Genomic DNA, 82,542 nt, shown 5'->3' with positions numbered 1-82,542 from the left:
TGATCCGGATCGAACCGCCGAAACGTCTTCGCACTACCCACGACTGGTCAACGACCGACCACCCCGAACGAAGCGTTACTGACCCACGCTCCTAGGGTCTACGGGTGACCACGGATCCGCTGCTGCTGATGGGTGAGGTGGACGCCGCCACCGACCGGTTGCTGCGGACCGCGGCCGCCTTCGACGCCGCGGACCTGGCGGGCCCCTCGCTGCTGCCGGGCTGGACGCGCGGGCACGTGCTGGCCCACCTGGCGCGCAACGCCGACGGCTTCGTCAACCTGCTCACCTCGGCCCGCACCGGGCAGCCGGTGCCGATGTACGCCTCACTCGCGGCCCGGACGGCCGACATCGAGTCCGGCGCCGGCCGGCCACCCGCCGAGCACCTGGACGACCTGCGGCGTACCGCGGACCTGTTCGCCGAGGCGGTCGCCGCCATGCCGGCCGAGGCGTGGGCGGCGACGGTGCAGGCTCGCCGGGGCCCGTGGCCCGCCGCGCTGCTCGTCTGGGGTCGGCTGCGCGAGATCGAGGTGCACCATCTCGATCTGGCCGCCGGCTACCGCGCCTCGGCATGGTCGGAGACGTTCACCCTCCGGCTGCTGCGCGAGGCGGCCACCCACCACGGCAACCGGCCGGCGCCGCCGTCGATGGTGCTGCGTGTCGACGGCGGCCCGCACGAGTTGGTGATCGGGGACCGGGTCGGCGCCCCGGTCGTCTCCGGTCCCGCACCGGACCTCGCCGCCTGGCTGATCGGCCGTGGCGGCGGCGACACACTCGCCGTCACACCCGACGGCCCCCTGCCTACTCCACCGGAATGGATATAGAAACGTCATGACCTACAGCGGAGATGTCACCCACGGCGGCCCGCCGGCGGTACGGGAGTTGGACGGGCTCACCATCAGCAAGCTGTCGGTGGGTCCGATGGACAACAACGCCTACCTGCTGCGCTGCACGGGCACCGGTGAGCAGGTGCTCATCGACGCCGCCAACGAGGCGCCCCGGCTGCTGGAGCTGGTCGGCGACGGTGGGCTGACGGCCGTGGTGACCACCCACCAGCACATGGACCACTGGGTGGCGCTGGAGGAGGTGGTGGCCAAGACCGGCGCCCGGGTGCTGGTGCACGCCGACGACGCGGCGGGGCTGCCGATCGAGGCGGAGCGGCTCGCCGACGGTGACACCGTGCCGGTCGGCGACTGCGCGCTGGAGGTCATCCACCTCAAGGGGCACACCCCGGGTTCGATCGCGCTGCTCTACCGTGACCCGGCCGGCACCGGCCACCTCTTCACCGGTGACAGCCTCTTTCCCGGTGGGGTCGGCAACACCGACAAGGACCCGGAGCGGTTCGCCGCGCTGATCGACGACGTCGAGCACAAGCTGTTCGACCAGCTTGCGGACGACACCTGGTTCTACCCCGGCCACGGCAAGGACAGCACCCTGGGAGCCGAACGCCCAGCCCTCCCCCAGTGGAAAACCCGAGGCTGGTAGCAACCAACGGGGGAAACCCGACGCTGACCGAAAACCACCAAGCCCGACAAACCACCGGTGGGCGGCGACCCCCCGGACGAGCCGCCACCACGACGGGGGCGGGGGTCTGCCGTGCCCGGCGCAGGGATCAAGCCTGACCGCCCGGAGCCGGGCACGGCAGGCCCCCGCCCCCCCAACCGCAACCGGGCCCGGAACCGCAGCAGCTCAGGAAGCGACAGCGAACAACCGACGCCGAGCACCCAGCAACACGACGGAAGCCAGCACCAGCCCAACGCCCATCGTGACCAGCAGAGGGCTCGGCGTGCCGGGCAGCAGTCCGGCCAGGGACCGCGACGCGGTGCCCAGCGCGAGGTAGAGGCCGGCCCAGGCGGCGGCCCCGAGTGTCGCGCAGCCGAGGAACCGGCGGTACGACATCCGCAGCCCGCCGGCGGCGAGCGGCAGCAGCGCGTTGAACACCGGCAGGAACGGCGCGACCACCATCATCCGGCCGCCGCCGCGGCGCAGGATCCCTTCCGCCGCGCTCCAGCGGGCCTCGCCGATCCAGTCACCGACCCGGCTGCTGCGGAGGCGTTCGGCGTACCGGCGGCCGACGAGGAAACTCAGCGACCAGCCGGCGAGGCAGCCGGCGAGCACCGCGGTGAAGGTGGCGAGCCCGGTGGCCGGTCGGCCCACCCCGACCGCGGCGAGGATCGCCACGTCGCCGGGGATGAGGACGCCGAGCAGGGGTACGGCGTCGAAGAGCATGACGATCCCGAGCGCGCCCATCAGCAGCAGGATGGGCAACTCTCCGACCTGGGCCAGCCATTGCGTCATGCTGCGTACGCTATGGCCGACCTGCCACCGTGGACATCCGGTCGCGTCCCCCAGCGTCCCCTGGTATCGGCCTCGGGGTCACCCCTGAGTGGTCTCGGCGTCACGCGGGTCGCAGCACCCGGACCCGGCGCAGCGACGAGTCGACGGATGGTTCGGTGGTGGGCACCGGGTAGTCGGCCAGCACGGTCAACCGGTCCTCGGGCAGGTGCCCCCGGTCGGGGTCGCCGACCAGGACGTCGGCACCGCCGGCGGCGGCCCGTTGCAGGAACGGCAGCACCCGGTCGGCCAGCGCGCGGCTGTAGAAGACGTCGCCGGCGACCACCAGGTCCGCCTCCGCGTCGACGCGGTCGAGCAGGTCGTCTCCGGTCGTGTCGACGTCGACCTGGTTGGCGCGTGCGTTGACGGTGACGGCGGCCACGGCGTACGGGTCGATGTCGTTGGCGACGACCCGGGTCGCGCCGCACAGCGCGGCGGCGATGGCCACCAGCCCCGATCCGGCGGCGAGGTCGAGCACCCGCCGGCCGACGACGAGTTCCGGGTGGTCCAGCAGGTGCCGGGCCAGGGCCTGGCCGCCGGCCCAGACGGAGGCCCAGTAGGGCGGTGGCAAAGTGTGCCCGGCGGCCGCCTCCATGCGGGCCCACCAGACGATGGCATCCTCGGCGAGGTGCAGTCGTACCTCCGGGACGAACGGGATGGGCACCAACTGGAGCCGGTCCAGGCCGCTGCCGGGCGCGTCGATCTCGCGCTCCAGCACGGTCAGCGCGGTGGCTGTGGCACCCCTCATCGGCGCAAGCATGCCCCAGCGGAGAGTCACCTGGGTCGTTTTCAGCCGCCGGCGCGCAGAGTTCACTCGACTTCGCACGAAGACCTACGGCACTTCGGCCGGCAGATCGCGGGTTTGCCCGTTACTGTCGAACAGGTACGGGCGATCATCGGCCACAGGTCGAGGGTCAGCCGCTTTGAACAGGGAGAGATGCATGGCAACCGGCACGGTTAAGTGGTTCAACTCGGAAAAGGGCTTCGGCTTCATCGAGCAGGACGGTGGAGGGCCGGACGTGTTCGTCCACTACTCCGCCATCGCGACGAGCGGCTACCGGGAGCTCAACGAGGGCCAGAAGGTCGAGTTCGAGGTGACCCAGGGGCAGAAGGGTCCGCAGGCGGACAACGTCCGCCCGATGTAGCTCCGTGCCGGTGACGGCGGCCGGTTCGCCGGTCGCCGTCGCAGCGCACTCAAGACGCCGCCGGGGCGGCGGGCAGGTCCCGCCGCCGCCGGAGCGGTCCCATCACCAGAATCATCGGCGTGAGGGCGAGCCAGGTGGTCATCACCGTGATCGCTGTCGCGACGCCGTAGCGTGCGCCGAGCGCACCGGCCAGCACGGCCGCGAGCGGGATGGCGCCGAAGTTGAGCAGATGCATGCTCACGGTCACGCGGCCGAGCAGGTGGTGCGGGGTGTACGTCTGCCGGAAGGCGCCCTTCACCACGTTGCCGACGGCGACGCCGAGGCCGATCAGCACCCCGCCGAGCGCCGGCCAGACGAGGCCGGCGCCGGGTGCGGCCAGGGGGATGAGCAGCGCGGGCGGTCCGGTCAGGGCCGCCCCGATCAGCATGGCCCGCGCGGTGCCGCAGCGCCGCGCCAGCGTGGTGGCCAGCAGCGCGCCGACGATCCCCCCGACGCTCATCACCGCGACCACGGCGCCCACCATGCCGGGCGCGAGTCGCAGCTCGCGGACCAGGAAGACCACCAGGACGGCCTGGTAGCCGGTGAGCCCGATGTTGCTGGCCGCGCCGAAGACCGTGAGCACCCGCAGGTACGGGTCGCGGATGACGAAGCGCAGTCCTTCGGCGATGTCGCGGCGCAGTGACCGGGAGTGGGCGGCCCGTGCGGCGGGTGGCTCGACGGTGCGGATGCGCAGCAGGAAGGCCGCGGAGAGCAGGAACGTGAGGGCGTCCAGCAGCAGCGCGGCGACGGCGCCGGTGAGTTGGGCGATCAGGCCGGCGATGCCCGGCCCGACGACATAGCTGACGGTCTGGGTGGCCTGGAGTTTCGCGTTGCCCTCGGGCAGCTGGTCGGGTCGCAGCACGACGGGGAGGTAGACCTGGTCGGCGGTCTCGAAGAAGACCCGCGCGGTGCCGGCGCCGAGCGCGACGAGCAGCAGGTGCCCGACGGTGAGCCGGTCCAGTGCGGCGGCCAGTGGCACGCTGAGGAAGGCCAGCGCGCAGAGCAGGTCGCAGATCACCATCACCGGCCGGCGTGGCAGCCGGTCCACCCACGCGCCGGCCGGTAGGCCGATCAGCAGCCAGGGCAGCCAGGCCGCGGCGGTGAGCACCGCCACCTGGAAGGTGCCGGCGTCGAGGACGGCCACGGCGACCAGCGGCAGCGCGACCGTGGTGACGTTGCTGCCGACGCTGCTGACGGTCTGGCCGGCCCAGAGCAGCCGGAAGTCCCGATGCCGCAGCAGTCCGCCGGCCGGCCGGGCCGGGCTCGGATCGGTGCGGGTGGCCGCGGTCACGGCCGGGCCGGAACGCCGTGGGCGAACACGAAGACCGGCTGGCGGTCCCGCCCGTCGTCGGGCAGCGGCCGGTCGGCCCAGCGGGCCAGCAGGTCGATCATTTCGCGGCTCAGCTCGGCCAGTTCGTCCGGGGTGAGGTGCAGCCACTTGTCGGTGGAGAAGGGGCCGTCGTGCCAGGTGGCCTGCGTCGAGTCGTCTGCGGCGTGCCAGGCTCGGGCCAGGGCGACGTGCCGGTCCAGGTTGAGCGACGTGGCGGCGTCGGCGACGGCTCGGGCGGCCGGGTCGGCGTCGAAGTCGCTGTTGGACCAGCGCACCCCCCGGGTGACCAGCCGCCACCACCGCTCGCGCCGGTCCCGGGCCAGTTCGGGGGCCTCGGTGACCAGCTCGCCGGCGGCGAGGACCTTGAGGTGGTGGCTGACGTTGGCGGGCGCCTGGTCGGTGCGGTCGGCGAGCATGCCGACGGTGGACGGCCCGTGGACCTTGAGGACGTCCATCAGGCGGCGGCGCAGCGGGTGGGCCATGGCCGCGAGGACCCGGGAGTCGGTGACCTGGCGTAGGTCGGGGCTTTCCATACGGCCCAACCTGCCATCCGCAACCACTCTTGCGCAATATACGTTGCCCAATGATTGTTGCGGAGTGGCGGGCGGAGCCGCCGACGATCAGGCGACCAGCCGGCGCGCCAGTTCGTCGGCGACCTGCTTGGCCATGGTCGGCGGGATGGCCGCGGCGATCCGCTCGGGGGTCAACCCGGCGAGCACACCCTGGACGATGGCGGGCTCGTCGGTGAAGTCCCGGCCGGACAGCGCGGTCAACGCGGCCTGCAGCGCGCTCACCTGCGCGGCGATGGACGTCAGCGTCGGGCTCTCCGGCTTGTAGTTGCTGACGGTGGCGTCCTGCCCCAGCGCCATACGGGTGTAGATCTGACCGATCGGGTTGCGACCGTCCAACAGGGTCAGGTTCTGGTGGACGGTGGCCAGCCAGGCGTGCTCTTCGGGGGTCATGTCGTTGTCCTCCAGGAGTCCGATGGAGCTGAGGTAGCGGCGGAACAGCGGCCGCTGGTCACGGCCCGCCTTGATCGCGTCGCGGAAGAAACTGAAGTGGGTGTGCCAGCGGTGTGTGGTGTCGCCACTGGTGCGCTTGCCGAGCCGGTCCCACCGCTTCACGGTCGTACCGTCGGGGCTGTAGATGATCTCGCGGATGTCGCGGGTGTCCGCCGCGTTCGCGACGCACTGCCCCACACACCAGACCGAGAAGCTGGCCAGGGTGTGGGTACGACCGGCGGAGCGGACATCGAAGCCGCCGACGTCGAGCGCCGCGGCGTCGAGGGTCAGGCCGGCACGGTCCCGGGGTGACTCCACCACGGAGTAGTCGTTGGTGACGACCCGGTCCGATCCGCAGTGGTACCCGCCCCGGTGGTCGGCGTCGCCGACGATGCCGACCTCCGCCGGCTCCAGATCGTCCGGTCCGGGAGCGTTGTCGAGATGGGTGAGAAGCAGACTTCGGAGGGCCAACAGATTCGCCGGGGCCCGGGTCATGGGGTCCCCCTTTCCAATGGATGGGGGCCGGGCGTGCGACATCACACCGCGTACGCGGTCAGGAAACTTCGGGCGAGCCCGGCCTACTGGTGCACGGCGCCGGGCGTTAGCACAACCATAGCCCGCAATTTCGATGAATGCCCAGCTCAGCGGCTTGTAGATTGTGCGGAACCACTGTGGATGATCGGCAGCATCAGCGCGGAGGGGTGCTCCGGGTCGTGCAGAACCTCTCGCCATCCGGCACACAGCGTCACTGCCGTACCAAGGGATTCGCCGCTGCCCGGGTTGCGCGCCCAGCGCGGATGGGCGCCTCCGGAGACCTGCAACCGCAACCGGTGCCCGGCGGCGAACCGGTACGCGGTCGGCCAGAGCGGCACCGGAACCCGCAGCGCGCCGGACGCGTCGCCCGGGAACCGGTCGGGGGTGACCCGGACCAGCCCGTCGCACACGTTCCAGGACCGGCTCCGACGGTCCACGTCGCACAGTCGCACGAAGACATCGAGGTACGGCAGCTCACCGCGGACGTGGATCTCGGCGCGCACCGGGCCGATCACTTCCAGCGGCCGGGCCAGCGGGGCGCTGGTGTAGGTCAGCACGTCGGGGCGGGCCTCGACAGTTCCGTTGTCCACCGTGCCGGCCCGCTGCGCGACGAGCAGCGGCCCACCCACCGACGGGGTCGGATCGGCCGGGTCGTAGCGGAACCCGTCCGGCGTCGACCCGACCGGCGGACGCGCCGCCAGCTCGCCGCCCGGGTGCAGGTGCCACGCGGTGTCGACCGCGGGCGGCGGCCAGTCCGGCAGGTCGCGCCAGCCGCCGCCCCGGCCTCCCACGTGCAGCCGGACCGGCGCCGACCCGCCCGGAGCCCGGCCCGCCGGGGTCAGGTGCGCGTCGAGCCAGGCCAGCCCCTCGCGCAGGGAGGCGGCGAACAGGCCGGGGCTGCCGTGCGTCCACGGACCGATCACGAGACGCCCTCGGGCGCCGGCGGCGCGCAGCGTGGCGTGGTCGTCGAGCTGGGCGGGCAGGAAGATGTCGTGCCAGCCGGTGACCATGAGCACCGGCGCCCGTACCCGGGCGACGCGGTCGGCGAAGACCCGTGTCCGCCAGTACGGGGCGTCCGGGGTGTGGTGGCGCAGCCACTCCTGGAAGAAGGGGATCCGCACGCCGGTGGCCACCCGGTCGGCGTCGGCCAGCGGCAGGTGTTCCAGCGCGGCGGCCAGCCGGGGCTGCCCACGCTTGAGTTCCCACTGCCGGGCCAGCCACGGCACCGTCTGCGCGTGCAGCAGCTCCGCCCAGGTCAGCACCGTGTCCAGGGCGAACGACTCCCCCGCGTACGTCGAGTCCCGGGTGGCCGAGGCGGTCACCACCGCGACCATCGCGCGCAGGTCGTCGCCGGCGTCGGCGGCCAGCGCCCACTGCGCGAAGCCCTGGTAGCTGACGCCGAACATGCCGAGCGCGCCGGCCCACCAGGGTTGGCGGCGCAGCCAGTCGAGGGTGTCCAACCCGTCGTCGCGCTCGTGCACCAGCGGGGCGAAGGTCCCACCGGATCCGCCGGTGCCCCGGCAGGACTGGATCACCGCGTGCTTGCCGCGTACGGCGAGCAGCCGCCCGAGCAGCCGCAACGGCCCACCCCGTCCGTACGGGGTGCGGATCAGCACGGTGGGCGCGTCGGGGGCGGCCGGGGCGTAGTGGTCGGTGCGCAGCACCACGCCGTCGCGGGCGCGTACCGGAATGTCCCGGGTGACCCGCACCGGTCCGGTGCGGGTCGGCGGCAGCCGCAGCGCGGCACCGGCCAGGCGGGCGACGAGACGACGCGACACGGTCAGCCCGTCGGGCGGCGGGGCGGCTCGGGTCGGGCGGCGCGCACCGAGTCGCGGTGCGCGCGGATCGACTCGCTCATCGCCGCCATGAACCGGTGCACCACCTCCAGCTCGTCCTCGTCGAACCGGTCCATCACCGTGTCGGTACGGGCGCCCAGCGGCTGGAAGAACTCCATGGCGAGCGTGGCGCCCTGGTCGGCGTAGTGCAGCAGCACCTTGCGCCGGTCGACGGTGTCCCGGTCCCGGCGGATGTGCCCGGCCCGCTCCAGCCGGTCGATCAGGGCGGTGACCGAGCCGGAGGAGAGGTTGAGCTGCTCACCGAGGCGGCCGGGGGTGATCGGGTCGCCGAGCAGTTCGGCGTCCATCACGGCGATCAGGGCCCGCAGGTCGGTCGGGTTGAGGCCGTGCAGGTTGGCGAAGGCGTGGCCGACCTGCTGGGCGTCCACCGCGTACCGCCGGAGGTTGTTGGTGATCTCGGCGACCAGCTGCTCGCGGCGCGTGTCGCGCCGCCGGTACATGCCGTGAGTCGCCACCTCGCGCCGCTTCCCGTCGTCGGTTTCCCGGGTTGCAGCATAGAACAGCCGTCGATAATCTCGCCTATCAAGATACTCGACTCTCGAAGGACTTTGAGGTCAACCCGATGTCTGTCTTCACCAGAGTCGCTCGCGGCCGGTTCGCCGCCTGGCTCACCGTGGCCGCCGCGGTCGTCGTCAGCGCGGCCGTTCTCGGCCTGCCCCGGCCGGACAACCCGGCACCGGTCTCCGCCACCGGCCTGTCGGTGAGCTGGGAGTCGACCCAGGTGCAGCGGCTGCAGGACCAGCTCCCCTCCAGCGAGGTACAGCCGGCCATCGTGGTGGTCAGCCGCGACGACGGGGGTGCGCTCAGCGAGGCCGACCGGTCCGCCGTCGGCGACCGCGCCGGCGACCTCGCCCGCTTCGCGGCGGGCGGGCAGGTCAGCCCCGCCCAACTCTCCCCGGACGGCACGGTGGCGCTCGTCGCCGTGCCGCTGAGCACCGCCGGGGGCCAGGCCGAGGTCACCGCCACCGTCACCGAGCTGCGGGACGCGCTGACGGAGCTGCCCGACGGTCTCACCGTCGAGGTGACCGGCGCCCCCGCCTTCACCGCCGATCTCTCCTCGGTCTTCGAGGGCGCCGACGTCACCCTGCTCATGGTGACCGCCGCCGTGGTCGCCCTGCTGCTGCTGATCACCTACCGCAGCCCGTTCCTGTGGATCGTGCCGCTGGTCGTCGTCGCGGCGACCGAGCAGCTCACCCTGCGCGCGGTGGACACGATCGTGCCGGCCGTCGGGATCAACCTCCAGCAGGGTCAGGTCACCGGCATCGCCAGCGTGCTGGTCTTCGGCGCCGCCACCGACTACGCCCTGCTGCTCATCGCCCGCTACCGGGAGGAGTTGCGCCGCGCCGAGGACCGGTTCGCGGCGATGCGCGCCGCGCTGCGCCGTACCGCCGAGCCCATCCTCGCCAGCGGCGGCACCGTGGTGCTCGGCGTGCTCACCCTGCTGCTCAGTGAGCAGGAGACGAACCGGGCACTGGCCGTGGCCTGCGCCACCGGGGTCGTCTTCGCGATGGCGTCGGCGCTGTTCGTGCTCCCGGCCGTGCTGGTGCTCTTCGGTCGCGGCCTGTTCTGGCCGTTCGTCCCCCGGGTCGGTGGCGCGGCGCGCGAGGGTCGGCTCTGGGGCCGGCTCGGCGCCGCCGTGGAACGCCGTCCGGTACCGGTCGCGCTGCTGGCGACGCTGCTGCTCGCCGGCCTGGCGCTGGGGGGCCTCGGCATCCGCACCGGCCTGTCCGAGACCGAGCAGTTCCGGGCCCAGCCCGAGGCGGTCACCGGCGCGCAGACCCTGGCCCGCGCGTTCCCCGCCGGCACCACCCAACCGGTCGCCGTGCTCACCACCCCGGCGGCGGTCCGCGCGGTCACCGACGTCGCCGCGGGCGTACCCGGGGTCGCCTCGGCCCGCCCCGGTGACGCCGGGCAGGGCGTCGCCCAGGTCGATGTGGTGCTCGCCGCCGAGCCCGGCACCACCGCGTCCGACCGCACCATCGAGGCGTTGCGCGACGCGGTCGCCGCCGTGCCCGGCTCCGCACCCCCCGCTGTCGACGGCGCCGCCGCGCCAACCGGGGCGATCGTCGGCGGCACGGTCGCCGCCACCTACGACTCGGAGAAGGCCAACGACTCCGACCTGCGGCTGATCCTTCCGATCATCCTGCTGCTGGTCGGCGCCGTGCTCGTCCTGCTGCTGCGCGGCCTGGTCGCGCCGGTGCTGCTGGTGCTCACCGTGATCGCGTCGTTCTTCGCGAGCCTCGGCGCGGCGTGGCTGCTCTTCGACCACGTGCTGGGCTTCCCGGCCCTGGACAGCGGCGTCCTGCTGCTCGCCTTCGTGTTCCTGGTGGCGCTCGGGGTGGACTACAACATCTTCCTGGTCACCCGCGCCCGGGAGGACGCCCGCGTGGCCGGCACCCGCGGCGGGATGCTCTCCGCGCTGCGGGTCACCGGCGGCGTGATCACCAGCGCCGGCGTGCTGCTCGCCGCGGTCTTCGCCGTGCTCGGCGTCCTACCGCTGATCACGCTGACCCAGATCGGCGTCATCGTCTGCATCGGCGTCCTGCTCGACACGCTGCTGGTACGCACCGTCCTGGTGCCGGCGCTGGCGTTCGTGCTGGGCGAGCGCTTCTGGTGGCCCGGCCGGGTCAGCAGGGACGCCGTCCCGGCCGACCCGGAGCCGGTCGCCGCTCGAGACTGACCGACCCACCAACCACGCGGCGGGGCCGGGGCACCGCAGCCACGGCCCCGCCGACGTCGGTGTGACCGTCGCCGCACCCTAACAAGGCTCGACCGGTCGGCGAGGCCCCTGCGGCGGCGACCGGACCGGCTCCACGAGCTGGTCCCGATCCCCCACCGCCCGGTCCCGGGTGGCCCACGCGACGATGAACACCACCGTCCACAGCACCCCGAGCAGTACCGCCGCCGCGGTCCCGCTCGCCGTGTCCAGGCCGAGGTAGAGCCGCGCGCCGCCGATGCCCACCACCGCCGCGGCGGCGGTCGTCCAGGCGGCCACCGCCACCGGCCAGCGGGCGCTGCGCGACACCAGCCAGGCCAGAGTGCAGAAGCTCGCCGCGACCACCGCGTTCTGGGTCGGGAAGGGGACCGACTCACCGCCGTCTGGGCCGGCCGCCGGCGACCCGGTCCACTCCGCCACCACGGCCAGCACCAGCAGCGGCACGAACGCGCCGACGGTGCCGACCACGCTGAGCAGGTCCGCCCGCCACGGCCGTTTCCGCCACGCCAGCACCGCCGCCACCAGGGCCACCAGCACGATCAACACCCACCCGCGCACCAGGGACACCACGATCATGGTGGCGTCGGCGGCGCCCGGGGTCCGCCGGGCCGCGAACCAGCCCTCGACCGCCCCGTCCAACGCCGCCAGCCCGCTGTTGCGCACCGACACGGCGAGCAGGCCGGCGATGGCGAACCCGGCGGCGAACAGCAGCACCAGCCCCGCGGCCAGGTTGAGCAGCAACGTCCAGGCCGGCCCGACCCGCATGGCCACCAGGAAGAACAGCAGCCCGTAGCGGGCGCTGAGCCAGCGGATCGGCGGCAGCGCGCCGGCGCGGGAGAGCAGCGCGCGTGCCGGATCGGGGTTGCGGCCCAGCCACCGGCCGGCGAGCACCACCCCGAGCAGGCCGGCCAGCAGCACCAGCGCCGCACCGGTGGCGCGACCGAGGTACGCGGAGACCGTGTCGTACGACTCACCGGCGAGGTGACCGAGCAGCACCGAGCCGCCCACCCAGGTGACGACGCCGGCGAGGTTCCACGGCGCGAACCGCCGGTACGGCATGCCGGCCGCCCCGGCCAGTCGGGGCACCAGGGTGCGGGCGAAGGCCACCCAGCGGGCGGCGAACACACCCCGTCCGCCCAGGCGGGCGAGCAGGGCGTCGGCCCGGCCCCACCGCTCGGGCCCGACCCGGTGACCCAGCCCGGCGCGCAGCTTCGGGCCGTACCGTCGGCCGGCGCGGAACGCCAGCCCGTCACCGAGGACGGCCGCGACGATCATCGCGAACAACGCCGGGCCCAAGCGCAAGGTACCGTTGTAGGTGAGGAAGCCGACGAGCAGCAGGGTAGCCTCACCCGGCACCAGCAGGCCGAAGATCACCGCGGTCTCGCCCGCCACGATCAGCGCGGCGACCAGGTAAATCCACAGAGTGGGCAGACCCTGCACCGTGGTCAGCAGGTCGTGCACTCAGGCCCCCGGGACACGGGAGCCAGCATGCCAGCCGGGGGAACGACCGGCACAGCGGTTTCACCATAGATCAGGGGCACCTGGGGGTGACCCCGACGCAGCCTGCGCGAGCGCAGGCGGAAGGATAGAGGGTATGCAGCTTCGCACCGACCTCCGCAACGTCGCCATCATCGCTCACGTCGACCACGGCAAGACCACCTTGGTCGACGCCATGTTGCGGCAGGCCGGCGCGTACGGCGCGCGAGGTGAGAACACCGAGCGGGTGATGGACTCCGGCGACCTGGAGCGGGAGAAGGGCATCACCATCCTCGCCAAGAACACCGGCGTGCACTACCTGCCGGCGGACGGCTCCGACCCGGTCACCATCAACATCATCGACACCCCCGGCCACGCCGACTTCGGTGGCGAGGTGGAGCGCGGCCTGACCATGGTCGACGGCGTGGTGCTGCTGGTCGACGCGAGCGAGGGCCCCCTGCCGCAGACCCGCTTCGTGCTGCGCAAGGCGCTGCGGGCCCGGATGCCGATCATCCTGGTGATCAACAAGGTGGACCGCCCGGACGCCCGGATCAAGGAGGTCGTGGACGACACCTACGAGCTCTTCCTCGACCTGGACGCCGACGAGGAGCAGATCGACTTCCCGATCGTCTACGCGTGCGCCCGCGACGGCATCGCCTCGCTGACCCAGCCCGCCGACGGCTCGGTTCCCGACGACAGCACCTCGCTGGAGCCGCTGTTCCGCACCCTGCTGGACACCATCCCGGCGCCCGCGTACGAGGACGGGGCGCCGCTGCAGGCCCACGTCACCAACCTCGACGCCTCGCCGTTCCTCGGCCGGCTGGCGCTGTGCCGGGTCCGTCAGGGCACCATCAGCAAGGGCCAGACGGTGGCCTGGTGCCGCACCGACGGCAGCACCCAGCGGGTCCGCATCTCCGAGATGCTGATGACCGAGGGCCTGGAGCGCAAGCCGGCCGAGTCGGCCGGGCCGGGCGACATCATCGCCGTCGCCGGCATCCCCGAGATCATGATCGGCGAGACCCTGGCCGACGTGGAGAACCCGGTGGCGCTGCCGCTGATCACCGTCGACGAGCCGGCCATCTCGATGACCATCGGCACCAACACCTCGCCGCTGGTCGGCCGGGTCAAGGGTTCCAAGGTCACCGCGCGGATGGTCAAGGACCGGCTCGACAAGGAGCTGATCGGCAACGTGTCGCTGCGGGTGCTGCCCACCGAGCGGCCGGACGCCTGGGAGGTGCAGGGCCGCGGCGAGCTGGCGCTGGCCATCCTGGTCGAGCAGATGCGCCGGGAGAGCTACGAGCTGACCGTCGGCAAGCCGCAGGTGGTCACCAAGGAGATCGACGGCAAGACCTGCGAGCCGGTCGAGCGCCTGACCATCGACGCCCCGGAGGAATACCTGGGCGCGATCACCCAGCTCCTGGCGACCCGCAAGGGCCGCATGGAGCAGCTGGTCAACCACGGCACCGGCTGGATCCGGATGGAGTGGCTGGTCCCGGCTCGTGGCCTGATCGGTTTCCGCACCGAGTTCCTCACCGACACCCGCGGCACCGGCATCCTGCACCACGTCTTCGAGTCCTACGAGCCGTGGTTCGGCGAGCTGCGGACCCGTAACAACGGCTCGCTGGTGGCCGACCGCTCCGGCGCGGTCACCGCCTTCGCGATGATCAACCTGCAGGAGCGTGGTCAGCTCTTCGTCGACCCGACCACCGAGGTGTACGAGGGCATGATCGTCGGGGAGAACTCCCGCTCCGACGACATGGACGTCAACATCACCAAGGAGAAGAAGCTCACCAACATGCGGGCGTCGACCTCCGACGAGACCGAGAAGCTGATCCCGCCGCGCAAGCTCTCGCTGGAGCAGGCTCTGGAGTTCTGCCGCGAGGACGAGTGCGTCGAGGTCACCCCGACCGCGGTGCGCATCCGCAAGGTGGTGCTCGACCAGCAGCAGCGGGGCCGGGCCGCCGCCCGCCGCAAGCACGCCGGCTGAGCCCACCAGCTCCCGACGACCGGGCGCGTCGGCCGCTTGCGGCCGGCGCGCCCGTCCGCTTCCGGGCAGAGGGGTACGCCGGGGACAACCCATCGGTGATCGGCTACGGTCACCGGCATGACCTGGGATGATCTCGACGCCCACCTGGACCGGGTGCCCGGCACCGTCTCGGCGTACGTGGGCCGGCTCGACGCCCCGCCGACATGGACCCGGCACGCCGACGCCACCCACTACGCCGCCAGCACCATGAAGGTGGCGGTGCTCGCCGCCCTGCACCGCGCCGCCGAGTCCGCGGCGCTGGAGCTGGACGCGCACGTCCCCGTGGTCAACGAGTTCGACTCGGCCCAGCCCGGCGCGCCCCGCTTCTCCTGCGCCCGCGACTACGACAACGACGACGCGGTCTGGGACCGGGTCGGTGGGACGGCGCCGCTGCGCTGGCTCGCCGACCGGATGATCGTCCGGTCCAGCAACCTGGCCACCAACCTGCTCATCGGGCACGTCGGGCTGCCGGCGCTGGCCGAGGTGTGGGCGGTGGCCGGTGCCCGCAACAGCGTCACCGGTCGGGGCATCGAGGACTTCGCCGCCCGCGAGGCCGGCATCACCAACACGGTGACCGCGGCCGACCTGGCCGCCCTGCTCGGCGCGCTGGCCACCGGGGCCGCCACCCCCGGCCGGCTCGCGTCGCCGGCCGCCTGCGCGGCCATGCTGGACGTGCTGCTCGCTCAGGAGCACCGCGAGGACCTGGCCGCCGGCCTGCCCGACGGCACCCGCATCGCCCACAAGAACGGGTGGGTGCGGGGAGTCCGGCACGGCGCCGGCGTGGTGCTGCCCGACGACGCCCCGCCGTACCTGATCGCCGTCTGCACCACCACCGACCTGGCCGGCGGCGACGACGAGGTCGAGGACGACGCCTGCCGGCTGCTCGCGCACATCTCGGCGCAGGTCTGGGCCGCCCGGCACCGGCTCTGACCCGACACCCGTCGATCCGGCTAGGCTGCCCGCACCCCACCCCCGGAGCCGTCGATGCCGCGCAGCCGCACCATCCTGCTCGCCTTCCTCGCCGTGACCGCGGCGAACCTGCTCGCCAACGCCACCGACAGCGACCTGACCTTCGCGCTCACCAAGCCGCTGCTGATGCCGCTGCTCGCCGCGTACCTCTGGAGGGCCACCGCCGAACGCGACGCCCGGCCGGACCGGCTGGTGCTCGCCGGGCTGGCCTTCGCCACCGGCGGCGACGTGGCGCTGCTGGTCGACGGCACCGGCTGGTTCCTCGCCGGCATGGCCTGCTTCCTCGGCACCCACCTCTGCTACCTCACGGCCTTCACCCGGCGCGGCGCCGCGACGGCGCTGCGCCGCGCGCCGCTGGTCGCGGTCCCCATCGGGTACGCGGCGCTGACCGTCATCGCGCTGGCCTGGATGTGGGCGGGGCTGGCCGCCGCCGGGCTGGCCGTGCCGGTGGCCGGCTACGCGCTCGCGTTGGTCGCGATGGCCACCACCGCCGCCACCCAGGGCTGGCGCGTCGGTCTCGGCGCGGCGCTCTTCCTCGGCTCGGACCTGCTGATCGCCGCCGGGGTAGCCGGCGTGGCACAGCCGCCCGGCGCGCCGGTGCTGGTCATGGCGACGTACGCGGCCGGCCAGGCGCTCATCGTTACCGGTCGGGCCGCCTGCGCCGGCGCGCCGGTCACTCCAGCAGCTGCGCCCGCAACGCCGTGAGGTCGTCGTCGGTCAGCCCGAGCCCGTCGCGCAGGTAGCCGTCGAACGAGCCGTGCACCCGGCGTACCTCGTCGTAGCCGGCGTCGAGGTACCCGGCGCGGACCTCCAGCACCGGCAGCACGGCCTCGACGTCCAGCTCCGGCTGCCGCCGCATCGCCTCGACGATCACCGCGCGCAGGCTGGCGGTCAGCGCGTTGTTGCGCAGGTACTCCGTGCGGATCGTGGCTTCGTCGACGCCGAGGGCGGTCAGCAGGATGACGGTGAGCCAGCCGGTGCGGTCCTTGCCGGCGGAGCAGTGGTAGACCAGCGGAAGGTTCTCCGGTCGGGAGGCCAGCCGCACCGCCTCGGCGAAGCCGACCCGCGCCGACTCGCCGGTGACGAACCACCGGTAGATCTCCGCCATCGCCCCGGCGGTGCCCTCCCGGGCCAGCTCCGCGTACGCGTCCAGGTCATGGCCGAGCAGCACCGCCGAGACGTACGTGAAGACGGGGTGCTCCGGGTCGTGCACCGGCAGGTGCACCACCCGTGGCTCGCCCACCAGCCGGTCGCTCGGCGCGACCGCGATCTCCGAGCCGTCGCGCAGGTCGACCACGCAGACCGGCCCCAGCTTCGCGAGCACCGGCAGGTCCTCGTCGGTGAGCCGGCCCAGTGCCGGGGTACGGATCAGCCGCCCGGCGCGTACCCGCCGACCGTCGGCGCCGGGGAGCCCACCCAGGTCACGTGCGTTCGGCGCGCCCACCATCTCCCAGTCCCGCCCAGCCATCCGGTGTCCCCTCCCGCCGCGTGCCTGCGTATAGGGTGCCCGACATGACGATCTCGGCGGTACGCACCCACCGGGTTTCTGCCCCCTTACACACTCCGTTCGTCACCGCCCTGCGCCGCACCACCACGGTCGAAACCCTGGTCGTCGAGCTGGTCGACACCGACGGCCGGTCCGGCTTCGGCGAGGCCCCGCAGGTCTGGCAGGTCACCGGCGCGTCGGTCGGCGGCGCCCAGGCGTGCGTACGGGAGCTGCTCGGGCCGCTGTTGATCGGCCGTGACCCGGACGATCTGGTGGCCCGCTGCGCGGAGGTGCGGCGGGCGGTGGCCGGTAACGAGGCCGCGAAGGCGGCGCTGGACGTCGCTCTGCACGACCTGGCGGCCCGACGCCTGGGCGTACCCCTGGTGCGTCTGCTGGGTGGCACGACGCTGCGGGTGCCGACGGACGTGACCCTCGCGGCGGGCGACGCGGTCGACCTGGCGGCGGCCGCGCGGCAGCGGCAGGCCGACGGCTTCGCCGTGCTCAAGCTCAAGGTCGGCACCGACGCGGCCGGTGACCTGGACCGGGTGCGGGCCGTGCGCGCGGCGGTCGGCGCCGGGGTCCGGATCCGGCTGGACGCCAACCAGGGGTGGACGCCCCGGGAGGCGGTCCGGGTGATCCGCGGCATCGAGGACGCCGGGCTCGACGTGGAGCTGGTCGAGCAGCCGGTGGCACGCTGGGACCTGGACGGGTTGGCCTGGGTCAGCGACCGGGTCTCCGTGCCGATCCTGGCCGACGAGGCGGTCTTCGGGGTGCGCGACCTGGTGGAGGTGATCCGTCGCCGGGCGGCCGACATGGTGAACGTCAAGCTGGCCAAGTGTGGCGGGCTGCAGCCGGCGCGCACCCTGCTGGAGCTGGCCGCCGCGCACGGCCTCGGCACGGTGGTCGGGTCGATGATGGAGAGTCAGGTCGGCATCGGCGCGGCGGCGAGTCTGGTCGCCGCGTACGGCACCACGGCCGTCGCCGACCTGGACGCCGCCTGGTGGCTGGCCTGGTCACCGGTGCAGGGTGGGATTCGCTACGAGGGGGCGACCGTGGTGTTGCCGGACGCGCCTGGCCTGGGCATTTCCGGCCTGACTGAAGCTAAGGTTCAGAGCCGCAGTTGATGATCGTTGGTTTCTTTCATAGGGTTTCCCGGAACAGCCGATCGAGCTGGGGGTTGACGTGCAGCTGCAACCGGGCCGCGAGGCCCTCGTCCGGGTCGCGGTGGCCACCCTGTGGACCTCTCCCGAGGCGGTCCGCCCGATCGACGGCCCGGCGCTCAGCGCCGGCGCCGACATCCCGGCCTGGATCTCCGGCATGGACACCGACCAGCAGGTCGGCGACTGCGTCCTGAGCCAACTCCTACTCGGTGAACGGGTCCTCGTCACCGAACTACGCCCGGACGGCTGGGCCCGGGTGGTCGCCGTCGAGCAGCCCGCCGCCAAACTGGACCCACGGGGCTACCCGGGCTGGCTCCCCGCCGACCAGGTGACCCCCGTCGACCCGACCGTCGCCGGCGACCCGCTGGTGGTGGACGCCACGGTCACCGAGCTGCGCGCCGCACCGCACGGTCCGGTCGTGGTGCCCGGCGTGGTCGTCGGGACGCGTCTCGTCCCGGCCGGCCCGGCCCGCGACGGCTGGCAGCCGGTGCACGTTCCCGGCCAGGCCGCCCCACTCTGGCTGCCCGACAGCCAGCTCGCCCCACCGTCGAGCGAGCCGCCGAGCGCCGAGCAGGCGCTCGCCGTGGCCCAGCGACTGCTAAACGTGGCGTACGTCTGGGGTGGGCTCTCCGCGTACGGCATCGACTGTTCGGGGCTGGTGCACCTGGCGTGGCGGCGCTTCGGGGTCCTGCTGCCCCGCGACGCCGACGACCAGGCGGTCGCCACCTCTCCGCTGCCACTCGGCGCGGAACGGCCCGGCGACCTCTACTTCTTCGCCCGCCCCGGCCGAAAGATCCACCACATCGGGATCGTCACCGCGACCCCGGGCGGCGAGCAACGGCGGATGCTGCACGCCTGCTACCGGCGACGGCGGGTCATCGAGGAGGCCCTGCCGGCAGATCGCACCGCCACCCTGGTGGGCGCGCACCGGGTCTGACCGGCCGGGCACCTTCGGGCACCCGGCCGGCGCCGGGATCAGCGTCGGGCGTCGGCCAACTCGCGGCGGCGGTCCCGGGAGGACTTGATCAGGCTGGCGGCGGTGGCGACGCCCAACGTGCCGAGGATGACCAGCAGCGAGAGCCAGATCGGGATGTGCGGCGCCCAGCCGACGTGCTCCCCACCGTTGATGAACGGCAGGTTGTTGTCGGCGAGGGCCTCCAGCACCAGCTTGACCCCGATGAAGCCGAGCACGACGGCCAGGCCGTAGCTCAGGTAGATCAGCCGGTCGAGCAGGCCGCCGAGCAGGAAGTAGAGCTGCCGCAGGCCCATCAGCGCGAACACGTTCGCGGTGAAGACCAGGTACGGCTCCTGGGTGATGCCGAAGATCGCCGGGATCGAGTCCAGTGCGAAGATCACGTCGGTGGTGCCGATGGCGATCATCACGATGAGCATCGGGGTGAACAGCCGCCGGCCGTTCTCGTGGGTCATCAGCTTCGCGCTGTCGTAGCCCTTGGAGATCGGCAGCGCCCGGCGACTCCACCGGATCAGCAGGTTCTCGGAGAACTCGTCCTCGTCCGGCTCACCCTGGCGGGCCAGGTTGACGGCCGTGTAGATCAGGAACGCGCCGAAGATGTAGAAGACCCAGGAGAACTGGGAGATCAACGCGGCGCCGGCGGCGATGAACCCGCCGCGCATCACCAGGGCCAGCACGATGCCGACGAGCAGCACCTTCTGCTGGTACTGCCGGGGCACCCCGAAGCGGGCCATGATGATCACGAAGACGAAGAGGTTGTCCACCGAGAGGCTGTACTCGGTGAGCCAGCCGGTGTAGAACTGCCCCGCCGAACTGGCCCCGGAGGTCAACCAGACGCCAGCGCCGAAGAGCAGGGCCAGGCCGACGTAGAACGCGACCCAGAGGCTCGACTCCCGCACACTCGGCTCATGCGGACGCCGACCGATGATCAACAGGTCGACGAGCAGAACCGCAGTCAGTGCGACGAGAGTCCCCGCCCACACCAATCCGGACACGTCCAACGTTCATTCCTCCGGCAGACACGCGGCGTCGGGCACACCGTACGCCTCCGCGAAGGCCGGTGTGCCGTTGACGCCAACTCTGGTGACTGTCGGAGGTCTCTTCCGCCGCCACCCGCGAACGGGTGACGACCGACGGCGCCGGGTCGGGACGCCGGGATTCCGGCGATCGACCGTGCTGACGACTCCGTCGCGAGGGAATACTCCCCTCCTCGGGGACCATTCTTCCCCACCACGCGCCGTGATCACACCCCGGGCAGCCGGTGGCACCGCACACCCTCCCCGGCGGGAACAGCGCAGCGCGACACACCCGCCAGCGCGTCCTAGGAGGCTAGTGTGTCGGGGTCCGCGAGTGGACCCCGCGCCACCACGGCGTCCCCGTGCCGTGGGAGGCTGCGGGCATGGTGCTTGAGGTCGCGTTGATCGACGTACTGCCCGGACACGAGGACGCGTTCGCCGCCGCGTACGCCCAGGGCCACCCGGTCCTCGCCGGGGCGACCGGCTGCCGGTCAGTGCGGATGACCCGGGGCATCGAGTCCCCGACCCGGTTCGTGCTGCTGGTCGAATGGGACTCGGTCGAGGCGCACGAGGAGAACTTCCGGGCCACCGAGCGGTTCGCGCAGTGGCGCGCCCTGATCGGCCCGCACTTCGCGGGGCCGCCCGTGGTCGAGCATTTCGTCGACGTACCGGCCTGAGTGGAGCTGTCGTACCCCCCGGTTAGCGTGCCTGCGCACGCGCCGGCCGCCGGTCCCGACGGGCTCGGGGGCGCCGGGCCCGGTGGCCGCGCGACGCGCCGTCGTGCCCACGCCGGGTCACTCGCCGACGCGGCGGGCCAGCGCGGTGATCGTCTCCTCCGGTGACAGCGCCGCCGCCAGCAGCGCCTCGGTCATCCGCTCGTACCGGTCGACGTCCAGCACCGTCGCCAACCGGACGTCGGTGGTCAGCGCCTCCAGCATCACCGTCCGCGGGTCCGCCGGGTCGGGAAAGGCATACCAGGAGTACGGCGTGAGCGGGTGCAGGCCGCTGCTGGCCGCCCCGCGCGGCAGCAGCCGCACCGTCACGTGGGCCAGCCCGGTCACGGTGACCAGGTGCCGCAGCTGTTCACGCCACACCGCGACCGGCAGGTCACCCGGGTCGCAGGCCGCCTCGGCGAGCACCGCCGTGTAGCGCGGCGGGTCGGTCCGACGCAGCACCTCCTGCCGCAGCGCCCGGGCGCGCACGTCCGCCTCGATGTCGACCTCGGGCGTGAGCAGGGCGCCCGCGGCGACCCGCAACCGGGCGTACGCCGGCGTCTGCAGCAGCCCCGGCACGACCGCGGGCTGGTACTCGACGATGTGGGCGGCACCGGCCTCCAGCTCGGCGTACGTCCGCTGCCGCTCGCTCATCTCGCCGAGCGTCTTCCACCAGCCACGGCTGGTGGCCGCGTCCCGGGCGATCACGATCAGCGCGTCGCGGGCCGGCGACGGCACCTGGTAGACGTCCAGCAGGTCCAGCACGTCGGCGAGGTCCGGTCGGCTCTGACCCAGCTCGATGCGGGACAGCTTCGACGTCGAGGCCCAGCCCAGCCGGTCGCAGACCTGTTCCAGGGTCAGTGCCTCACGTCGGCGCAACTGGCGCAGTTCAGCACCCAGGCGGACTCGTCGAATGACAGGACTTGTTGGCAGCGGCATCCCGGCCTCCCCACCGAGGGAGAGTACGCAGGACGATCACCCAGTGCAATACCTTGCTCGCGCACCGCAACCGAACGGTTCCGCACCGCCACGCGTCCGGACCCGCCCCGGCTGCGGCGGACCCCGGTCTGCCGGTACGGCTGACGGTCGCCGGGCCGGGCGCGCCCCGTGCCGCTCCGGCCGGCGTCCGCGCCGGTCAGGGCCGGTACGTGCCGAACGCCCACAGGGTGCCGGCGAGATCGCGGGCGGTGTAGTCGCGGGAGCCGTAGTCGGTGTCGTACGGCTCCTGCGTGATCTGCGCGCCGGCGGCGCGGGCCCGGGCGCAGTGGGCGTCGACGTCGGGCACCGCCACGTAGACCGACCAGTCGTCGTCGGCCGGTCGAGGCGCGGCGTCAGCCCGCGGGCCCAGCATGACCATGCCGGTCTCGAGGACGAGTTCGGCGTGCGCGACCGTGCCGTCGGGCGCCTCGTGCACGGCGTGCACCTGGAAGCCGAAGGCGGAGCAGAGCCAGTCGATCGCGGATCGGGGATCGGGATAACGGAGGATCGGATAGACGGTTCGCATGCGACCAGTCTCCAGCCCGCGGCCCACTCCCGATTGGACGAATGTGACCTCGGCCCGGCGTCCCGGCGGGACCGGCCCGCCGGCGGGCGCGTCAGCCCGCGGAGCGTGCGGCGAGCAGTGCCGCCGGAGTGGCACCGGCGAACTGGTGGAAGTCCCGGATGAGGTGCGACTGGTCGTAGTAGCCGCAGCGGGCCGCCACCTCCGCCCAGTCGACGGCCCGCCCCGCACCGGCCGTGACGTCGACGCCGGTGAGCGCCGCGCGTGCCTGCTGGAAGCGCAGCAGGCGGGCCGCCGTCTTGGGCGGCAGGCCGACGTCCTGCCGGAACCGGGCCGCCAGGTGCCGTCGGCTCCAGCCCAACTCGGAGGCGAGCGCCCCGACACCGCCCCGCCCGCCGCTGGCCACGAGCCACCGCCAGGCCCAGTCGAGCCGGGCGTCGACCGGTGGGGACGCCGCCAGCCGGTCGGCGAGCGCCGCGTCGAGGAGCGCGAAACGGTGCGGCCAGCCGTTGGCGTCGGCCAGCCGGCCCCGCAGCCGGTCGAGCCAGCCGCCCGGGAGGTGCCCGACGCCCACCGCCCGGTTGGTCAACTCACCCAGCGGCAGACCGAGGAGTCGACGGGCGGTCAGCGGCGACAGCAGCAGCTCGACCCCCTCCCCCACACCCACCGTGCGGGTGGTGCACCAGCCGTCGAACGTGCCGGCCACGAACGAGTCCGTCCGCTGGACGCCCCGCTCCGCGCTGCGCGGGTCGGTCACGTCCAGGGGGGCGCCCCAACCCAGGATCAGCACCACGAAGACGCCGGCCGTCTCCCGACGGACCAGCGGCACGTCCGCGCGTTCCCGGTAGCCGATGTACCGGTCCACGAACGGGCGCAACCGGACCTCGGGCAGCCCGAGGACCAGCTCGTCGTCGACCGGCGCCCCCGCTGTCAACCTCGGACCACCCTTCCCGCGCCCCGACCGGCCACGCCCACGCGGGGCGTCGCCGCCGGGTTGGTCGTCACTTCACGCCGGCGGCGTCCATGCCGCGCAGCTCCTTCTTCAGGTCGGCCACCTCGTCGCGGATCCGGGCCGCCAGCTCGAACTGCAGCTCGCGGGCGGCGGCCAGCATCTGATCGTTGAGCTCCTGGATGAGCTGGGCGAGATCCGCACGGGCCATCCCCTCCCGTGAGGGGGTGGCGGCACCGGCACGGCTGCGACTGCGCGTCTCCTTCACCGGCGCCTTGCCGCGGGACAGCTGGCGGACCGCGCCGCCGACCCGCGAGTTCTCGGTGTCCTCCGCCTCGCGGTAGATGTCGTCCAGGATGTCGTGGATCTTCTTGCGCAGAGGCTCCGGGCTGATGCCGTTGGCCTCGTTGTGCGCGATCTGCTTGGCCCGACGCCGATCGGTCTCGTCGATCGCCGCCGCCATCGACGGGGTGATCTTGTCGGCGTACATGTGCACCTGCCCGGAGACGTTACGGGCGGCCCGGCCGATGGTCTGGATCAGCGAGCGGCCGCTGCGCAGGAAGCCTTCCTTGTCGGCGTCGAGGATCGCCACCAGCGACACCTCGGGCAGATCCAGACCCTCGCGGAGCAGGTTGATGCCGACCAGCACGTCGTAGTCGCCCTTGCGCAGCTCGCGCAACAACTCCACCCGACGCAGCGTGTCCACCTCCGAGTGCAGGTAGCGCACCCGGATGCCGTTCTCGAGCAGATAGTCCGACAGATCCTCGGCCATCTTCTTGGTCAGCGTGGTGACCAGCACCCGCTCGTCCTTCTCGGTGCGCAGCTTGATCTCGTGCATGAGGTCGTCGATCTGGCCCTTGGTCGGCTTGATCACGACCTCCGGGTCGATCAACCCGGTGGGGCGGATGACCTGCTCGACGAACTCGCCCTGGGCCTGTTCCAGCTCCCACGGGCCGGGCGTCGCGGAGAGGTAGACCATCTGGCCGACCCGCTCCAGGAACTCGTCGAAGCGCAGCGGCCGGTTGTCGGCCGCGCTGGGCAGCCGGAAACCGTGGTCGATCAGCATCCGCTTGCGCGACGCGTCACCCTCGTACATGCCGCCGATCTGCGGGATGGTCACGTGCGACTCGTCGACCACGGTGAGGAAGTCGTCCGGGAAGTAGTCGAGCAGGCAGTGCGGCGGGCTGCCGGGCAGCCGCCCGTCCATGTGCATCGAGTAGTTCTCGATGCCGGAGCAGAAGCCGACCTGGCGCATCATCTCGATGTCGTAGGTGGTGCGCATGCGCAGCCGCTGCGCCTCCAGCAGCTTGCCCTGACGCTCCAGCTCGGCCAGCCGCTCGGCGAGCTCCGCCTCGATGTCGCGGATGGCCCGCTCCATCCGCTCCGGGCCGGCCGCGTAGTGCGTCGCCGGGAAGATCACCAGCTGGTCGACCTCGCGTACGACGTCGCCCGTCAACGGGTTGAGGTAGTAGAGCTTCTCCACCTCGTCACCGAACAGCTCGATGCGGACCGCCAGCTCCTCGTACGCCGGAATGATCTCCAGGGTGTCGCCCCGGACCCGGAACGTGCCCCGCTGGAAGGCCATGTCGTTGCGGGTGTACTGGATGTCGACCAGCCGGCGCAGCAACTGGTCACGGTCCAGCTCCTGGCCGATCTTGACCTTGACCGCCCGGTCCAGGTACTCCTCCGGGGTGCCCAGACCGTAGATCGCCGAGACGGTCGCCACCACGATCACGTCGCGGCGGGTGAGCAGCGACATCGTCGCCGAGTGCCGCAGCCGCTCGACCTCCTCGTTGATCGAGGAGTCCTTCTCGATGTAGGTGTCGGTCTGCGGAATGTACGCCTCGGGCTGGTAGTAGTCGTAGTACGAGACGAAGTATTCGACCGCGTTGTGCGGCAGCAGCTCGCTGAACTCCTTGGCCAGCTGCGCGCAGAGCGTCTTGTTGGGTGCGAGCACCAGGGTCGGACGCTGCAACCGCTCGATCAACCACGCCGTCGTGGCGCTCTTGCCGGTGCCGGTCGCGCCGAGCAGCACCGTGTTACGGTCACCGCGCCGAACCCTGCGCTCAAGGTCGTCGATGGCGGCCGGTTGGTCACCGGCCGGTTGGAACTCACTGACGACCTGGAAGCGGCTGTCGAGCCGGGGAATGTCGAGCGCCATACCCTCAACGGTACGCCCGAGGTCCGACAGGATCGGCCGTCACGGCGGGTACGTGATCAGCTTCAATATTCCCATTGTGTGGCACATGTCACCGGCGTTAGGCTCTCGACGTAGGCCGCTCGCGGCGGCCGACCGGGCCGGTGGCCAGGCCGTCATCACGGCCGGCCGCCCCCGGCACCGCGGGTCGCAGCACCCGGCATGTCCGGCGTGCGCACCCGTGTGGTCGCGCTCGAGGCGCAGACCGGCCGCCGCGAGCGCCCCTGCTCGTCACCCCCTCGCGCGCCACCCGTTTCACATCCGTGGACACCTCTGCGCACCCGGCACCCGGCACCGACTCCGGGGACGCGTCCCGGCCCGACGGCACCGCCGGCCCGACCCCGCCCGCCCGTCGACGGCGCACGGTGCTGCTGCTGCTCGGCCTGACCGCGGTGACGTCCGCGACGGCGCTGGTCATCGGATTGTTGAGCTGGGCTCCCGACCCGCCCGAGCCGGCCCGACCGCTCACCGTCGGCGAGGGCGAGCGGCTGGCCGCGATGCGGGTCACCAACCTCCGGGACCTGCGCGCCGGGATCCGCGTCACCGCCGGCACCGGCGCCGCGCGCACCGAACTGGTGGGCTGGGTGGACTGGTCACGGCCGCTGCTCTACCTGGACGTGGGCGGGCCGGGCGCGGGCGCCGGACGGGGCCTGCTGCAGAGCGTCGGCCCGGCGCTGGTGATCCGGCCGGACCCGGCGGCGGTACCCACCCCCGCCGCGCCTCCCCTGGTGCCGCCGGTCGACCGCTGGCGGCTGCACCACCTGACACCCGGCACCGGCCTGGCACCGGTGCTCGACCTGCTCCTCGGCCTCGCCGCGGACCGCCCCGACCCGGCCCCGGCGGTGGGCCGCTGGATCGCCCGGGAGACCATCGCGGCCGGCCCGGTGGACGTCCTCGCGGCACCGCTGCCCGCCGCGACCCCCTCCCCCGCCGCGACACCGACCGGCACGGCGGCACCGGGCGACGGGCAACCCCGCTACTGGCTCGACCAGGACGCCCGGCTGCACAAGCTGGTCACCCGGCTGCCCGGCGTCGGCCCGGTCACGGTGACCCTCAACCGGGCTGACCGGCCGACACTGCGCCCGGTGGACGCGCTCGGCGGCCGGCCCGGGCTCCCCCGTGCCCTCACCGACGCCGAACGACACCGACTGGACCGGTTACCCGCCCGACTGCGGGCCCAGGGCGGCGGCGCCACGCTGACCCTGACCGCACCGGTGGGCACCGACACCAACCTGCGGGGCACCGGCTGGTTGAGCTGGACCACCCGCACCGCGTACCTGGCGGTCGCCGACCTCGGCGTACCCGATCGCCGGACCCTGCTCTGGCGCGACGCGACGGGCCTGGCCCGCACCGACGTGCCGGCCGCGGCCGGCGGCGGCGGGACGGCCGAGACGCCGGGGCGGCCACCCATGCCACCGCCCGCCGGGGCCTGGCGGTTCGCCCGCTCCGGCACGGACGAGCTGGCGGTGCTGGCCGGCGCGGTGATCTCGGCCGGAACGGCCGCGCAGCGCGGCGCGGCCCTGCGGGTACGCGAGGACGTCACCGACAGGCGGACCGTGGACGTCATCGAGCTGCGCGCCACCGACGGGCAGGTGCGCTACTGGATCGACCGGGACGGGTCACTGCGTCGGCTGGAGCTGCACACCGGCGCCGGCACGTGGGCCCAGGTGGACCTCAGCCCCGGCGTCATGCCCCGGCTGGGCCCGGCGCCCCACCCCCCGGCCACCGCCCGCTGACCCCTCAGGGCCTCCAGCCGGTCTGCGCGGCCCACTGCTCGGCGCGCAGGTACTCCTCGTCGAACCACGGGTCGCGCGCCGTCCCCGAACCGCCGGCGTTCGGCGCCGCGTCGACCAGCTCCCGCTTGAGCAGCAGGTACGCGGACCGCTGATCCGGGTCGGCCCGCAGGTGGTCGCGCATCAGCAGCGCGTACCGCCACCCCGGCGAGTCGGCCGCCCGCACGTGCAGGCGTACCGGACGGCCCGGGTCGGCGCTGCCGTGCAGCCGCTTCTCCCAGCGGCCACTGCCGGCCGGGCGCGGATCGTCCCACCACTGCCCCGGCACCCGGGGAAAACCGGCGGCCGCCAGCCGGTCGGTGAGCGGCCCGTCGGCGTCGGCGAGGTGCGGGAGGGCCACCTGCACGTCGATGACGTCATCCGCGGCGAGACCGGGCACCGCGGTCGGGCCGATGTGGTCGATCCGGTATTCGGCCGGGGCGAGCGCGTGCCGGATCCGGGCGGCCAACCGGTCGTACTGCGCGGGCCAGCTCGGGTCCGCCTCGGCCACGTCGGCCCGGGTCGCCGGCACCACCCGCCGCGCCCGCAGGTTGCGCTCGTAGGGCAGCAGCCGCTGCTCCCAGAGCCCGTCGACGGCGGCGTGCAGCGCCGCCAGGGTCGCGTCGTTGGTCAGCACCACGTCCGCCGCCGCCCGGCGGCGGGTGTCATCGGCCTGCGCGGCGATCCGCCGCTCGGCGTCCGCGCGGTCCATCCCCCGGGCCCGCACCAACCGTTCCAGTCGGGTCGGCACGGCCGCCTGCACGACGACCACCAGGTGGTACGTGGGCGCGAGCCCGACCTCGACCAGCAGCGGCACATCGTTGACGACGATCGCGTCGGGTGCCGCCGCGGCCGTCAGCTCGGCGGTACGGGCCCGGACCCGAGGATGGGTGATCGCCTCCAGCCGGCGGCGGGCCGCCTCATCGGCGAACACCACCGCGCCCAGCGCGGCCCGGTCCAACGCGCCGTCGGCGTCCAGCACCCGCTCGGAGAAGGTGGCGACGATCTCGGCCAGGCCGTCACTGCCCGGTGCGACGACCTCCCGGGCGATCTGGTCGGCGTCGATGAGCACCGCTCCCCGTTCGACGAGCCGTGCGGCCACCGCGCTCTTGCCCGACCCGATCCCACCGGTCAATCCCACCCTCAGCACCGGACCAGTCAACCGGATCACCAGCCCCGCCGCCAAACCCACCCACCCCGGGCGAGTTGGGGCAGCAGGCACGGCGAAGGCCCCGCCCCCGGGCGATCCGAAGATCGCGGGGGACGGGGCCTGTCGTCGTTCAGCGGGTCACTTACCGCCGGCGAGCTTCTCCCGCAGTGCGGCGAGCGCCTCGTCGGTGGCCAGCGTGCCGGCCGGCTCCTCGGCCTGCCGGCTCGGGGCCGGGCTGGACGAGGAGGAGGTGGTGCCACCGGCGGCCGGGACGGCCGGAGCCGGGTTGGCAGCGGCCTCGGCGTCGGCGGCACGAGAGGTCTGCACCTGCTTGGTGTGGGCCTCCCAACGCTGACGGGCCTCGGCGTACTGGTTCTCCCAGGTCTCGCGCTGCTTGTCGTACCCCTCGAGCCACTCGCCCGTCTCCGGGTCGAAGCCCTCCGGGTAGATGTAGTTGCCCTCGGCGTCGTACGTCGCGGCCATGCCGTAGAGGGTCGGGTCGAAGTGCTCCTCGCCCTCGACGAAGCCCTCGTTGGCCTGCTTGAGCGACAGCGAGATCCGGCGGCGCTCCAGGTCGATGTCGATGACCTTGACCATGACCTCGGAGCCGACCTGCACGACCTGCTCCGGGATCTCCACGTGGCGCTCGGCCAGCTCGGAGATGTGGACCAGGCCCTCGATGCCGTCGTCCACCCGGACGAACGCACCGAACGGAACCAGCTTGGTGACCTTACCCGGCACGATCTGCTGGATCGCGTGGGTGCGGGCGAACTGCCGCCACGGGTCCTCCTGCGTCGCCTTCAGCGACAGGGAGACGCGCTCGCGGTCCAGGTCGACGTCCAGGACCTCGACCTCGACCTCCTGGCCCACCTCGACGACCTCGGACGGGTGGTCGATGTGCTTCCAGGACAGCTCGGAGACGTGCACCAGACCGTCGACGCCGCCGAGGTCCACGAAGGCGCCGAAGTTGACGATCGAGGACACGACGCCCTTGCGGACCTGGCCCTTCTGCAGCTTGTTGAGGAACTCGGTGCGCACCTCGGACTGCGTCTGCTCCAGCCAGGCCCGGCGGGACAGGACCACGTTGTTGCGGTTCTTGTCCAGCTCGATGATCTTGGCCTCGAGCTCCCGCCCGACGTACGGCTGCAGGTCGCGCACACGACGCATCTCGACCAGGGAGGCGGGCAGGAAGCCGCGCAGCCCGATGTCGAGGATGAGGCCGCCCTTGACCACCTCGATGACCGAACCGCGGACGACGCCGTCCTCGTCCTTGATCTTCTCGATCGTGCCCCAGGCCCGCTCGTACTGTGCCCGCTTCTTGGAGAGGATCAGACGACCCTCCTTGTCCTCCTTCTGGAGGACCAGGGCCTCGATGTGGTCACCAACCGTCACAACCTCGGCGGGGTCCACGTCGTGCTTGATCGACAACTCCCGAGAGGGGATGACACCCTCGGTCTTGTAGCCGATGTCGAGCAGGACCTCGTCCCGATCGACCTTGACGACGGTGCCTTCGACAATGTCGCCGTCGTTGAAGTACTTGATGGTCTCGTCGATCGCGGCGAGGAAAGCCTCCTCGGAACCGAGATCGTCGTGGGTGACCCGGGTGGCGCTCGAGGGGGCCTCGATGCTGCTCGTCATGTGGGCGGTTGCTCCGGTCGGTGGGTTGTCACAGCAGGCTGGTGTGTCGCGGTGACCTGTTCGCGCCAGCGGATCCGTCGCCGGGCACACCGAACGATCGCCTAGTGAGATCATGATGTGGTTCCGTCGACCGCGCACCTGCTCCCTGCCGAGGCAACGCGATCCGCGAGCGCATCGTCTAGCCTACCGTGCGCATTACCACAGCGTGCAAGCCCTCCCGGCTTCTCTGGATGCGATGACCTGCGAAAGCCGAACAATCGCCCGGAATCCGTCCCTGCTGTCTCGTGCGTCACACCGGCCCCAGAGGCACTGTTGGCCGCCCCCTCGCGAAGGGCGTCGCGCAGATCGTGGACGCGCCGCCGCCCCACACCGGGTGGGTGGGGCCTAGCGTGGGCGCGTGGATGACGACAGCCGGGTGACCCGGCGCCGGGTGGGTGACGCCGAGGTTCGGCGCGCCAACCGCGGCTGGTGGGACACCGACGCCGACGACTACCAGGCCGAGCACGGCGCGTTCCTCGGCGACGTGGACTTCGTCTGGTGCCCCGAGGGCCTGCGCGAGGCCGACGCCCGGCTGCTCGGCGACCTGTCGGGGCGGCGGGTGCTGGAGGTGGGCGCCGGCGCCGCGGCCGCCGCCCGCTGGCTCGCCACCCAGGGCGCCCGACCGGTCGCCGTCGACCTGTCCGCCGGCATGTTGCGGCACGCCGCCGAGGCCGCCGACCGCACCGGGGTACGCGTACCGCTGGTGCAGGCCGACGCCCTCGCCCTGCCGTTCGCCGACCGGTCGTTCGACCTGGCCTGCACCGCGTTCGGCGCGATCCCGTTCGTGGACGACTCGGCGGCGCTGCTCGCCGAGGTGCACCGGGTGCTGCGCCCGGGTGGCCGGTGGGTGTTCTCGGTGACCCACCCGATGCGGTGGATCTTCCTCGACGACCCCGGCGAGGGCGGCCTGACGGCCGTGCACTCGTACTTCGACCGCTCCCCGTACGTGGAGCAGGACGAATCCGGCGTGGCCACCTACGTCGAGCAGCACCGCACCCTCGGCGACCGGATCCGCGAGCTGGTCGGCGCCGGGTTCCGGCTGCTGGACCTGGTGGAGCCGGAGTGGCCGCAGGGGCACGAGGGGATCTGGGGGCAGTGGAGCCCGCTGCGCGGACGACTCTTCCCAGGCACCGCCATCTTCGTCACCGAGAAGCCCCAAGCGTGAGCGCGTCGCACCCGCGGTCCGCCCTGCGTCACATCGACCGCCGGTAGGCTCGCCCCATGAGCGCCGAGCCCATCCCGACATCACCTGGCCCCTGGTGTCCGGACCCGATGCGGCAGCAGCGTGCCGACTACACGCTGGAGGACCTGCTCACCCTGCCGGACGACGCCCCCCGCGTCGAACTCGTCGACGGAGTTATCCAGGTGACACCCTCCCCCACCCTGGGCCATCAGAACATCTCCAGCCTGCTGTGGCTCTGGCTGCACAACCATGCGCCGCAGCACCTCGGTGTCGCCCAGGCCATCGGCGTGCGGCTCAGCCACAACACGAGCCGACAACCCGACGTGCTGTTGCATCGTGCCGGCGTGGCGTCCGCCCGCTCCATCCTGCGGTCCGAGGATGTCGTGCTCGCTGTGGAGATCGTCTCGCCCGGCACGCGACGGATCGACCGATTCGCGAAACCCGGGGAGTACGCCGCCGCCGGCATTCCGTTCTTCTGGCGGATCGAGCAGGATCCGATGCACGTCTACGCGTACCGGATCGGCGATCGGGTCGGGCCCGGCGGTGAGCGACAGTACGAGTTGGTCGCCGACGGCGCCGACGTGGTCGAGATGACCGAGCCGTTCGACATCAAACTGCCGATCGCCGAGATAACCCCGTAGTCGTTTCGCCGCAACGGGGTCGGGTAGCCGAGGGCATGGCCGAACAGAGGTTCCACAAGGGCGACCACGTCTCCTGGTCGGCCCACCGCCCCGGGGTGCCGCGTCATGAGCAGAGGTGACGACGGCCGGGACACCTACCGGGAGTTCACCGAGGCGGTGAACATGAAGCCCGGTGAGTTGTCCACCTGGCTGGAGACGGACGAGTCGAAACAGGTCGGCTGGCACAAGGGCGGCCGATCCGGCGGTGGTGAGTCGGTCGGGCACGAATCCGGCCGGAAGATCATCAACCTGTTGCGCCGGAAACGTACCGACCTGTCCGACGGCGACTACAAGCACATGCGCAAGGTGGTCGGCTACGTGCGCCGGCACATGGCCCAGCGCCCGTCCGACAACGTCCGCGACACGAAGTGGCGCTGGTCCCTCATGAACTGGGGCCACGACCCCATGAAGTAAACCGCAGGCCAGCGTCCCACGAGCACACCGAGGCGCCGGCCGGCAGCAACGGGCCCGGAGTGCCTCCGGGGCAGCCCGACCCACGCAGGGATCACGCCTGACCGCACGGAGTGGGTCGGGCTGCCCCGGAACCCCCGCACCGACCAGAGGATCAGTGATCCGCGCTGTTCCAGTCCCGGCCCTCGCCCACCGACACCTCCAGCGGCACCGACAGCGGGTACGCCCCACCCATCTCGCGCCGGACCAGCGCCTCCAGCGCCTCGCGCTCACCGGGGGCGACCTCGAAGACCAGCTCGTCGTGCACCTGCAGCAGCATCCGCGAGCGCAGCCCGGCGTCGCCCAGCGCGGTGTCGACGTGCAGCATCGCCACCTTGATGATGTCGGCCGCCGAGCCCTGGATCGGAGCGTTGAGGGCCATCCGCTCGGCGATGTCGCGGCGCTGGCGGTTGTCGCTGACCAGGTCCGGTAGGTAGCGGCGGCGACCGAGGATGGTCGAGGTGTAGCCGTCCTGGCGGGCCCGGGCGACCACCTGGTGCAGGTAGTCGCGCACCCCGCCGAAACCGGCGAAGTAGTTCTCCATCAGCCCGCGCGCCTCTTCGGCGTTGATGCCGAGCTGCTGGGACAGACCGAACGCGCTCAACCCGTACGCCAGGCCGTAGTTCATCGCTTTGATCTTGCGACGTTGGTCGGGGGTGACCTCGTCGACCGGCACCCCGAACACCGACGACGCGGTGGCGGCGTGGAAGTCGGCGCCGGAGTTGAGCGCGTCGATCAGCGCGTCGTCGGAGGAGAGGTGCGCCATGATGCGCATCTCGATCTGGCTGTAGTCGGCGGTGAGCAGGCACTCGTACCCCTCGCCGACCACGAACGCCCGGCGGATCCGCCGGCCCTCCTCGGTGCGGATCGGGATGTTCTGCAGGTTGGGCTCGGTGGAGGAGAGCCGCCCGGTGGCCGCCACCGTCTGGTTGAACGTGGTGTGGATGCGGCCGTCGTCGGAGACCGACTTGAGCAGACCGTCCACGGTCGACTTGAGCTTGGCGACGTCGCGGTGGCGCAGCAGGTGGGCCAGCACCGGGTGCGGCTGCTGGGCGTAGAGCCACTGCAGGGCGTCGGCGTCGGTGGTGTACCCCGTCTTGATCTTCTTGGTCTTGGGGAGGCCCAGCTCGGTGAAGAGGATCTCCTGCAGCTGCTTGGGCGAGCCCAGGTTGAACTCCCGACCCACCGCCTCGTACGCGCCCTGCGCGGCGGCCTTCACCTCGGCGGCGAAGTGCGCCTCCAACTCGGAGAGGTAGTGCGTGTCGGCGGCGATGCCGGTGCGCTCCATGCCGGCGAGGACCCGCATCAGCGGCAGCTCCACCCCCGCCATCAGCCGGGCGGACTGCTCACCGTCGCGGGACAGCTCGGCGTCGATCGCGTCGGCCAGGTCGAGGGTGGCGCGGGCCTGGAGCATCAGGTTCTGCTCGACCACGCCCTCGTCACCCAGCCCGTCGAGGGTCAGCTGGCCGGACTCCGGGACGTCGACGCGCAGCTCCCGGTGCAGGTAGCGCAGTGCCAGGTCGGTCAGGTCGTAGGAGCGCTGGTCGGGACGGGCCAGGTACGCGGCGATCTGGGTGTCGCGCTGGATGCCGGCCAACTCCCAGCCGTGCGCGGCGCAGGCCAGCACGGCGGGCTTGCTGTCGTGCAGCACCTTGGGCCGCTGCGCGTCGGCCAGCCAGCCGGCCAGGGCGCCCTCGTCGGTCGCGTCGAGCCCGGCCGGGTCGACCCAGGCCGCCGCGCCACCGGCGGTGGCCAGGGCCAGACCGGTGATCGACGCGGTGTGCCGACGGTTGGGGCCGGTGTCGAGCGTGACCGCCAAGCCGACCGGTGTGCCGGCGTGCGCGTGGGTGGCCAGCCAACCGGCCAGTGCGCCGGGCTCGGTGAGCACCGCCCCGGTGAGGTCGAACCCGGACTCGGCCTCCGGCTCGACGGCCTCCAGATATTGGTAGAGGCGGTCGCGCAGGATGCGGAACTCCAGGGTGTCGAAGACCTGGTGCACCGCCTCCCGGTCCCAACCGGTCCACCGGGTGTCCTCCGGGCGCAGCGGCAGCTCCAGGTCGGACACGAGGCGGTTGATCTCGTAGTTGCGGATCACGTCGGCGAGCCGCTCGCGCAGGCTGTCGCCGGCCTTGCCCTTGATCTCGTCGGCGCGGGCGATCACACCCTCCACGCCGCCGTAGGTGGTGATCCACTTGGCGGCGGTCTTCGGGCCGACGCCCGGGATGCCGGGCAGGTTGTCGCTGGTCTCGCCGACCAGCGCGGCCAGGTCGCGGTACTGCTGCGGCCCGACGCCGTACTTCGCCTCGATCGCCGCCGGGTCCATCCGCGCCAGGTCGGAGACACCCTTGCGCGGGTAGAGCACGGTGACCTGGTCGCCGACCAGCTGGAACGCGTCCCGGTCACCACTGCTGATCAGCACCGTCATGCCCTGGTCGCGGGCCTGGCAGGCGAGCGTGGCGATGATGTCGTCGGCCTCGTAGCCCTCCATCTCGACCACCGGGATCTGCAGCGCGGCCAGGACCTCCTTGACGAGGCTGACCTGACCCTTGAAGTCGGTCGGGGTCTCGCTGCGGCCGGCCTTGTACTCCGCGTACTTCTCGGTGCGGAACGAGCGGCGGGAGACGTCGAAGGCCACGACGATGTGGGTGGGCTGCTCGTCGCGCAGCACGTTGATCAGCATCGAGGTGAAGCCGTAGACCGCGTTGGTCGGCTGACCCGTCGTGGTGGAGAAGTTTTCCACCGGCAGGGCGAAGAAAGCCCGGTATGCCAGGGAATGTCCGTCGACGAGAAGCAGGCGCGGCGTCGTAGCTGTCACGGCAGCGACTCTAGTCCGTCGCACCGACATCCCCGGCCTGCGGCACCGGGCGACCCGAGGCGAAAACGGACGCCCGGCCCGAACGGCGACGGCCGGTCATCCCCCGCGGGGGATGACCGGCCGTCGCACGGGTAACTCAGGCCACGCCGAGGTACGCCTCCTTGACCGCCGGGTCGTGCAGGAGCTCCTGGCCGGTGCCCTCCTTGACGATCCGGCCGGTCTCCAGCACGTACCCCCGGTGCGCCCGGGACAGCGCCTGCTGGGCGTTCTGCTCGACCAGCAGGATCGTGGTGCCCTGCTCGTTGATCCGGGTGATGATCTCGAAGATCTGCTGGATCAACTTGGGCGCCAACCCCATCGACGGCTCGTCCAGCAGCAGCAGCTTCGGACGGGTCATCAACGCGCGACCCACCGCGAGCATCTGCTGCTCACCGCCGGAGAGCGTGCCACCGGCCTGCTTGCGACGCTCGTGCAGCCGCGGGAACAGGTCGAACACCATTGCCAGATCCTTGGCGATGTCCGCCTTGTCCCTGCGGGTGTAGGCCCCCATCTCCAGGTTCTCCAGGACGGTCATACCCGGAAAGACGCCACGGCCCTCCGGCGACTGCCCGATCCCTCGGATCACCCGCAGGTCGGCGCGCAGCCGGCTGACGTCGGTGCCGTCGAACCGGATGCTGCCGCCGGAGATGGCGTGCAGCCCGGAGATCGCCTTCATGGTCGTGGTCTTGCCGGCGCCGTTCGCGCCGATCAGGGCCACGATCTCGCCCTGCTCCACGTGCAGGCTGATGCCGTGCAACGCCTCGATGCGGCCGTAGAGCAGCTTCAGGTTGTCGATCTCAAGCAGCATCCTCGACACCTCCCAGGTAGGCCGCGATCACCTTCGGGTCGTCGCGCACGTCGGCCGGCGACCCCTCGGCGATCTTCTGCCCGAACTCCAGCACCACGAGCCGGTCCACCACACCCATGACCAGTCGCATGTCGTGCTCGATCAGCAGGACGGTGACCCCCGAGTCGCGGATCTTGCGGATCAGCTGCAGCAGGGCCACCTTCTCGGCCGGGTTGAAGCCGGCGGCCGGCTCATCGAGGCAGAGCAGCGTGGGATCGGTCGCCAGGGCTCGCGCGATCTCCAGACGGCGCTGGTCACCGTACGACAGGTTGCGGGCCAGGTCGCCGGCGCGACCCTCGATGCCCACGAAGTCCAGCAGCTCGCGGGCCTTCTCCTTGCCCTGCCGCTCCTCCCGCCAGTGCCGCGGCAGCCGCAGCAGGGCGCTCGGGACGCTGGTCTTGTGGTTGGCGTCCGCGCCGACCTGCACGTTCTCCAGTGCCGTCATCTCCGGGAAGAGCCGGATGTTCTGGAAGGTACGCGCGATGCCCAGCTTGGTGATCTGGAACCGCTTGCGGCCGCTGACCTTCTCGCCCCGGAACCGGATCTGCCCGGTCGTCGGGGTGTAGACGCCCGTCATCGCGTTGAAGCAGGTCGTCTTGCCCGCGCCGTTCGGACCGATCAGCCCGAGGATCTCCCCCTCGTAGAGGGTGAAGTTGACGTCGTTGAGGGCCACCACGCCGCCGAACCGCAGCGTGACGTGGTCGACCTCCAACAGCGGCTTACGACCGTCGACCGCCGGGGCCGGCTCGCCGGCACTCTCGTCCGGCGTCGACGAGGTCTCCGGCGGGCTACCCACCGTCGTCCGCGCGTCGATCGCCATGTCGCGCTCGCTGGTGGCGTCGCGCTCGCTGCCCATCCGTGGCTCACTCAACGACAGCCACCTCCTTCTGCCGGTCCTTGAGCTCGGCGGCCCGCCGCCGGTTCGGCCAGAGACCCTGCGGTCGGAAGATCATCACGATGATCAGCAGAATCCCGAAGATGAAGTAGCGCAACGACGTCGGGCTCACGTCGAAGTCGTTACCGAAGACGGTGGCCGTCTCCGGCAGGCCGAACACGTCACCCACCGACCGCAGCCACTCCGGAATGTAGATGACCAGGAAGCCACCGAGGATCGCACCGCCGATGCTGCCCGCACCACCGAGCAGAACCGCCGCCAACACCAGAATCGAATTCTCCAACGAGAACGTCGACGAGTTGACGAAGTTCGCCTGACCGGCCCACAACGTGCCGGACAGACCACCGACCGCCGCGCCGATCGCGAACGCCCACAGCTTGAAGCGGAACGTCGGCACGCCCATCAGCTCCGCCGCGTCCTCGTCCTCACGGATCGCGACCCACGCCCGACCCACCCGGCTGTTCGCCAGGTTCCGGATCAGGAAGACGGCAGCGATGATCACGGTGAGCAGCAGCCAGTAGTACGGCTTGAACTCGAACTGGAAGATGGCCGACCCGTCCGGGTACTTGCCCGGCGGGTGCGCCACCTGCGGGATGCCCCGGTCACCGTTGAGGATCCAGTCCTGGTTCTTCGCGATGATCCGGATCATCTCCGCGAAACCGAGGGTCACGATCGCCAGGTAGTCACCGCGCAGCCGCAGGGTCGGCGCGCCGAGCAGCACACCGGACAGCAGTGCCAGCGCGACCGCGATCGGCACCGTGACCAACCAGGGCCACGGGCTCTCCAGCCAGTTGTACTCGGTGATGAGCTTGCTCTCCGGCGACGTCAACAACGCCACGGTGTACGCGCCGACCGCGAAGAAGCCGAAGAACCCCAGGTCCAACAGACCCGCGTACCCCACCACCACGTTCAGACCGAGCGACAGCAGCACGATCCACGCGCAGTAGAACAGCACCGCCGCCATGTCGTTGCGCGTGGTGTAGAGCGGAATCCACACACCCGGAATGTTCAGGTACTCGTAGAACCACTTGTTCGGCAGGACGTAGAGGAAGGCGACGAAGGCCAGCAACCCGGTGATCCGGGCGGACTTCGGCAGCCCGTCGACCCGCCGACCGAAGGCACTCGAAGCGGAGTGCCAACGCTCTCGCAGAGCGGTCATGCCCGCGCCCTCCCCAACGACTCGCCCAGCAGACCGGTCGGCCGGAACATCAGCAGGACGATCAGCACGACGAAGGCGATGAGGTCCCGCCACTGCGAGCCGAACAGCGCCGAACCGTAATTCTCGACCAGACCGAGCATGATGCCGCCGATCGCCGCACCGCGCAGATTGCCGATACCGCCCAGCACCGCGGCGGAGAACGCCTTGAGGCCGAGCAGGAAGCCGATGTTGTAGCGGGTGTTCCCACTCTTCATGTCACTGAAGACAGCGGCCACACCGGCCATCAGACCGCCCAGCACGAAGACCAGCGCGATCACGCGGCTCTTGTTGACGCCCATCAGGGCAGCGGTGTTGGCGTCCTGCGCGACCGCGCGGATGCCCTTGCCGAAGCGGGTGCGGTTAACGAACCAGTCCAGCCCGACCATCATGATGATGGCCACGCTCAACGTCAGCATCTGCACGGGCGTGACGCTCCAGCCGCCGATGCTGAACAACGTGTCGGCGGGCAGCAGGGCCGGCGAGCCGATCTGACGCCGCTGGGTCAACGTCCCCATCAGCTCCATCAGGGCGTACGACGCGCCGATGGCCGTGATCAGGAAGGCCAGCGGCGGCGCGTTGCGCCGGCGCAGCGGCCGATAGGCGGTGACCTCGATGAGCAGGGCGACGCTGCCGGACAGCAGCGCCGCTGCCACGATCGCCAAAGCGATCAGCAGCAGCGAGCGGCCCACCGACGGAGCGCCGCTGTTGCTGTCGAGCCCGAAGGCCGCCCAGGTCCAGATGGCACCGAACGTGCCGATCATGAAGACCTCGGAGTGCGCAAAGTTGATCAGGCGAAGTACGCCGTAGACGAGGGTGTAGCCGAGGGCGATGAGTGCGTAGATCGCACCCTGCACCAACCCGGTTGTGGTCAGTTCCGGGAAGCCCCGGACGAGTTCTGCAAAGTCCACCGATGCTCCGAAGGGTGTTGCGTTTAGCCGATGCGGCCGGAGTTGCACACCCCGGCCGCATCGAAACAACTCTGTTCGTCACGCCCTCAAACCTGTGACCCAGAAAGGGATCAGGCCTTCGGGATCTCCACATCAGGAGCCCACGCACCGGCGGTCGCCTTGAAGGCCCACACCTTGACCTGAGCCGGGTCCAGCTCGCCGTTCGGCTCCCACTTGTAGGTCACGCCCGAAGCGGAACCGGCCTTGTTGTAGGTGGAGAGGAAGGCCTGGATGTCGGCGCGGGTGGTCTTGCCAGCCTTGATCGCCTCAAGGTAGATGTTGGCCAGGTCGAACGACACGTCGGCGTACACGCCCGGGTCGACGCTGTACTTGGCCTTGAAGTCGGTCACGAAGGTGCCCTTGGCCGCGGTCGCCGGGCCACACGGGCAGGTGGCGATGGTGCCCTCGACGTCCTTCTGACCGGCCACCGACAGCATGTTGGCGTCGTTGATGCCGTCGCCACCGATGAACGTGCCGGTCCAGCCCGCAGCCCGCAGCTGCTTCAGGAACGGCGCCGCCTCCTCGGTGTAACCCGCGTAGAACAGCACCGTCGCGCCGCTGGTCTTCACCTTGGAGATCTGCGCACCGAACTCCTGCGCGTTGTCGACGACCTTGTCGGTGCCGATGACCGCCGTGCCGAGGACCTTCTTGGCCTCGTCGGCCAGACCCGCGCCGTACGCCGACTGGTCGTCGATGACGAACGCCTTGTCCGACTTCAGCACGTTCTTGATGTAGCTGGCGATCGCCGGGCCCTGGGAGAAGTCGTTACCCACACCCCGGTGGAAGACCTTCCAACCCTTCGTCGAGAGGCTCGGCCGCGTGGCCGACGGGCTGATGCTCGACAGACCCGCGGTGTCGAAGATCGGCAGCGCGACCTCGCTCTCACCGGAGAACGCCGGGCCGACAATGCCGACGATCTTCGTGTCGGCCACCGCGCTGGTCGCCAGACCACCGGCCAGGTCGGCCTTGCCCTGCGAGTCGAACGCCTGAACGGTGACCTTGCAGTCCGCGTTCTCCGCGTTGTACTTCTCCACGGCCAGGTCGGCACCCTGCTTCATCGGGGTGACCAGGCCGGCGTCGGCGCCGGAGAGCGCACCGAAGAAACCGATCTTGAGGTCGCACGCCTTGCTGGCGGAACCGTCCGACGTGCCCTCGTCCTTTTTACATGCGCTGGCGCCGCCGGCAATGAGCGCCGCGATGGCGACGCTGCCGAGGACGCGCACGAAGTTTTGCCTCAAGGCTGGAACCCTCCTCCGTCCAGAAGCCCGATGTCGCCTGGCGGAACGCCGAAGCGACAACGGACCGGACCGTTCACCCGGTCTGGGGCGGGACGTTATCCCAGAAGCACTACTGACCGTAAGGTGTCGTAGGCGGCATTGACTCAACCGTTACCAGACGCGGGGAATCTCGCGTTTAGATGTCACATCGGCACCTGTCGACAACCCGTCAGACGGCCCCCAAGGGCGCGAACCACACCCTCGCCGCCACTCCGTCGTCGAGTGTGATTACCAACCGGCCGTCCCAGATAGTGGTTGCCGCGGACGTGTCCCCAGCTGCGGCAACGTCCGCCGGCAGCGGCACCGACACCCACGACGAGCCACCCGCGGTGGACCGCCACAGCCGATGCCCGCCGGCCGCCACCGTCATCGCCAGCAGCCCGCCACCAGCGCCGGCGCCGGCGCCGGCCACCGACTCGACGGCGGCCACCGAGCCCGTGCCCGTCGCCCCGAAACGCCCCACGGCGCGCCACGTACCGGCACTCGACGCCGCGCCCGCCGGCTCCCGCACCCACGCCTGGAACCCGCTCCCCCGCACCCCCACGGCGTACACCGCCGACCCGACCCGGACGAGACGCTGCACGATCTCGTCGTCCCCGGTGGCCGGCAGCGCCAACCGGGTCCACGTCACGCCGGACCCGGAGAACCAGACGAACGGATCACGATCGGCCCGACCCGCCGGCCGCCCCCCACCACCGACCAACCAACCGCCCGGCACCGCCAGCGCGTCCGTGGCGAGCGTCGTCAGAGCCGCATCGCTGGCCAACTCCGCGGCACGATCAACCAGCTGGAAGTCGGTCGCATCCGGGGAACGCCACACCGCCGCACCACCCGTGCGGGCGCCCGCGATCAACCACCCGCCGGCGCCACCGGCGATGCGGCTGGCGCTCACCGCCTCCGGCCCGCCGTACAGCTCGAACTCCGCCGGCACCTCGGTCAGACCGCCGTCCGCGTCCTGCCGCCACGTCCGGACCCGCGGATTGCCGTGCGCGCCGCCCGCCCGCGCCCCGATGACCGCGACCCGGCCCTGGTGACAGCCGACGGCGTAGAGGATGGCCCGCTCACCGTAGTAACTGATCGGACGCAGCGGCAGCGACGCCCAGGCGCGGCCGTCCCCGCTGGCCCAGGCGGCCGGGCGGGTCGCGCCATCGGGTGCGGCCACCGCACCGACCACGTACCACCGACCCGCGCAGGCCGTCGCGTCACGCGCGACGAGCCGACCCGCGGACCCCGGCGGCACCGGCAGAACCGACGCCTCCCACCGCGGCCGGACCGGCTCCGGAGGACCCTCGTCCCGAGCGGCCCGACAGCCGCCGAGCAGCGTGGTCACCGCCCCCAACACCGCGATCACACGCCGGACCGACACGCATGTGATGCTATCGATCCGGACAACCCGACGCGGCCCCCGACGCGACGGTCAGACCGTCGGCTGCGACGTCACCTCACCGCCGGCGGTCTCCGCGAGGATCCGCTCGGCGACCTCCTTCATGGTCATCCGGTGGTCCATGGCCGTGCGCTGGATCCACTTGAACGCCTGCGGCTCGGTCATCCCGTACGTCGTCATCAGCGCGCCCTTGGCGCGCTCCACCGTCTTGCGGATCTCCAGGCGGTCGGTCAGGCTCGCGACCTCCGCCTCCAGGGCCGCGACCTCCGAGTAGCGCGACAGCGCGATCTCCACCGCCGGGACCAGGTCGCTCTTCTGGAAAGGCTTCACGAGGTACGCCATCGCGCCCGCGGCCCGCGCCCGCTCCACCAGGTCACGCTGGCTGAACGCGGTCAGGATGATCACCGGGGCGATCCGCGCGCCGGCGATCCGCTCGGCGGCGGCCAGCCCATCCATGATCGGCATCTTGATGTCGAGGATGACCAGATCCGGCTTCAGCTCCTCGGCGAGCCGGACGGCGGTCTCGCCGTCACCGGCCTCCCCCACGACCTCGTAGCCCTCCTCGACCAGCATCTCGGCGAGGTCCAGCCGGATCAGCGCCTCGTCCTCGGCGATCAGTACGCGCCTGCGCTCGGCATCCGTCGGCATCTCGGCCACCAGTCCTACCCCCACCAGTTCGAACCCGACACCCGCCCAGCCGGGTGTCGACGCCCTCAGCGTAGTAGGTAACCTATGGGAGGCCACCAGAGCATTCGGCCAAGCGTCCCCGTATTCCAACCGGCAGAGAAGCGGAGCTCAAACCTCCGACAGTGTGGGTTCGACTCCCACCGGGGGCACCAAAGGTGTCGTACGGCTGTTCCAAAATCATCATGTGCATCCACCTGAACTACGCATTCGTGCGCGGCAGCAGCACCTCGCCGGCAGTGCGGTCGCTGAGGTTGCGGGGCGTCTGAGACTTCCGTATCCGACGGTCAGGGCCTGGTGCAAGCACCAGGTCGAGCCGAGAAGGTCCGGCAGCGAACTCCGTTGCTGTCGCTGCCGGCCCGAGGTCAAGAATCAGACAGATCCGTCTGCATACCTCTACCTGCTCGGTCGCTACCTGGGCGACGGGCATCTCGTCACCTCCGCTCGGGTACCAGTGCTGCGCATCGCTTGCAGCGGTAGTTGGCCGGGCTTGATCGAGGCGTGCGACGCCAGCATGCGGCAGGTGCTCGCGGCGAAGGTCCAGCGCGTTCGTCTACGTTTCGGGGCAGGGGACCGATTCGTCGGGTCAGGGGCGGGTGATGTGGGCGCGGGTGAAGGGTCGGGCCGAGAACGCGATCATCGACCTGCTGCCCAACGGGTACGCGGCGCGGCCCGGGTTCATCCAGCCGACGTACGGGGCGGTGTCGAAAACCCGGTGGTACCGGCTCGGGTACGACCTCACGCGTCCGCTGTTCCCGGTGTTGCGGCGGCTGCTGCCGAACCAGGTCACCACGACCGACGGGATCGGTCGGGCGATGCTGCGGGTGGCCCGGGAGGGTTCGCCGACCCGGGTGCTGGGCAACCGCGAACTGCGCTGATCAGGCGATCGTGTCGAGGGCGCGGGCGAGGTCGGCGCGCAGGTCCTCGGGATCTTCGAGGCCGATCGAGAGGCGCAGCAGCGCGGCGGCGGGCTTCGCGTCGCCGTCGACCGGCCGGTGGGTGAGTGACGCGGGGTGCTGGATGAGGGTGTCCACGCCGCCGAGGGACACCGCGTGGGTGATCAGTTGACAGGCGCCGGCGACGGCGGCCGCGGCGCAGGCGCCGCCGCGTACCTCGAAGGCGAGCAGGCTGCCGGGTCCGGCCATCTGACGACCGACCAGCGCCGCCGGGTCGTGCACGGAGGGGTGGTGCACCCGGTGTACGGCGGGGTGGTCGGCGAGCCAGCCGGCGATCTTCTCGGCGGTGGCCTGCTGGGCGCGGACCCGTAGCGGCAGGGTCTGCAGGCCACGGTGCAGGAGGTAGCCGCCGAGTGGGTGCAGGATCGCGCCGGTGACGGCGCGGACCTGGCGCAGTTTCGTGGCCCAGTGGCTGTCGCAGGCGACGGCGCCGGCGAGGACGTCGCCGTGTCCGCCGATGCTCTTGGTGGCGCTGTGCAGGACGAGGGCGGCGCCGTGGCGGGCGGGTTGCTGGAGCACGGGCGTGGCGACGGTGTTGTCGACGAGCAGGGGGACGTCGCCGGCGGCGGTGGCGAGGGCGGCGATGTCGACGAGGTCGAGGGTGGGGTTGGCGGGCGTCTCGACGATGACCAGCGCGGTGTCGGGTCGCAGGGCGGCGGTGACCTGGTCGGGGTGTGCCCAGGTGACGGTGGTGCCGAGCAGCCCGGTGGCGAGGACGTGGTCGGTGCCGCCGTACAGGGGTCGGACGGCGACGACGTGTCGACGGCCGTCGCGGGTGGCGGCGAGCAGGGTGGCGGTGAGGGCGGCCATGCCGCTGGCGAAGGCGACGGCCTGGTCGGTGCCTTCGAGGTCGGCGAGGGCGGTTTCGAAGCGGGCGACGGTCGGGTTCCAGAGCCGCTGGTAGACGGCGCTGCCGTCGGCGGGGAGGGGGCCGCCGGTGGCGAGCAGCTCGTAGGAGGCGCCGCCGTCGTCGACCGAGGGCAGCGGGTTGGTGGTGGAGAAATCGATCGGTGGTACGTGTACGCCGAGGGCGCGCAGGTCGTCGCGGCCGGCGTGTACGGCTCGGGTGTCTACCGTCGTCATGCCGGTAGCGTCGAACATCCACCTGCCTGGAAGCAATGGATCGGTAGATGATTCTGCCAAGGACCCTGGCTTAGGCGTTTGATTCGGGCAAGGATGGCGGGATGCCCCCTGAGCCGAACGAAGTGCGACCGTATCCGCCCCTGGACGAGGTGGACCGCGCGATCCTGTCCGAGTTGGCCGCGGATGGCCGGCTGCCGAACAACGCCCTCGCCGAGCGGGTGGGGGTGGCGCCGTCGACGTGCCTGACCCGTACGCGGGCGCTACGCGAGCGGGGCGCGATCCGCGGTTTCCACGCCGAGGTGGATCCGGCCGCGCTGGGTCTGCCGTTGCAGGCGTTGGTGTCGGTGCGGTTGACCGCGCACGAGCGGGCGGCGGTGGACGCGTTCCGGGCCCGGTCGGTGCGGCTGCCGGGTGTGGTGTCGGTGTTCCACGTGGCCGGCGCGGAGGACTACGTGCTGCACGTGCGAGCGGCGTCCGGTGACGCGTTGCGCGACTTCGTGCTGGATCATCTCGCGGTGGATCCGGTGGTGCAGCACACCCAGACCAGCCTGATCTTCGAGCAGGCCCGCGGGATGGGCTGAGCGGAAAGAGGAATGAACTCCCAGGCCGGGGAGTTGGCACCACGTGTGATCACCGTACCGTTGTCTGTTCTTGATCTTGCTCCGGTCGCGAAGGGCGCCACCGCCGGCGCCGCGTTGCAGGCCACCACCGAGCTGGCCCGGCGTGCCGAGGAGTTGGGCTACCACCGGTTCTGGGTGGCCGAGCACCACAACATGCCGGCGATCGCCAGTTCCGCACCCGCCGTGCTGCTGGCGCACCTGGCCGCGAACACCTCGACGATCCGCCTCGGGTCGGGTGGGGTGATGCTGCCCAACCACGCGCCGCTGGTGGTGGCCGAGCAGTTCGGCACCCTGGAGGCGCTGCACCCGGGTCGGATCGACCTGGGCATCGGTCGGGCGCCGGGCACCGACCAGGTGACGGCACTGGCGTTGCGGCGGACGATGGAGGGCCTGTCGGCGGAGGGTTTCCCGCGCGAGCTGGCCGACCTGATGAACTACTTCAGCGGGGAGAAGCCGGGGCAGATCATCGCCACCCCGGGTCGCGGCGAGCAGCCGGCCGTGTGGCTGCTCGGGTCCAGCGGTTTCAGCGCGCAGCTCGCTGGCCTGCTCGGTCTGCCGTTCTCCTTCGCGCACCACTTCAGCTCGGCGAACACGTTGCCGGCGCTGGCGCTGTACCGGCAGAACTTCCGGCCCTCGCAGTGGCTGGACGAGCCGTACGCGATGGTGGCGGTCAACGCCGTCTGCGCGGACACCGACGAACGCGCCGAGTGGCTTGCCGGCCCTGCCGCCCTGTCGTTTTTGAAGCTGCGCTCCGGCCGGCCGGAGCCGCTGTCGACGCCCGACGAGGCGGCGGCGTACCCGTACACCGAGATCGAGCGGGAGTTCGTCGTGGCGCGCCGCGACGGTCAGGCGATGGGCTCGCCGGAGACGGTGCGCCGGCAGTTGACCGACTTGCAGGAGCGCACCGGCGCGGACGAGCTGATGCTGACCACGCTGGTGTACGACGTCGAGGACCGGGTGCGCTCGTACGAGTTGATCGCCGAACAGGTGGCGGGCGGCCTGCACCGGGACGCGTGAAACACGATCTTCACGTCAGCGTCACCCCCGCGACCCGGACGGTGCCTAACGTTAGTGCCGGTGGTGGTACGGCATTCCCGGTCGGGACGGGTCGGGGATGCCGCGGTGTGGCGCACCGGGCCGGAGCTGAGCGGATTCCGCGGCTGCGGCCCGGTGCCTGCCACCCTAGGCGACCCCGGTCGGGACCGCCAGGGGTCAGATCAACGTAGGTAGATGTTCGGGGTCGGCGGGTTCGCCATTCCGGCGCCGATGAAGAACCCCGGGTGCGGCGGCTGGTTGTAGGCCGTGTTCTGCCAGGCGACGGCCACCCGGTACTGCGGATCGTGCATCAGGGTGTGGATCCGGGTGCTGGTCGGGGTGGGTGTGCTGTAGACGCGCAACGCCCGGCTGTCGGTGGTCCGCCAGATCACCTCCTCACGCCAGTCCCCCACGATGTCGCCGGAGAGCGCCGGCGTGGACTTGGTGCCGTTGTTGGACGCCACCTGACTGCCGTCGAGCAGTCGGGTGTCGCCGCCGGTGCCGTACTTGTCGATCCTCGTGGCGTCCAGCAGTTCCCGCACCGGGTCGCCGTCCCACCAGGCGAGGAAGTTGGCCGACGACGGCTTGCGGCCGACGTTCTGCCCTCGGGTGTTGGCCAGCCCGGCGACCGCCGACGACCACGACTCCGCGCCGGGGCTACCCGACCAGATGTCCGCGGACACCCCGCGGCCGTTGTCGCCCGAGGCCGCGGTGGACCAGAGGATCTGACCGGTACGGGCGTCGGCGAACCAGGAGCTGGGTTTGCTGGCGTCCTCGTCGACCTTGAACACCTCCAGGCCGGCACGGCCCGGGTCGAGGTCACCGACGTGCAGGGCGTCGCCGTGCCCGTTGCCCGTCGAGTAGAGCAGCCGACCGTTGTCGTCGATGGTCGCGGCGCCGTACACGATCTCCTGGCGGCCGTCGGCGTCGACATCGGCGACGGAGAGCTGGTGGTTGCCCTGACCGGCGACGGCGCCGTTGCCGGAGGCGTTCGAGTCGAACATCCAGCGCTTGCGCAGCGTGCCGTCGCGGAAGTCCCAGGCCGCGATCACCGCGCGGGTGTAGTAGCCCCGGGCCATGATCAGTGACGGGCGCTGCCCGTCGAGGTACGCGGTGCCGGCGAGGAACCGGTCGACCCGGTTGCCGTACGAGTCGCCCCAGGACGAGACGGTGCCCCGTGGCGGGTCGTAGGTGACGGTGGAGGCGATCGCGCCGGTCTGGCCGTTGAACATGGTCAGGTACTCCGGGCCGGACAGCACGTAGCCGCTGGAGTTGCGGTAGTCGGCCGACGACGAGCCGATGACCTGGCCGGTGCCGGAGCGGGTGCCGTCGGCGGTCTTCATGGCCACCTCGGCGCGGCCGTCGCCGTCGTAGTCGTACACCTGGAACTGGGTGTAGTGCGCGCCGGCGCGGATGTTGCGGCCCAGGTCGATGCGCCACAACCGGGTGCCGGTGAGGGTGTACGCGTCGACGTAGACGTTGCCGGTGTAGCCGGACTGGGAGTTGTCCTTGGCGTTCGACGGATCCCACTTGAGCACGATCTCGTAGCTGCCGTCGCCGTTGAGGTCGCCGACGGAGGCGTCGTTGGCGCTGTAGGTGTAGCTCTCCCCGCTGGGGGTGCTGCCGCCGGCCGGGACCTGCAACGGCACGTCCAGGTAGCCGTTGCCGAACTGCAGGGCGGGCGCCGACGCCGCCTGCTCGGCGCCGTCCACCACGGCCCGCACGGTGTACGCCGAACCGGCCGCCGCGCCGCTGTCGAGATAATTGGTCGCCCCGGCGATCGGGCTGGAGTTGACCCTGGTCGAGCCCCGGTAGAGATTGAACGCCACCCCGGAGGTCTCGGTGCCGAGCAGCCGCCAGGAGACCAGGTTGCCGCTGCCGGAGCGGACGCTGACGAGGCCCCGGTCGAGGTTCTCCATCTGCATCCCGCTGCCGGTCGGCGGTGGTGTGGTCGGTGGCGGTGTGGTCGGCGGTGGTGTGGTCGGCGGTGGTGTGGTCGGGCCGTCGGTGGGTGGCGCGCCGGTGCAGGTGACGCCGTTGAGCGCGAAGCTGGTCGGCGCCGGATTGCTGCCGGTCCACGAGGCGTTGAAGCCGAACGCCGCGGTGCCGTTGGTCGCGATGGCGGCGTTGTAGTCGACGTTGCGCGCGGTGACCTGCGCGCCGGACTGGGTGACGGCCGCGCTCCACGCCTGCGTGACCTGCTGCCCCGCGGCGTACGACCAGGTCAGCGCCCAGCCGTTGAGTGAGTCGCCGAGGTTGGTGACGGTGACGTTGGCGCCGAAGCCGCCCTGCCACTGGTTGGTGACCTGATAGTCGACACGACAGCCGGCGGCGGCGGCCGAGGCGACGACCGCGCCGACGGTGCCGGCCACGACGGCTGCCGCCGTCGAGGCGGCGAGCACGATCAGCCGTTGTCTGGACGGGTGCATGAACTGCCTCCGGGGATCCGGTGACGACCGCTGCTGTCCAACCGGCCCTGCCCGGGAAGCACGGTGGACCCTCCCGTCGCGACGGCGACGGACGGCGGTCTGATCGGGGGTGAACGCCCTGGAACTCACGGATCCGACTCAAGCCGCATCGTAGGGCAAGCGCTTTCCGGTCCGCAACATCGACGACCGTTACTGCCTTCCCGGCGTCGACCCGCCGCCGGAGATCGGGGCGATCTGCACCGAGTACGGCATCTGGCTGCACATCGACGCCGCGTACGCCGGCTCCGCGGCCGTCTGCCCCGAATTGCGCTGGTCATACGCCGGCCTGGAGTACGCCGATTCGTACTGCGTCGACCCGCACAAGTGGCTGCCCACCGGCTTCGACTGCGACGCCTTCTGGTTGGCCGTGCGGCGGGACGGCTGTTCGCCAGCGGCACCGCCTTGCCGATCATGGAGTTGTGGTGGGCAACAAAAACCCCGTAAGTCTACAAGTCGGGCACCACAACTCCATGATCGGCGACCCACACTCCCCCCACTCCGCGATCTTGCGCTTTCTGTCCCGACACAAGGGGCATTCCTGCCCAGGTCGACATCCGAAGGCGCAAGATCGGCGCGGGTCGGCTGCTCAAGCAGGTGACCAGGTCGGGTTGGGACGGGGCAGGACCGGGGGGGTCAGCGTGGGTGTCGCGTACCCGAGATGGCCAGATCGGCCGCGCTCGCGTCGGCGGGCGCAGCATCCGTTGCGCCGGCGGGGGTGCCAGGGGAAGCGCTCGCGGCCTCGGCGGCCAGGGCACGGGCCCGGCGGGTTCTCCGCAGCGCTCGCACAGCCAGCACCAGCGCGGCCAGCCAGCCGGCGGCCAGCAGGGCGTACAGCGTCGGGCGGACCGGGCCGTCCAGCTCGGCGGACCGGATCAGGGTGCGGGCGTTGGTCAGCACGATCACGCCGCCGACCGCCGCGCCGAGCAGTTGGGCCGGCACGATGCGCACCAGCCAGGCGGCCAGCGGGGCGGCGATGAGCCCGCCGATGAGCAGCGCGGCGACGGTGGGCAGCAGGAACCCTTCGGTGCCGAGCCCGATCAGGAAGCCGACGCTGGCGGCGCCGGCGACCACGAACTCGGCGGTGTCCACCGAGCCGATCACCTTGCGCGGCTCCAGGCGGCCGGACACCAGCAGGGCCGGGGTGGCGACCGGACCCCAGCCTCCGCCGCCGGTGGCGTCGACGAAGCCGGCGACCAGGCCGAGCGGGCCGAGGAAACGGCCACGTAGCCGCCCGCCGATCCGATCGGTGCGCAGGGGGCGGGCGAAACGGACCAGCAGGTACGCCCCGAGGGTGAAGAGGATGCCGGCCATCCACGGCGCGGCCGACTCGGTGGAGATGGAGCTGAGCAGGGTGGCGCCGACGAACGCGCCGATGGCACCGGGCAGCGCGATGCGGGTCACCACCCGCCAGTCGACATTGCCGAACCGCCAGTGGGCCACCCCGGCGGCGAGCGTGGTGCCGATCTCGGCCAGGTGCACCGAGGCCGAGGCGGCGGCCGGGGCGACACCGGCGACCAGCAGCAGGGTGGACGAGGTCAGCCCATACGCCATGCCGAGCGAACCGTCGACCAGCTGCGCGACGAGCCCGACCAGAGCGAGGACCAGCAGCTTGCGCACGAGCGCCCCCTGACTTTTCGGCATCTCCTATCGACTTGGTCGACAATGCGGCACCGGACTGCCAGGGTCAAGCCCCCGATCGGTGGATGGGACGCCAGCCGCCGACCCAGGCCGAAACGCGGACGCAGGCCGAAACGCGGCGGCGAGGTGCCGGGTCAGATCCAGGCGCGCGGGTCGGCGGCCAGCTCGGTGACCCGCGCGGGCAGCGTGCCCGCAGCCACGTCGGCGACGCTGACCAACTCCAGGATCTCCCGCTCGCTGGCCCGCAGGGCGATCCAGACCTCCTGCAGCGCACGGGCCGGGCCGTGGTAGCCGAGTTGCTCCGGGCGCTGTCCGCGTACGTGGGCGAGCGGGCCGTCGATCACGCGAATCACCTCGGCGAGGGAGATCTCCTCGGCCGGGCGGGCGAGCCAGTAGCCGCCCTCCGGGCCGCGCTGGGCGTGCACGATGCCGCCCCGGCGCAGCTGCAACAGGATGCTCTCCAGGAACTTCGGCGGGATCTCCTGGGCTCGGGCGATCTGGTCGGCCGTGACCGGCCGTCCGCGCCCGGGGCCGCTGGCCGTCGCGGCGAGTTCCGCGGCCGCGCGGAGGGCGTAGTCGACCCGGGCGGAAAGGCGCATGTCGGCAAGGTTAGCCCGGTGACCATCCGGCCGTACGGGCGGCCCTCAGCCGATCATCAACGTCGCCGGTGAGGTGCGTCATGATCCACCGTCGGGTGGGGCCCGAAGTGCCTCGGCCAAGCGTCCTTATGCTGGGCGGGGAGTACGACTGTCTGACCCTTTGGGCGGCCTCCAGAAACATATTGATAAACACCCGGATCAGCTCGGGGGGAAGGCAACACGATGACCGATGTCGCCACACGCATCTGGGATGGCATGACCATCCCGGTCGCCGGCACCTATCGTCTCGATCAGGCGCACAAGCGGATCGGTTTCCTGTCCCGGCACATGATGGTGAGCCCGGTGCGCGGCGAGTTCGCCGAGGCATCCGCGCAGGTCTTCGTGGCGGAGGATCCGCTGCTCTCGTCCGTGACCGCGACCATCGAGACGGCGAGCATCACCACCGGCAGCCTCGACCGGGACACGCACCTGAAGAGTGCCGACTTCCTCGATGTGGAGCGCTACCCCACCCTCGAATATCGAAGCACGGGCATCGAATGGAAGGGCAACGAGGACCCCATCTTCCAATGGGCGCGGTTGCGTAACCACCGGCTCGGCGGACGAGGCAGAAGTCACATTTCCCCGCCGCAGTCGGACTCGGCGCCGGGACGATTCGTCCTCACCGGCGAGTTGACCGTGAAGGGAATCACCCGGGCCGTCGACCTGCAGGTGAATTTCGGTGGCGCTCGTCAGGATCCGTACGGGCAGAACATCTTCGGTTTCAGCGCGACGGCCGAAATCAACCGCGAGGACTACGGTCTGCTGTGGAATGTCGTCCTGGAGAGCGGTGGGGTGCTGGTCGGCAAAACCGTGCAGATCGAGATCGCCGGCGAGGCCATCCACCAGCCCTGATGTGCGCATCCCCGCCAGGTGCGTACCTGGCGGGGACGGGGCCGAGCGGGCTCAGGCGCCGACGCGGCGCAGCAGACCCTCCTGCACGGCGCTGGCGATCTGCCGGCCGTCGGTGGTGAACATCCGGCCGGTGGCCAGCCCTCGCGCGCCGGACGCCGACGGACTCCAGCAGTCGTAGAGGAACCACTCGTCGGCGCGGAACGGCCGGTGGAACCAGAGGGCGTGGTCGAGGCTCGCGCCGACCACACCGCCCGGCCCCCACACCTCGCCGTGTACGGACAGCACCGAGTCCAGCAGGGTGAGGTCCGAGGCGTAGGTGAGGGCGCAGGCGTGCAGCAGCGGGTCGTCGGGCAGTTTGCCGTCGATGCGCATCCACACCCGCTGGTGCGGGTCGGCCGGCCGGTCACCGGGGCGGACCCAGCCGGGCTCACCGACGTAACGCACGTCGATGGGACGCGGGATCTGACCCCAGATGCCCAGCCGCTCCGGGTAGCGGGCCAACCGGTCGCTCATCGTCGGTACGTCCTGCGGGGCGGGCACGTCCGGCGGGGCCGGCGCCTGGTGGTCCAGCCCCTCCTCGGCCCGCTGGAAGGACGCCGACATGAAGAAGATCGGCTTGTCGTGCTGGAGGGCGACCGCGCGGCGCACCGAGAAGGAGCGACCGTCGCGGATGTTCTCCACCTGGTAGGCGATCGGTTCGGCCGGGTCGCCGGGGCGGACGAAGTAGCCGTGCAGGGAGTGCACGAACCGCTCCGGGTCGACCGTGCGGCCGGCGGCGACCAGGGCCTGACCGGCTACCTGGCCGCCGAACACCCGCTGCGGGCCGACCCGGGGGCTCATCCCCCGGAACGTCATCTCCCCGGTCGAGTCGAGGTCCAGTACCTCCAGCAGCTGGTCCACCGCCGCCTGGCCGACCGCGACCCGACCGTCGCTCACTGCAGTGCCCGCGCCGACGCGGCGTCGACCAGCGAGCCCAGCTGGTGGACGCGCAGCGTGTTGGTCGAGCCGGGGGTGCCGGGCGGGCTGCCCGCCACGATCACCACGTAGTCGCCCGGGTTGGCCCGGTTGAGGCCGAGCAGCGCCTGGTCGACCTGGCGGAACATGTCGTCGGTGTGCTGCACGAACGGCATCAGGAAGGTCTCCACGCCCCAGGTCAGGGCGAGCTGGTCACGCACCTCGGGGACCGGGGTGAAGGCCAGCAGCGGCAGGTCACAGTGCAGCCGGGAGAGCCGTCGGACGGTGTCGCCGGTCTGCGAGAAGGCGACCAGGGCCTTGGCGTTGATGGCCCGGGCGATCGACGAGGCGGCCACGGTGAGCGCGCCGCCGTGGGTACGCGGGTCGTGCTGCAGCCGGGGCACGCCGATCGAGCCGGACTCGGTCGTCGTCACGATCTTGGCCATGGTGCTGACCGTCAGCACCGGGTACTTGCCGACGCTGGTCTCGCCGGACAGCATCACCGCGTCCGCGCCGTCGAGCACCGCGTTGGCCACGTCGGAGGCCTCCGCCCGGGTGGGGCGGGAGTTCTCGATCATGGAGTCGAGCATCTGGGTGGCCACGATGACCGGCTTGGCGTTCTCCCGGCACAGCTGCACGGCCCGCTTCTGCACCAGCGGGACCTCGTCCAGCGGCATCTCGACACCGAGGTCACCGCGGGCGACCATCACGCCGTCGAAGGCCAGCACGATGGCCTCGAGGTGCTCCACGGCCTCCGGCTTCTCGACCTTGGCCAGCACCGGCCGGAACACGCCCTCCTCGGCCATGATCCCGTGCACGAGCTTGATGTCCTCGGCCGACCGGACGAAGGACAGGGCGACCAGGTCGACACCGAGCCCGAGGGAGAAGCGCAGATCCTCGGCGTCCTTGTCCGACATGGCGGGAACGCTGACCGCCACGTTGGGCAGCGAGACGCCCTTGTTGTTGGAGACCGGACCGCCCTCGGTGACCAGGCAGCGGATGTCGTTGCCGGTGACGTCGGTGACCTCGACGGCGACCCGGCCGTCGTCGATCAGCAGGCGGTCACCGGGCTTCACCTCCTGCGGCAGCTTGCGGTACGTGCAGGAGACCCGCTCCTTGGTGCCGACGATGTCGTCGCCGGTGATCACGACCGAGTCGCCGGTGCGCCACTCGTGCGGGCCGTCGGCGAACCGGCCAAGCCGGATCTTGGGCCCCTGCAGGTCGGCGAGGACGGCCACCGGCTTGCCGGCCGCCTCGGACGCCTCCCGGACCAGCCGGTAGACCGCCTCGTGATCGGCGTGGCTGCCGTGGCTGAAGTTGAGCCTCGCCACGTTCATACCGGCCTCGACGAGGCCCCGGATGCGCTCCGGGGACGAGGTGGCGGGGCCAAGAGTGCAGACGATCTTCGCGCGGCGTGTCACGCCCATCAGGCTAGTCTCTCCTTCGGGTCGGATTCGTGGCCGACCCCTTGCAGGCAGCGGAACAGGTGTCCAACGACGCGCGGTGCACGTCGGGCCGGCGGGCAGAACCGCACCGGGAACGTTGTGGCGACGGGCAACGGCGACCGCGCGCCCGGAATCGTACGCCTCCGCCCGCGTACACCCTCGGGGTGCTCCCGGCGGCGGCTCACCCGCGGTGCCCCGACGGGGGCAGGGTGGGCACCGCGGTGATCAGGTCGCGGGGGTCGTAGTGCCGCTTGGCCTGCCGCAGGCGCGCCCAGTTCGGGCCGTAGGCCAGCCGGACCCGGTCGGTCTCCTCCGGGGCGAGCAGGTTCGGATAGCCGCCGGGCAGGGCGAGCGGTGCGAGGGCCGCCGAGGTGTGCTCGGCCCAGTCCCGGTGCGGTCCGGCCTCCTCCCCCGGCGCCCAGACCGCGATGATCTCGGTGAGCACGTGGTCGGTACGCAGGCCGAACGCGGTGTCGGCGAGCCCGACCCGGGTGGCCGCGCCGTGGAAGTGGTGCAGGGCCACCGCGGAGTGCGGCGAGCTGACCTGCCGGGCGGCGTCGACGAGTGTGTCCACGGCGCCGTCGGTGAGCCCCGGCAGCCAGCGGGTGCGCAGCAGATAGTGGTTGCCGTCGACCATCCCGCCGTCGAACATCCGCACCGCGTCCGCGTACGGCATCGGGGTGATCTGGTCGACCAGCGGCGTGCCCAGCGCCCGCAGCCGGTCCATCCACGGCTGCCCGGCGTCCAGGTCCGGGCCGCTGTAGAACGGGCAGACGAAGACCACCGGCTCGCCGGCCGGGCCGGGCAGGAAGCCGGCCATCACGGTCAGCTCGTCCGGGGCCTCGGCGAGCAGCGCGCCGTAGCCGCGCAGCACGGCCGGCGCCTCGGCCAACGCGAACATGATCATGCCGGCCAGCACGCCGGGCAGCCGGTGCGCGCGGTAGCGCAGCTCGGTGACCACGCCGAGGTTGCCCCCGCCACCGCGCAGCGCCCAGTACAGCTCGGCGTCGTGATCCGGATCGGCGGTGACCCGACGGCCGTCGGCGAGGACCACCTCGGCACCGAGCAGGTTGTCCAGGGGCAGCCCGAACCGGCCGCACAGCGGGCCGTAACCGCCGGCCAGGGTCAGCCCGGCCATGCCCACGTCCCGGACGGTGCCGGTGGGCACCACCAGGCCGTACGGGTGGGCGGCGGCCAGCAGACCGGCCGCCGTCACCCCGCCGCCGACGGTGATCGTGGCCGTGTCCGCGTCGATGTCGACAGCGCGCAGTCCGGTCAGGTCGAGCACCACACCGCCGTCGCGCAACGCCCGCCCGGCCCAGTCGTGGCCGCCGGAGCGGACCGACACCGGCAGGTGGCACCGGGCGGCGACGCGGAGCACGCCGGCGACCTCGTCGGCGTCCAGGCACTCGGCGACCAGCGCGGGCGAACGGTCCACGGCGCCGTTCCAGAGCCGGGTGGTGGTGTCGAAGGCGGGATCGCCCGGCTCGTGCAGCCGGTCACCGAGCAGGGCGCGCAGCCGGGCTGCGGCGGACGCGACGTCGGGGCTGGCGGCGGAGATCATGGCGACTCCTCGACCGGGGCCGACCAGTGGCGCCGGGTACGCCCCGGCGGCGGCCCGCGCAGGGCGCGACCGTAGCACCGGCGGGCGGCCGGACGCCGTCACCATCACGACAGCCACCGATGGACCGCCAGGTCAGCTCTGAGTCTTCACCAGCGGGAACTCCAGTGAACCGGCCGGGCAGAGGAAGGTCAGCACGTCCACCCGGTAGAGACCGGCCTGCACGGCCGGATCGGCTTCGAGGACGCTGCGGACGTCGTCGACACTGCCGGTGCGGGCCAGCCCGAAGCCGATCGGCGGGTCTGGGTTGCGGGCCGGCCCGTCCACCGAGCCGGCGACCAGGATGATGCCGCTGCGCTGCAACGCCTGCATGTGCTCGGTGTGCTCGGCCTGCAACCGTTGCACGGTCTCGGCGGGCAGGGCCCGTCCGGCCGCGCCGGGATAGATCACGATGCACTCGTACGTGTCGAGCGCGAAGTTGAGCTGCGGCACTCCCGCCATGGGTGCTCCCTCCGCCGTCGCGCCGGCACGTACCGGCCCGGCCGGTGTCGCCGGCACGAGCCCCAGCGTCGCACGCCGGTGCCGGCCGTACGGGTCGCTCGGCGCAACTGACCCCGGTCGGGTTGGCGCCGGGCATCGACGATCGATGCGGACGTCGACCCGTTGGTCCACCCGGTCGGGGTGCCGTGACCGACTACGGTGGACGATCCGGGCGGCGGGCCTTTGGGAGGTCGGGATGGGTGACGACGAGCCGGCGGCGGGCGCGCTGCCGTACGCCGAGGTGACCGACGAGGCGTACGCGGCGCGGGCCGCGGCGGGCTTCGCGGTGCGCGAGTTCGAGTTCGCGGTGCAGCTCAGCGGGCGGTGCCCCCGCTGCGACCACTCGATGACCAGCACCCTCGTCGACGGGCTGTACCGGCGGGACGCCTCGGTGGTGGCGTCGGATCCGGACTACCGCACGGTGCTCTGCGAGTGCGAGGCCGACCATCCGGCCCGGCCGCTCGGGTTGCGCGGGTGCGGCGCGCACTGGACGTTGCGGCTGGAGGTCGAGGCATGATCCGGCTGCGTCCCGGGCCGCCCGCGACCGTCGCCGACCTGCGCCGCGCCCAGCAGGTGGCGGGTCTGCTGCGCGGCGAGTTGGAGCGGGTGCGTGCGGCCGCGGTGGCCTGGCGCAACGGTCTCGGTGGGCTGCTGGTGGCGTTGGTCGGGTTCAGCCTGATCCGGGGCCGCACCGACGTCACCACCCTCGCGTCCGGCTGGGGGACGCTGGTCGGGGTGCTGCTGCTCGCCGCGCTGGCCGCCGGCGTGGGCGGGGCGTTGGCGCTGCTGCGCGCGGCGCACGGCCGGTTGACGGTGACCCCGGTGGCGGACCTCCCGCCGGCCCCGCTCGGCGACCATCTGGAGGCCCTGGCGGCGGTCCGGTTCCTGCGCACCGGGGTGTGGCTGGTGCTGCTCTGCACCGCACTGCTGGTCGCCGCCGTCGGGGTGACCTGGTACGCGCCCGGTGCCTGACCGGGGCTCGTCAGGGGCCGAGGTGGGCGTAGCCCGCCCACACGTCGGGTAGCCCGGGCAGGGCGGCGCGGAGCTGACGGACCGCCTGGTGCAGGGCCGCGGCCGCCCGGTCCGGTGCGATCCCGCCGGGCACCGCCAGGCCGTCGTACACGTCGGCGCAGAGCCGCACGGTCAACGCGTCCGAGATGGACCAGAGCGCGCCGATGACCTGCCGAAACCCGGCGAGCTGGAACGCGGTGCCGAGGGTGAGCGCCTCGTCGGGCAGGGCCGCCCCGCCGCGTACCGTCTCGCAGGCGGAGAGGACGGCCAGCGCGGCCGGGTTGCCGGCGGAGCGCCACAGGTCCCGGACGTGCAGCGCGCCCCCGGCCAGCGCGAGGCGCCCCCAGGCCGGTGCCCGCAGGTCCTGTGTGCCGTGACAGGACAGGTGGACGACCGGCTGGTCGGGCAGCGCGGCCAGCACCGCCGCCGGGGTGGCCGACGGGCCGAGCAGCGAACGGACCCGGGGCACGTGCCGGCGGACGATCTCCTCCTCCCGGCCGACGCCGGGCAGGTCGGCCAGACCCGGGGTCTGGGGCATGCCGACCACCAACGCCGAGTCGACCGGTTCGGGTCGGGGCGGTGCGCCACGGCGGGCGTGCGCCAGCGCCCGCAGCGAGGCCGTGTACGACGGCACCACCCGGTCGAGCACCCCGTCGCCGCCGTCGAGCGGGCCGGCCGCGTGCAACGGCAGCAGGGTGAGCAGCCCGGTGGGGCACCACCACAGTCGTGGCCAGCCCGCGTCGGGCTGGGCCGCTCCGGACGGGGCCGCCTCGGGCAGGGCCGCCTCGAGCACCGGTGCGGCGACGACCCGCCACAGCCAGTCCACGGTGCGGCCGACCTCGGCACGTGCCGCCGCTCGACGCCGCTGCGTCTGCGGCTCCGAGGCGTCCGGCGCCGCCGGGCCGGTGAGCACCGCGATCGCGGTCAGGAAACCTGCCGTCCGGTCGACCAGCTCGGCCAGGGTCAGCTCGGGCAGCGGCACCAACTCGACCCGACCGTCGGCGACGACAAGCGCGTCGCAGCGCCGGGCGGCCACGTTCACCAGCACCACGGGACCGCCGACGGCGGCACCGGCCAGCGCGGCGAACGGCGGCGGGCGGAGGAAGTCGGCGAACCCGGGCCGGTCGCGGATCTCGGCCAACAGGTCGCGCCGGCGGACGGCGAGGTCGTAGCGCCGCTCCGGGGCCGCCCCCGCCCCGCCCGGCGGTGACACCGCGCCGGACGGCGGCGACACCACCCCGCCCGGCGGTGACAGCGCGCCGGACGGCGGCACGACGAAGTCGTCGAGGGCGGCCTGCACCTCGGCGAGCCGAGCGGCCAGGCGGGGTGCCTGGGCCCGCAGTGCGGCCAGGTCGGCGCCCGCGTCGTGGGCCCGGGTCAGCAGGACGCCCCGGCCGTACTCGAGCAGCTCGACCGCGCGCCGCGGCCGGTCGAGGGCGATGGCGACCGCCGCCGCGTCGCTGGCCAGGCCGGGAAACAGGCCGAGCAGGCGGGCCTGGTCGTCGGGGTCCATGCCGTGCCAGGCCACCAGGTCGATCAGCTCGATCGCGGTGGCGTACCCGTCGAGGGCCGCCGGCAGGTCACCGGCCGCCTCGGCGTGTGCCGCGTACCGGCTGGCCGCACTGGCGCGCAGCAGCGACGGCGCGGCCTCGACCTGGGCGGCGGCGCGCAGCACGGCGGTCGCCTCGGTCAGCGCGGCGGCGCGCAGCACGGTGGTCGCCTCGGCCAGCGCGGTGGCACGCGGCACGGCGCTCGCCTCGACCAGTGCGGCGGACCCGTCGGCCTCGGCCTCGGCGACCGCTTCGAGGGCGGTGGCGAGGTTGCTCAGGCACATGGTGCGGGCGGGATGCTCGGCGGACAGCGCGCCGACCGCACCCCGGAACGTGGCCAGCATGGCCTCGGCGTCGGCGTCGGCGCGTCCCGCCCGGAAGCGCAGCAGCAGGGCGTTGCCGAGGTTGGTACGGATCCGGTGCCGGTCCACGCCCACCAGGGGTCGGTCATCCAACCGCTTCAGCAGACCGATCGCCTCGTCCAGTGCCGCCGGGTCGTCGCGCAGCGGGTGCCGCAGCAGGTGGGCCAGGGCGAGGGTGGCCAGCGTCTGGACGTACTCGGACGGTTCGGCGTCCCGCTCGGCCAGGTCGGCGGCCTCGCGCAGCGCGGTGACCGCCGCGTCGGAGTCCCGGGCGACGCCGGCCGCGACCTCGTCGGCGGGTACGCCCCCGGTGGGCAACGCGCCGTCCAGGGCGAGTTCGACACGGCGGTTCAGCGCGGAGCCGTAGTTGGTCAACGCCGGCAACCGGTCCGGGTGCCCGGCCGGCGCGGTCCCGGTCACCTGGGCCAGCACCTCGATGGCCTCGGTGAGGGTCGCCAGGTCCTGCGTCGAGGCGAACAGGGCCTGCAGCACCAGGCCCAGGTTCGAGCGGTAGCGGGGCAGCAGGTCGGCGTCCGTCGCGACGGCCGCCACCGCGTCGCGCAGCGCCGCGGCGGCCGGCTTCAGCAGCGCCGGTTCCCCGGCGAGGTCGGAGAGTTCGCGCAGCGCGTTGCCGAGGTTGTTGAGCACCTGGTGGCGCAGCGGGTTGCTGCGGGCCAGCAGCGACCCGGCCTCGGTGAGCGCGTCGCAGGCGGCCCGCAGCGCGTCCACCCCGCCCAGATCGAGGTGGCCCCGGCCGAGCGCGTAGCCGAGGTCGGCGAGCAGGCGGGCCCGACCGGCCCGCTCCCGGGTGACGGCGACACCGTCGCGCAGCAGGCGCACCGCCTCGGCGATGTCGTCGACGCGACGCCGCTGCTCGTACCGGGTGACCAGCAGGCCGGCCACGGCGTGGCGTACCTCGTCGCGGTCCGGACCGCCGTGGGTCGACCCGACGGCGGCCGCCGCCCGGTACGCCTCGATCGCCGCGTCGAGGTCGGCCGGGGCGGCGTCGGCCTCATGCCGTACGGCGAGCAGGGCGGCGAGCCCGGCGTGCGCGGTGCCGGCCAGGTCCGGTGCGAGCCCGCCGAACCCGGTCAACGCCGACCGGTACGCGTCGATCGCGGCGTCCCGGTCGGCGGGCGTGCGGTCGCGCAGGAACCGTTCGGCGAGGGCCGTGCCGTGCAGTGCGGCGACCCGGGGATCGCCGCTGTGGCGGGCCGCGTCGAAGGCGTCGACCGCCTCGTCCAGGTCGCCGGGTCGCCCGCGCAGCCGCCACCGGTCGCGCAGCCGCTGCCCCAGGTTGGTGCGTGCCATGGCCCCCACCGGTGCGCTCGCGCCGGCGGTCCGGGCGGCGTCGCGCAGCAGGGTGATCGCCTCGTCCAGGTCGGCCGGGTCGTCGTCGGTCTCGTACCGGTCGCTCAGGACGTTGCCGAGGTTGAACAACCGGACCGGACGTTCCGGGTCACCGACCGGGGTGGACTCCAGGCTCTCCCGGTGCGCGTCGATCGCGGCCGGCAGGGCACGCCGCCGGCCCAGGTGCTGGAACTGGTCGCGGTGCACCTTGCCGAGGGCGGACAGGTAGTGCAGCCGCTCCGGCGCGTCGGGCGGGGTGCCGGCGACCGCCTGCCGCAGCAGCGCCTCGGCGCGGTCGGCGGCCCGGTAGTCGTGGCTGGCCTCCGCCGCGCCCATCAGCAGGACCGCCTCGACGTACTGTGCGCCGGCCGCGTCGTCCGCCGCGCGGGGGTTCGGGAGGCGACGCGGCGGGGCGGGGTCGCGGGGGCCCGGGACGCGGGCCGCACCCGGTCCGCCGACGCCCAGGACGGCCAGCAGCGACGGCGGCACCCGGTGCGGGGCGAAGCGCAGCAGGAACTCGGTGAGCTGCACGGCCTGCGCGAGGTCGTCGGCGTCCTCACCCGGGGGCAGCAGCTGGTAGCGGTACGAGTGCAGGCAGGCGAGCAGGACGACGCCCTCGACGACCGGCTCCGGCAGGGGCCCGTCCGTCGGCGTGGCGGTCACCAGCTCGATGACCGTCTCGGCGTCGCGGATCGCCCCGGAGTCGAGCACCTCGCGGGGGTTCCGGGTGGCCGCGAAGCGGTCCAGCCGCTGCCGCAGCCGGCGTACCGGGTCGGGTCTGAACCGTCGCCACATCGCGCCTCCCCCGAGCGGCCTCGTTCAGAGGTAGCAGACCGGACAGTGGGCACGCCAGGGGTAGCACCACCCCAATTCGCCACCCTGCGGGGATACCTCGGCGCGATTCGGGGATCATCAGCTGGGTGGTGGGTGGCTGGGCTCCCACCACGCGACGACACGATTGGGGAATCCGCGAATGGCGACCGATATCAGTAAGCAGCCCGCGAAGGCGTCCGGCACGTACCGGATCGGCGGCGACGTCACGGTCAACCGGCTCGGCTACGGGGCGATGCAGATCACCGGCCCGGGTGTCTGGGGCGACCCGAAGGACCCGGCGGAGGCGCTGCGGGTGCTGCGCCGGGCCGTCGAGCTGGGCGTGACGTTCATCGACACCGCCGACTCGTACGGGCCGTTCGTCTCCGAGCTGCTGATCCGCGAGGCCCTGCACCCGTACGCCGATGATCTGGTCATCGCCACCAAGGCCGGGCTGACCCGCTCCGGGCCGGGCGACTGGCGTCCGGTCGGCCGTCCGGAGTATCTGCGCCAGCAGTGTGAGCTGAGCCTGCGCCACCTCGGGCTGGACAGCATCCCGCTCTACCAGCTGCACCGGATCGACCCGCAGGTGCCGCTCGCCGATCAGCTGGGCGAGCTGGCGTTGCTGCGCGAGGAGGGCAAGATCCGGCACATCGGGTTGTCCGAGGTGAGCGTGGAGCAGATCGAGCAGGCCCGGGCGATCACCGAGATCGTCTCCGTGCAGAACCTGTACAACCTCGCCAACCGCAGCGCCGAGGACGTGCTGGAGTACTGCGAGCGCAACGACCTCGCGTTCATCCCGTGGTTCCCGATCGCGACCGGTGAGCTGGCCCGGCCCGGCGGCCCGCTGGACGCGATCTCCGCCGGGCAGGGCGCCACGCCCGCACAGCTCGCGCTGGCCTGGCTGCTGCGCCGCTCGCCGGTGATGCTGCCGATCCCGGGTACGTCCTCGGTGGCGCACCTGGAGGAGAACGTGGGAGCGGCCGACGTACGACTCACCGACGACGAGTTCGACGCGCTGAGCAAGGCGAGCTGAGCAAGGCGAGCTGAGCAAGGCGAGCTGACCCGCCGGGTCGGACGCCGCCGGGTCAGTCGGCGGCGTCCGACCCGGAATCCCGGGCGGCCCGCAGCGCCTCGGTCGCCTGTGCCAGCAGCCGGGCGGAGTCGGTGCGCCCGGTCACCTGCAGTTCCACCTCGGTGTCTCCGGCCTGGATCCGGATGCTGGCCTCGGTGCGCTGCTGGTCGACCCAGGACTGCAACAGGTTGAACAACCCCGGAAGCAGCCCCTGGGCCAGCACCGCGATGATCACCGCGTCGCTGAAGCCCGGCCGTCCCCCGCCGCCACCACCCGGACGGACCACCGGCCGGTACACCGGGCTGCGATGGATCCAGTCGAGCAGGGCGACCGGTGGCGGTTGCCGCTGGCGGGGGTTGATGGTCAGCCGGACGGGCAGCCGGGCCTCGGCGTCACGGTCGGTCACGATCTCTCCGGTCAGTTGGTGGCGGGGCGGAAGGTGACGGTGTCCCCGTCGGCGGTGGCGACGCCCGCGACGGTGAACGCGTCCTCCTCGGTGAACGGTGCGCTGCTGCCGAAGTACGTGGTGGTGCCGCTGACCTGCACCTTCCCCTGCGTCTCGTACGGAGTGCCGACCTGGGCGGTGGCCGGGCCGGTCAGCTCGACGGTGAGCTTCGGGTACTCCAGGATCTTCCAGGTCACCTTCTGCGTGGAGCCGCCGTAGTGGCGGAACGGGCAGCCCGGCGGTGCGACGACCGTCTGCTTGGCGCACTCGTCCAACCACGCGCGGACCCGGGCGTCGACGGCCTCGAGCGCCGCCGGCTTGAGCACCGGAGCCAGTTGCAGGGTCGCCGTGCTCTGCCCCGGCCCGACCGTCACGGTCTCGTTCGGCGTCTCGCTGAGCGCGCTGGACGGGCCGCTCGCGGTGTAGGTGCCCGCCAGCAGCGCCAGCGGAGGGCCCTCGGTGGCGCCCGGCAGCTCCACCCCGTTGAGCCGCACCCCGGGGCCGGCGACCGGCGCGTCGAGCTGGCTCAGGCCGCCGCCCAACCGCCAGCCGTGGAACAGCCCCGCGGTGGCGTCGTCGGAGCGGTAGAGGGTCAGAGTGGCGGTCTGCGGCGCGTCGGCCAGCCGGTACGCCACCGTGGCCGTCGCGGTGTCGCCGTCGCGCTCCAGCGAGGTGATCTCGACGTCGGTGGGCGGCTGGTAGCCCTTGCCGCGCAGCAGCTGGGCGAGCAGCTTGCGGTCGGTGACGCCGCTCTGATCGGCCAGGAAGCCGAGCGCGGCGTCGCTGTCCCGGTCGGCGAGCGCGGAGAAATACCCGTCGACCGCCGCCTGCGGCCGGAAGAACGCCCACTGCACCACGCCGAGCCCGCCGGTGCCGACGCAGGCTGCCAGCAGAAGGGCGCCGACCACCAACCAGGTACGCCGGGTGCCGACCGGGCCGGACTGGCCGAACAGCCCCTCGGCCGTGACGGCGGCGGACTCGCCCGCCCCGGCGGGCACACCGGCCACCGACGCCCGGTCCAGTGCGTCGAGCCGAAGCTCGTGCGGTGGGTGGGTGGCGCAGACCGCCTCGTCCCAGCCGCTGCGGCCGGACTCGAACGACAGCCGGCGTTCCAGGATGCGCCGGAGCCCGTCGACGTGCCCGGTGAGCACGGCGCCGAGGTCGGCCCGGTACTCCGCGGCGCGGACGTCGCGGGCGTGCAGCGGCAGCACCACGTACCGCATGGTGAGCAGCACCGGCCAGAAGAACACGAAGACCACGAAGTTGGTGGCCGGGTGCGGGAAGGTGCGCATCAGCCAGGTCGGCAGGGCGTGCGCGAGGGTCAGCGGCAGGCCGACACCGCGGACGAAGGCGCTGGTGATCTCGTCCCCGGTGCGCCAGTGCACCAGCTCGTGGCTGAGCAGCGCGGCGACCTCGTCGTCCGGTTCGGTCAGCACGGCGGTGGTGACCACCACGTGCCGGGCGTACGTGCGGGCGTTGCTCAGGACGGGATCGTCCTCCATGAGCAGCCGTGGCACGGTAGGCAGGCCGAGCCGGCGCGCGCAGTCCTCCAGCACGGGGCGCAGCCGCGCGACCTCACGACGGCTGGGCTGGCGGGCGCCGGAGACCACCAGCAGGCGCGGTTCCAGCAGCACCCGGTAGAGCGTGTAGAGGACCCCGATCAGCGCCGCCGCGCCGACCGTGCCGACCAGGCCGGTGATCACCGCGAAGGGCTCGTCGGCGGACCCCAGCCAGGGCAGCACGAGTACGACGAGGAAGCCAATCAGGAACCCGGCGACGAAGCCGACCACGCCGCCGAGCACCCCGCCGGAGCGGCTGAGGAACGCGTCCAGCAGGGAGCCGATCAGCGGCGCGTCGCGCAGCACCGACGGCACCTGGTCCTCGGTGCCGAACCCGCCGGCGAAGAGCCCGGCGACGGCGAAGGCGAGACCGCCCCAGAACGCCAGGAGCAGCGCGACCGGCAGATAGAACCAGGTGGCGACGAAGGCGCCGAGCACACCCCGCCAGTCCCGCAGGATTCCGGCGCGCAGCCAGACCAGCGCGTTGGGATAGCCGGGTGGCCGGTCGGCGAATCCGCCGGTGGGTGTCGGTGTGTCGGCCGCCGGCGGTTCGGCGGCTCGGACATCGAGCTGCGGCACGGTCGGCGGTGTGCCCTCCGGCGGCGCGGTGTGCGGCTCGGTCATGCCCGCTGCTCCTTCTGACAGGTCGCGTCTCTGTCCGTTTTGGACAGCCGGAGCAGGCTATCGAGGACATCTGATGTCTGCCACACCCTTTCGCGGGATCGTCGTCCACCCGACACTCGCCGCCGCGCGCCCCGTGGAGGTGGCCCCCTGCGGGACCACCTCCACGGACCGGGTCAGAGCGCGAGGCAGTTGGGTCGCACCGGGCCGTCGACCAGGGCGCCGCGCACGATGGTGTACGCGGTGCCGTCGAGCACCAGGCCGAGGTGCCCGACGACCCGCAGCGGGCAGTACGCCTGGATCAGCACGTTCGTCGCCCCGTCGTTGACGGCGGCGTTCCCGGTGGGCCGGACCAGTTCGTCCTGGAGAGTTCGGATGGTGGTGTAACGCACCCCGCCCGGTGTGTCGTCGCCGGCGTTGAGGTCGGCGAGGAACGCCGAGCCGATGGTCATCTGCTGGCAGGCCACGATGCCGGCGCAGCTGCCGAGGCCCAGTAACGCCACGATGTTCGCCACGTAGGTGCCGTACTGCGGTGTGCCCAGGCTGACGTACCGGCCGATGGTGGCGGTGCCGCCGAGCCGTTTGAGGTAGTAGCGGCTGACCAGGCCACCCTCGGAGTGGGCGACGAGGTCGACGGTCGACGCCCCGGTGCTGGCGCGTACCTGCTCGACGTAGCTGGCGAAGGCGCGGGCGGAGGTGGGGATGTCGCCGAGGCCCAGGTTGGGCAGTTGGTAGATGAAGGTCCGGTAGCCGTCGCCGCGCAGGCGGGCGGCGATCGGCTCGTACGCGACGGCGACACCGCTGAGCCCGCCGACCACGATGACCGGGTTGGCGGCAGCGACGGTGGCGGTGGCGACGGTGGCGGTGGCGACGGTGGCGGTGGCGGTGGCGGCGGGCGCGGCGGTGGCCGCGGTGGTGGTCGCGAGGACGGCGGCGGTGGCGAGAGCCAGGACGAGGGCGGTCTTTCGGAGCAGCATGGCTGCACCTCCGGGGGGAGGCACCCGGCGAACCGGGCAGGTGGGTGGGGGTGTCCGGTCGACCGTGCGACGATGATGCCCGCAACAATTCGGAAACGTCAATGACTTGTTACGCGCCGGTAACCCGTTGTCCCGGCGAGGGCGCAAACGGGCATAACGCTGCTCTCCATATCGGACGGAGCCGGTGGCTGGCATGCTGTGGCCGTGGTTGCCGACGAACCTCCCGAGCGCCAGCTGCGGGTGATGCCGTGGTGGCTGGTCCTGGTCGGCCTGCTGCTCGCCGCCGCCCTGGGCTGGCTGGTCCTAGACCTGCTGCTCGCCGAGGCCGACCGGGCCGGCCAGCCGGACGTCCGCGCCACCCTGCGCATCGACGCGATCCGCACCGGGCTGACCGTGGTCGCCGGCACCGGCGGTGGACTGGCCCTGCTGCTGGCCGCGCGTCGTCAGTGGATCGCCGAACGCGCGCAGCGGCATCAGGAGAGCGTCGCCACCCGGGACCAGGCGCACCGTGACCGGGTGCAGGCGCACGCCGAGTCGGTGGCCGAGGCCGCGCAGCGCCACCAGGACCGGCAGTCCGGGGCGGCCGAACACGACGCGGCGGAGCGCCGGCTCACCGAGCTGTACACCCGAGCGGTCGAGCTGCTCGGCAACGACAGTGCGGCCGTACGCCTGGGCGGGCTGCACGCGTTGGAACGCCTCGGGCAGGACAATCCGGCGCAGCGACCGACGATCGTGGCGGTGCTCTGCGCGTACCTGCGGATGCCGGCGCCGAACGACGAGCCGCGCGAGACCGAGGTCCGGCGCACCGCGCAGCGGGTCCTGACCCGGCACCTGCGCGCGGACGGCGCGGACCACTGGCCCGGCGTCGTGCTGGACCTGACCGGCGCCGCCCTGGTCGACGTCGACGCCACCGGCTGCACGCTGGTCGACGCGAACTTCACCGCGGCGACGTTCACCGGCACGACGACCTTCGCGGGTGCGACCGCGAAGGGGCGTCTCCTGCTCGCGGCGGCGGTCTTCGATGACGTGGTCTTCGACGATCTCGACGCCGACGGGGAGGTCGTGCTGGACGGTGCCCGCTTCGGCGGTTCGGCCAGCTTCGACGGTGCCACGTTCGACGGCCTGTCCTGCCGGCGGTCCAGTTTCGCCGGCCCGGCCTCATTCCGGCGGGCGACCTTCGGCCAGCCGACCAGTTTCGACGCGACCCGCTTCGAGGACACCGCCGCGTTCCGGGAGGCCGAGTTCGTCGGTGGGCTGTCGATGGAGCACACCGAGTTCGGCGGGTCGGCCAGCTTCCACGCCGTGCGTTTCGCGAACATGGCGCTGTTCCGCTGGACGGTCTTCGGCGCGGAGGCGCTGTTCGACCATGCCCGCTTCACCGACGCCGCGAACTTCGGCCGAGCCCGGTTCCACGGCATGGCCAGCTTCCGCGACGCGCGGTTCAGCCGGCCACCGCAGGTCGACCAGGCCCGGGCGGTGGCCGATCCCGCTCACCGCTGGCCGGCGGGTGCCGTGGTCGAACGACTCGACGACGACTGGCTGCTGCTGGTCGACCGCTGAGCGGCAGGTCAGCGAGCCGGCGCGCGCAGCCCGTCGAGGGCCACACCGAGGACCCGGTCGCGCTGCTCGGGTGAGGGGAACTGGGCCATGGTGAGGCCGCTGATCAGCCGCACCACGTCGTCGAAGGCGATGTCGTCGCGGACCACACCGGCGGCCTGCGCGCGGCGCATCAACGGCTCGCCGGCGGCGTAGATCTCCGTGCGGCAGCTCTGGAAGATCTCCGAGTCGTGCAGCAACTGCTCGGCGAGCGCCCGCTTGGTGGCGACGTACGCGACGAAGCGGTGCAGCCACGCGACGAGGGCGTCCCACGGGGGCAGCTCGGCCAGGTCCTCGGCGGAGCGGCTCAGTGCCCGGACCTCCTCGACGTACACGGCCTCGAAGAGGTGCCGGCGGGTCGGGAAGTTGCGGTAGAGCGTGCCGATGCCCACCCCGGCCCGGCGGGCCACGTCCTCCAGGGAGGCGGCGGCGCCGTGCTCGGCGAACGCGTCGCGTGCCGCCGCGACCAGGGCGTCGTAGTTGCGCCGCGCGTCGGCCCGCTTGGGCCGCTGCGCGAAGACCTCGGGCATCTGCCCCGCGCTGGTCATGACGTGCGTCACCTCACCTCGGTTGCATCCGGAGGCAACCCTCCGCTAGCTTAGTGGAGGCACCCCTCCGGAAAGCCCGGAGGGAGCCCTCCGCTTAGCTTACCTCGGGATCCGCCCGATCCGCCTGGCCACCCGATCGCCCGGACCCGACAGCTCCGCCCGTCACGGACGACGGGCGACAAACCTCGTTCCGTACCGTAATCAGGGAGTTTTCTCTCGTGACAGTGACCTCCCGACGCGGCTCGCGTCGGCTCACCTTCGGCGTGCTCGCGGCCGGCGCCGGGTTCTTCGCGATGCTCCAGTCGCTGATCACCCCGGTGCTGCCGACCATCCAGCAGGACCTGCACACCTCCCAGAACACCGTGACCTGGGTCCTCACCGCCTACCTGCTCTCCGCGTCGATCTTCACGCCGATCCTCGGCCGGATCGGCGACATGGTCGGCAAGGAGCGGATGCTGGTCGTCTCGCTCGCCGCGCTCGCGCTCGGCTGCCTGCTGGCCGCCATCGCACCGAACATCGGCGTCCTCATCGTCGCCCGCGTCGTGCAGGGCATCGGCGGCGCGGTGTTCCCGCTCTCGTTCGGCATCATCCGCGACGAGTTCCCCGCCGCGCGGGTCTCCTCCGCCGTGGCCGCCATCTCGGCGATCGTCGCCGTCGGCGGTGGCCTGGGCATCGTTCTCGCCGGCCCGATCGTCACCACGCTGGACTACCGCTGGCTGTTCTGGATCCCGATGGTCGTCGTCGGCCTGACCGCCGTCGCCGCGCACCTGTTCATCCCCGAGTCACCGGTGCGTACCCCCGGGCGCATCGACTGGCGCGCCACCCTGCTGCTCTCCGGCTGGCTCGTCGCGCTGCTGCTGCCGATCAGCCAGGGCGCGGCCTGGGGCTGGACCTCCACCCGGGTGCTCGGCCTGCTGGCCCTCGCCGTGGTGCTGTTCGTCGGCTGGCTGGTCGCCGAGATCCGCTCGGCCAACCCGCTGATCGACATGCGGATGATGCGCCTGCCCGGCGTCTGGACCACCAACCTGGTCGCCCTGCTCTACGGCGCGTCGATGTTCTCCGTGTACGCGTTCCTTCCGCAGTTCGTGCAGACCCCCACGTCCGCCGGCTACGGCTTCGGCGCCAGCATCAGCCAGGCCGGTCTGCTCATGCTGCCGATGCTCGTCGCGATGTTCGTCGCCGGCCTGATCGCCGGGCGACTCCAGTCCGTCTTCAGCGCCAAGGCGCAGCTCGCCACCGGTGCCGCGTTCAACGTGGCCGCCTCCGCGATGCTGGCCGCCGCGCACGACACCCGCTGGGAGGTCGCCCTCGCGGGCGGCCTGGTGGGTCTCGGCATCGGCCTGGCCTTCGCGTCGATGGCCAACCTGATCGTCGCCAGCGTGCCCGCCAGCCAGACCGGCGTGGCCACCGGCATGAACGCCAACATCCGCACCATCGGCGGCGCGATCGGCGCCGCCGTGGTCAGCGGCGTGATCACCGCCCACCCGCAGGCCAGCGGCCTACCCCGGGAGGCCGGCTTCACGATGGGGTTTCTCGTCCTCACCACGATCGCCCTGGCCGCCGCGCTCGCGGCCCTGGCCGTCCCGTCCGCCCGGCGGGCGTCGGCCGGTCGCCGGCCGACCACCGCGACGATCGTCGAGTCCGAGCTAGCCGGCGAGTTCGCCACCATGCCGGCGACCCGCTGAGGTTCGCTGTCGCAGCCCGGGCGGTTCGCCGCCCGGGTTGCGGCATGCCCGGGAGTACGCTGGCCGCTCCCCGTTCGTCGTCTCCTGGATGTGCCCATGTCTGAACTGCTGACCGCCGAGCGAATCGAAGAGATCGGCTCTCTGGGCTCCGCGAGCCCGGACCCGGCCGCGCTGGTCGCCGAACTGGTGGGTGCCGTCGACGAGGGACGCGTCGCCGACCCCGACGACACCGGGTACGCCCTGCTCGTCGCCGCGGACATCCTGGAGCAGGCGGGTGACCTGGCCGACGCGCTCGCCCTGGCCACCCGCGCCATCGCCGAACAACCCGACGAGGACGCGTACGCCCGAGCGGTGCGCGGCGGACTGCTGCTGCGCCTCGGCCGTACGGACGAGGGCCTGGCCGAACTGACCGAATTGCGCCCGCTGTTGGAGACCAACCCCGACGCCACGTACCTGATCGACGAGCTGGCCGAGTCCGGCCACGCCGAGACGGCCCTGGAGTGGCTCACCGGAGCACTGGACGCGATCCTGGAACGGACCCGGACCCAGCAGCACGAGTCCGGGGACGCCCAGGACGAGGCCGCCGCCATGATCTACGGACTGGCCCAACGCCGGCACGACCTGCGCGAGGAGCAGGGCTTCCCCCACGACGAGTACGACAACCTCGCCGACCGGCTGCGCGCCGCCAGCAACCACGCCCTCGACGCGCTCGACGACGGCCCGGCCACGCTCCTGTACTGGCCGCAGGCCGAATTCGACGCCCTGCTCGTGCGCTGGCCGGCGCTCACCGACAGCTACCCGGCCACCTGGGACGAGCACCGCACCCAGATCGAACGAGCCCTCACCGAAGCCTCCGGGCTGGGCGGCGCCGACCTGGGCGTCGTCGCCGGCACCGTCGAGGGCCTGGCGGCCTTCGCCGGCACTGACCCCATCGACGAGGAAACCCTCGACGAGTACGCGGACAGCCTCGACGAGACGGGCGTGACGGCCTGGCCGCCCGGCCGCAACGACACCTGCTGGTGTGGCTCCGGCGCCAAGTACAAGAAGTGCTGCCTGCCGCGCTCCCGCGACTGAGCGGCGCGCCGGGGCCGGTCCCCTTGAGCGTCTGATGCCTGTGAGTCATATTGATGCCTCACAGGCATCACGCCGTTGGGCCCCTCCACGTCGGCGTGCCGGGGCTCGGTGAGAGAGGCGATGGCGTGACCGCACAGGAACAGCACGAGGCGATCGAGGACAGCCCGGTCGGCTGGGTGGCACAGCACATCCGGCGGTACGTGGAGTCCGACGGTGCCGACGGCGGGACCTTCCACGGCGTACCCTCACTGCTCCTCACCACGCGCGGCCGCCGATCGGGCGCCCTGCGCCGCACCGCGCTGATGTACGGCCGCGACGGCGACACCTACCTGCTTGTCGCGTCCAACGGGGGCGCGGCACGGCACCCCGCCTGGTATCTGAACCTGAGCGCCGACCCGACGGTGGAGATCCAGGTCGGCGCGGAGCGGATCGTCGGCCGCGCCCGGACCGCGACCGGCGAGGAACGCGTCCGGCTGTGGCCGGTGATGACGAAGGTCTTCCCCACGTACGCCCGCTACGCGAAGGAGACCGACCGCGAGATCCCGGTCGTCGTCATCGAACGCCAACCCACCATCGATTAAGGAAACCGGATGACCGGAAGGTCGCCGCCATCGCCGTACGCCTTACCCTCGCTGGTCAGCACCGAGGCGTCATGCTCCAAGACCGCCAGAACCGCGGCAGCGAGGTCAACCCGACCGGTAACGACGCGCCAGTACGCCAACTCCTGCCAGTCCTCACCCCAGGTGGGCAATACCGCGCAGGCGGGACGTTCGAGCAGTCGGTGCAGCAGCTGTCGATCGCCCGGATCATCCACCAACGCCAGCACTTCGGCCACGACCACAGCCGGAACACCGAACCGGACCCCGTCGTGGGCCACCTCGTGGATGGGTTCGGCGACATCCATGGAGCCAGCCACGTAGGCAAGCAACGCGGACCGGTCCAGTATCAGCCGAACCGCCGGCGCATCGGGACTCATCATGCCGCCGGGGCCTGGCTGCCCGTGCCGTCGAGCATTTCCGCTGCCGCGCGGCGGGAACGGTCCCGCAGTGCGGCGCGTCGACCAGGCGACCATTCCTGCTCGACTTGAGCGCGTTGGGCACGGGCGCGTGCCTGTCCCTCCGAGGTCACGGTCATGCCCCGGCGGGCCAACTCGGCGTCGAGATCCTCAGCACGCATCCGTGCCCGGATCGTGTCGACTACGTATGCGCTGGCGTTGGGCTCACGCTCCAAGCGCTCCGCCACGTCCTGAGGAAGCGAGAATGACTTCTTGCTCACCGATCCGGTCATACCAGGGAGCCTATCGGATCGCACCAAGGGTCGCGAGCGACACGCGCACCCGTACGTCGATTGGGCTGGGCGCAGCTCACCTATGTCGCTACTTCAAGCAAGCCACGCGACAACGCATCCGCCCGCACATCGTGCAACGGAATCAGACTGTCGCCCCGCCGCACCTTCCATGCGCTCCACCCGTTAATCGTTGGCTTACCGGTTGCAGTCGATCCTGCCGGGGACGGTGACTCGAACGCCTCCCCGCTCTCCAACTCGATCTGTCCGGCTTCGTTGACATGCGCAAGGTAACGATCGCGTTTGTAGGTGAGTACCAACTCCTCACCAGCGCTGAGCGCCCCAACATAGACCAGTCTGGCAACCGTAACGCCACCGAAGTGAGCCCGGGTGCGTCTGGCGACGGCAGCAGAGACGCGCTGGCTGGGGAGAGCGACCGGAACGTCCAACTGCTCGGCTATCTCCCGCGGAACAGTGGGCGGCAGGATGAAACCGAGCCGCTTCGGCTCCCAGATGATCTCGCACAAGCGCTCGTAGAGCTGCTGCCGCAGCTCGATGGCTGACATATCGAAGCGGGGCACAGGATGGAAGATCTTCTCCAGTCGATACTTTTTGACCACTCCCTCAGTGAAGGGTCGGTTGCGTTCCTGGGTCGACTTGTGCAGCGACGCCGCTAGGTGATTCTGGCCGCGATACCATTCGATCTTTTGCTCATACGGCGCGTCCTGATAGCTGGCGTTATGAGACTTCCTCAGCAGCAGCAGCGCCCCAATCCGATTGCGCTGCACCCGGAAGACCGACTCGGTCTTAACCTCGGGCTGGTGGCGTTCGAACTTGTTCGCCCAGATGTGCTCGATTTCGAATGGCTCGTCCTTGTTTAGATACCGAGCGATCTCGTTCGGTCGGCCACACTCGGTCTCCACGAAGGCCGTCAGCCGGGCGAGGAGATACCTGACCTGAGACCGGTTGTCCGCTCGTAGTCCGTACCGCTTGACTCCGGTGAAGTCGACGTCCAGCTCGGCTATTCGCCTGCCCAGTACCTTCGCGACAGCATCAATGTCCGGGCAGGCTCGAAGGTCGAGGATCACCGGCAGGACGTAAGTGTCCAAATCATCCGGCTTTCCGATCCGGTTGTTGACGGCCATCCGGACGAACACCAGGTCGAGGTAGGCCGCAACCAGGAACGCCTTCTCCCGGAACTGGGCGTCGGTGTCGTCAGGGTCGATCGCGGCCAGCAGGAACGGCATCTGGTCGATCTCGTTTCTGGCGTTGTAGAACAGCGGCTCCAGTTTGGGCTCCAGAACGCTCGTCGCCGCGTGTAGTGAGGCGTAACGCTTGGAGAGATGTGCGAGATCGTGTTCGATGAAACGAGCGAAGTCCGGTGCATACTTCAGGTTCATTCGGCGCGCGGCGTTCTCCTGCACCCAGCCGTGGAACGACACCCCAATGTCGGTGACCTCGTCGGCGCTCTGTGCGTACCGGCCGATGAGCAATGCTTGAAGGAACCTCGCCGCTGCCTGCGGGGCGCGGTTGTCGATCCTCGCCAAGACGCCACCCCACGCCTCTCCCAACCGGGGCAGGTTGTGGCCGTTGCTGGCGCGCCGCAGCAGGAAGCTCTTCAACAGATCAGCGGGGCCGAGCTGCACCCCACGGTCGTTCATCGTCTCGAAGATCTCCCAGCCCTGCCGGCGATTGTTAGCGTTGATACCGACGAGGCAGACCCGGTTGAGCAGCCAGTGGATGAAGAGCGGAAGAGCTTCGTCGCGGATCGATTCCGGCAGCAGCCCGTCAAGCTCCTGGCTGCGTTCATAGAGGTTGGTGACCGACGGGCTCGCGTCGGCGGGCAGTGAGAACGGTTTGTCTTCAAAGATCGCCTCAAGAACAGGGGCCCGCTCATCAGAGCGGATCACGTAGGCCCGCTCCCCGTACGAGCTGCCGGCGATGAGCGGCTCCAAGGCGGCAATGTCGCCGTGATACTCGGGACGCTCCGCCTCCACCGCGAGCCGGCGCAAGTGCAACAGCAGCAGGTGCAACGTGGTGATCCGTTGCTGTCCGTCGACAAGCGCCGCCACCTCGTCGTCCTGGTAATAGACAAAGGGCCCGAGGAAGTACGGCCGGTAGTGGCGCACCTCGCGTCGTTCGTGGCCGGGCATCCAGTCCTCAGCAAAGTGGGCAGTCAGGTCGTCGATCAGTGCCTTGACGTCCTTCCGACCCCAGCTGTACTCGCGCTGATACGGATCAAGCCGGAATTTCAAGAGGCTGAACAGCTCCTTGATCGTGAAGCCGTCACCACGAATGGGAGAGTCGGTCACGCCACCACCTTCATCGCCTCAGCATTACGGAGCGGATAAGTTAATTCAGATTCGGCTGTACCTTCGTCGCGGTCAGGGCTTCCGCGATGGCGGCGAACTCCCGTAGCGCCGCTTCCAGATCCTCGACGATCTCGTTCGCAATCACTTCCGGCGGCAGCAGCGCGTCCGCGTCCTCCAGGGAGGCGTCCTTGAGCCAGGTGATGTCGAGGTTCGCCTTGTCGCGGGCGATCAACTCCTCATAGGAGTAGGCCCGGAACCGCTCGGTCTCGACCCGCTCGGCGCGGTCCTTGCCCGGCAGGTAGCAGTCGACGAAATCCTGGAGGTGTTCGCGGCGCAGCGGGTTCTGCTTGAGGGTGAAGTGTTGGTTGGTGCGGAAGTCGTACACCCAGAGTTTCTGGGTCCACGGCTCTTCGCGGGCGCGCTTGCGCTCGAAGAAGAGCACGTTTGCCTTCACCCCGCCTGCGTAGAAGATGCCGGTGGGCAGACGCAGCATGGTGTGCAGGTCGTACTGCTTGAGCAGCCGGCGGCGGATGGTCTCCCCCGCGCCGCCCTCGAAAAGCACGTTGTCCGGCAGGACGACTGCGGCCCGACCGTCGATCTCCAGCAGCGAGGCGATGTGCTGGACGAAGTTGAGCTGCTTGTTGGCGGTGGTGGCCCAAAAGTCGTTGCGCTCGATCTCCCGCTCCTCGCGGGTGGAGCGGCCGTCCTCGCCGATCATGCGGATCGAGGAGCTGCGGCCGAACGGCGGGTTCGCCAGAACCAGGCTGTAGCGGCGGTCCGGCTCCTTGCCGAGCGCGTCCCTGATCGCGATCAGGGAATCGCCGCTGGGCGTGCCAATGCCGTGCAGCAGCATGTTCATCGCGGCGAGTCGGGCTGTGCCGTCGACCAACTCGGTGCCGGTGATCGCACCGTTGGCGAGCCGGCGTCGCTGATCCGGCGTGAGGGAACTGCCGTGGTGCCGCTGGATATGATCGAACGCGGCGAGCAGGAAGCCACCGGTCCCGCAGGCCGGGTCGGTGATCGTGTCGTCGGGGGTGGGCTGCGTGCAGTCGACCATCGCGGCGGTCAGCGCACGCGGGGTGAAGTACTGGCCGGCACCGGACTTGGCGTCTTCGGCGCCCTTGGCGAGCAGCTCCTCGTAGGCGTCGCCCTTGACGTCGACGCCCGCCTGCGACCACTGCTCCTTGTCGATCAGATCGACGATCAGCCGCTTGAGCTTCGCCGGGTCCTGAATCTTGTTCTGCGCCTTGCGGAAGATCGTGCCGAGCGTTCCGCCCTCGCGGGCCAGGCCGGTGAGGATGTGCCGGTACTGCACCTCCAGGGCGTCACCCTCGGCGTCGAGCAGCGTCTGCCAGCTCAACTCGTCGGGCACGATCTGCTCGGGCCGGATCGGCCGGTTGGCCCGCTCATCGGCCATCTTGAGGAAGAGCAGGAACGTCAACTGCTCGACGTAGTCGATCGTCGAAACGCCGTCGTCGCGCAGCACGTCGCAGTAGTTCCACAGCTTCTGCACCAACCTGCGCGAATCCACAGTGCTCACAGCGGCAGTGCCTCCTGCTGATAGTCGTCGCCGGTCACCCTGGTCGGCGGAGCCGCCAGCTCCTTGGGAGCACGCCGAGAGCCCGCCTTCTGCTTCGGCGGTGCGGCTGCACGTTCGGTTTGGATGCGTACGAGCAGTTCCGAGGCCGGCTCGTCGTTGGGGTCCTGCGGCGCCAGCCGTCCAGCGGACGCTTCGGCCAGCAGCGACGTCCGCAGGAGTAAGGCTCTTGATCTCGCCTGCTCAATCTCCCTCAAGAGCCGATCAACCCGGGCGAGACTATCCCTTGCGTGGGCCACGATCGCTTTTTGCTCAACTAGTGGAGGGATCGGAAATTCGACCTCCTTGAATCGAGCTGCCGACAGGTGCGCGATGTTTGTGGTGATCCTAACCTCTTTCAAGAATCGGCGAGCATGCAAGTGCCGTCGAAAAACCAGAAGCGCCCATTCCGGATCCACTCCGGGACTGGCTCGGAATCGGAGGAGGCTGTTCGTGAACGCCACTTCTTTCGGATTGCCTCGATACATCGCAGGTCGACCAAGCAACTCAGGGCTCTGCCCTTCGTTGAGAAGAATGTCACCAACACGAAGCTGGAACTTGTCGAATATGGTTGGCGGGAAATCCATCTCCTTGACATCCGAGGTATCGATACGATCCTCGAACACATTAGCGACGCGGAGATAGGGCCGCATATGCGATCCTCTGTGCCAATCGGGGTGACGCTGCCGCCCTAGCTCCACTTTGCCAGCCTCGCCCACCGAACACCACCGCCAATGCGCTGGAGCGTCCGACGGAACCGCGGTAGTGAGAATTCTCTTTTTTAGCCCTTTGAGCCGGCGAACAGCCACATCTAATTGCTCCCGGCCTGCATCCAGCCGCGACAGCTGACCCCCTAAAAGAGCAACGATCCGCCGTTGTTCGGCGAGCGGAGGAAGCCGAACCGGAATTCGACTCATCGCCGCCTGAGTAAGCTTTAGCCGCGTAGTCCCGTTGGCGAATCCCTTATAATTGAATTGATTCAAGAAGTAGCATAAATAGTTTGGGTCAATCGCCCCCCTCGAGCGCAGGACATGCGCGTGGTTATTTACCCAAGAAGGTCCGGAGATAAGGTAGGCCTTCTTCTTGCTTGGGTTTAAGAATTGAACGCCATCCTCACCAAGCAGAACAAGCTCTTCATCGAAGATTGAGGCGTCGATCGATCCGACTCGGCCAGTCGCTCCATAATATGGAACTGGACCAGCCCGCCCCGCCCGCTCCTTCGCGCTAACTGGCACTCGCATACTATCGAGAACATCAACAAGATTTCCGAGGTCGGCGACGACCCAACCGTAGGGCAGATCGGTCACGCGGACAGCTCCTGATTCAGCTCGTTCAGCAGCGGCTCAGCGCGTTTACCGAACGCGCCTGCGTATCCGTCGATCCCGCCCCGCTCGCTGAACGGCGCCCCCTCCAGATCGTCCGGGGTGATCTCCACGCTGACCGCTATCACGTCCTTGATCCTCTCCAGCCACCACGCCTGATCGGCAGTGAACGTAGCCCCCGCTTGCTCCTGCCGGAGCAGCCACCCACGGAAGCGCTCCTCGACGAGGCTGCGGTAGGGGCGCAGTTCCTGATCGAGCCCCAACTCATACCGGATGAGGCTGACAAGATCCGTCACCCCCCTACTGCCCGCCGAGTCCGCGGTTCGGCCGAGCAACACGTACGACTTCCACAGCGACTCCGGTGTCCATGCCTGCGGCGGTCGGGCGATGCGCGCCGCCAACTCTTTGAGCTGGTCGTACCCGACTCTCCCCCGCCCTTCGAAGAAGACCTGCAACGCCGTAATCTCGTCGCGATGCTGCTCCAGGTAGTCGTGCCAGCTTTTCACGGTGACCTGGGCGCGCTCCTCGGGCGGCACGCCAGCGGCTGAGATCAACTTGTCGGCGTTCACCTCATCGATGGTGATGTCGTGTGCGCGGCGGATCTCCAGGATGCGTTCGCGCAGCAGTGGGTTCGCGGCGAGCGGACGTAGCGCGCCGGCCAGCAGGTCACGGATGGCCTCCGGGCCGGCCTCCTTGGCCGGGTTGAGCTGCTCGGGGGCGACGGCGTCGACCAGGCCACGCACGATTCCGGTGAGCGGCTGGTCGGCGAGTTCGGCCAACTCGGCGCGTTCGTCGTCGGTCAACTGCTGCTCCAGCCTCGCCAGCCGGGCGGCGAGGGTGGCCACCTCGTCTGAGTCGGCGGTCAGGGTGCCGGCCTTCTTCAGCAGGTCGCGCAGGGAGATCTGCCGTTCCGTGTGGCGTTGCAGCGGAACCGCCTCGTCCAGGTCCGCTTCGGTGACCCCCACCGCGTCGACGATGACGAACCGGTCCTTGACCTCGGCGTCGGGCGTGACGGCCTGGAACTCGGCGGCGTCGATGGTGCGGGCGCCGCGACCCTTCATCTGCTCGAAGTAGGTGGCGCTGCGCACCGGCCGAAGGAAGAAGACGCACTCCAACGGCCGCACGTCGGTGCCGGTGGCGATCATGTCGACGGTCACCGCGATGCGCAGCTCCGGGCTGTTGCGGAAAGCCTGGATGAGGGTGTCCGGGTTGTCGCCGCCCTTCCGGGATGCGTACGTGATCTTCGCAGCGAAGTCGTTGCCCCGCCCGAAGACCACCCGGACCATCTGCACGATCTCCTCGGCGTGGTTGTCGTCCCGCGCGAAGATCAGCGTCTTGGGCACGGTCGAGCGGCCGGGGAAGATCTCCTCGAAGAGCTTCTTGCGGAACGTCTCCAGCACCAGCCTGAGCTGGCCCCTCGAGATCACCGAGCGGCCGACCTGGCTTCCGCCGTACGTGAAATCGTCTTCCAGCTCCTGGTAGCGCTCGGCCCTGGTACGGCGGTCGCGCAGCGGCACGACGGTGCCGGCCTCGATATCGGCGCCCTTCTCGGTGATCTCCGTCTTGATCCGGTACACGTCGAAGCTGACGTTGACGCCGTCGGCGACCGCCTGCTCATAGGTGTACTCGGAGACCAGGTTCTGCTGAAAGAAGCCCAGCGTCTGCTTGACCGGCGTCGCCGTCAGTCCGACTACGAAGGCGTCGAAGTACTCGATGACGGCCCGCCATTTGCCGTAGATCGAGCGGTGACACTCGTCGACCACGATCAGGTCGAACGTCTCCGGCGGAAGCTGCCGGTTGTAGGCGACCTCGGCCGGCTCGTCCAGCTCGTAGTCGTCATACGCCCGGTCGTCGAGATCGGGATCCGGCAGGTCGTCGCCGCGCAGGGCGCCGTAGAGCCGTTGAATGGTGGAGATGACCACGGCAGACGAGTCGAGCATGCCGCCACCGGACAGCCGGTCCACGTTGTGCAGCTCGGTGAACTTCCGCCCGTCGTCCGGGGTCTGATAGCCCGCGTACTCCCGCAGGGTCTGCTTGCCGAGGTTGTTCCGGTCGACCAGGAACAGGATCCGGGTGGCACGGGCGTGCTTGAGCAGCCGGTAGCTGCTGGTGACGGCGGTGAACGTCTTGCCGGCACCGGTGGCCATCTGGATCAGCGAGCGCGGTCGGTCCTCGGCGAGGGACCGCTCCAGACCGTCGATGGCGTCAACCTGAGCCGGGCGCAGGCCGAGGCGATCCAGCGCCGGCATCCGCCGCAGCCGCGCCCGCAAAGTCGGTGCCGCCGGGTCGTCGTCGGCCTCCCGCATCCACCGCGCGAAGGTCTCCGGCCGATGAAAGGCAAAAACCTCACGAGTACGCGGAAAAGGGTCGAGTCGGTTGACGAAGGCGGTCTCGGTGCCCGTGGCGACGTAGCCGAAGGGCAGCGGGTCGTCCCGGCGCCATGCGGCGAGCTTCTGTTCGGCGGTGAGCCCGTTGAGGTAGCGGTCGAGCTGCCCCTCCACGCCACGCGGCGCGGTCCCCTCCCGCTTCGCCTCGATCACCCCGACCAGCCGCTGGTTCACGTAGAGCAGGTAGTCGGCCCGGCCGGTCGCCAGGGTTACCTCGCGGACGACGACGCCGGTGCCCGCGTACAGGTTGATCTGGCTCTCGTCCTGGACGATCCAGCCGGCGGCACCCAACTGCCGGTCGATCTCGACGCGGGTCTGCATTTCGTTGAGCGGTTCGTGGGAGGCGCGCCGGGCGCGGGCAATGAACTCTTCCCGCCGAGCGGCCGACACCTTCGCCGTCGCCTTGCTGTCGAGCGCTGCCTGCTCCGCCTGTGCCGACGGTGCCAAGCTCGCCACCAGGGCGGCGGCCTGCTCACGACGGGCGTCGGCATCCCGGACGGCAAGCTCGGCGGCGACCGTTGCGTCCGCCTGGGCCTGAGCGAGGGACGCCTTGCCCTCCAGCAGCAGCTTGGTCTGGGCCAGCTCGTCCTTGTACCGCTGGATCTCCGCCTGGAGCCCGTCAGCGATGCTCTGCGAAACCTGGCGAGGCGGCGGGGATGGCGGCACGAAACCGAGCGGAGTCCTGTCGCCCGTCAACGCCCTGTGGAACCACACGCCCAACTCGAAGCAGGTGCGCAGCATGTCGAGCGCCGCGCGCACCTCGCCCAGGTGATCGTGTACGGCCTTGTTACCCTGGTCACGGAGGCGGTCGAACGCGTGGTACGTCTCCGCAACCAGCGTGCCGTCGCCGTACAGCGCCTGAACCCGGTGGTAGAAGTCGTTCTTCTGCGGCTTCGCACCGGTGCGGCGGACAAGGTCCTTGGCCAACTCGTCGCCGAAGGCACGGATCTTGAACATCGCCGCCTGCGCGTCGACATAGACGAGCAGCTCAGCGCCCGCGCCGTACCAGACCAGTAGCGGGTGCTCCCTGAGGAACCCGAAGTTGGCGGATTGCTCTGCCAGACGTCGTACCTGTCGAGGATCCACGACACTCCACGTCGCTAGCCGTCGGTGAACACGTCAGGATAGGGAAGATCACTCCTCAGCACAGCCCCCACCACGCGCAGTGACACCTATCCGACATCGTCGCCCGTGATCGGCTGGGCGTGTAGGCCAGCCATCCCACCAGCAAGCCAGGTGGGGGTGTCGCGGCCCGATTCCGTGTGTGGCGCATGAACTACTGGCTAGCCTGGACAGCGCAGGACGCCCTCATCGGGCTCCCGCGCCCGCCTTGGGGCCCGGTAAGCGGGTCCTTCTTGCATCCCGCCCTCATTCCCGCTTCGTCATCGGATCCCAACACCACGAGTGGTAGCACCACGGCTCGGAAGCTCGCCTGCGAGCGGAGGGGTTGGAAGTTCCGTATCTCAGCGGGTGATCCGATAGCCTGGGTCCACAGGCACGGATCGATCCGGTCCGGCTTCGGCGATTCTTTGCATGATCGCTCGCAGGGTATCGGTGGTGAAGCGCTCCGGGTCGATCAGCACGTCGACGGCCACACCGGGTCCGGCCAGCCAGAACGCCTCGGCGGCTCCGATGAGAGCGGAAGTCTCACCGTGCTGGAACTCGATGAGCAGCCAGTCGGCGGGATCGCGCTCGTGATACTCGGCCAAGAATTCGCATAGCTCGGCGAGAGTGCTTAGCTGGTTACCTCGGAGCACGTGCACTCGCAGGTCAACCCGGTGGCCATCCTCGACCTGACGCTCCCAGACACGGGTGGTGACATTGACGTCCCCCCACTCGGAGGCGAAGTCCGATACCAGGTCACCGACCTCCGGCGGCAGATAAGCGATGCGAAAGCCGTCCAACTCGCCACCGCCCCGAGCAGCCGGATCAGGCACGCCGGTCACCCCGCCGCCTCGATCGCCGCCTCCACCTTGTCCAGGTAGTTGAACCACCACTCCCCCTCGTCCGGTTGGGAGGCTGTGGCGAGGAGATTGGCCGCGATCACGAACACGGCACTCACGCCGCCCGCAGTGTTCGCAACCCGTGGTGGATTGCCCGTCGAGACGGCGGCCAGGACGGCTTGCACGTCTGCCGCGGAAACCTCGGCCCACTGTTCCTGGTGGCTGACGTTGCGCGACAACTCGTTGACCTCTTGCATCGATGGCAGGCCATCGTGGACCTCGAACATGACTGCGGCGTTCACGGCCAACGTCAGTTCCACGGCCTTGGTCAGCGTCTCGGGGCTGTTGCCCAAGGCGTCCAAGGCACTGTCGAATCTGTCGGAATCACGGTGAACAGCAGCATCTAGGACAGCTCTGACCAGAGCCTCTACTTGATCATCGATCTTCACGGCCAGGTCCTCCGTCTCGGTGCTTCGCTCTCCACGCCTTGAAAGATCCGGCTGCGGCAGCAGCAGCCAGCAGAGTACCTGCAACCGCCTTGACGGCCGTCGGCAAAAATTCCTGAAAGCTCGCGTACGCCGCAGCTGTGGCGGAGGTCCACCATCCGATCGACTCGCTGCTGAGGTGTTGACGGCGCGGTGCTGGCGGTGCTGCCTGGTTCCGGTTCGCGCTGTCGAGTCGTCGAGGGACCGCAGACCTGATGACTGGCCTCACCGCCACGGGTGGTTGGCGGGTTGTGCTACCACCACCCGTGGTCAGTTTCCGTGCGACACGAGGTCGCGCGGCGCAAGTGGATACACCGTGTGATGGATCGGAGGTTGTTGTCGATGGTGTGATTCCGGGCCAGTG

70 protein-coding genes, 1 tRNA gene and 1 pseudogene are annotated in these 82,542 nt (G+C 71.2%); 27 read left to right on the top strand and 45 right to left on the bottom strand.

Annotated elements, in window-relative coordinates:
* The first annotated feature begins 104 nt into the window (after positions 1-104).
* Together AB0H52_RS20270 and AB0H52_RS20265 are read left to right on the top strand one after the other, a co-directional pair.
* On the top strand, positions 105-821 hold the full coding sequence (locus AB0H52_RS20270; protein WP_151489469.1) for a maleylpyruvate isomerase family mycothiol-dependent enzyme: 717 nt from the start codon (positions 105-107) through the stop codon (positions 819-821).
* Between the two features lie 7 nt (positions 822-828).
* The gene (locus AB0H52_RS20265; RefSeq protein WP_357949222.1) at positions 829-1,482 is read left to right on the top strand and encodes an MBL fold metallo-hydrolase; all 654 of its coding nucleotides are present in this window, start codon (positions 829-831) and stop codon (positions 1,480-1,482) included.
* Positions 1,483-1,686: 204 nt separating this feature from the next.
* Here the strand turns inward: AB0H52_RS20265 and AB0H52_RS20260 are convergent, their stop codons facing one another.
* Together AB0H52_RS20260 and AB0H52_RS20255 are read right to left on the bottom strand one after the other, a co-directional pair.
* On the bottom strand, positions 1,687-2,295 hold the full coding sequence (locus AB0H52_RS20260) for a VTT domain-containing protein (protein ID WP_357949219.1): 609 nt from the start codon (positions 2,293-2,295) through the stop codon (positions 1,687-1,689).
* Positions 2,296-2,395: 100 nt separating this feature from the next.
* Positions 2,396-3,079, bottom strand: a complete 684-nt coding sequence (locus AB0H52_RS20255; RefSeq protein WP_357949216.1) for a 50S ribosomal protein L11 methyltransferase — start codon at positions 3,077-3,079, stop codon at positions 2,396-2,398.
* A 193-nt stretch (positions 3,080-3,272) separates the two neighbouring features.
* Here AB0H52_RS20255 and AB0H52_RS20250 point away from each other — a divergent pair, with 193 nt between their 5' ends.
* Positions 3,273-3,476, top strand: a complete 204-nt coding sequence (locus AB0H52_RS20250; RefSeq protein ID WP_007072071.1) for a cold-shock protein — start codon at positions 3,273-3,275, stop codon at positions 3,474-3,476.
* Between the two features lie 49 nt (positions 3,477-3,525).
* Here the strand turns inward: AB0H52_RS20250 and AB0H52_RS20245 are convergent, their stop codons facing one another.
* The 5 genes from AB0H52_RS20245 to AB0H52_RS20225 all read right to left on the bottom strand — a co-directional run bounded on the left by AB0H52_RS20245 (position 3,526) and on the right by AB0H52_RS20225 (position 8,676).
* Positions 3,526-4,806, bottom strand: coding sequence for an MFS transporter (locus tag AB0H52_RS20245; RefSeq protein ID WP_357949213.1), 1,281 nt, complete (start codon positions 4,804-4,806; stop codon positions 3,526-3,528).
* Positions 4,803-5,378: a metalloregulator ArsR/SmtB family transcription factor gene (locus AB0H52_RS20240; protein ID WP_151489466.1), complete on the bottom strand. Its 576-nt coding sequence runs from the start codon at positions 5,376-5,378 to the stop codon at positions 4,803-4,805. The genes AB0H52_RS20245 and AB0H52_RS20240 overlap by 4 nt, the downstream gene beginning before the upstream one ends.
* 87 nt (positions 5,379-5,465) lie before the next feature.
* Entirely contained in the window at positions 5,466-6,341 is an 876-nt protein-coding gene (locus tag AB0H52_RS20235) for a hypothetical protein (RefSeq protein WP_151489465.1), read from the bottom strand.
* Positions 6,342-6,487: 146 nt separating this feature from the next.
* Positions 6,488-8,158: a CocE/NonD family hydrolase gene (locus AB0H52_RS20230; RefSeq protein ID WP_357949210.1), complete on the bottom strand. Its 1,671-nt coding sequence runs from the start codon at positions 8,156-8,158 to the stop codon at positions 6,488-6,490.
* A gap of 2 nt (positions 8,159-8,160) precedes the next feature.
* Positions 8,161-8,676, bottom strand: coding sequence for a MarR family transcriptional regulator (locus tag AB0H52_RS20225; protein ID WP_151489474.1), 516 nt, complete (start codon positions 8,674-8,676; stop codon positions 8,161-8,163).
* A 122-nt stretch (positions 8,677-8,798) separates the two neighbouring features.
* Between AB0H52_RS20225 and AB0H52_RS20220 the strand changes: the two genes are divergently transcribed.
* A complete protein-coding gene (locus AB0H52_RS20220; protein ID WP_357949208.1) occupies positions 8,799-10,916 on the top strand; it encodes an efflux RND transporter permease subunit in 2,118 nt (705 codons plus the stop codon).
* Between the two features lie 78 nt (positions 10,917-10,994).
* On the opposite strand, the gene AB0H52_RS20215 is transcribed toward AB0H52_RS20220, so the two are convergent.
* Positions 10,995-12,413, bottom strand: a complete 1,419-nt coding sequence (locus AB0H52_RS20215) for a DedA family protein (RefSeq protein WP_151489462.1) — start codon at positions 12,411-12,413, stop codon at positions 10,995-10,997.
* A gap of 133 nt (positions 12,414-12,546) precedes the next feature.
* Between AB0H52_RS20215 and typA the strand changes: the two genes are divergently transcribed.
* The 3 genes from typA (at position 12,547) to AB0H52_RS20200 (ending at position 16,128) form a co-directional block, all read left to right on the top strand.
* Positions 12,547-14,415 carry a translational GTPase TypA gene (typA, locus tag AB0H52_RS20210; protein ID WP_151489461.1) on the top strand — a complete coding sequence of 623 codons (1,869 nt, stop codon included), beginning with the start codon at positions 12,547-12,549 and terminating at the stop codon, positions 14,413-14,415.
* Positions 14,416-14,532: 117 nt separating this feature from the next.
* Positions 14,533-15,384: a serine hydrolase gene (locus AB0H52_RS20205; protein WP_151489460.1), complete on the top strand. Its 852-nt coding sequence runs from the start codon at positions 14,533-14,535 to the stop codon at positions 15,382-15,384.
* 54 nt (positions 15,385-15,438) lie between these two features.
* On the top strand, positions 15,439-16,128 hold the full coding sequence (locus AB0H52_RS20200; RefSeq protein WP_151489459.1) for a lysoplasmalogenase: 690 nt from the start codon (positions 15,439-15,441) through the stop codon (positions 16,126-16,128).
* On the opposite strand, the gene AB0H52_RS20195 is transcribed toward AB0H52_RS20200, so the two are convergent.
* The gene (locus AB0H52_RS20195) at positions 16,097-16,891 is read right to left on the bottom strand and encodes a tyrosine-protein phosphatase (RefSeq protein ID WP_357949204.1); all 795 of its coding nucleotides are present in this window, start codon (positions 16,889-16,891) and stop codon (positions 16,097-16,099) included. The genes AB0H52_RS20200 and AB0H52_RS20195 overlap by 32 nt on opposite strands.
* A gap of 44 nt (positions 16,892-16,935) precedes the next feature.
* Here AB0H52_RS20195 and AB0H52_RS20190 point away from each other — a divergent pair, with 44 nt between their 5' ends.
* Positions 16,936-18,033: a dipeptide epimerase gene (locus tag AB0H52_RS20190; protein ID WP_151489457.1), complete on the top strand. Its 1,098-nt coding sequence runs from the start codon at positions 16,936-16,938 to the stop codon at positions 18,031-18,033.
* A 58-nt stretch (positions 18,034-18,091) separates the two neighbouring features.
* On the top strand, positions 18,092-19,006 hold the full coding sequence (locus AB0H52_RS20185) for an NlpC/P60 family protein (RefSeq protein WP_357949200.1): 915 nt from the start codon (positions 18,092-18,094) through the stop codon (positions 19,004-19,006).
* A 38-nt stretch (positions 19,007-19,044) separates the two neighbouring features.
* Here the strand turns inward: AB0H52_RS20185 and AB0H52_RS20180 are convergent, their stop codons facing one another.
* Positions 19,045-20,043 (bottom strand): TerC family protein, encoded by a 999-nt coding sequence (locus AB0H52_RS20180; protein ID WP_151489455.1) that lies wholly within the window; start codon positions 20,041-20,043, stop codon positions 19,045-19,047.
* Between the two features lie 398 nt (positions 20,044-20,441).
* Here AB0H52_RS20180 and AB0H52_RS20175 point away from each other — a divergent pair, with 398 nt between their 5' ends.
* Positions 20,442-20,735 (top strand): antibiotic biosynthesis monooxygenase, encoded by a 294-nt coding sequence (locus AB0H52_RS20175; RefSeq protein WP_151489454.1) that lies wholly within the window; start codon positions 20,442-20,444, stop codon positions 20,733-20,735.
* A 117-nt stretch (positions 20,736-20,852) separates the two neighbouring features.
* On the opposite strand, the gene AB0H52_RS20170 is transcribed toward AB0H52_RS20175, so the two are convergent.
* The 4 genes from AB0H52_RS20170 to uvrB form a co-directional block, all read right to left on the bottom strand.
* Positions 20,853-21,710 (bottom strand): helix-turn-helix transcriptional regulator, encoded by an 858-nt coding sequence (locus AB0H52_RS20170; protein WP_151489453.1) that lies wholly within the window; start codon positions 21,708-21,710, stop codon positions 20,853-20,855.
* Between the two features lie 196 nt (positions 21,711-21,906).
* Positions 21,907-22,275: a VOC family protein gene (locus AB0H52_RS20165; RefSeq protein WP_151489452.1), complete on the bottom strand. Its 369-nt coding sequence runs from the start codon at positions 22,273-22,275 to the stop codon at positions 21,907-21,909.
* A 91-nt stretch (positions 22,276-22,366) separates the two neighbouring features.
* Positions 22,367-23,206: a helix-turn-helix domain-containing protein gene (locus AB0H52_RS20160; RefSeq protein ID WP_151489451.1), complete on the bottom strand. Its 840-nt coding sequence runs from the start codon at positions 23,204-23,206 to the stop codon at positions 22,367-22,369.
* A gap of 67 nt (positions 23,207-23,273) precedes the next feature.
* Positions 23,274-25,382, bottom strand: a complete 2,109-nt coding sequence (uvrB, locus tag AB0H52_RS20155) for an excinuclease ABC subunit UvrB (RefSeq protein ID WP_151489450.1) — start codon at positions 25,380-25,382, stop codon at positions 23,274-23,276.
* A gap of 299 nt (positions 25,383-25,681) precedes the next feature.
* Here uvrB and AB0H52_RS20150 point away from each other — a divergent pair, with 299 nt between their 5' ends.
* Positions 25,682-27,154 carry a hypothetical protein gene (locus AB0H52_RS20150; protein ID WP_357949195.1) on the top strand — a complete coding sequence of 491 codons (1,473 nt, stop codon included), beginning with the start codon at positions 25,682-25,684 and terminating at the stop codon, positions 27,152-27,154.
* A gap of 4 nt (positions 27,155-27,158) precedes the next feature.
* On the opposite strand, the gene coaE is transcribed toward AB0H52_RS20150, so the two are convergent.
* Both coaE and rpsA read right to left on the bottom strand, forming a co-directional pair.
* Entirely contained in the window at positions 27,159-28,340 is a 1,182-nt protein-coding gene (gene coaE, locus AB0H52_RS20145; RefSeq protein ID WP_151489448.1) for a dephospho-CoA kinase, read from the bottom strand.
* A gap of 138 nt (positions 28,341-28,478) precedes the next feature.
* Positions 28,479-29,978: a 30S ribosomal protein S1 gene (rpsA, locus tag AB0H52_RS20140; RefSeq protein ID WP_151492358.1), complete on the bottom strand. Its 1,500-nt coding sequence runs from the start codon at positions 29,976-29,978 to the stop codon at positions 28,479-28,481.
* A gap of 397 nt (positions 29,979-30,375) precedes the next feature.
* Here rpsA and AB0H52_RS20135 point away from each other — a divergent pair, with 397 nt between their 5' ends.
* The 3 genes and pseudogenes from AB0H52_RS20135 to AB0H52_RS20125 form a co-directional block, all read left to right on the top strand.
* Positions 30,376-31,182, top strand: coding sequence for a class I SAM-dependent methyltransferase (locus AB0H52_RS20135; RefSeq protein WP_151492357.1), 807 nt, complete (start codon positions 30,376-30,378; stop codon positions 31,180-31,182).
* Between the two features lie 56 nt (positions 31,183-31,238).
* On the top strand, positions 31,239-31,841 hold the full coding sequence (locus AB0H52_RS20130; protein ID WP_225854748.1) for a Uma2 family endonuclease: 603 nt from the start codon (positions 31,239-31,241) through the stop codon (positions 31,839-31,841).
* A 105-nt stretch (positions 31,842-31,946) separates the two neighbouring features.
* Positions 31,947-32,285 (top strand): annotated as a pseudogene (locus AB0H52_RS20125) (DUF3140 domain-containing protein); the annotation flags it as partial.
* Between the two features lie 160 nt (positions 32,286-32,445).
* On the opposite strand, the gene polA reads toward AB0H52_RS20125, so the two are convergent.
* From polA to AB0H52_RS20085, 8 genes are all read right to left on the bottom strand, one after another.
* Positions 32,446-35,145, bottom strand: a complete 2,700-nt coding sequence (gene polA, locus AB0H52_RS20120) for a DNA polymerase I (protein WP_151492355.1) — start codon at positions 35,143-35,145, stop codon at positions 32,446-32,448.
* Between the two features lie 136 nt (positions 35,146-35,281).
* Entirely contained in the window at positions 35,282-35,992 is a 711-nt protein-coding gene (locus AB0H52_RS20115; protein WP_151492354.1) for an ABC transporter ATP-binding protein, read from the bottom strand.
* The gene (locus tag AB0H52_RS20110; protein WP_225854747.1) at positions 35,982-36,902 is read right to left on the bottom strand and encodes an ABC transporter ATP-binding protein; all 921 of its coding nucleotides are present in this window, start codon (positions 36,900-36,902) and stop codon (positions 35,982-35,984) included. The genes AB0H52_RS20115 and AB0H52_RS20110 overlap by 11 nt, the downstream gene beginning before the upstream one ends.
* Positions 36,895-38,085 (bottom strand): branched-chain amino acid ABC transporter permease, encoded by a 1,191-nt coding sequence (locus AB0H52_RS20105; protein WP_151492353.1) that lies wholly within the window; start codon positions 38,083-38,085, stop codon positions 36,895-36,897. Before AB0H52_RS20105 ends, AB0H52_RS20110 begins: the two co-directional genes overlap by 8 nt.
* On the bottom strand, positions 38,082-39,032 hold the full coding sequence (locus AB0H52_RS20100) for a branched-chain amino acid ABC transporter permease (protein ID WP_151492359.1): 951 nt from the start codon (positions 39,030-39,032) through the stop codon (positions 38,082-38,084). The genes AB0H52_RS20105 and AB0H52_RS20100 overlap by 4 nt, the downstream gene beginning before the upstream one ends.
* 110 nt (positions 39,033-39,142) lie before the next feature.
* Positions 39,143-40,309: a branched-chain amino acid ABC transporter substrate-binding protein gene (locus AB0H52_RS20095; protein ID WP_357949188.1), complete on the bottom strand. Its 1,167-nt coding sequence runs from the start codon at positions 40,307-40,309 to the stop codon at positions 39,143-39,145.
* A 208-nt stretch (positions 40,310-40,517) separates the two neighbouring features.
* Complete coding sequence (locus AB0H52_RS20090; RefSeq protein WP_357949185.1) at positions 40,518-41,714, bottom strand: hypothetical protein; 1,197 nt, start codon at positions 41,712-41,714, stop codon at positions 40,518-40,520.
* A 51-nt stretch (positions 41,715-41,765) separates the two neighbouring features.
* Positions 41,766-42,389: a response regulator gene (locus AB0H52_RS20085; protein ID WP_151491700.1), complete on the bottom strand. Its 624-nt coding sequence runs from the start codon at positions 42,387-42,389 to the stop codon at positions 41,766-41,768.
* Between the two features lie 105 nt (positions 42,390-42,494).
* On the opposite strand from AB0H52_RS20085, the gene AB0H52_RS20080 reads away from it, so the two are divergent.
* Positions 42,495-42,571, top strand: a tRNA-Leu gene (locus tag AB0H52_RS20080).
* 444 nt (positions 42,572-43,015) lie between these two features.
* Complete coding sequence (locus AB0H52_RS20075) at positions 43,016-43,294, top strand: hypothetical protein (RefSeq protein WP_192580398.1); 279 nt, start codon at positions 43,016-43,018, stop codon at positions 43,292-43,294.
* Here the strand turns inward: AB0H52_RS20075 and AB0H52_RS20070 are convergent, their stop codons facing one another.
* Entirely contained in the window at positions 43,295-44,473 is a 1,179-nt protein-coding gene (locus AB0H52_RS20070) for an aminotransferase class I/II-fold pyridoxal phosphate-dependent enzyme (protein ID WP_151491698.1), read from the bottom strand.
* A gap of 83 nt (positions 44,474-44,556) precedes the next feature.
* Between AB0H52_RS20070 and AB0H52_RS20065 the strand changes: the two genes are divergently transcribed.
* Positions 44,557-45,036, top strand: a complete 480-nt coding sequence (locus AB0H52_RS20065; protein WP_151491697.1) for an Lrp/AsnC family transcriptional regulator — start codon at positions 44,557-44,559, stop codon at positions 45,034-45,036.
* Positions 45,037-45,048: 12 nt separating this feature from the next.
* Positions 45,049-46,092: an LLM class flavin-dependent oxidoreductase gene (locus AB0H52_RS20060; RefSeq protein WP_192580397.1), complete on the top strand. Its 1,044-nt coding sequence runs from the start codon at positions 45,049-45,051 to the stop codon at positions 46,090-46,092.
* A gap of 200 nt (positions 46,093-46,292) precedes the next feature.
* Here AB0H52_RS20060 and AB0H52_RS20055 read toward each other — a convergent pair whose 3' ends face one another.
* The gene (locus AB0H52_RS20055; RefSeq protein ID WP_357949181.1) at positions 46,293-48,539 is read right to left on the bottom strand and encodes a cellulose binding domain-containing protein; all 2,247 of its coding nucleotides are present in this window, start codon (positions 48,537-48,539) and stop codon (positions 46,293-46,295) included.
* Positions 48,540-48,717: 178 nt separating this feature from the next.
* Between AB0H52_RS20055 and AB0H52_RS20050 the strand changes: the two genes are divergently transcribed.
* Positions 48,718-49,176, top strand: coding sequence for a pyridoxal-dependent decarboxylase (locus tag AB0H52_RS20050; RefSeq protein WP_225854681.1), 459 nt, complete (start codon positions 48,718-48,720; stop codon positions 49,174-49,176).
* A gap of 35 nt (positions 49,177-49,211) precedes the next feature.
* Here the strand turns inward: AB0H52_RS20050 and AB0H52_RS20045 are convergent, their stop codons facing one another.
* A complete protein-coding gene (locus tag AB0H52_RS20045; RefSeq protein WP_151491695.1) occupies positions 49,212-50,195 on the bottom strand; it encodes a sulfite exporter TauE/SafE family protein in 984 nt (327 codons plus the stop codon).
* Between the two features lie 155 nt (positions 50,196-50,350).
* A complete protein-coding gene (locus tag AB0H52_RS20040) occupies positions 50,351-50,815 on the bottom strand; it encodes an Rrf2 family transcriptional regulator (protein ID WP_007462839.1) in 465 nt (154 codons plus the stop codon).
* 222 nt (positions 50,816-51,037) lie between these two features.
* Between AB0H52_RS20040 and AB0H52_RS20035 the strand changes: the two genes are divergently transcribed.
* Positions 51,038-51,706 (top strand): YceI family protein, encoded by a 669-nt coding sequence (locus AB0H52_RS20035; protein ID WP_151491694.1) that lies wholly within the window; start codon positions 51,038-51,040, stop codon positions 51,704-51,706.
* 51 nt (positions 51,707-51,757) lie between these two features.
* Here AB0H52_RS20035 and AB0H52_RS20030 read toward each other — a convergent pair whose 3' ends face one another.
* The 4 genes from AB0H52_RS20030 to AB0H52_RS20015 all read right to left on the bottom strand — a co-directional run bounded on the left by AB0H52_RS20030 (position 51,758) and on the right by AB0H52_RS20015 (position 56,167).
* Positions 51,758-52,642, bottom strand: coding sequence for an acyl-CoA thioesterase II (locus AB0H52_RS20030; protein ID WP_151491693.1), 885 nt, complete (start codon positions 52,640-52,642; stop codon positions 51,758-51,760).
* Positions 52,639-54,087, bottom strand: a complete 1,449-nt coding sequence (gene pyk / locus AB0H52_RS20025) for a pyruvate kinase (protein WP_151491692.1) — start codon at positions 54,085-54,087, stop codon at positions 52,639-52,641. Before pyk ends, AB0H52_RS20030 begins: the two co-directional genes overlap by 4 nt.
* Positions 54,088-54,286: 199 nt before the next feature.
* Complete coding sequence (locus AB0H52_RS20020; RefSeq protein ID WP_357949176.1) at positions 54,287-55,669, bottom strand: FAD-binding oxidoreductase; 1,383 nt, start codon at positions 55,667-55,669, stop codon at positions 54,287-54,289.
* A 132-nt stretch (positions 55,670-55,801) separates the two neighbouring features.
* Complete coding sequence (locus AB0H52_RS20015) at positions 55,802-56,167, bottom strand: YciI family protein (protein WP_151491690.1); 366 nt, start codon at positions 56,165-56,167, stop codon at positions 55,802-55,804.
* A 235-nt stretch (positions 56,168-56,402) separates the two neighbouring features.
* On the opposite strand from AB0H52_RS20015, the gene AB0H52_RS20010 reads away from it, so the two are divergent.
* Positions 56,403-56,723: a hypothetical protein gene (locus AB0H52_RS20010; protein WP_151491689.1), complete on the top strand. Its 321-nt coding sequence runs from the start codon at positions 56,403-56,405 to the stop codon at positions 56,721-56,723.
* Positions 56,720-57,178 (top strand): hypothetical protein, encoded by a 459-nt coding sequence (locus tag AB0H52_RS20005; protein ID WP_151491688.1) that lies wholly within the window; start codon positions 56,720-56,722, stop codon positions 57,176-57,178. Before AB0H52_RS20010 ends, AB0H52_RS20005 begins: the two co-directional genes overlap by 4 nt.
* A 10-nt stretch (positions 57,179-57,188) precedes the next feature.
* On the opposite strand, the gene AB0H52_RS20000 is transcribed toward AB0H52_RS20005, so the two are convergent.
* The gene (locus tag AB0H52_RS20000) at positions 57,189-61,274 is read right to left on the bottom strand and encodes a CHAT domain-containing protein (protein WP_357949172.1); all 4,086 of its coding nucleotides are present in this window, start codon (positions 61,272-61,274) and stop codon (positions 57,189-57,191) included.
* Between the two features lie 178 nt (positions 61,275-61,452).
* On the opposite strand from AB0H52_RS20000, the gene AB0H52_RS19995 reads away from it, so the two are divergent.
* Entirely contained in the window at positions 61,453-62,325 is an 873-nt protein-coding gene (locus AB0H52_RS19995; protein ID WP_357949169.1) for an aldo/keto reductase, read from the top strand.
* A gap of 52 nt (positions 62,326-62,377) precedes the next feature.
* On the opposite strand, the gene AB0H52_RS19990 is transcribed toward AB0H52_RS19995, so the two are convergent.
* The 3 genes from AB0H52_RS19990 to AB0H52_RS19980 all read right to left on the bottom strand — a co-directional run bounded on the left by AB0H52_RS19990 (position 62,378) and on the right by AB0H52_RS19980 (position 65,966).
* Positions 62,378-62,770: a hypothetical protein gene (locus tag AB0H52_RS19990; RefSeq protein ID WP_151490078.1), complete on the bottom strand. Its 393-nt coding sequence runs from the start codon at positions 62,768-62,770 to the stop codon at positions 62,378-62,380.
* A gap of 11 nt (positions 62,771-62,781) precedes the next feature.
* Positions 62,782-64,992, bottom strand: coding sequence for a M48 family metalloprotease (locus AB0H52_RS19985; protein ID WP_151490077.1), 2,211 nt, complete (start codon positions 64,990-64,992; stop codon positions 62,782-62,784).
* 173 nt (positions 64,993-65,165) lie between these two features.
* On the bottom strand, positions 65,166-65,966 hold the full coding sequence (locus AB0H52_RS19980) for an alpha/beta fold hydrolase (RefSeq protein ID WP_357949166.1): 801 nt from the start codon (positions 65,964-65,966) through the stop codon (positions 65,166-65,168).
* Positions 65,967-66,170: 204 nt separating this feature from the next.
* Here AB0H52_RS19980 and AB0H52_RS19975 point away from each other — a divergent pair, with 204 nt between their 5' ends.
* Positions 66,171-67,526 carry a pentapeptide repeat-containing protein gene (locus AB0H52_RS19975; protein ID WP_357949163.1) on the top strand — a complete coding sequence of 452 codons (1,356 nt, stop codon included), beginning with the start codon at positions 66,171-66,173 and terminating at the stop codon, positions 67,524-67,526.
* A gap of 8 nt (positions 67,527-67,534) precedes the next feature.
* On the opposite strand, the gene AB0H52_RS19970 is transcribed toward AB0H52_RS19975, so the two are convergent.
* Positions 67,535-68,110 (bottom strand): TetR/AcrR family transcriptional regulator, encoded by a 576-nt coding sequence (locus tag AB0H52_RS19970; RefSeq protein ID WP_151490074.1) that lies wholly within the window; start codon positions 68,108-68,110, stop codon positions 67,535-67,537.
* 218 nt (positions 68,111-68,328) lie between these two features.
* On the opposite strand from AB0H52_RS19970, the gene AB0H52_RS19965 reads away from it, so the two are divergent.
* The 3 genes from AB0H52_RS19965 (at position 68,329) to AB0H52_RS19955 (ending at position 71,450) form a co-directional block, all read left to right on the top strand.
* Positions 68,329-69,795: an MFS transporter gene (locus AB0H52_RS19965; RefSeq protein ID WP_151490073.1), complete on the top strand. Its 1,467-nt coding sequence runs from the start codon at positions 68,329-68,331 to the stop codon at positions 69,793-69,795.
* 96 nt (positions 69,796-69,891) lie between these two features.
* Positions 69,892-70,869, top strand: a complete 978-nt coding sequence (locus AB0H52_RS19960; RefSeq protein WP_151490072.1) for an SEC-C domain-containing protein — start codon at positions 69,892-69,894, stop codon at positions 70,867-70,869.
* 125 nt (positions 70,870-70,994) lie between these two features.
* On the top strand, positions 70,995-71,450 hold the full coding sequence (locus tag AB0H52_RS19955; protein WP_357949158.1) for a nitroreductase family deazaflavin-dependent oxidoreductase: 456 nt from the start codon (positions 70,995-70,997) through the stop codon (positions 71,448-71,450).
* On the opposite strand, the gene AB0H52_RS19950 is transcribed toward AB0H52_RS19955, so the two are convergent.
* The 8 genes from AB0H52_RS19950 to AB0H52_RS19915 all read right to left on the bottom strand — a co-directional run bounded on the left by AB0H52_RS19950 (position 71,447) and on the right by AB0H52_RS19915 (position 82,142).
* Complete coding sequence (locus tag AB0H52_RS19950) at positions 71,447-71,848, bottom strand: hypothetical protein (protein ID WP_151490070.1); 402 nt, start codon at positions 71,846-71,848, stop codon at positions 71,447-71,449. The two genes, AB0H52_RS19955 and AB0H52_RS19950, sit on opposite strands and share 4 nt — an antisense overlap.
* A complete protein-coding gene (locus tag AB0H52_RS19945) occupies positions 71,845-72,156 on the bottom strand; it encodes a hypothetical protein (RefSeq protein ID WP_151490069.1) in 312 nt (103 codons plus the stop codon). The genes AB0H52_RS19950 and AB0H52_RS19945 overlap by 4 nt, the downstream gene beginning before the upstream one ends.
* Before the next feature lie 80 nt (positions 72,157-72,236).
* Complete coding sequence (locus tag AB0H52_RS19940) at positions 72,237-74,465, bottom strand: DUF262 domain-containing protein (protein WP_151490068.1); 2,229 nt, start codon at positions 74,463-74,465, stop codon at positions 72,237-72,239.
* A gap of 40 nt (positions 74,466-74,505) precedes the next feature.
* Positions 74,506-76,005, bottom strand: coding sequence for a class I SAM-dependent DNA methyltransferase (locus AB0H52_RS19935; protein ID WP_151490067.1), 1,500 nt, complete (start codon positions 76,003-76,005; stop codon positions 74,506-74,508).
* Positions 76,002-77,348: a restriction endonuclease subunit S gene (locus AB0H52_RS19930; protein ID WP_151490066.1), complete on the bottom strand. Its 1,347-nt coding sequence runs from the start codon at positions 77,346-77,348 to the stop codon at positions 76,002-76,004. Before AB0H52_RS19930 ends, AB0H52_RS19935 begins: the two co-directional genes overlap by 4 nt.
* Entirely contained in the window at positions 77,345-80,836 is a 3,492-nt protein-coding gene (locus tag AB0H52_RS19925) for a DEAD/DEAH box helicase family protein (RefSeq protein ID WP_151490065.1), read from the bottom strand. Before AB0H52_RS19925 ends, AB0H52_RS19930 begins: the two co-directional genes overlap by 4 nt.
* 377 nt (positions 80,837-81,213) lie before the next feature.
* The gene (locus AB0H52_RS19920) at positions 81,214-81,696 is read right to left on the bottom strand and encodes a hypothetical protein (RefSeq protein WP_225854509.1); all 483 of its coding nucleotides are present in this window, start codon (positions 81,694-81,696) and stop codon (positions 81,214-81,216) included.
* Positions 81,693-82,142, bottom strand: coding sequence for a hypothetical protein (locus AB0H52_RS19915; protein WP_151490064.1), 450 nt, complete (start codon positions 82,140-82,142; stop codon positions 81,693-81,695). Before AB0H52_RS19915 ends, AB0H52_RS19920 begins: the two co-directional genes overlap by 4 nt.
* Between the last annotated feature and the right edge of the window lie 400 nt (positions 82,143-82,542).

Origin of the sequence: Micromonospora sp. NPDC050695, assembly GCF_040654415.1 — a bacterium.
Taxonomy (GTDB): domain Bacteria; phylum Actinomycetota; class Actinomycetes; order Mycobacteriales; family Micromonosporaceae; genus Micromonospora.
The sequence above is the reverse complement of the archived record's forward strand: the minus strand, read 5'-3'. Positions and strand labels throughout refer to the sequence as shown.

What these genes read in the sequence shown, in the direction of transcription:
- AB0H52_RS20000 (WP_357949172.1), bottom strand. Translation starts at nt 61,274, where the DNA reads ATGTGGCGACGGTTCAGACCCGACCCGGTACGCCGGCTGCGGCAGCGG.
- AB0H52_RS19985 (WP_151490077.1), bottom strand. Translation starts at nt 64,992, where the DNA reads ATGACCGAGCCGCACACCGCGCCGCCGGAGGGCACACCGCCGACCGTG.
- AB0H52_RS20175 (WP_151489454.1), top strand. Translation starts at nt 20,442, where the DNA reads ATGGTGCTTGAGGTCGCGTTGATCGACGTACTGCCCGGACACGAGGAC.
- AB0H52_RS20070 (WP_151491698.1), bottom strand. Translation starts at nt 44,473, where the DNA reads ATGTTCGACGCTACCGGCATGACGACGGTAGACACCCGAGCCGTACAC.
- AB0H52_RS20015 (WP_151491690.1), bottom strand. Translation starts at nt 56,167, where the DNA reads ATGGCGGGAGTGCCGCAGCTCAACTTCGCGCTCGACACGTACGAGTGC.
- AB0H52_RS20220 (WP_357949208.1), top strand. Translation starts at nt 8,799, where the DNA reads ATGTCTGTCTTCACCAGAGTCGCTCGCGGCCGGTTCGCCGCCTGGCTC.
- AB0H52_RS20010 (WP_151491689.1), top strand. Translation starts at nt 56,403, where the DNA reads ATGGGTGACGACGAGCCGGCGGCGGGCGCGCTGCCGTACGCCGAGGTG.
- AB0H52_RS20060 (WP_192580397.1), top strand. Translation starts at nt 45,049, where the DNA reads ATGAACTCCCAGGCCGGGGAGTTGGCACCACGTGTGATCACCGTACCG.
- AB0H52_RS20105 (WP_151492353.1), bottom strand. Translation starts at nt 38,085, where the DNA reads ATGACCGCTCTGCGAGAGCGTTGGCACTCCGCTTCGAGTGCCTTCGGT.
- AB0H52_RS20225 (WP_151489474.1), bottom strand. Translation starts at nt 8,676, where the DNA reads ATGTACCGGCGGCGCGACACGCGCCGCGAGCAGCTGGTCGCCGAGATC.
- AB0H52_RS20020 (WP_357949176.1), bottom strand. Translation starts at nt 55,669, where the DNA reads ATGATCTCCGCCGCCAGCCCCGACGTCGCGTCCGCCGCAGCCCGGCTG.
- AB0H52_RS20260 (WP_357949219.1), bottom strand. Translation starts at nt 2,295, where the DNA reads ATGACGCAATGGCTGGCCCAGGTCGGAGAGTTGCCCATCCTGCTGCTG.
- AB0H52_RS20255 (WP_357949216.1), bottom strand. Translation starts at nt 3,079, where the DNA reads ATGAGGGGTGCCACAGCCACCGCGCTGACCGTGCTGGAGCGCGAGATC.
- AB0H52_RS20055 (WP_357949181.1), bottom strand. Translation starts at nt 48,539, where the DNA reads ATGCACCCGTCCAGACAACGGCTGATCGTGCTCGCCGCCTCGACGGCG.
- uvrB (WP_151489450.1), bottom strand. Translation starts at nt 25,382, where the DNA reads ATGGCGCTCGACATTCCCCGGCTCGACAGCCGCTTCCAGGTCGTCAGT.
- pyk (WP_151491692.1), bottom strand. Translation starts at nt 54,087, where the DNA reads ATGGGCGTGACACGCCGCGCGAAGATCGTCTGCACTCTTGGCCCCGCC.
- AB0H52_RS20265 (WP_357949222.1), top strand. Translation starts at nt 829, where the DNA reads ATGACCTACAGCGGAGATGTCACCCACGGCGGCCCGCCGGCGGTACGG.
- AB0H52_RS20195 (WP_357949204.1), bottom strand. Translation starts at nt 16,891, where the DNA reads ATGGCTGGGCGGGACTGGGAGATGGTGGGCGCGCCGAACGCACGTGAC.
- AB0H52_RS19960 (WP_151490072.1), top strand. Translation starts at nt 69,892, where the DNA reads ATGTCTGAACTGCTGACCGCCGAGCGAATCGAAGAGATCGGCTCTCTG.
- AB0H52_RS20240 (WP_151489466.1), bottom strand. Translation starts at nt 5,378, where the DNA reads ATGGAAAGCCCCGACCTACGCCAGGTCACCGACTCCCGGGTCCTCGCG.
- AB0H52_RS20250 (WP_007072071.1), top strand. Translation starts at nt 3,273, where the DNA reads ATGGCAACCGGCACGGTTAAGTGGTTCAACTCGGAAAAGGGCTTCGGC.
- AB0H52_RS20040 (WP_007462839.1), bottom strand. Translation starts at nt 50,815, where the DNA reads ATGCGCCTTTCCGCCCGGGTCGACTACGCCCTCCGCGCGGCCGCGGAA.
- AB0H52_RS20235 (WP_151489465.1), bottom strand. Translation starts at nt 6,341, where the DNA reads ATGACCCGGGCCCCGGCGAATCTGTTGGCCCTCCGAAGTCTGCTTCTC.
- AB0H52_RS20115 (WP_151492354.1), bottom strand. Translation starts at nt 35,992, where the DNA reads ATGCTGCTTGAGATCGACAACCTGAAGCTGCTCTACGGCCGCATCGAG.
- AB0H52_RS20075 (WP_192580398.1), top strand. Translation starts at nt 43,016, where the DNA reads ATGTGGGCGCGGGTGAAGGGTCGGGCCGAGAACGCGATCATCGACCTG.
- AB0H52_RS20205 (WP_151489460.1), top strand. Translation starts at nt 14,533, where the DNA reads ATGACCTGGGATGATCTCGACGCCCACCTGGACCGGGTGCCCGGCACC.
- AB0H52_RS20165 (WP_151489452.1), bottom strand. Translation starts at nt 22,275, where the DNA reads ATGCGAACCGTCTATCCGATCCTCCGTTATCCCGATCCCCGATCCGCG.
- AB0H52_RS19950 (WP_151490070.1), bottom strand. Translation starts at nt 71,848, where the DNA reads ATGATGAGTCCCGATGCGCCGGCGGTTCGGCTGATACTGGACCGGTCC.
- AB0H52_RS19970 (WP_151490074.1), bottom strand. Translation starts at nt 68,110, where the DNA reads ATGACCAGCGCGGGGCAGATGCCCGAGGTCTTCGCGCAGCGGCCCAAG.
- AB0H52_RS19995 (WP_357949169.1), top strand. Translation starts at nt 61,453, where the DNA reads ATGGCGACCGATATCAGTAAGCAGCCCGCGAAGGCGTCCGGCACGTAC.
- AB0H52_RS20130 (WP_225854748.1), top strand. Translation starts at nt 31,239, where the DNA reads ATGAGCGCCGAGCCCATCCCGACATCACCTGGCCCCTGGTGTCCGGAC.
- typA (WP_151489461.1), top strand. Translation starts at nt 12,547, where the DNA reads ATGCAGCTTCGCACCGACCTCCGCAACGTCGCCATCATCGCTCACGTC.
- AB0H52_RS20005 (WP_151491688.1), top strand. Translation starts at nt 56,720, where the DNA reads ATGATCCGGCTGCGTCCCGGGCCGCCCGCGACCGTCGCCGACCTGCGC.
- AB0H52_RS20035 (WP_151491694.1), top strand. Translation starts at nt 51,038, where the DNA reads ATGACCGATGTCGCCACACGCATCTGGGATGGCATGACCATCCCGGTC.
- AB0H52_RS19980 (WP_357949166.1), bottom strand. Translation starts at nt 65,966, where the DNA reads ATGCTGCTCCGAAAGACCGCCCTCGTCCTGGCTCTCGCCACCGCCGCC.
- AB0H52_RS19945 (WP_151490069.1), bottom strand. Translation starts at nt 72,156, where the DNA reads ATGACCGGATCGGTGAGCAAGAAGTCATTCTCGCTTCCTCAGGACGTG.
- rpsA (WP_151492358.1), bottom strand. Translation starts at nt 29,978, where the DNA reads ATGACGAGCAGCATCGAGGCCCCCTCGAGCGCCACCCGGGTCACCCAC.
- AB0H52_RS20190 (WP_151489457.1), top strand. Translation starts at nt 16,936, where the DNA reads ATGACGATCTCGGCGGTACGCACCCACCGGGTTTCTGCCCCCTTACAC.
- AB0H52_RS20170 (WP_151489453.1), bottom strand. Translation starts at nt 21,710, where the DNA reads ATGCCGCTGCCAACAAGTCCTGTCATTCGACGAGTCCGCCTGGGTGCT.
- AB0H52_RS20200 (WP_151489459.1), top strand. Translation starts at nt 15,439, where the DNA reads ATGCCGCGCAGCCGCACCATCCTGCTCGCCTTCCTCGCCGTGACCGCG.
- AB0H52_RS20065 (WP_151491697.1), top strand. Translation starts at nt 44,557, where the DNA reads ATGCCCCCTGAGCCGAACGAAGTGCGACCGTATCCGCCCCTGGACGAG.